The sequence below is a fragment of the Streptomyces rugosispiralis genome, from assembly GCF_024505145.1.
GTDB lineage: Bacteria > Actinomycetota > Actinomycetes > Streptomycetales > Streptomycetaceae > Streptomyces > Streptomyces rugosispiralis.
The window spans coordinates 742,225-857,567 of the sequence record NZ_JANIAA010000001.1 but is presented as its reverse complement, the minus strand read 5'-3'; the positions used below and the strand labels follow the sequence as shown (position 1 = coordinate 857,567).

97 protein-coding genes and 4 pseudogenes (2 of these 101 only partly in view) are annotated in these 115,343 nt (G+C 72.1%); 49 read left to right on the top strand and 52 right to left on the bottom strand.

All coding sequences use genetic code 11. From position 1 onward, the window contains the following. The 4 genes from NP777_RS03850 to NP777_RS03835 all read right to left on the bottom strand — a co-directional run. A protein-coding gene (locus NP777_RS03850) for a non-ribosomal peptide synthetase (protein WP_256648564.1) crosses the window boundary here: on the bottom strand, positions 1-8,606 show its beginning. It extends 10,093 nt beyond the left edge of the window; only the first 8,606 of its 18,699 coding nucleotides appear in the window; it begins with the start codon at positions 8,604-8,606; the stop codon falls past the left edge of the window. A gap of 136 nt (positions 8,607-8,742) precedes the next feature. Then, on the bottom strand, positions 8,743-10,104 hold the full coding sequence (locus NP777_RS03845) for a serine hydrolase domain-containing protein (RefSeq protein ID WP_256648563.1): 1,362 nt from the start codon (positions 10,102-10,104) through the stop codon (positions 8,743-8,745). Between the two features lie 44 nt (positions 10,105-10,148). After that, positions 10,149-11,321, bottom strand: a complete 1,173-nt coding sequence (locus NP777_RS03840) for a copper amine oxidase (protein WP_256648562.1) — start codon at positions 11,319-11,321, stop codon at positions 10,149-10,151. A 92-nt stretch (positions 11,322-11,413) separates the two neighbouring features. After that, on the bottom strand, positions 11,414-12,223 hold the full coding sequence (locus NP777_RS03835; protein ID WP_256648561.1) for a hypothetical protein: 810 nt from the start codon (positions 12,221-12,223) through the stop codon (positions 11,414-11,416). Positions 12,224-12,538: 315 nt separating this feature from the next. Between NP777_RS03835 and NP777_RS03830 the strand changes: the two genes are divergently transcribed. Both NP777_RS03830 and NP777_RS03825 read left to right on the top strand, forming a co-directional pair. After that, entirely contained in the window at positions 12,539-12,952 is a 414-nt protein-coding gene (locus tag NP777_RS03830) for a helix-hairpin-helix domain-containing protein (protein WP_256648560.1), read from the top strand. After that, on the top strand, positions 12,949-13,263 hold the full coding sequence (locus NP777_RS03825; RefSeq protein ID WP_256648559.1) for a hypothetical protein: 315 nt from the start codon (positions 12,949-12,951) through the stop codon (positions 13,261-13,263). The genes NP777_RS03830 and NP777_RS03825 overlap by 4 nt, the downstream gene beginning before the upstream one ends. An 11-nt stretch (positions 13,264-13,274) precedes the next feature. Here NP777_RS03825 and NP777_RS03820 read toward each other — a convergent pair whose 3' ends face one another. Beyond that, positions 13,275-14,015, bottom strand: a complete 741-nt coding sequence (locus NP777_RS03820; RefSeq protein WP_256648558.1) for an SDR family oxidoreductase — start codon at positions 14,013-14,015, stop codon at positions 13,275-13,277. A 160-nt stretch (positions 14,016-14,175) separates the two neighbouring features. Between NP777_RS03820 and NP777_RS03815 the strand changes: the two genes are divergently transcribed. From NP777_RS03815 to dapE, 3 genes are all read left to right on the top strand, one after another. After that, positions 14,176-14,754, top strand: a complete 579-nt coding sequence (locus tag NP777_RS03815) for a TetR/AcrR family transcriptional regulator (RefSeq protein ID WP_256648557.1) — start codon at positions 14,176-14,178, stop codon at positions 14,752-14,754. A gap of 147 nt (positions 14,755-14,901) precedes the next feature. Further along, entirely contained in the window at positions 14,902-16,368 is a 1,467-nt protein-coding gene (locus NP777_RS03810; RefSeq protein ID WP_391858448.1) for an amino acid permease, read from the top strand. Further along, positions 16,365-17,423: a succinyl-diaminopimelate desuccinylase gene (gene dapE, locus NP777_RS03805; RefSeq protein ID WP_256648555.1), complete on the top strand. Its 1,059-nt coding sequence runs from the start codon at positions 16,365-16,367 to the stop codon at positions 17,421-17,423. The genes NP777_RS03810 and dapE overlap by 4 nt, the downstream gene beginning before the upstream one ends. A gap of 25 nt (positions 17,424-17,448) precedes the next feature. Here the strand turns inward: dapE and NP777_RS03800 are convergent, their stop codons facing one another. Then, a complete protein-coding gene (locus tag NP777_RS03800) occupies positions 17,449-19,170 on the bottom strand; it encodes a PucR family transcriptional regulator (RefSeq protein ID WP_256648554.1) in 1,722 nt (573 codons plus the stop codon). A 124-nt stretch (positions 19,171-19,294) separates the two neighbouring features. Between NP777_RS03800 and NP777_RS03795 the strand changes: the two genes are divergently transcribed. Both NP777_RS03795 and menC read left to right on the top strand, forming a co-directional pair. After that, entirely contained in the window at positions 19,295-20,173 is an 879-nt protein-coding gene (locus NP777_RS03795; RefSeq protein ID WP_256648553.1) for a chorismate synthase, read from the top strand. Beyond that, positions 20,170-21,279, top strand: a complete 1,110-nt coding sequence (gene menC / locus NP777_RS03790) for an o-succinylbenzoate synthase (protein ID WP_256648552.1) — start codon at positions 20,170-20,172, stop codon at positions 21,277-21,279. Before NP777_RS03795 ends, menC begins: the two co-directional genes overlap by 4 nt. Before the next feature lie 21 nt (positions 21,280-21,300). Here menC and NP777_RS03785 read toward each other — a convergent pair whose 3' ends face one another. After that, a complete protein-coding gene (locus NP777_RS03785) occupies positions 21,301-22,503 on the bottom strand; it encodes a cytochrome P450 (protein WP_256648551.1) in 1,203 nt (400 codons plus the stop codon). 86 nt (positions 22,504-22,589) lie between these two features. Between NP777_RS03785 and NP777_RS03780 the strand changes: the two genes are divergently transcribed. Next, positions 22,590-23,465, top strand: coding sequence for a helix-turn-helix transcriptional regulator (locus tag NP777_RS03780; RefSeq protein ID WP_256648550.1), 876 nt, complete (start codon positions 22,590-22,592; stop codon positions 23,463-23,465). Between the two features lie 327 nt (positions 23,466-23,792). Here the strand turns inward: NP777_RS03780 and NP777_RS03775 are convergent, their stop codons facing one another. Beyond that, a complete protein-coding gene (locus NP777_RS03775) occupies positions 23,793-24,131 on the bottom strand; it encodes a hypothetical protein (RefSeq protein WP_256648549.1) in 339 nt (112 codons plus the stop codon). Then, positions 24,124-25,071: a sigma-70 family RNA polymerase sigma factor gene (locus NP777_RS03770; protein WP_256648548.1), complete on the bottom strand. Its 948-nt coding sequence runs from the start codon at positions 25,069-25,071 to the stop codon at positions 24,124-24,126. Before NP777_RS03770 ends, NP777_RS03775 begins: the two co-directional genes overlap by 8 nt. A gap of 87 nt (positions 25,072-25,158) precedes the next feature. Here NP777_RS03770 and NP777_RS03765 point away from each other — a divergent pair, with 87 nt between their 5' ends. Next, positions 25,159-26,286, top strand: a complete 1,128-nt coding sequence (locus NP777_RS03765) for an alkene reductase (RefSeq protein ID WP_256648547.1) — start codon at positions 25,159-25,161, stop codon at positions 26,284-26,286. Here the strand turns inward: NP777_RS03765 and NP777_RS03760 are convergent. The 4 genes from NP777_RS03760 to NP777_RS03745 form a co-directional block, all read right to left on the bottom strand. Continuing rightward, entirely contained in the window at positions 26,276-27,112 is an 837-nt protein-coding gene (locus tag NP777_RS03760; RefSeq protein ID WP_256648546.1) for an undecaprenyl-diphosphate phosphatase, read from the bottom strand. The two genes, NP777_RS03765 and NP777_RS03760, sit on opposite strands and share 11 nt — an antisense overlap. A gap of 156 nt (positions 27,113-27,268) precedes the next feature. Beyond that, positions 27,269-27,670: an SseB family protein gene (locus tag NP777_RS03755; protein ID WP_037964666.1), complete on the bottom strand. Its 402-nt coding sequence runs from the start codon at positions 27,668-27,670 to the stop codon at positions 27,269-27,271. Positions 27,671-27,863: 193 nt separating this feature from the next. Then, positions 27,864-29,369, bottom strand: a complete 1,506-nt coding sequence (gene glpK / locus NP777_RS03750) for a glycerol kinase GlpK (RefSeq protein WP_256648545.1) — start codon at positions 29,367-29,369, stop codon at positions 27,864-27,866. A 43-nt stretch (positions 29,370-29,412) separates the two neighbouring features. After that, positions 29,413-30,180 carry an IclR family transcriptional regulator gene (locus NP777_RS03745; protein ID WP_256648544.1) on the bottom strand — a complete coding sequence of 256 codons (768 nt, stop codon included), beginning with the start codon at positions 30,178-30,180 and terminating at the stop codon, positions 29,413-29,415. Between the two features lie 198 nt (positions 30,181-30,378). On the opposite strand from NP777_RS03745, the gene NP777_RS03740 reads away from it, so the two are divergent. After that, positions 30,379-31,005: an ATP-binding protein gene (locus NP777_RS03740; protein ID WP_256648543.1), complete on the top strand. Its 627-nt coding sequence runs from the start codon at positions 30,379-30,381 to the stop codon at positions 31,003-31,005. Here the strand turns inward: NP777_RS03740 and NP777_RS03735 are convergent. The 3 genes from NP777_RS03735 to NP777_RS03725 form a co-directional block, all read right to left on the bottom strand. Continuing rightward, positions 31,002-32,258, bottom strand: a complete 1,257-nt coding sequence (locus NP777_RS03735; protein ID WP_256648542.1) for a cytochrome P450 — start codon at positions 32,256-32,258, stop codon at positions 31,002-31,004. The two genes, NP777_RS03740 and NP777_RS03735, sit on opposite strands and share 4 nt — an antisense overlap. 78 nt (positions 32,259-32,336) lie before the next feature. Continuing rightward, complete coding sequence (locus NP777_RS03730) at positions 32,337-33,650, bottom strand: MFS transporter (RefSeq protein WP_256648541.1); 1,314 nt, start codon at positions 33,648-33,650, stop codon at positions 32,337-32,339. Beyond that, entirely contained in the window at positions 33,647-34,558 is a 912-nt protein-coding gene (locus tag NP777_RS03725) for a LysR substrate-binding domain-containing protein (RefSeq protein ID WP_256648540.1), read from the bottom strand. Before NP777_RS03725 ends, NP777_RS03730 begins: the two co-directional genes overlap by 4 nt. Before the next feature lie 152 nt (positions 34,559-34,710). Between NP777_RS03725 and NP777_RS03720 the strand changes: the two genes are divergently transcribed. The 3 genes from NP777_RS03720 (at position 34,711) to NP777_RS03710 (ending at position 38,802) form a co-directional block, all read left to right on the top strand. Then, positions 34,711-35,889 carry an L-talarate/galactarate dehydratase gene (locus tag NP777_RS03720; protein WP_256648539.1) on the top strand — a complete coding sequence of 393 codons (1,179 nt, stop codon included), beginning with the start codon at positions 34,711-34,713 and terminating at the stop codon, positions 35,887-35,889. Positions 35,890-36,069: 180 nt separating this feature from the next. Continuing rightward, on the top strand, positions 36,070-37,407 hold the full coding sequence (locus NP777_RS03715) for a gluconate:H+ symporter (protein ID WP_256648538.1): 1,338 nt from the start codon (positions 36,070-36,072) through the stop codon (positions 37,405-37,407). Positions 37,408-37,473: 66 nt separating this feature from the next. Then, the gene (locus tag NP777_RS03710; RefSeq protein WP_256648537.1) at positions 37,474-38,802 is read left to right on the top strand and encodes an enolase C-terminal domain-like protein; all 1,329 of its coding nucleotides are present in this window, start codon (positions 37,474-37,476) and stop codon (positions 38,800-38,802) included. A 68-nt stretch (positions 38,803-38,870) separates the two neighbouring features. Here the strand turns inward: NP777_RS03710 and NP777_RS03705 are convergent, their stop codons facing one another. From NP777_RS03705 to NP777_RS03675, 7 genes and pseudogenes are all read right to left on the bottom strand, one after another. After that, positions 38,871-39,245, bottom strand: a complete 375-nt coding sequence (locus NP777_RS03705; RefSeq protein WP_256648536.1) for a hypothetical protein — start codon at positions 39,243-39,245, stop codon at positions 38,871-38,873. 85 nt (positions 39,246-39,330) lie between these two features. Then, positions 39,331-39,765 carry a roadblock/LC7 domain-containing protein gene (locus NP777_RS03700; RefSeq protein WP_256648535.1) on the bottom strand — a complete coding sequence of 145 codons (435 nt, stop codon included), beginning with the start codon at positions 39,763-39,765 and terminating at the stop codon, positions 39,331-39,333. 37 nt (positions 39,766-39,802) lie between these two features. Then, complete coding sequence (locus NP777_RS03695; protein ID WP_256648534.1) at positions 39,803-40,639, bottom strand: transcriptional regulator; 837 nt, start codon at positions 40,637-40,639, stop codon at positions 39,803-39,805. Next, positions 40,636-41,058, bottom strand: a complete 423-nt coding sequence (locus NP777_RS03690; RefSeq protein WP_256648533.1) for a hypothetical protein — start codon at positions 41,056-41,058, stop codon at positions 40,636-40,638. The genes NP777_RS03695 and NP777_RS03690 overlap by 4 nt, the downstream gene beginning before the upstream one ends. A 500-nt stretch (positions 41,059-41,558) precedes the next feature. Next, positions 41,559-42,368, bottom strand: a complete 810-nt coding sequence (locus NP777_RS03685) for a DUF4142 domain-containing protein (protein ID WP_256648532.1) — start codon at positions 42,366-42,368, stop codon at positions 41,559-41,561. Between the two features lie 130 nt (positions 42,369-42,498). Then, complete coding sequence (locus NP777_RS03680; protein WP_256648639.1) at positions 42,499-43,221, bottom strand: LysR substrate-binding domain-containing protein; 723 nt, start codon at positions 43,219-43,221, stop codon at positions 42,499-42,501. 36 nt (positions 43,222-43,257) lie between these two features. Beyond that, positions 43,258-43,383, bottom strand: a pseudogene (locus tag NP777_RS03675) (helix-turn-helix domain-containing protein); the annotation flags it as partial. A gap of 23 nt (positions 43,384-43,406) precedes the next feature. Here NP777_RS03675 and NP777_RS03670 point away from each other — a divergent pair. The 5 genes and pseudogenes from NP777_RS03670 to NP777_RS03650 all read left to right on the top strand — a co-directional run bounded on the left by NP777_RS03670 (position 43,407) and on the right by NP777_RS03650 (position 45,510). Further along, entirely contained in the window at positions 43,407-43,538 is a 132-nt protein-coding gene (locus NP777_RS03670; RefSeq protein ID WP_256648531.1) for a hypothetical protein, read from the top strand. 12 nt (positions 43,539-43,550) lie between these two features. After that, positions 43,551-44,051, top strand: a complete 501-nt coding sequence (locus NP777_RS03665; RefSeq protein ID WP_308405003.1) for a carbohydrate ABC transporter permease — start codon at positions 43,551-43,553, stop codon at positions 44,049-44,051. Further along, positions 44,041-44,406 carry a hypothetical protein gene (locus NP777_RS03660; protein WP_256648529.1) on the top strand — a complete coding sequence of 122 codons (366 nt, stop codon included), beginning with the start codon at positions 44,041-44,043 and terminating at the stop codon, positions 44,404-44,406. The genes NP777_RS03665 and NP777_RS03660 overlap by 11 nt, the downstream gene beginning before the upstream one ends. 8 nt (positions 44,407-44,414) lie before the next feature. Beyond that, positions 44,415-45,212: pseudogene (locus NP777_RS03655) on the top strand (ABC transporter permease subunit); the annotation flags it as partial. A gap of 70 nt (positions 45,213-45,282) precedes the next feature. Further along, positions 45,283-45,510, top strand: coding sequence for a hypothetical protein (locus NP777_RS03650; RefSeq protein WP_256648528.1), 228 nt, complete (start codon positions 45,283-45,285; stop codon positions 45,508-45,510). Between the two features lie 128 nt (positions 45,511-45,638). Here NP777_RS03650 and NP777_RS03645 read toward each other — a convergent pair whose 3' ends face one another. Further along, positions 45,639-46,568: a right-handed parallel beta-helix repeat-containing protein gene (locus NP777_RS03645; RefSeq protein WP_256648527.1), complete on the bottom strand. Its 930-nt coding sequence runs from the start codon at positions 46,566-46,568 to the stop codon at positions 45,639-45,641. 294 nt (positions 46,569-46,862) lie between these two features. On the opposite strand from NP777_RS03645, the gene NP777_RS03640 reads away from it, so the two are divergent. Then, the gene (locus tag NP777_RS03640) at positions 46,863-49,319 is read left to right on the top strand and encodes a GH92 family glycosyl hydrolase (RefSeq protein ID WP_305889232.1); all 2,457 of its coding nucleotides are present in this window, start codon (positions 46,863-46,865) and stop codon (positions 49,317-49,319) included. A 4-nt stretch (positions 49,320-49,323) separates the two neighbouring features. On the opposite strand, the gene NP777_RS03635 is transcribed toward NP777_RS03640, so the two are convergent. After that, complete coding sequence (locus tag NP777_RS03635; protein WP_256648525.1) at positions 49,324-49,725, bottom strand: DUF3662 domain-containing protein; 402 nt, start codon at positions 49,723-49,725, stop codon at positions 49,324-49,326. A gap of 56 nt (positions 49,726-49,781) precedes the next feature. After that, positions 49,782-51,374: a purple acid phosphatase family protein gene (locus NP777_RS03630; protein WP_256648524.1), complete on the bottom strand. Its 1,593-nt coding sequence runs from the start codon at positions 51,372-51,374 to the stop codon at positions 49,782-49,784. Between the two features lie 241 nt (positions 51,375-51,615). On the opposite strand from NP777_RS03630, the gene NP777_RS03625 reads away from it, so the two are divergent. After that, complete coding sequence (locus tag NP777_RS03625) at positions 51,616-52,101, top strand: MarR family winged helix-turn-helix transcriptional regulator (RefSeq protein WP_256648523.1); 486 nt, start codon at positions 51,616-51,618, stop codon at positions 52,099-52,101. Positions 52,102-52,171: 70 nt separating this feature from the next. Here NP777_RS03625 and NP777_RS03620 read toward each other — a convergent pair whose 3' ends face one another. After that, positions 52,172-53,020: a hypothetical protein gene (locus NP777_RS03620; RefSeq protein WP_256648522.1), complete on the bottom strand. Its 849-nt coding sequence runs from the start codon at positions 53,018-53,020 to the stop codon at positions 52,172-52,174. A gap of 216 nt (positions 53,021-53,236) precedes the next feature. Between NP777_RS03620 and NP777_RS03615 the strand changes: the two are divergent. Together NP777_RS03615 and NP777_RS03610 are read left to right on the top strand one after the other, a co-directional pair. After that, positions 53,237-53,524, top strand: a pseudogene (locus NP777_RS03615) (TetR/AcrR family transcriptional regulator); the annotation flags it as partial. 21 nt (positions 53,525-53,545) lie between these two features. Then, positions 53,546-54,996, top strand: a pseudogene (locus NP777_RS03610) (MFS transporter). Here the strand turns inward: NP777_RS03610 and NP777_RS03605 are convergent. Beyond that, positions 54,936-55,355, bottom strand: a complete 420-nt coding sequence (locus tag NP777_RS03605; RefSeq protein ID WP_256648521.1) for a Dabb family protein — start codon at positions 55,353-55,355, stop codon at positions 54,936-54,938. The pseudogene NP777_RS03610 and the gene NP777_RS03605 sit on opposite strands and share 61 nt — an antisense overlap. 125 nt (positions 55,356-55,480) lie before the next feature. Here NP777_RS03605 and NP777_RS03600 point away from each other — a divergent pair, with 125 nt between their 5' ends. Next, a complete protein-coding gene (locus NP777_RS03600; protein ID WP_256648520.1) occupies positions 55,481-56,143 on the top strand; it encodes a TetR/AcrR family transcriptional regulator in 663 nt (220 codons plus the stop codon). A gap of 53 nt (positions 56,144-56,196) precedes the next feature. Here the strand turns inward: NP777_RS03600 and NP777_RS03595 are convergent, their stop codons facing one another. Both NP777_RS03595 and dgoD read right to left on the bottom strand, forming a co-directional pair. After that, positions 56,197-59,574, bottom strand: a complete 3,378-nt coding sequence (locus tag NP777_RS03595; protein WP_256648519.1) for a pyruvate carboxylase — start codon at positions 59,572-59,574, stop codon at positions 56,197-56,199. A 285-nt stretch (positions 59,575-59,859) separates the two neighbouring features. Next, complete coding sequence (gene dgoD / locus NP777_RS03590) at positions 59,860-61,005, bottom strand: galactonate dehydratase (protein WP_256648518.1); 1,146 nt, start codon at positions 61,003-61,005, stop codon at positions 59,860-59,862. A gap of 137 nt (positions 61,006-61,142) precedes the next feature. Here dgoD and NP777_RS03585 point away from each other — a divergent pair, with 137 nt between their 5' ends. Continuing rightward, positions 61,143-62,762 (top strand): GMC oxidoreductase, encoded by a 1,620-nt coding sequence (locus NP777_RS03585; protein WP_256648517.1) that lies wholly within the window; start codon positions 61,143-61,145, stop codon positions 62,760-62,762. A 44-nt stretch (positions 62,763-62,806) separates the two neighbouring features. Here NP777_RS03585 and NP777_RS03580 read toward each other — a convergent pair whose 3' ends face one another. The 4 genes from NP777_RS03580 to NP777_RS03565 all read right to left on the bottom strand — a co-directional run bounded on the left by NP777_RS03580 (position 62,807) and on the right by NP777_RS03565 (position 67,022). After that, positions 62,807-64,639, bottom strand: coding sequence for a glycoside hydrolase family 15 protein (locus NP777_RS03580; RefSeq protein ID WP_256648516.1), 1,833 nt, complete (start codon positions 64,637-64,639; stop codon positions 62,807-62,809). Between the two features lie 205 nt (positions 64,640-64,844). Continuing rightward, the gene (gene tgmB / locus NP777_RS03575; RefSeq protein ID WP_256648515.1) at positions 64,845-65,783 is read right to left on the bottom strand and encodes an ATP-grasp ribosomal peptide maturase; all 939 of its coding nucleotides are present in this window, start codon (positions 65,781-65,783) and stop codon (positions 64,845-64,847) included. Between the two features lie 15 nt (positions 65,784-65,798). After that, complete coding sequence (gene tgmA / locus NP777_RS03570; RefSeq protein WP_044580068.1) at positions 65,799-65,990, bottom strand: putative ATP-grasp-modified RiPP; 192 nt, start codon at positions 65,988-65,990, stop codon at positions 65,799-65,801. Positions 65,991-66,230: 240 nt separating this feature from the next. Continuing rightward, on the bottom strand, positions 66,231-67,022 hold the full coding sequence (locus NP777_RS03565; RefSeq protein WP_256648514.1) for a class I SAM-dependent methyltransferase: 792 nt from the start codon (positions 67,020-67,022) through the stop codon (positions 66,231-66,233). Positions 67,023-67,298: 276 nt separating this feature from the next. Here NP777_RS03565 and NP777_RS03560 point away from each other — a divergent pair, with 276 nt between their 5' ends. Further along, on the top strand, positions 67,299-68,630 hold the full coding sequence (locus tag NP777_RS03560; RefSeq protein WP_391858447.1) for a sensor histidine kinase: 1,332 nt from the start codon (positions 67,299-67,301) through the stop codon (positions 68,628-68,630). Next, positions 68,627-69,325 (top strand): response regulator, encoded by a 699-nt coding sequence (locus NP777_RS03555; protein WP_256648513.1) that lies wholly within the window; start codon positions 68,627-68,629, stop codon positions 69,323-69,325. The genes NP777_RS03560 and NP777_RS03555 overlap by 4 nt, the downstream gene beginning before the upstream one ends. 61 nt (positions 69,326-69,386) lie before the next feature. On the opposite strand, the gene NP777_RS03550 is transcribed toward NP777_RS03555, so the two are convergent. Beyond that, complete coding sequence (locus tag NP777_RS03550) at positions 69,387-70,448, bottom strand: mechanosensitive ion channel family protein (protein ID WP_256648512.1); 1,062 nt, start codon at positions 70,446-70,448, stop codon at positions 69,387-69,389. Positions 70,449-70,740: 292 nt separating this feature from the next. Between NP777_RS03550 and NP777_RS03545 the strand changes: the two genes are divergently transcribed. Beyond that, entirely contained in the window at positions 70,741-71,949 is a 1,209-nt protein-coding gene (locus NP777_RS03545; RefSeq protein ID WP_256648511.1) for an MFS transporter, read from the top strand. A gap of 43 nt (positions 71,950-71,992) precedes the next feature. Here the strand turns inward: NP777_RS03545 and NP777_RS03540 are convergent, their stop codons facing one another. After that, positions 71,993-72,904, bottom strand: a complete 912-nt coding sequence (locus NP777_RS03540) for an endonuclease/exonuclease/phosphatase family protein (RefSeq protein ID WP_256648510.1) — start codon at positions 72,902-72,904, stop codon at positions 71,993-71,995. Between the two features lie 242 nt (positions 72,905-73,146). Here NP777_RS03540 and NP777_RS03535 point away from each other — a divergent pair, with 242 nt between their 5' ends. Then, entirely contained in the window at positions 73,147-74,154 is a 1,008-nt protein-coding gene (locus tag NP777_RS03535) for a sulfotransferase family protein (RefSeq protein ID WP_256648509.1), read from the top strand. A 180-nt stretch (positions 74,155-74,334) separates the two neighbouring features. Here NP777_RS03535 and NP777_RS03530 read toward each other — a convergent pair whose 3' ends face one another. Continuing rightward, complete coding sequence (locus tag NP777_RS03530) at positions 74,335-75,261, bottom strand: LysR family transcriptional regulator (RefSeq protein WP_256648508.1); 927 nt, start codon at positions 75,259-75,261, stop codon at positions 74,335-74,337. 296 nt (positions 75,262-75,557) lie between these two features. On the opposite strand from NP777_RS03530, the gene NP777_RS03525 reads away from it, so the two are divergent. Genes NP777_RS03525 through NP777_RS03500 form a run of 6 tightly spaced genes read left to right on the top strand, consistent with a single transcriptional unit; the run spans position 75,558 to position 82,732 of the window. Then, entirely contained in the window at positions 75,558-76,577 is a 1,020-nt protein-coding gene (locus tag NP777_RS03525) for an aminotransferase class I/II-fold pyridoxal phosphate-dependent enzyme (protein ID WP_256648507.1), read from the top strand. Then, positions 76,574-77,671, top strand: a complete 1,098-nt coding sequence (locus NP777_RS03520) for a polyprenyl synthetase family protein (protein ID WP_256648506.1) — start codon at positions 76,574-76,576, stop codon at positions 77,669-77,671. Before NP777_RS03525 ends, NP777_RS03520 begins: the two co-directional genes overlap by 4 nt. A 4-nt stretch (positions 77,672-77,675) precedes the next feature. Then, positions 77,676-78,677 carry a UbiA family prenyltransferase gene (locus NP777_RS03515; RefSeq protein ID WP_256648505.1) on the top strand — a complete coding sequence of 334 codons (1,002 nt, stop codon included), beginning with the start codon at positions 77,676-77,678 and terminating at the stop codon, positions 78,675-78,677. A 33-nt stretch (positions 78,678-78,710) separates the two neighbouring features. Next, entirely contained in the window at positions 78,711-80,555 is a 1,845-nt protein-coding gene (locus tag NP777_RS03510; RefSeq protein WP_256648504.1) for a prenyltransferase/squalene oxidase repeat-containing protein, read from the top strand. Next, positions 80,552-81,856 (top strand): FAD-dependent oxidoreductase, encoded by a 1,305-nt coding sequence (locus tag NP777_RS03505; RefSeq protein WP_256648503.1) that lies wholly within the window; start codon positions 80,552-80,554, stop codon positions 81,854-81,856. The genes NP777_RS03510 and NP777_RS03505 overlap by 4 nt, the downstream gene beginning before the upstream one ends. Positions 81,857-81,868: 12 nt before the next feature. After that, the gene (locus tag NP777_RS03500; RefSeq protein ID WP_256648502.1) at positions 81,869-82,732 is read left to right on the top strand and encodes a TauD/TfdA dioxygenase family protein; all 864 of its coding nucleotides are present in this window, start codon (positions 81,869-81,871) and stop codon (positions 82,730-82,732) included. Positions 82,733-82,757: 25 nt separating this feature from the next. On the opposite strand, the gene NP777_RS03495 is transcribed toward NP777_RS03500, so the two are convergent. Continuing rightward, positions 82,758-83,627, bottom strand: coding sequence for a lytic polysaccharide monooxygenase auxiliary activity family 9 protein (locus NP777_RS03495; RefSeq protein WP_256648501.1), 870 nt, complete (start codon positions 83,625-83,627; stop codon positions 82,758-82,760). A gap of 196 nt (positions 83,628-83,823) precedes the next feature. On the opposite strand from NP777_RS03495, the gene NP777_RS03490 reads away from it, so the two are divergent. Beyond that, complete coding sequence (locus NP777_RS03490; RefSeq protein WP_391858446.1) at positions 83,824-84,270, top strand: spore-associated protein A; 447 nt, start codon at positions 83,824-83,826, stop codon at positions 84,268-84,270. 84 nt (positions 84,271-84,354) lie between these two features. On the opposite strand, the gene NP777_RS03485 is transcribed toward NP777_RS03490, so the two are convergent. Continuing rightward, positions 84,355-84,804, bottom strand: a complete 450-nt coding sequence (locus NP777_RS03485) for a nuclear transport factor 2 family protein (protein ID WP_256648500.1) — start codon at positions 84,802-84,804, stop codon at positions 84,355-84,357. A gap of 212 nt (positions 84,805-85,016) precedes the next feature. Here NP777_RS03485 and NP777_RS03480 point away from each other — a divergent pair, with 212 nt between their 5' ends. From NP777_RS03480 to NP777_RS03470, 3 genes are all read left to right on the top strand, one after another. After that, the gene (locus NP777_RS03480) at positions 85,017-86,366 is read left to right on the top strand and encodes a PucR family transcriptional regulator (protein ID WP_256648499.1); all 1,350 of its coding nucleotides are present in this window, start codon (positions 85,017-85,019) and stop codon (positions 86,364-86,366) included. Between the two features lie 168 nt (positions 86,367-86,534). After that, positions 86,535-86,867 (top strand): hypothetical protein, encoded by a 333-nt coding sequence (locus NP777_RS03475; RefSeq protein ID WP_256648498.1) that lies wholly within the window; start codon positions 86,535-86,537, stop codon positions 86,865-86,867. Further along, positions 86,864-88,462, top strand: coding sequence for a sodium/solute symporter (locus NP777_RS03470; RefSeq protein ID WP_256648497.1), 1,599 nt, complete (start codon positions 86,864-86,866; stop codon positions 88,460-88,462). Before NP777_RS03475 ends, NP777_RS03470 begins: the two co-directional genes overlap by 4 nt. A 22-nt stretch (positions 88,463-88,484) precedes the next feature. On the opposite strand, the gene NP777_RS03465 is transcribed toward NP777_RS03470, so the two are convergent. After that, complete coding sequence (locus NP777_RS03465) at positions 88,485-89,066, bottom strand: CGNR zinc finger domain-containing protein (protein ID WP_256648496.1); 582 nt, start codon at positions 89,064-89,066, stop codon at positions 88,485-88,487. Between the two features lie 56 nt (positions 89,067-89,122). On the opposite strand from NP777_RS03465, the gene NP777_RS03460 reads away from it, so the two are divergent. Genes NP777_RS03460 through NP777_RS03450 form a run of 3 tightly spaced genes read left to right on the top strand, consistent with a single transcriptional unit; the run spans position 89,123 to position 92,738 of the window. Beyond that, complete coding sequence (locus NP777_RS03460; RefSeq protein WP_256648495.1) at positions 89,123-90,331, top strand: MFS transporter; 1,209 nt, start codon at positions 89,123-89,125, stop codon at positions 90,329-90,331. A gap of 29 nt (positions 90,332-90,360) precedes the next feature. Continuing rightward, positions 90,361-91,158: a PTS sugar transporter subunit IIA gene (locus NP777_RS03455; RefSeq protein ID WP_256648494.1), complete on the top strand. Its 798-nt coding sequence runs from the start codon at positions 90,361-90,363 to the stop codon at positions 91,156-91,158. Positions 91,159-91,181: 23 nt separating this feature from the next. After that, complete coding sequence (locus NP777_RS03450; RefSeq protein ID WP_256648493.1) at positions 91,182-92,738, top strand: PTS ascorbate transporter subunit IIC; 1,557 nt, start codon at positions 91,182-91,184, stop codon at positions 92,736-92,738. A gap of 60 nt (positions 92,739-92,798) precedes the next feature. On the opposite strand, the gene NP777_RS03445 is transcribed toward NP777_RS03450, so the two are convergent. After that, positions 92,799-95,048, bottom strand: a complete 2,250-nt coding sequence (locus tag NP777_RS03445) for an ATP-binding cassette domain-containing protein (RefSeq protein ID WP_256648492.1) — start codon at positions 95,046-95,048, stop codon at positions 92,799-92,801. Positions 95,049-95,227: 179 nt separating this feature from the next. On the opposite strand from NP777_RS03445, the gene NP777_RS03440 reads away from it, so the two are divergent. Next, a complete protein-coding gene (locus tag NP777_RS03440) occupies positions 95,228-95,917 on the top strand; it encodes a MerR family transcriptional regulator (RefSeq protein ID WP_305889345.1) in 690 nt (229 codons plus the stop codon). 57 nt (positions 95,918-95,974) lie between these two features. Continuing rightward, positions 95,975-96,457 carry a VOC family protein gene (locus NP777_RS03435; protein WP_256648490.1) on the top strand — a complete coding sequence of 161 codons (483 nt, stop codon included), beginning with the start codon at positions 95,975-95,977 and terminating at the stop codon, positions 96,455-96,457. Between the two features lie 261 nt (positions 96,458-96,718). Here the strand turns inward: NP777_RS03435 and NP777_RS03430 are convergent, their stop codons facing one another. Then, positions 96,719-97,651 carry a serine/threonine dehydratase gene (locus tag NP777_RS03430; RefSeq protein ID WP_256648636.1) on the bottom strand — a complete coding sequence of 311 codons (933 nt, stop codon included), beginning with the start codon at positions 97,649-97,651 and terminating at the stop codon, positions 96,719-96,721. Between the two features lie 47 nt (positions 97,652-97,698). On the opposite strand from NP777_RS03430, the gene NP777_RS03425 reads away from it, so the two are divergent. After that, positions 97,699-98,349: a TetR/AcrR family transcriptional regulator gene (locus NP777_RS03425; RefSeq protein ID WP_256648489.1), complete on the top strand. Its 651-nt coding sequence runs from the start codon at positions 97,699-97,701 to the stop codon at positions 98,347-98,349. Positions 98,350-98,407: 58 nt separating this feature from the next. Here NP777_RS03425 and htpG read toward each other — a convergent pair whose 3' ends face one another. From htpG to NP777_RS03390, 7 genes are all read right to left on the bottom strand, one after another. After that, on the bottom strand, positions 98,408-100,354 hold the full coding sequence (gene htpG, locus NP777_RS03420) for a molecular chaperone HtpG (RefSeq protein WP_256648488.1): 1,947 nt from the start codon (positions 100,352-100,354) through the stop codon (positions 98,408-98,410). A gap of 158 nt (positions 100,355-100,512) precedes the next feature. Continuing rightward, entirely contained in the window at positions 100,513-100,668 is a 156-nt protein-coding gene (locus tag NP777_RS03415) for a hypothetical protein (RefSeq protein WP_256648487.1), read from the bottom strand. Between the two features lie 144 nt (positions 100,669-100,812). Then, entirely contained in the window at positions 100,813-101,259 is a 447-nt protein-coding gene (locus tag NP777_RS03410) for a nitroreductase family deazaflavin-dependent oxidoreductase (RefSeq protein ID WP_256648486.1), read from the bottom strand. Between the two features lie 552 nt (positions 101,260-101,811). After that, the gene (locus tag NP777_RS03405; RefSeq protein WP_256648485.1) at positions 101,812-102,489 is read right to left on the bottom strand and encodes a septal ring lytic transglycosylase RlpA family protein; all 678 of its coding nucleotides are present in this window, start codon (positions 102,487-102,489) and stop codon (positions 101,812-101,814) included. Positions 102,490-102,677: 188 nt separating this feature from the next. Then, positions 102,678-103,385, bottom strand: a complete 708-nt coding sequence (locus NP777_RS03400) for a dienelactone hydrolase family protein (protein ID WP_256648484.1) — start codon at positions 103,383-103,385, stop codon at positions 102,678-102,680. Between the two features lie 99 nt (positions 103,386-103,484). Further along, a complete protein-coding gene (locus NP777_RS03395; RefSeq protein WP_256648483.1) occupies positions 103,485-104,546 on the bottom strand; it encodes an aldo/keto reductase in 1,062 nt (353 codons plus the stop codon). A 117-nt stretch (positions 104,547-104,663) separates the two neighbouring features. Beyond that, the gene (locus tag NP777_RS03390) at positions 104,664-106,202 is read right to left on the bottom strand and encodes an MBL fold metallo-hydrolase (RefSeq protein WP_256648482.1); all 1,539 of its coding nucleotides are present in this window, start codon (positions 106,200-106,202) and stop codon (positions 104,664-104,666) included. 217 nt (positions 106,203-106,419) lie between these two features. On the opposite strand from NP777_RS03390, the gene NP777_RS03385 reads away from it, so the two are divergent. The 5 genes from NP777_RS03385 to NP777_RS03365 all read left to right on the top strand — a co-directional run bounded on the left by NP777_RS03385 (position 106,420) and on the right by NP777_RS03365 (position 112,193). Beyond that, positions 106,420-107,070 (top strand): histidine phosphatase family protein, encoded by a 651-nt coding sequence (locus NP777_RS03385; RefSeq protein WP_256648481.1) that lies wholly within the window; start codon positions 106,420-106,422, stop codon positions 107,068-107,070. 178 nt (positions 107,071-107,248) lie between these two features. After that, positions 107,249-108,742, top strand: coding sequence for an FG-GAP repeat domain-containing protein (locus NP777_RS03380; protein WP_256648480.1), 1,494 nt, complete (start codon positions 107,249-107,251; stop codon positions 108,740-108,742). 102 nt (positions 108,743-108,844) lie between these two features. Then, the gene (locus tag NP777_RS03375; protein ID WP_256648479.1) at positions 108,845-110,260 is read left to right on the top strand and encodes a serine/threonine-protein kinase; all 1,416 of its coding nucleotides are present in this window, start codon (positions 108,845-108,847) and stop codon (positions 110,258-110,260) included. Beyond that, positions 110,257-110,619: a hypothetical protein gene (locus tag NP777_RS03370; protein ID WP_256648478.1), complete on the top strand. Its 363-nt coding sequence runs from the start codon at positions 110,257-110,259 to the stop codon at positions 110,617-110,619. The genes NP777_RS03375 and NP777_RS03370 overlap by 4 nt, the downstream gene beginning before the upstream one ends. Positions 110,620-110,876: 257 nt before the next feature. Further along, positions 110,877-112,193 carry a S1 family peptidase gene (locus NP777_RS03365; protein ID WP_256648635.1) on the top strand — a complete coding sequence of 439 codons (1,317 nt, stop codon included), beginning with the start codon at positions 110,877-110,879 and terminating at the stop codon, positions 112,191-112,193. On the opposite strand, the gene NP777_RS03360 is transcribed toward NP777_RS03365, so the two are convergent. The 3 genes from NP777_RS03360 to NP777_RS03350 form a co-directional block, all read right to left on the bottom strand. After that, positions 112,172-113,200, bottom strand: a complete 1,029-nt coding sequence (locus NP777_RS03360; protein WP_256648477.1) for an SMP-30/gluconolactonase/LRE family protein — start codon at positions 113,198-113,200, stop codon at positions 112,172-112,174. The two genes, NP777_RS03365 and NP777_RS03360, sit on opposite strands and share 22 nt — an antisense overlap. Before the next feature lie 4 nt (positions 113,201-113,204). After that, positions 113,205-113,849, bottom strand: a complete 645-nt coding sequence (locus NP777_RS03355; protein ID WP_256648476.1) for a diguanylate cyclase — start codon at positions 113,847-113,849, stop codon at positions 113,205-113,207. A gap of 131 nt (positions 113,850-113,980) precedes the next feature. After that, positions 113,981-115,343, bottom strand: the final stretch of a protein-coding gene (locus tag NP777_RS03350) for a glycoside hydrolase family 2 TIM barrel-domain containing protein (RefSeq protein ID WP_256648475.1). 1,754 nt of this gene lie beyond the right edge of the window; 1,363 of the gene's 3,117 nt are visible here — the last part of the coding sequence; the start codon falls outside the window, past its right edge; the stop codon is at positions 113,981-113,983.

The window sequence follows — 115,343 nt, the reverse complement described above, 5'->3', positions numbered from 1 at the left end:
TCCCGGGCGCCGCGCAGACACTCCGGCGACTCCTGCGCCAGCAGCCGGAACAGCCCGGCGGTCAGCCACAGGCAGCTCACCCCGTACTCGGCGATCGCCCGGCGCACGGTATCCGCGTCCACGTCCCCGGCGGGCGCCAGCACGGCCCGGCCACCGCGCAGCAGCGGCACCCACAGCTCGTACGTCGAGGCGTCGAACGCCTGGGGCGAGTGCACCAGCACCCGGTCGTGGTCCGCGAAGGCGCGGTCCGCGACGAGGGCGGTCACATCGCGGTGGCGCACCGCGACGCCCTTGGGCCGCCCGGTGGAGCCCGAAGTGAACATCAGATACAGGGCGTTGTCGGGCGAGAGCGCCATATTCGGGGGCTGTGAGGGGCTGTCACCGTCACCGTCGCCGGACCCGGACCCGGACCCGGACCCGGACCCGGACTCGGGCTCCACGAGCAGGGTCCGCGCGCCGTCCGCGATGTCCGCCGCCGTGCGCTCCCAGGCGTGGTCGGTGAGCAGCACCTCCGCACCCGCCTCCGCCAGCACGCTCCGCAGCCGGTCCGCGGGGGCGCGGGTGTCCAGCGGTACGTACACCCCGCCCGCCTTGACGACCGCGAGCAGCGCCACCACCAGCTCCACCGACCGGTCCATCAGCACGGCCACCGGGCGCTCCGGGCCGACGCCGTGTCCGATGAGCCGGTGGGCCAGCCGGTTGGCGCGGGTGTCCAGCTCCCGGTAGCTCACCGGGCCCGCCTCGCCGTCCAGGGCCGTCGCGTCCGGCGCACACCGCACCCGTTCGGTGAACAGCCCGGCCACCGTGGACCCGGGCAGCGGGACCGCGGTGTCGTTCCACTCCCGGAGCACCTGGTGGCGCCGGGCGGCGGTGAGCATCGGAAGGTGCGCGGGCGCCCGGTCCGGGGTGTCGGCCATGGCCGTCAGCAGCACCGTCAGATACTCCGCCATCCGCCGGGCGGTGGCCGCGTCGAACAGCGCCGGGTCGTAGCCGAGCCGCAGCGCCAGCTCCTCGCCGGGGTAGACCACCAGGGACAGCGGGTAGTTGGTGGTCTCGACGCCGGTCAGCTCGCGCAGGGCGAGACCGTGCGCGGCGGCGAGGTCCCCGCCGATCGGATAGTTCTCGAAGACCACGATGGAGTCGAAGAGGTTCACCCGCTCGGGCAGACCGGTCCAGGACCGCAGCCGGGTGAGCGGTACGAAGTCGAACCGCCGGTCCTCGGTCTGCCCGGACTGCACCGCGCTCAGCCAGGACAGCAGGGTGGACCCGGCCGGCACCGTGAGGCGGGTCGGCACGGTGGTGATGAACAGCCCGTTCATCGTCTCCACGCCCGGCAGCTCCGGCGGCCGTCCGGACACCGTGGTCCCGAAGACCACGTCCTCGCGGCCGGACTGGCGGGCCAGCAGCAGCGCCCAGGCGCCCTGCACCACGGTGTTCAGGGTGAGCCCCTCGTCCCGGGCCAGGGCCTGGAGCCGCTGGGTGGTGGCGGCGGGCAGGGTCACCCGGAGGTCCTCGGTGGACTCGGCGTGATGGGTCTCGGTGGGCTCCCGGTCGTACGGCAGCGGGGTGGGCTCGGTGAGATCGCCGAGCCGGGCCCGCCAGTGCTCCTCGGCCAGGGCCCCGTCGCGCTCCCGCAGCCAGGCCACGTAGTCGCCGAACGGGCGGCGGCCGGGCAGCCCGGCGGCCATGGCCGCGCCGGACGCCCCGGCACGTGCCCGTGCGTGGCAGTGGAAGACGTCGGAGAGCACCTGGAACAGGCTCCAGCCGTCCAGGATCAGATGGTGGAACGTCCACACCACCTGGACCTCGGTCTCCGACAGCCGGGCCAGCGCCAGCCGCGTCAGCGGGGCGGCGGCCAGGTCAAGACCGCGCTCCCGGTCCTCGGCGAGGAACCTCCGCAGCTCCTCCCGGCGCTCGTCAGGCCCGGAAAGATGACGCCAGTCCAGCAGGGCCACCGGGATCCGGACCCCGCGCCGCACCACCTGGACCGGCTCGGGAACGTCCTCCCACACCGCGCGGGCGCGCAGCACCTGGGTACGGTCGGCGACCTGCTGCCAGGCCGCGGCCAGCGCCGCCGGCTCCGGAACCCCGTCGAGGACGAAGGTGAGCTGCTGGAAGTAGGCCCGCCGGTCGCCCTGTGCCAGCGCGTGGAACAGCATGCCCGCCTGGGTGGGGGTGAGCGGGTAGATGTCCTCCACCGTGCCGCCGTTCCCCGCCAGCCGGTCCACGGCGGCCTGGTCGAGGGCGGCGAGCGGGAAGTCGGACGGGGTGCGGCCGCCCGCGCCGGGCGCGCTGCCGTGCCGGGCGATCTCGCACAGCGCCGCGCGGAACTCCCCGGCGAGCCGGGCGACCGTCTCCTCCCGGTGCAGCCGCGCGGAGTAGAACCACGTGAACTCCAGGTCGTCCCCCTCGACCCGGCCCACCACCTCCAGCGGATGCGGGCGCGGCGAGCCGGGGTCGGCGTCCAGCGCCAGCTCCCCGTGCAGACCGCGGAAGAGCCCGTCGCCGCCCGGCGCCTCGAACCGGCCGAGGTAGTTGAAGCTGATCCCGGCCGTGGGGCCGTCCGGAAGGCCCTCGCCACCGAGCAGATCGCGCCGCACCCCGTAGCCCAGACCACGCCGCGGTACGGCCCTCATCTGCTCCTTGACGGACTTGAGGACCTCGCCCCAGCCGGTGTCCGGAAGGTCCAGCGCCACCGGGAAGCGGGTGGTGAACCAGCCGACCGTACGGGACAGATCCAGGTCCGCGAAGAGCTCCTCACGGCCGTGGCCCTCCACGTCCACCGGCACCCGGGCGCGCCCGGTCCAGCGGCCCAGCACCCGGGCCAGCGCGCTCAGCAGCACATCGTTGACCTGGGTGCGGTAGACCTCGGGCAGCGTCTGGAGCAGTGCGGTGGTCTCCTCCGGGCCGAGCCGGACGGTGACCGACCGGGCCGAGGCGTAGGTGTTCACCCCGGCCGCCCCGGCGCCCCCGGCCGCCCCGGCCGCCCCGTCCGGCCCGTTCAGGTCCGTCGGCAGCGAGGGGTCGCAGGCCCCGGCCAGCCCGGTCCAGTACGCCTCCTCGTCGGCGAACCCGCCCTCCCCGGCATGGGCGTTGAGCCGCAGCGCCCACCGGCGCAGCGGCGAGGACTTCGCGGGAAGTCCGGCCCCCTCGTCCCGGGCCGCCCGCCGGTAGGCGCTGTCGAGGTCCTCCAGGATGACCCGCCAGGACACCCCGTCCACCACCGCGTGGTGGATGGTGAGATGGAGGACCGGGCGGGGCCCGGCGTCCCGGTCGAGCACCGCCCGCATCAGCGGCCCCTCGGCCAGGTCGAAGCGGCCCAGGTGCTCGGCGCCGGTGGCCTGGAGCGGTACCCGGACGGCCGCCGGGTCCTCGATCCGCTGGTACCAGCCGCCGTCCCGCCGCTCGAAGCGGGAGCGCAGGGCGTCATGGTGGTCCACCAGCGCGTCCAGGGCGTGCCGCAGCGCGTCCTCGTCCACGTCCTCGGGCAGCACCAGGGAGATGGTCTGGTTGAAGTGGCCGGCCCGCTCGGGGTCGGTGGTGAACAGCCAGTGCTGAATGGGGGTCAGCGGCAGCTCGCCGGTGGCCGTCTCGTCCCCGCCGGGGCCGGTGGGCTCGGCCGGGGCCGTGGCGGTGTCCAGGTGCAGCGCCAGCGCGGCGATCGTCTGATGGCGGTAGACATCGCGCGAGGTGATGGCGAGCCCGGCCTGCCGTGCCTGGGAGACCAGCTGGATGCTGAGGATCGAATCGCCGCCGAGGGAGAAGAAGTTGTCCTCTATCCCCACGCGCTCCACCCGCAGGATCCGGGCCCAGACCGTCGCCAGGGCCCGCTCGGTGGCGGTCCGCGGCGCCACATAGCCCGGTGCCGCGGCCTCGGCCCAGTCCGGCTCGGGGAGCCGGCCGCGGTCCAGCTTGCCGTTGGGGTTGAGGGGCATCCGCTCCAGGACGACGACCGAGGCGGGCACCATGTAGTCGGGCAGCGAGCGCCGCAGGAACCGTCGCAGCCCCGCCGGGTCGGGCTCGGCGCCCGCCGCGGCCACCACATAGGCGATCAGCCGCTGGTGGCCGTCCGTCTCCCGGGCGACGGCCGCCGCCTCGGCGATGTCGGGGTGGCGCAGCAGCGCCGTCTCCACCTCGCCCAGCTCGATGCGGAAGCCGCGGATCTTCACCTGGTCATCGGCTCTGCCGACGTACTCCAGCTGGCCCTCGGAGTTCCAGCGGACCAGGTCACCGGTGCGGTACATCCGGCTGCCTGATGGCCCGAAGGGGTCCGCGAGAAAGCGGTGGGCGGTCAGTCCGGGCCGCCGCAGATAGCCCCGGGCCAGGCCCTGCCCGCCCAGATACAGTTCACCGGTCACCCCGGGCGGCACCAGCCGCAGCGTCGGGTCCAGCACGTAGGCGCGGGTGGTCGCGACCGGGCGGCCGATCGGCGGGGCCTGCGGCGGCGCCTGGCCGTCGCAGAACCAGCCGGTGGCGTACACCGTGGCCTCGGTCGGCCCGTACAGATTGGCGATCCGGCAGGACGGCATGGCCTCCCGGATGTCCCGTACGGTCTGGGCGGGCAGCGCCTCGCCCGCCAGTACGACGGTGCGGGCCCAGTCCGCCGGGCGGTCCTCGCCCAGCAGCCGGGAGAACACCGAGGGCACCCCGCTGAGCAGCCCCGTCGCCCGCGGCCGCCCGTCGGGATCGGTGAGGGCGAGCAGGTCACGCACCACCTCGACGCTGCCACCGGCCAGCAGCGGGCAGAGGATCTCGAAGACCGACACATCGAAGTTGAGCGAGGTCGAGGCGACCACGTCGGTCAGCCGCTCCCGTCCCAGCTCCGCCCCGGCCCAGGCCGCGAGCCCCGCCACACCGCGGTGGGTGACCACCACGCCCTTGGGCCGGCCGGTGGACCCGGAGGTGTAGATGACATAGGCGGGATGGGCCGGGACCAGCGGGTGGAGCCGCTCGGCGTCGGTGATGTCGCCGTCCGCGATCCCGTCCAGCCGGGCGCGTACCCCCGGGTCGTCCAGCAGCAGCGGTGCGGCGTCCGCGGGCAGGCAGCCGGCCGCCCCGGTGGTGGTGAGAACGGTCGACGGCGCGGCGTCCGCCAGCATGAACGCGATGCGCTCGGCGGGGTATTCGGGGTCCACCGGCAGATATCCGGCGCCCGCCTTGAGCACCGCCAGCAGGACGACGACGAGCTCGGCCGAGCGGGGCAGGGCGAGGGCCACCAGCCGCTCGGGACCGGCACCCCGGTCGATGAGCAGCCGCGCCAGCCGGTTGGCGCGCCGGTTCACCTCGTCGTAGGAGAGGCTGGTGTCCCCGCAGGTCACGGCGGTGGCGGTGGGCCGCAGCGCCACCTGGGCGGCGAAGAGATCGGGCAGGGTGGCCTCGACCGCGGGCCGCTCCGGCCCGTTCCAGGCGTCGAGCATCGCATGCCACTCGGCGTCGGCCAGCATCCGCAGCTCGATCAGGGTGGCGCCGGGGTCGGCCACCATGGCGGTCAGCAGCCGGTGCAGATGCCCGGCCATCCGCTCGATCGTGGCGGCGTCGAACAGATCGGAGTTGAACTCGACGGTCAGGCCCAGCGAGCCGTCGTCGCGGGGCAGGAACTCCAGCACCAGATCGAACCGCGCGGCCGGGCGCGGCAGGGGGTGCTCGGTGATCCGCACACCCCCCGCCTCCCGGCCGGGCACCATGGTGCTCTGCTGGACGACCAGCGCCTGCACCAGCGGGTTGCGGCTGGGGTCGCGGCGCGGCGCCAGCTCCTCGACGACCCGCTCGAACGGCAGCCGGTCATGGCTGAAGGCGTCCAGCACCGTCTCGCGCATCGCGTCCAGGAACCGCTCGACCGTGCTGTCCCCGTCCACATCGGCCCGCAGCACCAGGGTGTTGACGAAGAATCCGGCGACCGACTCCAGCTCCTTGCGGTGGCGCCCGGCGGTCACGGTGCCGAAGGCGATGTCACGCTGGCCCGAGTAGCGGGAGAACAGCACCGCGACGGCGGCCGCGAGCAGGGTGAACTGCGTGGTGTCCCGCTCCCTGCCGAGCCGGGCCAGCCCCGCCACCAAATCGGCGGGCAGCTCACGCCGGTGCACCGCGCCCGCCGTGGTGCGCACCGGCGGGCGCGGGCGGTCGGTGGGCAGCTCCAGCGTCTGCATCCCGGCCAGCCGGCACCGCCAGTACTCCAGATCGGCGTCCGCACCGGCGGTGGCGGGACGGGTCCGCTCCCACAGCGCGAAGTCCGGGTACTGGAGGGCGGGTTGGGGGAGCGCGGCCTCGGTGCCGGACACCTCGGCGGCGTAGAGCGCGGCCAGCTCGCGCACCAGCAGCCCGACCGACCAGCCGTCGGTGACGATGTGGTGCTGCGCCAGCAGCAGGATGTGCTCCTCGTCGGCGAGCCGGATCAGCAGCGCCCTGGTCAGCGGGGACTGTCTCAGGTCGTAGGGGCGGCTCAGCTCGGCGGTCAGCGCGGCGTCGAGCTCCTCGGCGCGCCGCCGCGCCGGATGCCCGCCGAGGTCGAGCCGCTCGAGTGGCAGGGCCCCGTGCGCGGCCACCTGCTGCACCCCGTGCCCGTCCACGGTGGCGAAGCTGGTGCGCAGGGCGTCATGGCGGGCGGCGAGCCGGTCCAGCGCCCGGCCCAGCGCGGCCGCGTCCAGCGGGCCGTCGAGCCGCAGCCCGGCCCCGGTGTTGTACTCGGTTCCGCCGGAGGTCAGATCGTCCAGGAACCACAGCCGCCGCTGGGCGGAGGACAGCGGCAGCGGACGGTCGCGCGGCGCGGGCGGGATCGGCGCCTCGGGCGTGTCGGCCGCCGCGGCGGGCAGCCTACCTGCCAGCCGCGCCACGGTCCTGGCGTCGAGCAGGTCGCGCAGCGAGAGCTCCGCGCCCAGCTCGGCCCGGATCCGGGTCAGCAGCCGCACCCCGAGGATGGAGTCGCCGCCCAGGCCCAGGAAGTCGTCCTCCACGCCCACGGTGTCCACCGGCAGCACCTCGGACCAGATGCGGGCCAGGGCCTCCTCGGCGGGAGTCCGCGGGGGGACGTGGCGCGAGTCGCCGTCCGGCGCGGAGCGCGGGGCGGGCAGCGCCTGCCGGTCGATCTTGCGGTGCGGGGTGAGGGGGAACGCGTCCAGTACGACGTAGGCGGACGGCACCATATGCGCGGGCAGCACCCGGGCCACCGCGGCGCGCACCTCGGCGGCCTTCGGCGGGGTCCCGCCGCTCGGCGGCACCACATAGCCGACCAGCCGCTTCTGACCGGGCTCGTCCTCCCGCACGGTGACCACGGCGGACCCCACCCGGGGGTGGCGGGCCAACGCGGCCTCCACCTCGCCCAGTTCGATGCGGAAGCCGCGGATCTTGACCTGGTGGTCGGCCCGGCCGAGGAATTCCAGTTCGCCGTCGGCGTTCCAGCGGACCAGGTCGCCGGTGCGGTACATCCGCGAGCCGGGCGGGCCGAACGGGCAGGCGGTGAACCGCTCCGCGGTCAGCCCCGGCCGGTCGAGATAGCCGCGGGCCAGGCCCGCGCCGCTGACGCACAGCTCTCCCGTGACCCCGACCGGCACCTGCCGCGCCGCCTCGTCCAGCACGAACACCCGGGTGTTGGGCAGCGGACGGCCGATCGGCGGGGCCCCCGTCCCCGCCGCCAGGGCGTCCGTCCAACTGGCCACGACGGTGGCCTCCGTCGGGCCGTAGGAGTTGACCATCCGCCGCCCGGGCGCCCACAGGTCCACCAGATCGGCGGGGCACGCCTCCGCGCCCACGATCAGCGTGCGGAAGCCGGGCAGCCCGTCGTGGAGTTCCTCCGGGGGCACGGTGGCGAGCGCCGCCGGAGGGATCAGCGCATGGGTCACCCGCCGCTCCCGCAGGACCGACGCCAGCTCGGCGCCCAGCAGCGGCCCCTCCGGGGGCACCACCAGCGCCGCCCCGGCCAGCAGGGAGGAGCACAGCTCCAGGACGGAGGCGTCGAAGCTGGGCGAGGAGAACTGCAGCACCCGGTCGCCGGGCCGGACCCGGTAGTGGGCCGCCGTCGCGGCCGAGAAGTTGCCCAGACCGGCGTGCGGCACCAGCACGCCCTTGGGTACCCCCGTGGAGCCGGAGGTGTAGATGACATACGCGGGATGCTCGGGGCACAGCGGGCTGAGCAGCTCCCCTCGGCCGGGCGCGTGGTCCGGGCCCGCCCCGGCCCCCAGCTCCCGGATCCGCGCCGGGTCGTCCAGCACGGCCACCGGCCGGGCGTCGGCCAGCATCATGGCCCGGCGCTCCTCGGGGTGCGCGGGGTCGATCGGGAGGTACGCGCCACCCGCCTTCGCCACCGCCAGCTCGGCCACTACCAGTTCCGCCGAGCGGGGCAGCACCAGCGCCACCACCCGCTCCGGTCCCACACCCTGCCCGATGAGATGGTGGGCCAGCCGGTTCGCCCAGCGCTCGACCTCCCCGAAGGACCACTCGCGCCCGTCCGCCACCAGGGCCGGCGCCTTGGGAGTGCGCTCCGCCCAGACGGCGAAGAGCTCGCCGAGCGGCGCCCGGGAGACGGCGCGGTCCGTGGCGTTCCACGCCTCCGGAGGGAGATCCGGGACGGGTTGGGGTGCGGACACCGATGAGTTCTCGTAGTGGTCCGTCATGGTGGGTTGTGGCCCTTCAGAGCGGTTGAACGGGCGGATATGGGGGGCGGCTCGGGCCGGCCGGCACCGAGCCGGTGCGCCCGCGCCCGGCCGGGGAGCTGTGGGGAGAACGGCCGGGTGCGGGGCGGTGGGGACCTCAGACCAGGGCGCTCTTACGGGCCATCCGGCCCGAGAGCTGGATCCGGTCCACGGCGCCGGTCCGCGGATCGCGGACGAAGCGTCCGCCGGGGAGCCGGCGTCCGGAGGAGGGGTCCACCAGATCGCAGGTGAGGTCCTCGTGGCAGACCAGCGGCGCGGGGAGGTCGCCGTCCACGGACAGGGCGAGGCCGCCACCGTCGCTGATGGTCACCTGGTACTCGATGTCGCCGTTGAGATAGAGCCCGGTGCACTGCGAGGTCGCGGCCATGGGGGTGGCCAGGCGCCGTGGGGCGGGTGTCGGGGGCACCCGGACGCCGGTGATCTCGCCCAGGACGTCGAGGAGTTCGTGCCACAGCTCGGTGCCGGTGCCCGCGTTGGCGGTGAAGCCGACCACCGCCCCGGTGGCGGGATCGGCCCGCAGGAAGCAGGAGGTGCCCTGGGCGTTGCCGTCGTGCCCGAACCACAGGGTGTCGCCGTGCCGGAAGAGCGCCCAGCCCAGGCCCCAGCCGTCGGCCAGCACACCGGGGTCGGCGCCGGGCACCGGGCGGCGCATCTCCTCCGCGAGCTCGCGGGGCAGCGATCCCGCGGTGCCGTCGCCGAGATGGGCCCGGCCCAGCGCCACCAGATCGAGGGCACTGGCGCTCAGAGCGCCGGCCGCGGCCTCGGCGGGGGCGAGGTTCTGCCGCACCGGCCGTGTTCTGCCCGTGGCCTTGTTGGCCGAGTGGCCGCGCGCCGTGGGCCGGTGCGGGGCGCCGGCCGTGCCGACGAAGGACGGCACGGTGCCCAGCGGATCGAGCAGAACGGACCGCACGGCCTCCTGCCAGCTCATCCCGGTGACCGTCTCGATCAGCCGGCCCGCGGCCACATAGCCCGCGTTGGAGTAGGAGAAGTCCGTCCCCGGGGGCATCACCAGGGTGCGGTCGGTGCAGTGGTCCAGCAGATAGCGCGCCGCGGTCAGCGAGGCCACCTGGTCGGAGTCGGGCCCGGACGGAAGGCCCGCGGTGTGGCTGAGCACCTGGCGCACCGTGCACGGCGGACCGGCCCGCCGCAGCTCCGGCACATGGTCGCCGAGCCGGTCGTCCAGCTCCACATCGCCGTCCGCCACCAGGAGCATCACCACGGTCGCGGTGTACGCCTTGGTGATGGAGCCGATGGGCACGGCCGCGTCGGCGGTGCACGGCTCGCCGGTGTCCGCGTCCAGGACTCCGGTCTCCACGGCGACGGTCGTTCCGCCGCTGTGCAGGGCGAGTTGGGCGCCGGGCACCTGATGGGCGCGGGCCAGGGCGGTCAGCCGGTCCTCGAGGACGCGGCGTATCTTCGACCGCTCCTCGCCGGACGGGGCCGGGGTCGTACGTAACACGGTGCACTCCTTGCCGGGGGACGGGACGGGCGACGGGGGCCTGGTCATGGCAACTGGCTCCAGGCCGTGACGTCCCGGGGCACGATCCTGAAGCCCTGCCAGTGGGTGGGCATGGGGTCCTGGTCCTCGTCCCTGGGCACATGGTGGAAGTCGACGCTGACCCAGGCCACCGGGTCGGTCAGCTTCTCCTCGCCGGTGTACTTGTCGACCGAGGTCGCGCAGTCCGGGGCGGTGTTGCCGTAGGCCAGCCGCTCGCACTCCCGGTACTGCGTGAAGTACATGTCGTGGTGGGTGAACTCCTCGGTCTCGTGCGGCCCCCGGTACTGATCGCTCTGGTGGTTGTCGATCTCCCAGGACTTGGCGTGGCCGTCGGCGTTCTCGGCGGCGCGGTTCACCACCCGCCAGAAGCGGGTGGGCGCGAGGTCGGCCGCGGTCTCACGGGAGAACACCGTGCGCTTGGTGGTGCGCTTGGCCGTACCGCTGCCCAGGTAGTCGTACTGCTCCACGGTGTTCTTCGACTGTCCGTCGACGTCGAAGTCCAGCCGCCAGAAGATGTTGTGCGAGTGGTTCTCGCTGAACCGGGTGGAGCCCACGCCGGTCGGCCAGCCGCTGCTGGCGTCGGAGAACTGGAACGGCGAGAGGCTTCCGGTGGCGCCCGACCGGGGGGTGATGGAGCCGTCGTCCGAGAAGCGCCACTCGGTGATGTAGTCGTACCAGCCGATCTCGGAGACCGAGAAGACGACCAGGTCGGTGCCGTGCAGCACGCCCTTCTCCACGGCGCTCTTGTAGGCGAACGGGCGGGGCTGCTCCTCGACGCAGAGCACCGGGGTGTCACGGAAGTCGCGCAGCCGCCCGTTGGGGCAGTCCTTGGCGCTGAGGGGGGTGAGCGTGCCCTGCTCCAGATCGCCGAAGCCGATCGACGAGACATCGTAGAAGCGCGGCTGGCCGCTGTCGTAGGGCACATGCACCTCGGCCAGCGAGGCGCTCTTGAGGACCCGGGTGGGGGTGGAGCGGTTCGGGGTGTAGGTCACATCGCTCAGCACCGCACCGGTGTTGCGGTCGATGTCCCAGCACATCTGCCACCGGGCACCGTTCTTGAGGGTCTTGTCGATGCGATCCGCGGCGGGGCAGGACGGGGTCGCCGCGGCCCTCGCGGGCGCGGCGGAGGCCGGGCCCGGCACCCACAGGGCCAGCAATCCCACCACGGCGATCAGCACCCGGGCACGCCGAAACACCCGGGCCCGAAACACTTGGGCACGTCGAAACACCCGGGCACGCCGAAACAGACTGGACACGGACAAGGCTCCCCTCACAGGCCGATGACGGCGGCGCGCCTGGCCGACAGATCGATGACGATCCGGCTGGTGTCGATCCACTTGCCACCCGGAATGCGCACGAACAGCTGCACACACCGGTGCTCACCGCACCGGGACACCTTCCGGGCGCCGTCCACCCCCGCGGCCCGGGAGCCGAGGAACGACATGCTCTGGAGGCGCAGTTGGGCGGGCGAGGTCAGCCGCTTCCCGGTCTGCGAGGCGTAGGACTCGCGCATCCCCGGGCCGAGCCGGCGGTCGGCGAGGATGACCTTCACCGCCTCGCGGGCCTCGGCCAGGGTGGGAGGCGGCTGGACACCGTGCTGACGGGTGGAGTCGAGGACCTTCTGGGAGCGCAGGTCGACCAGCCGGGTGATGAGGGTGTCCGAGGCGTAGTCGTAGAGCTGGACCTCGGCCCGGCCGTCGGTGGCGGAGGACGCCGACTTGGCCCGGGGCGGACGGCGGGTGTCCAGCGGCTCGGCGCCGGGGCCGCCCGCGGCGTTCCGCTCGCCGTCGCTCTTCTTCGTGGCTTTCTGACGGTCCTTCGCGGTCCCGGGCCGGGTGGCGGCGTCGACGGCGATACGGGACGCCTCGCGCGATTCCCCGGATGTCAGCCGGCCGGAGTGTGAGGCGACGGCGGCCGCGGGCTCGGAGGCATCGGACGCGGGCGAGCCGGCCGTCCGTAAGGCGGCGATCCCGCCGCCCACCAGCACCGCCGTCAGACCCAGCGCCGCGGATAAGCGCCATCTCCGGTGACGGCGCCCCCTGGTATCGGCCGCACCCTTGTCCGTCCCGTTGTCTGTCATCACCCAGCCGTTTCCGTTGTCGGTGAAGTGAGCCCGGTGGGGCTCGCGGTGACAGCACTTGGCCGGATACCGGATTGTCGCTGGTGCGTTCCCCGTTGTGCAGACGGGATTCAAGCCGCTGACAACGGCTCGCGCGGACTCCCCCCGGACTCTTCGCTGTCCACTGTTAGCTCACGCTTTCACCACTCCGGGCGGCATAACAGTCGCATTTGTCATCAAGCGGTTGTGAGAAACGCATGTCCCCATGGGCGGCCGAGCGGCCGCAAAGCGATGACGGGGAAGGCTCGTGAGGAGGCTCTCTGCCATCATGCTCACATGAGCCATTCGATCACCATTCGATGTGACATCTGTGGCGCCACCCATTCCTCCTCAGCGGCCGACAGCGTCGGCGCGCTTCGCGAAGTCATCGTCCAAATGAGCTGGTCGAGGGCGCGATGGGATGGCCGGGTGATCGATATGTGCGGTGGGTGCGGCGCCCGGGAAATCGCGCCGAGCGCGCCCGGACGACGCTGCGGTTCCTGCGAGGGAGGCGAACTCTTCGATGCCCTCGGACACGACAGAATCGGACATCGTTTGGCCAATGCATTACTCAGAGCTGGTATCGATAATCTCGAACTGCTTTCCGGTTTCTCCGCGCGTCAGCTTCGTGATCTGGACGGTATCGGTGCCGTGAGCGCACGTCACGCACTCAATCGTCTGCACTCCGCGCCGAACGAAAGGCGATCGTGAACGAATATTCCCCTGGAACATCCGCACGGCCCGCTCTGTACGGCAGTCGGCGGCACCGCGTGCTGTGGGTGGTGGGCGTGGTGTTTTCGGCCGGGCTGCTGGCGCCGCTGTTATTCCTCGGCGCCGCCCGAAAGGGGATCGTGCCGCGTACCGTACCCGCCGGTTACGCGGTGGCCATCTATCCGATCGCGCTCGGACGGCAGTGGCTGCCGGACCCGGGGGGCTGGATCTCATGGACGCTCGCGGCCGTGGTGCTCACCGCGGCCGTCCATGCCGCGCTCCTGGGCACCGGCCGCGCACCAGCCGGTTGAGGGCGCGGAGTTCAGCTCTGTGCGGTGGGCCGGACCACGATCTCGCCGACGTCGACACCGGCCGGCTGCTCGATGGCGAACGCGATGGCGCGGGCTATGGCGTCCGGGGAGATCGCGATCTTGTCCATGCGGGCCTGGATCCCGCTCCTCGCGTCCGAGTCGGTGATGGAATCCGCGAGCCCCGTCCGGATGAACCCCGGTGAGACAGTGGTCACCCGCAGCGTCTCACCGGCCTCCTGGCGCAGCCCTTCGGAGATGGCGCGCACGGCGTTCTTGGTGCCGGCGTAGACCGCCATCGTCGGGACGATGGTCAGCCCGGCGGTGGAGAGGGTGTGCACGAAATGCCCGGAGCCCTGCTCCCGGAAGACGGGCAGGGCCTCCGCGATGCCGTACAGCACCCCCTTGACGTTGACGTCGACCATCGCCTCCCAGTCCTCGACGCGCAGATCGTCGAGGGCGGAGATCGGGCTGATACCGGCGTTGCTGACCAGGACGTCCAGCCTTCCGTACCGTTCGCGTGCCGTCGTGACCAGACGGGACAGATCCGCGCGCCGCTTCACATCCGTGACGACGGCGACGGCCTCGCCGCCCGCCCCGGCGATCCGTGCCGCCAGTGCCTCGATGCGGTCCGACCGCCGCGCCGCGAGGACGACCCTGGCGCCGCGCTCGGCGAGCAGCAGCGCGGTCGCCTCGCCGATGCCGCTGCTCGCGCCCGTGATGGCGACGACCTTGCCTTCGATACCCGATGTCATGGGGGTTCCTTCCGGAGAGAACTGCGCGAGGGCAGGGAAAAGGAGCGGGCGGCGATGGCCTACAGTGAGAAGTGGAGGCGCCGCCACTTCACCCCACATTAAGTGGGTGCTCCTCCACTTAGCAACCGGGGAAGGAACCGGGGAATGAGGAGAGTCGCCGATGGCCAGGGATCCAGGGCGCCCGCTGCGGGCCGACGCACAGCGCAACCGGGAGAAGATCCTCTCCGCCGCGGTCCGGGTGTTCGCCGAGGATGGGCTGGACGCCCACCTCGAGCGCGTCGCCAAGGAGGCGGGCGTGGGCACCGGCACCCTCTACCGGAACTTCCCGACCCGCGAGCTGCTGATCGAGGCCGCCTACCGCAATGAGCTGGCCCGGCTCTGCGCCGCCGCCCCCGAACTGCTGGCGACCCTGCCCCCGCGCGAGGCCCTGCGGACGTGGCTGGCCCGCTTCATGGACTACGCCAACGCCAAACTGGGCATGGCGGACGCGCTGCGGGGCGTGGTCGCGTCGGGAGTCAATCCGTACGCCCAGAGCCACGAGATGATCCAGGACGCGCTTTCGCGGCTGATGGACGCCGCCGTCACGGCCGGTGTGATCCGGTCGGACATCGGCGCCACCGACATGTTCGCCGCTCTCACCGGCATCGCCCTCGTCTCGGGGAAGCCCGAACAGCGGGAGCAGGCCGACCGGCTCCTCGACCTCACCCTGGACGGGCTCAGCGCCGGAAGTCGTCAGTAGAGATTTCCGTTTTCCCGGGTGTTGGCCGAACGGTCAAAGCCATGGGCGGGTCTTTGGCCGATGCGTGCACCTCCCCGCCCGCTCCCTTCCGCATCATCAGGGGCCGTACAGCGCGGCGGAGCGGACAAGGGAGGCAATGTGAACGGTGTGCGAACACCATCGCACGGCCGGCGGGCCCCGGAGCGGGCCACCGGCCCGGTCGGCAGGCTGACCCGTCGCCGGGAAGTGGCGGAGCTGGTCGCCGAGGCCGGTGGCGGTCCGCTCCGCCGCACCCTGGGCCTGACCCAGCTCACCCTGCTCAGCGTCGGCGCCACGCTCGGCACCGGGATCTTCGTGGTGCTCGGCGAGGCGGTGCCCCAGGCGGGCCCGGCCGTGGTGCTCTCCTTCGTCCTCGCCGGGGTCACCGCGCTGTTCTCCGCCCTGTCCTACGCCGAGCTCGCGGGCATGATCCCGGGCGCCGGGTCCTCGTACAGCTACGCCTACGCCACCCTGGGCGAGTTGGTGGCCTGGGTGTGCGGCTGGTGTCTGATCCTCGAGTACGGCGTCTCCGTGGCCGCGGTCGCGGTCGGCTGGGGGCAGTACGTCAATGAACTGCTCCAGCTGACCGTCGGCCGGACCCTGCCCGACGCGCTCGCCGCCCCGCCCGGCGACGGCGGGGTACTGAACGTCCCCGCCGCCGCCATCGTCGTCCTCGCCATGGTGGTGCTGTTGCGCGGCGCCCGGGAGAGCGCCGTGGTCAACACCGTGATGGTGGCGGTGAAGCTGGCCGCGCTCGTCATCTTCTGCGCGGTGGCCTTCACCGCCTTCCACGCCGGGAACTTCCGGCCGCTCTTCCCTCTCGGCACGGCCGGGATGACCGCGGGCGCCTCCTCGCTCTTCTTCTCCTACATCGGCTTCGACGCCGCCTCCACGGCGGGGGAGGAGGCCAAGAACCCACAGCGCGATCTGCCGCGCGCCATCGTCCTCTCGCTCGGGCTGGTCACCGCCCTGTACTGCGCGGTGGCGCTGGCGGCGGTCGGCGCGATGCCCTGGCGGCGGTTCGAGGGCACCGAGGCCACGCTCAGCCAGGTCCTCGTCCACTCCGTCGGCGGCGGCGAGCTGTGGCCGATCCTGCTGTCCATCGGCGCGGTCGTCGCCACCACCAGCGTGGTCCTCACCGTGCAGTACGGGCAGATCCGCATCCTGTTCTCGATGTCCCGCGACGGGCTCGTCCCCGGCCTCTTCTCCAGGGTCCACCGGCGCACCGGGGTGCCGCGCGCGGGTACCGTCGTCGTCTCCGCCTTCGTCGCCCTCCTCGCCGCGCTCATCCCGCTCGGCGACCTCGCCGACGCCACCAGCATCGGCACCCTCTTCGCCTTCGCCCTGGTCAACCTGGCCGTGCTGATCCTGCGACGGCGCAAGCCGGACGCGCCACGCGGCTTCCGGGTGCCGCTCGCGCCCGTGACACCCCTGCTGGGAGTGGCCTGCTGCGGGTATGTGATGTCCGGGCTCGGGGCCGGCACCTGGATCGCCTTCGGCGCCTGGATGGCGGTCGGACTCGCGATCTACGGGCTCTACGGCATCCGGCACTCCACCCTCAACCGCCCCGCCCCCGAACCGGAGACCACCCCATGACCCCGCTCGACCCCACCGCCGATGTGCTGGCGCTCACCCGCGCCCTGGTCGACATCCCCTCGGAAAGCGGCCATGAGGCCCCGCTCGCCGACGCCGTGGAGAGCGCGCTGCGTGCCCTGCCGTGGCTGACCGTCGAGCGGATCGGCCACTCCGTCGTGGCCCGCACCCGCTCGGGCCGCGACCGGAGGGTGGTCATCGCCGGGCACCTGGACACCGTCCCGGCCGCGGACAACCTCCCGTCCCGGCTGGACGGCGGACTGCTGTACGGCCTCGGGGCCTGCGATATGAAGGGCGGAGTCGCGGTCGCCCTCCGGCTCGCGGCGGCACTCCCCGCGCCCGCGCACGACATCACCTACGTGTTCTACGAATGCGAGGAAGTGGCCGCCGACCGCAACGGCCTGGCCAGGATCGCCACGGAACGCCCCGAGCTGCTCGAGGCCGATCTGGCGATCCTCATGGAGCCCTCCGACGCCGGTGTGGAGGCGGGCTGCCAGGGCGTGCTGATGGCGGACATCGCCGTACGCGGCGAGCGGGCGCACACCGCCCGCGCCTGGAAGGGCGTCAACGCCGCCCACCGCGCCGCCGCCGTGCTGCGGCGCCTGGACGACCACACCGCCGGGCGGATCACCATCGACGGGCTGGAGTACCGGGAGGGGCTGAGCGCCGTGGCCGTGCGCGCGGGCGTGGCCGGGAACGTGGTGCCCGATCTGTGCGTGATCACGGTCAACCTGCGGTTCGCGCCCAGCCGTTCGCCGGAGGAGGCCGAGGCGTACGTGCGCGACCTCTTCCCCGAGTACGAGGTCGAGATCACCGAGAACATCCCGGGCGCCCTCCCCGGCCTGGACCAGGAGGCGGCCGCCTCGCTCGTGACGTACCTCGGCGTGGCGCCCCGCCCCAAACTCGGCTGGACCGATGTCGCCCGCTTCGCCGCGCTCGGCACACCGGCGCTCAACTACGGCCCCGGCGACCCGTCCCTGGCCCACACCGCGGGTGAGTACGTGCCGGTGGGGCAGCTGCGGGAGTGCGAGGCGCGGCTCATGGGGTGGCTCGGCTGACCCGTCCCCGTGTGCCGGCGGTCCGTCATGCGCCGGTGCCCCGCAGCCCGGCGAGGGTGCGCAGCTGGAGCCAGAGCACCAGCCGCTCATCCGGGTCGTCCAGGTCGATGCCCAGCTGCGTTCGCGCCTGCCGCAGCCGGTAGCGGCAGGTGTTGGGGTGGACCGCAAGCAGCCGCGCCGCCCGCGCCATATCGCATCCGGCGTCCAGCCAGCACACCAGCGTCCGGGCGTAGTCCGTGCCGTGCCCGGCGTCGTACGCCACGATGCCCCGCCATGCCCCGGCCGCCAACTCCCGCCGTTCGCCCAGGAGTTCGCCGAGCCGGAGCAGTACGGCGCGGGCCCGGACCTCCTCCAGGGCGGCCACCGTCTCTCCCGGGCCCAGCACCCGCAGCACCAGATCGGCGTCCTCCCGCGAGCCGCGGACCTCCGCCACCTCCGGCACCACATCGCCGAGACCGGCCCGCACCGGCACCCTCAGCGCCTGCCCGGCGCGGCGCACGATGTCCTCGGCCAGCCGCCGCTGCCGCTCCCCGGCCCGCCCGTCGGCCACCGGCAGCAGCGCGTACACCACCCCTTCGACCAGCACACAGGCATGCCGTCCGTAGCGCGCCTCGCACTGCAGCCGTACGAGGTCCAGCAGCCGCAGCGCGGCCTGCTCCCCGTCCGGCGCGGCCGCCGCGCCCTCCAGCGCGAAGGCGGCCACCCGCACCGGTGTGCCGGGGGCGAGCCCCAGGCGCTCGGCGGTGGCGGCGGGCTCGGCGGTGCCGTCGAGGAGACGGCGCAGCAGATCGCCGGTCAGATGGCGGGACAGCTCCTGTGCCGCCCGCGCCCGCAGCAGGAGCAGGGCGGCCGTGGAGGCGCCCTGGGCCAGCGCCTCCTCGGCGTCCGGTGCGAGGGTCCCGTCGTCGACGACCCACAGCGAGCCGAGGGTCTCACCGCCCGCCCGTACGGCGATGGCGAGCCGCGGCAGTTCCCCGGCGCTGAGGGCGGGCAGGCGCACCGGGCCCGGGGAGGCGAACAGCACCCGGTACTGCTCGGTGTTCTCCGGGCTGCCGGGCACCTGACGGCCCAGGATGCCCTGGCGCCGGGGCTCGTCCACGGGCTGGCCGGGGATGGTGGAGTGGGCGAGGATGCGCTGGCGTGGATCCTCGATCACGGTGGCGCCGCCCACGGCCGTGGCCACGGCGCCCGCGAGCGAGAACAGATCGCCGAGCGCGGCGCCGCCCGCGGGGGCGGGCCGGGCCCCGACCGCCCCGGCCAGCAGCAGATGGACATGGTGCCAGGCGGCGTCCTCGTCCACGGTGAGCAGGGCCAGCCCCCGGTCCCGCGCCCGGGCGACGGCGTCCGCGAGAACCTGCCCGGACGCGGGAACCTGCCCGTGCCCGGATGAGGGGCCCTGCCCGTGCCCGGACGAGGGGCCCTGCCCGTCCGCGGGCCTGTGCCCGGACGAGGGGCCCTGCCGGTGCCCGTCCGCGGGCCCCTGCCCGGATGGGGGCCCGCCCTCGCCACGTACGACGAGACCCGCCATCCGCGCGGCCGCCGCCTCGTCCACCAGCGCCCCGGCCGCGTCCGCCCGCACCCCGACCGCCAGCAGCAGGGCGCCGGGCGCCCGGTCCGGGAACGGGGCGTGGGCGTCGTACAGCAGCACCTCGGTGACGGGTGCGGTCAGCCCGGACGGGGCGGTGAGCAGCCGCAGCGCGGGCTCGCCCAGGGTGTCCAGAAGCTCCCCGAGGGTGCGGGTGTCCATGGGCGGTACCGGGCCTTCCAGGGGGCTGACATGCGGGGCGATTGGCTGATCGCAACAGGACCCTAGGCCGCGCTTGTGCGTCTGGACAAGCCGGACGCGGGCACGCCCCGGGAGACTCGGGCCCATGACATCAGTGACGATGGACGCCGAGGCGCTGGCCACCGCCACCGCCCGCGCCGCCGGGGTCGCCGTCCGCACCGTCCACGACGTGGCCGGTGTCCAGGCGGTGGCCGACTTCTTCGCCGAGGTGTGGCGGCTGCCGCGCAGCAACCCGCCCTATCCGGCCGAGGTGCTGCACAGCGTCGTCCACGCGGGCGGCGCGGTGCACGCCGCGTACACCACCGGGCACGACGGGTCCGGCGGCGAGCGGCTGTCCGGCGCCGCGGTCGCGGTCTTCGGCCCCCCGGCCGACCGGGAGGCGTACTCGCTCGTGGCCGCCGCCACCGCCTCCGACCGGGGCGTCGGCCACGCCGTCAAACAGGCCCAGCGCGGCTGGGCGCTGGAGCGCGGGGCCGACACCATGCGCTGGACCTTCGACCCGCTGGTCGCCCGTAACGCCCGCTTCAACCTGGTCAAACTGGGCGCCGTCGGCGCCGAGTACCTGGTCGACCTCTACGGCCCCATGAACGACGGGGTGAACGACGGTGACGAGAGCGACCGGCTCACCGCCCGCTGGGACCTCCGCACCCGACCCGCACCCGCAACCGCCCCCGCCGACGACACCGATGGCCGGGCAGCCGCCCCGGTCGTCCGCCACGCCCCCGACGGCGGCCCGCTCGCCGCCCGCCACGGGGACCGGCTGTGGTGCAGGGTGCCCGGGGACATCGTCGCGCTGCGCGCCGCCGACCCGGCCCTGGCGCTGCGCTGGCGGCACGCCGTGCGCGAGGTGTTCACCGAGGCGTACGCCGAGGGCTTCCGGGCCACCGCGATGTCCCGCGACGGCTGGTACCGCCTCATCCGGAACCCCACCCCGACCACCCCCGGAGAGGACCCGCGGCCATGAGGCTCGAACGCGCCGAACTGCTCCATGTCGCCCTTCCGCTGATCACCCCCTTCCGTACCTCCTTCGGGACGATGACCAGCAAGGACACCTTTCTGCTGCATATCGTCACGGACCGGGCCGAGGGCTGGTCGGAGTTCGCCGCCGACCCGGAGCCGCTGTACTGCGCGGAGTTCGTCGCCGGTGCCGAGATCGTGATCCGCGACTTCCTGCTGCCCCGGGTGGCCGCCCTCCCCATGCCCACGACCGCGGCCCTGGCCCCCGCCATGGCCGCCGTCAAGGGCCATGAGCTGGCCAAGGCGGCGCTGGAGACCGCGCTGCTCGACGCCGAACTCCGCGCCCACGGCATGCCGCTCGCCACCTTCCTCGGCTCGGTCCACGAGCGGGTGCCCGCCGGAGTGTCCGTGGGCATCAAGGACTCCCTCCCCGAGCTGATCGACGACGTCGAGCGGTATCTCGCGGAGGGCTATGTGCGCATCAAGCTGAAGATCGAGCCGGGCTGGGACGTGGCGCCGGTGCGCGCCGTACGCGAACGGTTCGGCGAGGCGCTGCCGCTGCAGGTCGACGCCAACACCGCGTACACCCTCGCCGACGCGGAACACCTCGGGAAGCTCGACGAGTTCGGGCTGCTGCTCATCGAGGAGCCGCTGGAGGAGAACAACCTCCACGCCCACGCCCGGCTCCAGCGGCGGCTGACCACCCCGGTCTGTCTGGACGAGTCCATCCACAACGCGCGCGACGCCGCGTCCGCGATCGCGATGGACGCCTGCCGGGTCATCAACATCAAACCGGCCCGGGTCGGCGGCTATCCGGAGGCCCGCCGCATCCACGACCTCGCCGCCGCCCACGGCGTCCCGGTGTGGTGTGGGGGCATGCTGGAGACCGGTATCGGCCGCGCCCCCAACCTGGCCCTCGCCGCCCTGCCCGGCTGCACCCTGCCCGGTGACACCTCGGCCTCCGGCCGATACTTCGCCGAGGACATCACCGAGCCGTTCGTCCTCCAGGACGGCCACCTCCCGGTGCCCACCGCGCCCGGCATCGGCATCGACCCGCTCCCGGACGCCCTCGCCCGCTTCACCACGGCACGGCGGGAGCTGTACCGGCGCTGATCCGCGCCCGCCACCGGCCGGTCAGGCCCGTCCCGTCAGCACGACCGTGCAGCCGCGCAGCTCATAGCTGTCGATCCCGTCCTTGAAGCCGACCCCGGGCGGGGCGGCCATATGGATGCCGGGCAGGGCGAACAGCCGGCTGAGGAAGACATCGGTCTCCAGGAGTGCGATGGTGGCCCCGGGGCATTTGTGCGCGCCGTCCCCGAACGACAGCCCCGGCGCCCCCGCGCCCGTGGCCATCGGGCGGCCAGGACACAGCCGCTCCGGCCGTTCGCCCACCGTACGGGCGTCGAGATTGGCGCGGTGCAGCAGGATGTCGACCAACTCCCCGGCCGGGACCGTCACTTCGGCGCCCGGGTCCCGGCCGTCGCCGGGCAGCCGGAGCGGAGCGGTGGTACGGCGGCGGAGCCGGCCGATGACCGGTTCGAGCCGGAGGATCTCCTGGAGGATCGCGATCCGGCCGGGCTCGTCGGCGGCCCGGTAGCGCGTCAGCAGGGTGGCGTCGCCGAACAGATGCCACGCGGCCACATTGACGAACTCCCGGGTGGTGACCATGCCCGCGGCGGCGAAGGTGAGGCATTCGCCCAGGATCTCGCCGGACGAACACCCCTCGTCCAGCAGATGGGAGATCAGGTCGTCGCGCCGCCGTCGCCGCCGGGCCCGTACGGCCGGGCGGACATCGCCCCAGTAGACCCGCAGCCAGTTGGAGTTCTGCCGCACCAGCCAGCGGATTCCGTGGAGGCTGGTGAGCCCGGGGGTGCCGAACTTCTCGGGGAAGAAGCGCTCCAGCCGCGCCCGGATCCCGGGCCGGCTCTCCGTCAGGCCGATCACGGCACTGGCCACCTCGATGGCCAGCTGGAAACTCAGGCAGGCGAGGTGGCCCCGGCCGGTCTCCCGGACCGTGTCGAGCTGTGCCTCCGCCGCCTCGACCATGACCTCGCGGTAGTGCTCGTCGACCCGGCGCGGGGTGAAGAACCGGGCGGTCTGCCGCCGGTCCTCGCGGTGTTCGGGGCCGTCCCGGTAGAGCACCGGGCGCCGGAACCGGGACGGCAGCTTCTCCACCGTCTCGATGCCGAGCCCGGCCTGCACGGTGGCCGTGGCGCGCAGTACGGCGCGGGCCTCCTCGTAGCCGGACACCTGCCAGATCCCGTCGGGCCCCCGCCGCACCGGGCAGCCTCCACCGTCCGGCCCCCGGCCGACCCTGCGCTCCCCGTAGTGATCCATGGGCGGCACCCCCCGTCCCAGACTAGGAGTAGCGCGGCCACCTTACGAGGCCCTGACCGTGCTTTCCCCGGTCTACGCTCGCATTCATGGACAGCGAGAACCCTCTGGGGCGCTTTCTGCGCGCCCGCCGTGAACGGGTACGGCCCGAGGACGTGGACATCCCGTCCGCCGACCGGCGCCGGGTGGCGGGGCTGCGCCGGGAGGAAGTGGCGCTGCTGGCCGGGGTCAGCAGCGACTACTACGTACGGCTGGAGCAGGGCCGGGAGCGGCATCCCTCGGCGCAGGTGGTCGAGGCGCTGGCCCGGGCGCTGGTGCTGGAGGAGGACGCGGTCGCCCATCTGCACCGGCTGGCCCGTCCGGCCCCCCGTCGGCGCCGCCCGGCCGCGCGGCGGGAGCGGGTGAGCCCGACCCTGCTGCGGATGATGGAGGGCTGGTCGCGGACCCCGGCCGTGGTCCTGGACCGCTGTCTGACCGTACTGGCCCACAACACCCTGGGCGGGGCCCTGTTCGACGGGCACACCCACAGCCGGGATCTGATGCGGCTGGTCTTCCTCGACCCGGACGCGCGGGAGTTCTACCCCGACTGGGAGCGGGTCGCGGTCAACACCGTCGCCGGGCTCCGCGCGGCGGCCGGAATCGACGCGGAGGACCCCGAACTGATCGCCGTCGTCGGTGAGTTGTCGCTCAAGAGCGAAACCTTCCGGCGGCTGTGGGCCCGCCATGACATCCGCCAGAAGACCCATGAGACCAAGCGCTTCCGGCACCGCCTGGTCGGTGAGCTGACACTGGAGTACGAGGCGCTGACCGTGAACAGCGCCCCGGGTCAGCAGCTCATCGTCTACCAGGCCGAGCCGGGCAGCCCGTCCGAGCAGGCGCTGGCCCTGCTGGGCAGCCTCACCGCCGACGTGGTGGAGGCGCCCCACGACCCCATGAGCAGCACGACGAAGGACGCTTCCGCATGACCGTCAATGACTCAGGGCCACCTTCGACACCTGGCGCGAGGTGACTCTGGGGGCCGACTACCCCGTGGCCACGTCCTAGGGTGTCCGGCGGTACGCGTACGCCTGCGGTGGCCTGTTCCCCTCCCGCCCCTTCCCACAACTGGGGCTGCGCCCCAGACCCCGGATCGGGGCTCAGCCCCAGGTCCCGTATGGGGGCTCCGCCCCTTCCCGCGGCATCGGTATGCGGCTCCGCCGCCCGCCCCTTAACTCCGGGGTCCAGGGCGGAGCCCTGGTATCGGGAAGGGGCGGGGAGCGGAACAGCCCGCGCTCCTTAGCCCCACCGGGCCCTCAGCGCCTCCGCGCCCGGCGGCCCCACCGGCGCAGCAGCCCCCGCCGGGCCCGGGGAGCCCGCGGGCCGGAGGACCGGCGGCCCTCCGCCAGGGTGTGGCTCGGCGTCCACTGGCCGTCGGGGGAGAGGATCGGCGCCTTGCGCTCCGCCTGCGCCACGATCTCGTGGTGGGAGTCGTACGCGGTCACCCGGAACGCCTCGTCGTGGGAGGCCAGGGCCGCCCGCAGGGCCGCGCCGGTGGCACCACGGCGCCGGCCGCGGGACGCCACCCAGCCGAGGAAGCCCATGAGCGCGGCGAGCACACCGGCCACGATCAGATACGGCAGTAAATCACCCATGGTCCGAGGCTACGGGGGGCCGTACGTCGTCGAGGAGGCCCAGTTCCAGACGGCTCAGCCGCACGGGGTCGGCGATCACCTCGTACGCGGCGATCCTCCCGTCCTGGACGGTGACGGTCAGGGCGAGGAGCAGCCGGCCGCGCGGGGCCACGACTACCCCTACGGACCCGTTCACCAGCGCGGGCTCCGCGAACCGCGCCCTCGGCGCGAACCCGGCGGTCTCCTCCGCCACCGCCCGCGCGCCGCGGGCCACCGTGGGCACCCCCTCGGGCAGGGCGGCGCGGTCGGCGCGCCGGACGACATCCGGGTCCAGCACCGCGAGCAGCGCCGCCATGTCGCCGCCGCGGGCGGCGGCGAGGAAGGCGTCCACGGTGCGCCGCTGCCGGTCCAGTTCGGCGCGGGGCACCGCCGCGCTGCCCCGCACCTTCTGGCGGGCGCGGCTGGCCAGCTTCTTCGCGGCGACCGGTGAGCGCTCCACGATGGGCGCGATCCGGTCGAACGGCACCGCGAACACATCGTGCAGCACAAAGGCGATCCGCTCGGCCGGGCCCAGCGTGTCCAGCACCACGAGCAGCGCCCGGCCGACCGAGTCGGCCAGCACCGCCTCGTCCTCCGGACCGCCGCCGTCCCCGGTCTCCCGGGCCAACTCGGGCAGCTCCTGGCCGACCGGCTCCTCCCGGCGCGCGGTGCGGGAGCGCAGCATGTCCAGACAGATCCGGGAGAGGACCGTCCGCAGCCAGCCGGTCAGGTTCCCGACCGCCTCGGCGTCCGCGCGGCTGAGCCGCAGCCATGTCTCCTGCACGGCGTCGTCCGCCTCGCTGAGCGAGCCGAGCATCCGGTAGGCGACCGCCCGCAACTGGCCGCGCTGGGTCTCGAAGCGCTCCGCCAGCCCGTCCTGCGGGTGCCGACGCCGTCCGTTCCCCGGTTTCCGCCCGTCCATCGGTCACCTTTCCTCGCCGCGCTCCGTCACTTCCTCAGACGTAACCACGACGTATCCCACGCGTCAGAGGTGACGAGGAGAGACACCATGACCACCACCTGTTCGACCGTTCTGGACCAGCCGCTGCTGCGCCCCGTGGAGCTGGGGGACCTCCAGTTGCCCAACCGGGTGGTGATGGCCCCCATGACCCGGGCCCGGGCCTCGGGCGAGGGGCTGGTCCCGAACGCCATGCACACGGACTACTACGGCCGGCGGGCCGGGGCCGGGCTGATCATCACCGAGGGGACCTGGGTGAGCGAGCGGGCCATCGGTTTCCCGAACGTCCCCGGTGTCTACAGCGAGGCGCAGATCGGCGGGTGGCGGCGGGTCACCGACGTCGTCCACGCCCTCGGCGGCCGGATCGTGCTGCAGCTGTGGCACACCGGTGCCGTCTCGCACCCCGACCACCTCGGGGGCGCCCTTCCGGCCGGCCCGTCGGCGGTCGACCCCCGGGAGCGGACCTTCACCCCCGGCGGGCCCAGGGCCACGGTCACCCCGCGGGAGATGACGATCACCGATATCCGGGACACGGTGGCGGAGTACCGCGCGGCCGCGGTGAACGCCCGCCGCGCCGGCTTCGACGGAGTCGAGATCCACGCGCTGGGCCCGTTCCTGATCCCGCAGTTCCTCAATCCACGGCTGAACCTCCGCCACGACGCCTACGGCGGCGCCCCGGCCGGACGGCGGCGCCTGCTGATGGAGATCGTCGACGCGGCCGCCGCGGCCTGGGACGGCCGCCGGGTGGGCGTGCGCCTGTCGCCGTACTGGACCGCCGAGCGGTTCACCGCCGATGAGCGGACGCTCGCCGACTACGACGCGCTCGTGGCCGAGCTGGGCGAGTGCCCCCTGGCCTATCTGCATCTGCGGGGACCGGCCCCCGCCGCGCCGGGCGCCGCCCCGGACCACGCCGCCTTCGCCCGCTACCGCCGGCTCTTCGACGGCCCACTGATCGCCAACCACGGCTTCGGCCGGGAGACCGGCAACGCGGTGATCGAGGCCGGGCTCGCGGACGCCGTCTCCTACGCCACCCACTACGTGGCCAACCCCGACCTCGTGGCCCGGTTCGCCCTGGACCGCGAGCTGGCGGCGGGCGACCCGGGCACGTACTACACCGGCGGGGCGGACGGCTATGTCGACTATCCGGCGAGCCGCTGGGGCGACGGCGTCAGGCGTTGAGGGCACCCGCGCCGAGCAGCCCGAGCAGCGCCGCGCCGATCACGATCCGGTAGATCACGAAGGCGTTGAACGAATGCTTGGCGACGAACTTCAGCAGCCAGGCGATCGAGGCGTAGGCCACGGCGAAGGACACCACCGTGCCCACCGCGAGCGGCATCGTGCCCACGCCACCGCCCATGGCGTCCTTGAGCTCATAGAGCCCCGCGCCGGTCAGCGACGGAATGCCCAGGAAGAACGAGAGCCGGGTGGCGGCCACCCGGTCCAGGTCGAGGATGAGGCCGGTGGACATGGTGGCGCCGGAGCGGGAGAAGCCGGGGAAGAGCAGCGCGAGGATCTGCGAGGAGCCGACCAGCATCGCGTCCTTGACGCTGGTGTCGTCCTCCCCGCGCTTGTGCCGGCCCATCCGGTCGGCCAGCCACATCAGCCCGCTGCCCACGATCAGCGAGGCGGCCACCACCCACAGGGAGGCGAGCGGGCCCTCGATCAGCGGCTTGGCCGCCAGGCCCACGATCACGATGGGGATCGTGGCGTAGATGACCCACCAGGCGAACTTGTAGTCGTGGTGGTACCGCTCCTCGCGGTTGACCAGCCCCCGCGCCCACGCGGTGGCGAACCGGCGGATGTCGCTGAAGAAGTACAGCAGGACGGCGGCGATGGCGCCGACCTGGATCACCGCGGTGAAGGCCACGACGGACTTGTCGTCCACCGGGATGTCCATCAGCCCCTCAGTGATCTTGAGGTGGCCGGTGGACGAGACGGGGAGGAATTCCGTGACCCCCTCCACGACGCCGAGTACGACGGCCTGTCCGATGTTGATCGCGCTCACGTGGTCCGTCCCGCCGGTGTCTTCCCGTGATGAGTTGTCTACAGGACGGTAGACGATGAGCCGGGACGGTGGCCAATCAGCGAACGGCCCGCCGCGATCAGGCGTCGCCGCGGCCCGTGCCCGTATGGAGAGGGAGCACGGGCCGCCGCGGGAGGGTCAGGCGGCCGGACCGGAGCCGCTGAGCAGGCTCCGTACGCCGGTGGCCGAGAGGGTGACGGCCTCCGGGGCGCCCGCGTCGATGGTCAGCGAGAGCTCTTCGGAGGGCCATCCCTGGGCCAGCGCGCCCAGCGGCACCAGGTGGTACCGCTCGATCTGGGGCAGGGCCTGGTGCATCCGGGCCGGAGTGGTGAAGACCGGTACCAGCTGCGCGCCGTCCTCCTGCTGGAACACGGGCAGGGTCACGGCCTGCGGGTCCGTCTCCTCTCCGGTCTCGGCGGAGGGGAGGAGGACCTCACTGTTGGCAAGGGTGTTCAGCGCCGACTCGTCCGCCCGGTCGGCCGCCAGCTCGCCGAGGGCCTGCTGGGTGGCGGAGACGTTTTCATCGGAAGGGCTGGTCATGATTCCGTCCATGGATCGGGATTTGGGTCTTCATGGGTTTCTGGGTCCCAGAGCGGCTCGAGTGAACAGCCGCGGCTGGCTCGAATACCCCGCCTCACGGAACTCACACGTCCCGTTCCGCCTCGATTCCTCCGCAGGCCGGAGAGGAGTCGGAGAGGAACCGGGGAGGAACCGGGGAGGAATATGCCCCGGGCTACGACCTGGCCCAGCCCAGCGACCTCTCGACCGCCCGCCGCCAGCTCTCGTACTCCGCCTCCCGCCGCGCGGGGTCCATCGTGGGCATCCACTGGGCCGCGCGGTGCCAGTTGCGGCGCAGCCCCTCCAGATCCGGCCAGTAGCCGGCGGCGAGCCCCGCGGCGTAGGCGGCGCCGAGGGAGACGGTCTCGGAGACCATGGGCCGCACCACGGGCATGTCCAGGACATCGGCCAGGAACTGCATCAGCAGATTGTTCGAGGTCATCCCGCCGTCCACCTTCAGCCGGCGCAGCGGCCGAGGCGAGTCGGCGTTCATCGCGTCGACCACTTCCCGGGTCTGCCACCCGGTGGCCTCCAGGACGGCACGGGCCAGATGCCCCTTGGTGATGTACGAGGTGAGCCCGACGATCACCCCGCGCGCGTCGCTGCGCCAGTGCGGGGCGAACAGCCCGGAGAAGGCGGGGACGATGTAGCAGCCGCCGTTGTCCTCGACGCCGCGGGCGAGGGTCTCGATCTCCGGGGCGCTGTGGATCAGCCCCAGGCGGTCGCGGAACCACTGCACCAGTGAGCCGGTGACGGCGATCGGGCCCTCCAGGGCGTAGACCGTCGGCTCGGCGCCGATCTTGTAGCCCACCGTGGTCAGCAGCCCGTGCCGGGACCGTACGAGCTCGGTGCCGGTGTTGACCAGGAGGAAGCTGCCGGTGCCATAGGTGCACTTCGCCTCGCCGGGGGCGAAGCACGTCTGCCCGAACAGCGCCGCCTGCTGATCGCCGAGGGCCGCGCAGATCGGGACGTCCGGCAGCAGCGCGTCGGCCATGCCGTAGCACTCGGCGGAGGAGCGGATCTCCGGCAGCATCGCCCGGGGCACATCGAAATAGGCGAGCAGTTCATCGTCCCAGGCCAGGCTGCGGATGTTCATCAGCATGGTGCGGCTGGCGTTGGTGGCGTCGGTCAGATGCAGTCCGCCGTCGGGCCCTCCGGTGAGATTCCAGATCAGCCAGCTCTCCATCGTGCCGAACAGCACCTCGCCGCGCTCCGCGCGCTCGCGCAAGCCGTCGACATGGTCGAACAGCCAGCGCAGCCGGGGCGCGGAGAAGTAGGTCGTGGGCGACAGCCCGCAGCGTTCCAGGAAGAAGTCGTCACCGGTGGTCCGCCGCAGCTCCTCGACGTAGCCGCTGGTACGGGTGTCCTGCCAGGTGATGGCGTGGCCCACGGGGACGCCGGTGCGGCGGTCCCAGACCACCGTGGTCTCGCGCTGATTGGCGATGCCGATCGCCGCGATCTGCTCGGGCCGGATCCCCGCGCCCTCCAGGGCCCGGGGGACGACGACACGGCGCAGATGGGACCAGATCTCGGTGGGGTCGTGCTCGGCCCAGCCGGGCCTGGCGAAGTACTGCTCATGTTCTCGCTGGCCGACCGAGACCAGCCGTCCCTGGTGGTCGAAGAGGATGCACCGGGTGGACATGGTGCCCTGGTCGATGGACATCACATAGCGTTCAACCATGGCCTGGCCTGCCTTCGGGCGGGTTGGAGCAGGGCGTGGGGCTTCACCATCGGGCCGCGCCGAGATCGCGGGAGATCGCGCGGGCGGCATCACGCGTCAGCCCGACGAGTGAGCCATGCGGCCGTCCCTTGCTGTCGCAGAGGCGGTCCATGGCGCCGGAGATACCGACGGCGCCCACCACCAGCCCGCCCTGTCCGCGGATCGGCGCTGCGATGTCCGCCTCGCCCATCATCATCTCCTGTGCCGCGAACGCCCACCCGGTGTCGCGGATCTCGGCCAGCGCCCGGCTCAGCCGCTGAGGGGAGTCGAGCGTATGCCGGGTGTAGCTCTCCAGTTCGGTTTCCATGAGCGGCTCCGGGGGAGTCGCCCCGTACGCCAGCAGGATCTTGCCCAGCCCGCTGGCGTGCAGGGGCAGCAGCGAGCCCACGTCCAGGGTCTGGAAGGTGTCATCGGGCCGGAAGACGTGGTGGACGATGAGGACCTTGCCCTCCAGGGGCACTCCGAGGCGGACCGCCTCACCGCTGCGCGCGGCCAGGGCGTCGGTCCAGTTGATGGAGCGGGACCGCAGCTCGTTGATGTCGAGATAGCTGGTCCCCAGGTGCAGCAGCGCCGCGCCGAGCTGGTACTTCCCCGTCGACTTGTCCTGTTCGACGAAGTCGACGCTCTGCAGGGTGCGCAGAATGCCGTGCGCGGTGCCTTTCGCGAGGCCGAGCGAGGCCGCCACCTCGCCCAGGCTGAGCCGACCGGACCCCTGGGCGAGCAGCCGCAGGATCGCCGCCGCCCGCTCGATGGACTGCACCGGGCCGGCCATGTCGCGATCGTAGCTCTTCGGCCAGTGGCACAGCCTGTCGGCGAGGACGCCAAACGTTCGGCAATGCCGACCCGGATTCGTTGACCCCGGCGCCTGGTGCCCATAGCGTCCGTATCGGGACAAGAAGACCAGTATGCCGAAAGGGGACCCGAAGGGTGCCCGGCAGAGAGACGCAACCCGGCTTGGAGAGGAGGAGACGTGGCGGAGCAACTGAGCCTGCCGACGTCCGGTATCACCGGGTCCGGTGTCACCGGGCACGGTGTGACCGGGCAGGCGGCGGGGACCGTCGATCTCACCAGCGTCCGTCTCATCGGCTCCCAGGCGCCGGACCCGGACTCCCTGATGGCGTCGGGAGCCGCCCACGACGATATCCCGGACCGGCCGCCGACGGCGATGTGCGATGAGTCCCAGGACCGGCCCTCGGCGAACGCGGCCGACGGCCATGTCCTGCCCGTCCCGCACATTTGCGAGGCCGTCGCCACCGTACGGCGGTGGGCGCACGCACTGCTGTCCGAATGGGAGCTGTCGGCCGACCGGCTCGACGAGGCGCTCATGGTGATCTCGGAGCTGGTCACCAACGCGATCCTGCACGCCCTGCCTCCGGCCGTGCTGCGGCTGAGCTGGACCGAGTGCGAGGGCCGCGCCGCCCTGCGCATCGAGGTCACCGACGGCGGCCCGATCCCCGCCGATCAGCGGACGGACGAGGACATCGAGCCCGATGAGCACGGCCGTGGGCTCGGCATCGTCACCGCGCTGTCCGCGAGCCACGGCAGCCAGACCTGCCATGAGGGCATCACCTGGTGGGCTAACCTGCCGGCCGCCTAACCGACGGCCCGGTCCCAGGTGACCGGGAGCCGGTGGACTCCGTAGATCAGCATGTCGTGGCGCAGCGGCACCTCGTCGGGCGGCACCGCCAGACGGAGCGTGGGGAAGCGCCGCAGCAGGGCGGGATAGCCCGTCCGCATCTCCATCCGCGCCAGATGCTGGCCCAGGCACTGGTGAACGCCGTGGCCGAAGGCGACCTGATCGCCCGGGGCGCGGGTGATGTCCAGAGTGTCCGGCGCGGCGAACCGCGCGGCGTCCCGGTTGGCCGACGCCAGCGCCCCGACGACCGTCTCCCCGGCCCGTACCCGCGCCCCCGCGATCTCGAGGTCCTCCCGCGCGACCCGGACGATCCCGAACTGGACGATGGTCAGATACCGCAGCAGCTCCTCGACCGCGTGGTCGATCACCTCGGGCCGCTCGCGCACCCCGCGCGACTGCTCGGGGTGGCGCAGCAGCGCGTAGGTGCCCAGGGCCAGCATGTTCGCCGTCGTCTCATGGCCCGCGACGAGCAGCAGCAGCCCCACACCGGTCAGCTCCTCGTCGGTCAGCCCGGCCGCCGTGGCGCTGCCGGGGCCGCCGGGCGTGCCGTGATCGCCGTTGACGAGACGCGAGAGCAGCGCCTCGTCCGGCCGCCGCCGCTTGGTGCCGATCAGCCCCCGCATGTACTCCCACAGCGCGTCCCGGGCGGCGTAGACCTCCTCCTCGCGCTGACCGAGCCGGAGCAGCACGGTGGCCCATCGCTGGAAGTCGGCGCGGTCCTCGTACGGCACCCCCAGCAGCTCGCAGATCACCAGCGACGGAATCGGCTGGGCGAACGACGTCACCAGGTCGGCCGGGGGACCGGCGCGCTCCATCGCGGCCAGGTGGTCCTCGACGATCTCCTCGATCCGCGGCCGCAGCCCCCGCAGCCCCCGGGCGGTGAACCACTTGCTCAGCAGCCGTCGGTAGCGGGTGTGCTCGGGCGGGTCCATGCCGATGAACGAGCCCAGCATGCGGCGGTCGTCCGGGCGGACCGGGAACGCGTGCACCGGCGAGGAGGTGCGGCGCCGGTCCGAGCTGAAGCGGTCGTCCGCCAGCAGCCGCGTCACGTCCTCGTGGCGGGTGAGCAGCCAGCCCACCTTGCCGTCAGGGAAGGCCAGCCGACTGGCCCCGCCCTCCTCCCGCAGCTCCTCATAGGCGCCGGGCGGGTCGAAGGGGCAGTCGCGATGTCTGGGCAGCGGCGCCGGGGCCGACGCGCGTGATGTGACGGACACGGAATCGTTCCCTTCGAAGGCGAACCGAGTCCTCCCTTTCGAGCGTAGCTCCGCACGGTGGGCCGGGCGACGCGAGCCTTACGGCAACGGGCCCTCACCGGTGGCGGTTTCCCGGGCCGGTGCGGCACCGTGGCGCCGGGCGCGAGGAGACGCCGGGAGGTCCCGGGAGCGCCGGATGGGGGAGAAGAGCAGGATCAGCCCGGCGAGCGGAATGCCCGCCGTGGTGATCCACATGGCGGCGCGCAGGCCCAGCGCGGTGCCGAGCGCACCGCCTAGCAGGGCTCCGAGGGGCAGCGTTCCGTAGCTGATGAACGCCGATGTCGCGGTGAGCCGGCCCAGGAGCTCCGGCGGGCAGTAGCGCTGCTGGAAGCTCGCCTTGATCACATTGCCGGCCACCACACCGGCGGTGACGCAGACACCGCCCGCCACGAACAGCACCATCCCGGGTCCCTCGGTGGTCATCGGCATGAGCAGGGCGCCGACGGCCAGTCCCACTTCGAACACGAGGGTCGCCCGTGCGTCGCCGACCCGGGCGGCGACGCGGCGGGCGCAGAACGCCCCGGCGACGCCCCCGAGGCTGACGGCCGCCACGAGGCCACCGACCAGCCCCGGTGACAGACCGACGGTCCGGACCAGGAAGACCACCGAGATCGACTGGTATCCCATCAGCGCCAGATTGGACGCGGCCGCGAAGAGCGTCAGCGTGCGCAGCCACCGGTCGCCGGCGATCAGCCGCAGCCCCTCGGCCACCTCGCGGGCCAGCGCCCGGGGCGGGCGCTCGGCCCGGGGGACGCGCGGTTCGCGGAAGCGGATGCCGGTCAGACAGAGAAGGGAGACCAGAAAGGTCGCGGCGTTGACGAACATCCCGTTCGCCGCGCCCGCCAGCTGTGCGATCAGACCGGCGGAGCCCTGTCCGGCGATCTGCGCGGCGGACGCGCTGCCGTGCAGTTTGGCGTTGCCCTCCGGCTGGTCGGCGGGGTCCAGGAGACCGGCGAGATAGGCGCTGTAGGCGGTCTGGAAGAACACCGCCGCCGTACCCGTCAGCAGGGCGACGGCCAGCAGCAGCTCGACGCTCAGCAGCCCGGACCGGGCGGCCACCGGGACGGACGCGAACAGCACCAGCGAGGCCGCGGCGGCGGCCAGCATCACCGGCCTCCGGGGCAGCCGGTCCACCCACGCCCCCACCGGGAGGCCGATGAGCAGCCAAGGGGCCCAAGCGGTGGCGGCCAGCAGACCGACCTCGAAGGTGTCCGCGTGCAGGGTGGAGACGGCGATCAGCGGCATCGCCACACCGGTGACGGCCGAACCGTACTTCCCGGCGGTCTCACCGCACCACAGCAGCCGGAAGTCGCGGTGGCGCCGCAGCAGACCACCGGAGGTTCTGGGAGTCACGCCGGTCGGGCTCCTCGGTCGGGGAGAAGGGCGGCCGCGTGACGGAGCAGCGCCTGCAAGGCCGGGTTGTCGTTGTTCTTCCGCCACACGAGGTTCAGTTCTACCGGCTCCGGAGAGGTCAGCTCCACCGATTTGAAGACGATGTTCGGGTAGCGCGGCCGGGCGGCGGTCTCCGGGACCAGGGCCACTCCCCAGCCGCCGTTCACCAGCGCCAGGATGGTGTGGACCTGGCTCAGGTACTGGGAGAAGACCGGAGTGGCGTGTGCGGCGCGGAAGATGCTGATGAGCAGCTCGTTGAAGTAGCGCGCCTCGATGGGCGAGTACATCAGCAGTTGCTGCCCGTCGAAGTCGGCCACCCGCAGCGGCCGTTCACCCGCCGCGAGGGGATGCCCGGTCGGCAGGGCGGCCAGCAGCCGCTCCCGGGCCGCGGGCCGGGAGCGCAGATCGGGGCCGGTGACCGAGGGCCGCACCAGACCCAGGTCCAGGCTCTGCTCGGTGACGGCCTCCAGCTGATCACGGGTGACCATCTCGCGCAGGGTGATCTCCGCGCCCGGCATGGCCGCACGGGCGATCTCCAGCAGTGTGCCGAGCACGGAGTGGGCGCTGGCCGCCGTGAAACCGATGGCGATGCTCCCCGCCTCGCCCGTGGCCACCTGCTGGGCGGCGAGCACGGCGTGCTCGGACTGGCGCAGGATGCGGCGGGCCTCGGTGAGAAAGGCGCGCCCCGCGGGGGTGAGCCGCACCGAGCGGTTGGTGCGCTCCAGCAACTGGACCCGCAACTCGGTCTCCAGCAGCTGGATCTGGCGGCTCAGCGGCGGCTGGGTCATCTTCAGCCGCTCGGCGGCCCGGGTGAAATGCAGCTCCTCGGCAACTGTCACAAAGCTGGTGAGTTGCATGAGCGTGAACAACGATGCTCTCCCGGTATCAACGCATGCCAATTTTAAGTTAGACGTAGATCGTCTGGCGACCTTAGCTTGCAGAGGAGCTCGTCGGCCGCCCGGGGGCGGCTTCGACGACATCCACTCGCCCCGCAAGCGGGCCCCACACACAGGGACAACACGTGGTGACCACATCGCATACGGCAACGCACGCCGCGCAGCAGTCAGGTGAGGCGACCCTCGACCGGGTCTCCTGGATCCGAGTGTCCTCGGTCGTCCTTCCCCTGGCCACTCCCATCAGCGACGCCAAGGTGCTCACCGGGCGCCAGAAGCCGATGACGGAAGTGGCCTTCCTCTTCGTCGAACTCGCCACCGAGGAGGGGCACGAGGGCATCGGCTTCAGCTACTCCAAGCGCGCCGGAGGGCCCGGCCAGTTCGCCCACGCCCAGGAGATCGCGCCCACCCTCCTCGGCGAGGACCCCAGCGACATCGCCAAGATCTGGACCAAACTGGTGTGGGCCGGTGCCTCCGTGGGCCGCAGCGGGCTGGCCACCCAGACGATCGCGGCCTTCGACATCGCCCTGTGGGACCTCAAGGCCAAGCGGGCCGGGCTGCCGCTGGCCAAGCTGCTGGGCGCACACCGCGACACCGTCCGCTGCTACAACACCTCCGGTGGCTTTCTGCACACGCCGACCGAGCAACTGCTGGAGAACGCGACGGCCTCCCTGGCCAGCGGGATCGGCGGTATCAAGATCAAGGTGGGCCAGCCGGACGGCAAGGAGGACCTGCGCCGGCTGACCGCCGTACGGGAGCACCTGGGCGATGACGTACCGCTCATGGTGGACGCCAATCAGCAGTGGGACCGGCCCACCGCACAGCGCATGGGCCGCGCCTTCGAGGAGTTCGGCCTGGTCTGGATCGAGGAGCCGCTGGACGCCTATGACGCGGCCGGTCACGCGGCCCTCGCCGCCTCGCTGGACACCTCCGTGGCCACCGGCGAGATGCTGGCCAGCGTGGCCGAGCACTGGGAGCTGATACGCCACAACGCGGCGGACATCATTCAGCCCGACGCACCGCGCATCGGTGGCATCACCCAGTTCCTCAAGCTGGCGACCCTCGCCGAGCAGCACCAGTTGCAGCTCGCCCCGCACTTCGCGATGGAGATCCACCTCCATCTGGCGGCCGCCTATCCGCAGGAGCCGTGGGTGGAGCACTTCGACTGGCTGGAGCCGCTGTTCAACGAGCGGCTGGAGATCCGCGACGGCCGGATGCGGGTGTCCGCACGGCCCGGTCTCGGCATCACCCTCAGCGAGCAGGCCCGCGCCTGGACGGGCGCCGAGGCGGAGTTCGGCGCCCGATAGGCCCGTTTCGCACCCACCCGGTCATGGATCCCTGGCCGTACCCATTGACCGGTGGTGTTCACCCCTCTAGCCTCCATCTGCATATATAGACGGAGTGCATGTACGTGGACTCCTTGGCCCGTCTGGCAGCCGTTCGAGTCTCCGGCTCAACCGGCCGCAGTTCAAAGGGGAACTGAAGACATGCCTCTAGTCGTCGTCGGAATCAGCGTGGCCATCCTGCTGTTCCTCATGACCAAGCTGAAGCTCAACGGCTTCATCGCCCTGCTCCTCGTGGCCGTCGGCGTCGCGCTGGTGCGGGGGGTCGAGATGGAGAAGATCCCCGATGTCCTCGGAGAGGGCGTCGGGGGTCAGATCGGCGACACCATGCTCGTCGTCGGTCTGGGCGCCATGGTCGGCCGGGTCATGGGCGACTGCGGCGCGGCCCAGCGCATAGCCAACACCCTCATCGACACCTTCGGACTGCGCTGGGTCCAGGTGGCGATGGTGGTCACCGCCATGCTCATCGGCGTGACCATGTTCTACGAGGTGGCCTTCGTCATCATCGTGCCGGTGGCGTTCACCATCGTCCGGGTCACCCGCAAGAACCTGCTGTGGGTCGGGCTTCCGATGTCCATCGCCCTGTCCACCATGCACAGCTTCCTGCCGCCCCACCCCGGCCCCACCGCGGTCGCCTCGACCTTCCACGCCTCCGTCGGTCTGACCCTCTTCTACGGGCTCTTCATCGCCGTCCCGGCCGGTGCGCTGATCGCCCTGGTGTGGCCGCGCCTTCCGTTCGTCCGCCGGATGGACCCCCAGATCCCCAAGGGCCTGGTCAGCGAGCGCACCTTCACCGAGGAGGAGATGCCGGGCCTCGGCTGGTCGCTTTCGGTGGCCCTGGTCCCGGTGGTGCTGATCGCGGGCGCCGCGGTGACCGACATGGCCGTCTCCGGCGACAGCCCGGCCCTGCACTTCATCACCTTCATCGGATCGGCGCCGATCGCCCTGCTGCTGACCCTGCTGCTTGCGGTGTGGGCGTTCGGTCCCCGGATCGGCCGGAGCCTGTCCGAGGTCAGCGCCTCCTGCAACTCCGCCGCCCAGGCGATGGCGATGATCCTGCTGGTCATCGGGGCCGGTGGCGCGTTCAAGCAGGTCCTGGTGGAGGGCGGGATATCCGACTACATCAAGGACCTCACCGACGGCTGGTCCATCTCGCCGATCATCCTCGCCTGGCTCATCGCCGTCGTCCTGCGGGTGGCGCTCGGATCCGCCACGGTCGCCGTGGTCACCGCCGCCGGTGTGGTGCAGCCGCTCCTGGACAACAGCGGAGTCCACCCCGAGCTGATGGTCCTCGCCGTCTCCTGCGGATCGATCGCCTTCAGCCATGTGAACGACCCCGGCTTCTGGATGTTCAAGGAGTACTTCAACCTCTCCGTCATCGACGCCATCAAGGCGCGCACCACCTACACCACCGTGCTCGCGGTCCTCGGCCTCGGCGGCGTGCTGGCCGTCGAAGCCGCCCTCGAGGCACTCAATGTCTGACAATCGAGGTCCGACACCCAAGACCCGACACCCAAGGCCCGACCGCCCCGACTCAAGGACGCCACGATGAGCCAGCCGACCGTCACCTCGTTCTCCGTCTATCCGGTCGCCGGACGGGACAGCATGGAGCTGAACCTCTCCGGCGCCCACGGCCCCTACTTCACCCGCAACGTGGTGGTCCTCGAGGACTCCGAGGGCCGTACCGGACTGGGCGAGGTGCCCGGCGGCGCGAAGATCACCCAGACGCTGCGCGACGCCGAATCCCTCGTCGTCGGGGCGCGGGTGGGCGACTACAAGCGGGTGCTGCGCGAGATCGGGCAGCGGTTCGGCGACCGCGACGCCGGGGGCCGGGGCACCCAGACCTTCGATCTGCGCACCACCGTGCACGCCGTCACCGCCGTCGAGTCGGCCCTGCTGGACCTGCTGGGGCAGCATCTGGAGGTGCCCGTCGCGGCGCTCCTGGGCGACGGGCAGCAGCGCGACTCGGTACGGGTCCTGGGCTATCTGTTCTACGTCGGCGACCCCGACCGGACCGACCTGGAGTACGTCCGGGAACCCGACGCCGACGCCGAGTGGTACCGCATCCGCCACGAGCAGGCGCTGACCCCCGAGGCGATCGTCCGCCAGGCCGAGGCCACCTACGACCTCTACGGCTTTGCGGACTTCAAGCTCAAGGGCGGGGTCCTGGAGGGAAACGAGGAGGTCAAGGCGGTACGGGCGCTCAAGGAGCGGTTCCCGGAGGCCCGTATCACCCTCGACCCGAACGGCGCCTGGCCGCTGCGCGAGGCGATCGAGCTGTGCCGGCCGCTGCTCGGCACCCTCGCCTACGCCGAGGACCCGTGCGGCGCCGAGGACGGCTACTCCGGACGGGAGATCCTGGCCGAGTTCCGGCGCGCCACCGGACTGCCCACGGCCACCAACATGATCGCCACGGACTGGCGGCAGATGACCCACGCGCTGGCGCTGCAGTCCGTCTCCATCCCGCTGGCCGACCCCCACTTCTGGACCATGCAGGGGTCGGTACGGGTGGCCCAGCTCTGCCATGAGATGGGCCTGACCTGGGGCTGCCACTCCAACAACCACTTCGACATCTCCCTGGCGATGGTGGCCCACTGCGGAGCCGCCGCCCCGGGCGCGTACAACGCCCTGGACACCCACTGGATCTGGCAGGAGGGGCTGGAGCGGCTCACCGTCGAGCCGCCGCGGATCGCGGGCGGTGAGATCGCCATCCCGGACGCCCCCGGGCTGGGCATCCGGCTCGACCGCGACCGGCTCCTCGCCGCCCACGCCCTCTACCAGGAGAAGGCGCTGGGGGCGCGGGACGACGCGGTCGGCATGCGCTATCTCATTCCGGGCTGGACCTTCGACAACAAGCGACCCTGCCTGGTGCGTTAGGGGGCCGGCGTCCGGTGGGCCGGACCGACCCACCGGATTCGCCTCGGGCCGGACCGGGGCCGTACGACTCAGACCTCCAGGTCGGTCTCGATCTTGCGCAACTGGTGGCGTGCCATCGCCAGATTGGCCCGGTTCTTGTCCAGCGCCAGATAGAGGAAGAGGCCCTGGCTGTCCCGGCCCCTCAGCAGCCGGATCAGGTGGTACTGGTTGCCGAGGGTGATGAGGATGTCCTCGATGTTGTCCTGCAGACCGAGCTGCTCCATGGTCCGCACCTTGGCGCGCACCACATCGGTGTTGCCCGCCGCGGCCACCGTCAGGTCGAGCTCCTTGCCTCCGCCCACGGTGCCGAGGGCCATCCCGCTGGAGTAGTCGACCAGCGCGGCGCCGAGGGAGCCCTCTATGGACGTCATCGCCTCTTTGAGCGCGGTCTGGGTGTTCGCCATGATCGTGGCTGTTCCTTTCGATGTCAGTGATGTCCGGTCGGTTCTCGGCGCGCGGGGTGCGCGCCGGGCGGGGGAGGTCATGGGGTCAGGGCTGCTCGGCCCTGCTGAGGGCGACGCCCACCAGATCGGCGAGCCGGGCGCCCGAGCGCCGGGCCTCCATATGGAGGCGGCCGACGTTGGTGCGGTCACCGGCCAGCACGGTCAGCACCGCCGTGGAGCCCGCGGCGTAGGTGGCCACATAGCCGTTCGCGCCGCGCACCAGCAGCTCCCGGAAGTCGCCCCGCCCGGTGGCACCCGCCAGCGACTGCGCCACTCCGAGGGCCGCGGCGGTCAGCGCCGCCACGCCCTCGGGCTCGACGGCGGCCGTGTCATGCGCCAGCACCACACCGTCGCTGGTGGCGGCGAGGGCGCCGGTCACATGCGTCACCCGGGCCCGCAGCCGGCGCAACTCCTCCAGCACTTCCGGCTCGGCGGTCAGCAGCCACTTCCGTTCCGTGCGCTGCCGCAGGGTGAGCCTCATGACGCCGCGCACGGGGCGGGCGGGTCGGTCGGGGGAATCACAGGGTTGCCTCCAAGGCATCGCGGAGCCGACGCAGCAGGTCGATATCGGGATCGGTGAAGACGACCGCGCCGGGACCGCGGTCCGGGCCGGGCGGCGCGGAAGCGGCGGTCCGGGCGGGCGAGCCGGGGCGCCCCGGATGTTCCGGACGCGTGGAGCGTGGGGTGGCGACATGGCCCGCCGCCGCCAGCCGCCGTATGTCGATCAGCGTGTGGAAGGCGGGCCGGCCCAGCTCACGCGCGATACGGGCGGGGGTGCGGACCCCGTCGGCCAGCGCCAGCACCGCGCGCTGACGGGGGGTGACGGCCGGGGCGCGGCCGTCGGGGCGGCGCAGCACCACCGGCTCCGTGTCCACCTGCGGATACGGCCACAGGGCGGCCAGCAGTTTGCCGCGGCGCCGGGTCTCGCGCTCGACGGCCACCGCGCCCACCGGGCGCACCGGCCCCAGCCAGTGGGCCGCGCCCCGCTGGAAGCCGCGAGGCCCGCTGCCGTGCCCCAGTGCGAAGTACGCCGCGTCGAACAGCGCGCCCAGATGGCAGATCTCCAGCTCCGCGTCCGACAGCCGGCCGCTGTCGACGAGGAACCGCCCGACCCCACCGGCCCGGCCCGTCCGGCCCACCGCCTCCCGCCAGCTGTCGGCGGTCAGCCGCCCACCGGTGGTGAGCAGCACCTCGATCCCGGGGGACACCGGGCTCTCGGCGTGCACCACCTGGCCGTCCCGGAGGTAGACGGTGCCCGCGTCGCACAGCAGGGCCCCGCTGGCCCGCTCGTCGGCGAGCCCGGTGAGGCTGGGGGCCTGTCCGGCTCGGGCCCCGCTCCGGTGCGGCAGGCTCATATCAGCGCCAGCCGCCCGCACATGTCGCGCAGCCGGATCCGGGCGAGCGCCAGATTGCCCTCCCGGCGGTCGAGCCAGAGGTAGAAGAAGACGCCGCTGTCGAAGGCCGTGTCGACGAAGCGCAGCAGGTGGTAGCAGGTGCGGGTGGTGACGATGACGTCCTCGACGGCGGGCTCCCCGTCCCCCTCGTCGGCGTCGGCGCCGCTCCTGTCGCTTCCGGGGCCCAGCGCGGCGAACGCCCGCTGCTCGGCGGCCATCCGGGCCAGCTCCGCCGTCTCCGCCGCGGTGGCCTCGGGGTCCTCGTCGCGCACCTCGCCGACCATGCCGAGCGCGAGTCCGCTGGTCCACTCGATCACGGCGGCTCCGCGCGCCCCGTTCACGGTCATGGCTTCCAGTAGGCACTCGTCGATTCCGGGCATGCGGCCTCCCCTCCCTGCGTCACCCATGGCGGGCGCCCACCGGTGGCGCTTCGCCAGTGACGGTGAGGTTACGCAGGGTTCAGCTCTTGGGGGTTAAATCCAGTAATGCTCGGAAATGGCGGGCGACGCGTAGTAGGGTCCGCCGCCTCATGGGCCCCGTAGGTCCCGGCGGCCCCGTCGGAGGCGGCGCCGGGCCCGGTCATCGGCCCTCTGGACGATTCCTAGCGGGTGCGGGGCCCGCTGGGCCACAGGCGGGCTGGCGCATATTCCACCGTCCTATTGCAGGCGTGGTGGATGGGTCAGTAGACGGGCGTGCGATGGTCGAGTACGCATACGCGTGGAGCCGGGGCGCGGCGCGGTGCCCGCCGGGGGTGGTCATGAGGCTCTCCCGGAGCCGTTTCGCACCCCCGCGGCGCACAGAGTGGCGTGATTTGACGGTACCGATGTGGCGGAAACCGCCCGCGTTTCACCCGGCTTGTCTGCGCTCTCCTGACGGTGTGTTACTGGGCGGCGGGGGAAGAGGTGGCGCCCGGAGTGGTCGGGGAGCCCGAGGCGCCCGGCGCGTCGTCGACCGGGGCGGGCGGGGACGCCGTGGGCGGTTCGCCCTTGCCCTCGAGCGAGGCCGGCTTCTTCAGGACGACCATGGGCTCACCGGGCTTGGGCATCACCGGCTTGGTGAAGTTCGGGCCCTGGGTCGGGGTCGAGGTGATCTGGGCGGGTAGCCGCTCGTAGTCGACCATCCCGGTGTTCTCCATCTGGGTGATGTGGTCCAGCACCGTGTTGTTGGCCTGGGTGGCGAGCTGGCGCACCAGGGTGTTCTTGCTGGTCGCCCGGATCTTGGCGATGGAGCTGAAGATCTGGCCGTGGGTGATGCGCAGGATCTGGGCCATCTGGCCGTCGAAGTTCTTGCCCGTGGCGGCCGTCAGCGTGTCCAGGAACCCCTGCTGCTGCGGCGTGGGCTTGTTGGGCAGGGTGATGCCGAGTTTGGGGGCGATGTCCCGTGAGGCCTGGTCCAGTTGCGCATGCCCCACGATCAGATGCTCACCGGCCGTCTTCACCGCCGCCGTGGTGCCCTTCTTGAGGGCCAGCTCACCGACGGGGTACTCCCACAGCCCGGCGAGCCGGACCTTGACCACGAAGTCCCGGTCGGCGCCGGTGAGCGGTCCGTACTGGGTCGAGCTCGTCTTCGCCAGGTTCGTCTGGTTCTTCTGCTGCACACCCGTCAGGACGGGCGACATGATCACGCCGAGGGTGACCACCACGGAACCTATGAGGAGGGAGGTACCTGTCACGAAGTACCGGGATCGCATAGAGCCTCCTGGCGGGGACGCCGGTCGTTGTGCGGAGCAGTGTCCGCCCGTGCTTGCACCGGCGAATACGGATCACGAAGGCCCTCTGCTCAATGGCCTGGCGGCTGTTTATATATCTTTGGACCGTTACTTACCGCCGCATATGGCCTATCTCACAGCCGCCTCCCGAGCGCTCCCGGGTGAGGACGTCCACCAGCCGCTGGAGGGCCGGATTGGGGCTGTCGGGGCTCCAGCAGGCGTGGAGGGTGACGGAGTGGGCGTCGGCCGGGGCCAGTTCGCGGTAGCGGACGCCGTGGACGCCCATGGTCATGATCGAACACGGGATCAGGGCGCAGCCCAGGCCCGCGCGGACCAGGGCGAGCATGGTGGGGACCTGAGAGGTCAACTGGCTGACGGCGTAGCGGTCCACGCCGATCATCGCGGCGCAGATGTCGTGCAGATAGCGGGAGCCATCGGGGCTGTAGCCGATGTAGTCGTCGGCCACGTCGGCCACGTCGGCCACGTCGGTCAGGGCGACGGGGGTGTCGACGTCCGCATCCGCCAGCGGATGGCCGGAGGGCACCGCGAGGACGAGGTCCTCGGAGTGGACCGGGAGCGAGGCGTACCCCTCGGGGATGGGCGGCCGCACCGGACCCAGGTCGACGCGCAGCTCCGAGAGGGCGGCGAACTGATCGGGGCTGACCAGTTCGGTCAACTCCACGGTGACATCGGGGAGGTGCCGCTTCACCAGGTCCAGCACATCGGCCAGGATGGCGTACGCGCCGATCGCGGTGAAGGCCAGCCGGAGAGTGCCGGTGCCGCCCTCGGCGGCGCGGCGGGTGGCGGTCGGCGCGGCGTCCAGCAGCGCCAGCACCCGGTGGCAGTGGTCGAGGAAGACCCGGCCCGCCGCGGTGATCCGGGCGCCTCGTCCGGTGCGCTCGAACAGGACGACGTCCAGGGCGCGTTCCAGCGCCTGGATCTGACGGGCCAGCGGGGGCTGGGTCATGTTGAGGCGGGCGGCGGCGCGGCCGATGTGCTGCTCCTCCGCCCTTCGTCAGTGTGCCGCTGACACTGCTGGTCAGCCTGGGCCTGGCGCTGCTGCTCAACCAGGGGCTGCGGCGCATGGCGGTGTTCCGGTCGCTGCTCCTGCTGCCCTACGCGACGATCACCGTGGCGGTGGCCTTCGTCTAGGTCTGGCTCTACATCCCGCACGACGGGCTGATCAACGTGGTGCTCGGCGCCTTCGGGATCGACGGCCCGGCCTGGCTGATCTCGGACGACTGGGCCATGCCGGCCCTGATCCTGATGAGCGTCTGGAAGAGCTTCGGCTTCGGCGTGGTGTTCTTCCTCGCCGGGCTGCAGGCCATTCCACAGCAGCTCTACGAGGCGGCCAGGGTGGACGGTGCCTCGCCCTGGCGCACCTTCCGCTCGGTGACGCTGCCCCTGCTGACGCCCTCGGTGTTCTTCACCGTGGTCACCTCGATCATCGACTCCTTCCAGGTCTTCGACCAGGCGCTGGTGATGACGGACGGCGGGCCGGGATCCAGCACCACCACGCTTGTGATGTACATCTACCGGACCGGATTCCAGAACTACGAGCAGGGCTACGCGGCCGCGCAATCGATGGTGCTGTTCGCCTTCATCGTCGTCATCACCGCGGCGCAGTTCCTGGTCCAGCGGAGGCTGGTGCACTATGACCTCTGACGTGCCCGCGCTCGCGGCCCTCCGCCGCTCGCCCGTGGCGGCCCGGCGGCTGCTGGTGTTCACCTGTTTCCTGGTCACCGCGGTCACCCTCACCCCCATCGTGACGATGGTCCTGGTGGCCTTCCAGTCCGACACCGAGTCGATGGCGGCACGGCCGTCGTTCTGGCCCGGCAGCCGGCATCCGGAGAACATCGGCCGCGCCTTCGACCTCGTCCCCCTGGGCCGCTATCTGCTGAACACCGTCTTCTTCGCCGGGGGTACGGCGCTGCTGGAGACGGTCACCGCGGCGCTGGCCGCGTACGCCTTCGCCCGGCTGCGCTTCCGGGGCCGGAGCCGCTGTTCGGCGTCTATCTGACCACCTTGATGATTCCGACGCAGGTCACGCTGATCCCGCAGTTCATCCTGGTGGCGAAGTTGCACGGGGTGGACACCTGGCTCGGGGTGTTCCTGCCGCACGCCTTCACCGCGCTCGGGGTGTTCCTGCTCCGCCAGTTCTTCCTGGGCGTGCCCCGCGACTACGAGGAGGCCGCCCGGCTCGACGGGGCGAACCGCTGGCAGACGTTCATCCGGGTGATCGTCCCGCTCGCCGTCCCGGCCATCGCCACCCTGGCGGTGTTCAAGTTCATCAGCCAGTGGAACAACCTGCTCTGGCCGCTGGTGATATCCAACAGCGACTCCACCAGGACCGCGGCCGTCGGCCTCCAGGTGCCCGGCGACACTCTGGGCCGGCTGGTGTCCGGCCTGGGCTTCACCGGTGCCGAGGCCCCGGTCCGGGACACCGCGTACGTCACCCCGGCCGAGGCCGGACGGCTGCTGCCGGAGTTCACCGCGCGACTGCGGGCCGAGGGCGTCGAGGTGATCAGCGTCGCGAGCGATCTCCGCGAACCCGTCTTCGCGGCCTGCCGGGAGGCGGGCGTGCCGATGATCCGGGTCATGGCCGAGCTGGGCCCCGACGGCTATGCCGCCTCCGTGCGGCGGGTACGGCACCGGCTGGAGGACGCGGCGCCGCTCGCCGGGGAATATGGCGTCCAGGTCGGGGTGCAGCCGCACCACGGGCGCTATGTGTCCTCCGCGCTGGGAGTGATGGACCTCCTCGACGGTCTGCCGGTCCAGCACTTCCGCGTCGTCTGGGACGCCGCCCATGACGCGCCGGCGGGCGACGATCCGCGGATCACCCTGCCGCTGGTCGCCGAGCGGCTCGGCATCGTCAACCTCAAGAAACGCCATCCATGTGCGTACCGAACCGGCCGGTGCGGCCGTCGGCGGGCACTGGAAACCCTGGTTCGTGCCCGGGTCCGAGTGGCTGGCCGACTGGTCGGCGGCGCTCGGCCAACTGACCGAGCTCGGCTTCACGGGCCCGGTGTGTCCGTCCGGGCAGTACTCCGGCCCCGGGGTCCCGGTCGAGAAGCGCCTGGTGGCGGATCTGGCGGCGGCACGCGACGCGGCGGGCGCGGTGTGACGGGGCGTCCTCCGTCCCGCTGTGCGACCGGGCGTCGTCTGCCCCGGGAGGAGCGGCGGAACGTATCCCGGGGGGAGCGGGAGAACCCCGCGCCCCCGCTCCCCCCCGGCTCCTCCTCCCAGAGGCTCCTACGGCGGACCGCCCGGCTCCGGGCCCCGGTAACCGGCCCGGGACGAGGCGTCGATGCCCACCTCGTAGCGGATACCGGGGTGGAGGGTGTTGCCGTCGACCCGGGCGCCGGTCGAGTGGAGGGCGAGGCCGATGGCGTGGTGGGTGGGGGTGGCGAACTCATTGCCGGTGATGGTGGCGTTCCGTACGTCCTCGAACATCAGGGCCTGGGAGGCGCGCAGCGTCTCGCAGTGGTTGCCCCGGATGGTGAAGTCGCCGGTGATGCCGTGGCCGTCGCCCTCGCCGTCGTCGGGGCCCTCGGCCATCAGGCACATGTTGTCGATGTCCTCGCAGCGGTTGTGCTCGATGCGGACCCGGTGGCTGGGCGGGGTGTCGCTGGCGAAGGTCTGCATGCAGTCGGCGTGCCGGCCATGGCTGTTGTCGGTGTCGCGGACGGTGTTGTGCGCGATGGTCAGATCGTCGCCGAAGAACCGGATGCCGTCACCGTCCCCGCCCCTCGGGCCGATCACGGTGTTGTTCCGCAGGGTGACGCGGTGGCCGGTCAGCTCGATCCCGGGCGCCTCCGGCCGGACGGACCGGAACCCGTCCACGATCACGTCGTCGGCCTCGATGGTGATGCCGTCCACGGCGTCCCCGCCCCCGGCGTAGACGATCGGGCGCTCCCGGCTCCCGCCCTTGGTGATGACCAGCCGCCGCCGGGACAGATCGCCGTCGAAGCAGACGGTGTCCCCCGGCTTCGCCCGGCGCGCCGCCTCCCGCGGGGTGGCGATGTGCAGGGTGCAGCGCTCGGTCCCCGTCCCGGTCGTGAGCGACGCCGTCGGCGCGGCGGCGCCCCGCCCCTGGGGCCACGACGGACGCGCCAGGGCGGCCAGGAGCGCGAGGACCGAGACGGCGAGAAAGCCGAGGACGAGTCTCCAGGTGATCCGCATGGCGGGAACCGTAGAGCGGGGCCCCGGGGACCGGTCCCGCCGTCAGCCGTCCGTCTCCGGCGTCCGGTTCACTCCAGCGTCACCGTATGCCTCTAGGGCCTGTCTGGGGTTGTGATCTGGATCAGGGAGCGGGGCGTGGTGCGTGCGATCGCAAGGCGCCGGAAGGCCCTCGTAGCGGAGCTACTAGGGCGTTTCGGCAACGCCGCGAGCGTACGTGCCACGCCCCGCGAGCCCAGATCACAACCCCAGACAGGCCCTAGGTTCACCCCGACACATGGAAGGGCGTGATCCCCGATGGAGACGCACAGAACGCGGCGAAAGAGACTCGGACACCGATCGGCGCTGGCCGGCGGGGGAGTGGCGGTGGCGGTCGGCGCGCTGCTCGCCCCGCTCGTCGAGGCCCCCGCGGCGAGCGCGGCACCACGGGCCGACGAGGTACGTCACCCCGTCGACCACGTGGACCCGTTGATCGGTTCCGCGGGTGGTGGCAACACCTATCCGGGCGCCAATCTGCCGTTCGGCATGATCGCCTGGTCCCCGACCAGCACCACCGGCGACCAGACCAACACCGCGGCGGCGAATGGCTACGCGTACGACACCACCCGGGTCCGGGGCTTCAGCCTCACCCATGTCAACGGCGCGGGCTGCCACCCCGGAGCCGCGGGCGATGTGCCGATCATGCCGTTCGTGGGCGAGGTCGACAGCTCTCCCACAGCCGACACCAAGGACCAGAAGTACGCCGCCACCTTCTCGCACGAGAAGGAGAAGGCCGAGCCCGGCCACTACCGGGTGGGGCTCGACTCGGGCGCGTCCGCCGATCTCGCGGTGAGCGAGCGAGCCGGTGTCGCCGACTTCTCCTTCCCCCGGGACGCCCCGGCCCGGCTGCTGTTCCGCACCTCCAACTCGCTCAACGGCAGCGAGAACGCGCACATCGAGATCGACCGCGAGCGGCACAAGGTCACCGGCTGGGTGCTCACCGGCGCGTTCTGCGGACGGCGCGCCAACGGCGGGGAGAACAACCGCAAGACCTACTACCGCCTCCACTTCAGCGCCTCGTTCGACCGCGCCTTCTCCACCGTGGGCACCTGGGAGAACGACCGGCTCTCACCCGGCGCCACCACCGCCGACGGCGGCGAGGGCTATCTCACCGGCGCCGACCGGGCCGGGCGCGGCTCCGGCGGATACGTGGGCTTCGACACCGCGCGTGACAACGATGTCCGGATGCGGCTCGGCATCTCGTACGTCTCCCTCGCGGGCGCCGAGTCCAACCTCCGCGCCGAAATAGCGCCCCGGGCGAGCGTCGCCGACGTGGCCGCCGCCGGACGGGCCGCCTGGGACCGCCGGCTGCGCGCCATCCGGATCAGCGGCGGCAGCGAGCCGCGCCGCACCGCGTTCTACACCGCCCTCTACCACTCGCTCCAGCAGCCCAACCTGATCAGCGACACCGACGGCCGCTACCCGGGCATGGACGGCACACCGCACCGCGTCGAGCGCGGGCAGACCGCGCAGTACAGCAACTTCTCCGGCTGGGACCAGTACCGCGCCCAGGTGCAGCTGCTCGCCCTGCTCCAGCCCGAGGTCGCCGGGGACTTCGCCCAGTCGCTGCTCAACTTCGCCCGGCAGAACGGCGGGGTGTGGGACCGCTGGGTGCACATCAGCGGCGCCACCCATGTGATGACCGGCGACCCCTCCGCCGCCACACTCGCCACCTTCTACGCCATGGGGGTGCGGAACTTCGACGCCAAGGGCGCCTTCGACTCCCTCTACCGCCAGGCCACCGTCCCGCACCCCGACGGGCTCTCCGACAAGGGCTGCCCGGGGCAGTGCGAGGGCCAGCGCCCCGGCCTCGCCCAGTACCTGGAGTCCCGGTACGCCGCACAGGACGCCTGCCACTGCTGGGGCGGCGCCGCGGAGACCCTGGAGGACTCCGTCGCCGATGACGCGCTCGCCCGCTGGGCCCGGCTGCTCGGCCGCACCAAGGAGGCCGACGAGCTCGGCACGCGCGGCGGCTACTGGCGCAATGTGTTCAACCCCCAGGCCACCGGCGCGGCGGGGTACATCCAGGCCAGGAACCGCGACGGCTCCTGGGTGACCCCCTTCGACCCGGCGTCCGACCGGGGCTTCGCCCAGGGCAGCGCGGCCACGTACACCTGGATGGTGCCGCAGGACGTCCAGGGGCTCGCCGAGGCCATGGGCGGCCGGGACAAGGCGGCGGCCCGGCTGGACGGCTTCTTCCACAAGCCCGACGGCTCCTGGTCGGTCCGCGGCGGCGATCCGCTCCGCTACGACCCCACCAACGAACCGGGCATCCACGCCCCCTGGCTCTACAACGCGCTGGGGCAGCCCTGGAAGACCCAGGAGACGGTGCGCCAGATCGTCACCACCGTGTACGGCACCGGGCCGAAGGGGCTGCCCGGCAACGACGACCTGGGCACGATGTCCGCGTGGTACGTGTTCGCGGCGCTCGGCCTCTATCCGCAGGCCCCGGGGCGCGCCGAGGCACTGCTCACCGGTCCGCTCTTCCCCCGCGCGGCGATCGCCCCGGCGGGGCAGCGGCGCGCCCTGACCATCGACGCCCCGGACGCGTCCGACACCCGCCCCTATGTGCGGGCGGTGCGGGTGAACGGCCGGCCGCACGACACGTCATGGCTCGACGGCTCCGTCGTGCGCCAGGGCGGCTCGCTCTCCTTCGACCTGGCCGACCGGCCCGACACCGGCTGGGCCACCGACCCGGGGCGGCTGCCCCGCTGACGCGCTAGGCCGTCGCGTCGGCGAACGTGTCCGCGCGGATATGGGTCATGGGCCGGCCCACCACCCGGTACCTGCCGTTGGGCACCCGGTCGGACCGGGACACGTGCACGGTGAGCGGGCCGGCCCACTCATAGCCCTTGTCCTCCGCGTGGCGCATGAGCTGGTCCGTCAGCTCCTGCCCCACATGACAGCCACGCCGGGTGAGCTCCTCGTGCACCGCGTCGGCGAGCTCGACGTCATAGACGTTGGGCACGACCACCCGGGTCGGTCCGCACACCACGGTGTGGCTGTCGCATTCACGTTTCAGCGCGCCGAGGAGTTCGACGGGCTCGCTGCGGACCACCTTGGCGAGCAGCGATGCCTCCCAGCGCTCTATCGCCCGTTCCCATCGGTTCAGCGTCTGCATGCCCTCCCGCGTTCCCGAAATGGATCACCCCATGCCCGTATCGGGGCGGCTCGCCGTCAGCGGCGTCGCTCACCGTCGCTACGGGTCCGCCGGAGCGTGAAGGTGTCCACGGGCTCGATACGGCCGTAGAGCCCGGTGACCGCGTAGTAGGTCACCGACATGGTGGTGGGGCCGCCCGGCTCGGTGCCGGGGTCGACGGTGAACGCGGCGAAGCCGTACGGGTTCACCCGGTCGCGCACGGCAGACCACGGGGCCGCCTCCGTCACATAGACCGGGGTCTTGTGGCCGTTCGCACCGGTGTCGCCGACACCGGTGATGACATTGCACCGCGGGGTGTCGAACAGGACGTCCATCGACGGGACCGAGGTGCCACCGCCACCGATGACCATGTGCACCGTCCCCTTGCCGGTGTCCACCAGATCGGTACGGGTGGCGGCGGGGGTCGGCGTCATCGTGTCGTTGGGCTCCCGGCCGCGGATCGGGTGGGAGCGCTCGTAGTGGTGTTCATGGCCGCAGACGACCAGGTCGACGCCGTACTTGTCGAAGAGCGGCAGCCACTCCTGACGGATGCCGAGGTCGGCGCCGTTGCCCGGGTGGTCCGCCGTGGAGACGACCACCTGGTGCATGACGACCACGATCCAGTCGATGTCCCGGTCGGTCCGGGCCCGGGTGAGCTCGGCCTCCAGCCAGCGCCGCTGGGCACCGCCGGAGTAGCCCCGCACATAGGTGTTCCCGGCGTCCTGAAGGGCCACGTCGTCGTTGGCCAGGCTCACGACGCGCACCGAACCGACGGTGAAGGCGTACCACAGCCCCTGGGTCTCGTCGTCGCCGCCGTTGCCGGGCAGGGCGAAGTACGACTGGTAGGCGGCGAATCCGATCGGCCCGTTGCCCAGCTCGTTCTCGTGGTTGCCGGCCGCGGGCATCCACGGCCGGAACCGTGCGGAACGGCTGGTCATGTCGAACCAGTCCGCCCAGGTGCGCAGCCGGTCCTCGGACAGGTTGGCGTAGCACAGATCGCCGTTGATGAGGTGGAACAGGGGCGCGACCCGCTCGACGGCGGTGGTCACGTCGTTGGCGTACGGCGAGCCGAGGTTGTCGTTGAGATAGATGAGCTTCTCGGTGATCTTCGGCGGCTTGGGCCCGTTCAGCTTGCCCACCGTGGGCGTGCCCTGGTCGCCGAAGCTGGTGAAGGTGAACGGCGCCCGGCCGCCCGGCCCGGTGCGGAACGACCCGGCCTCCGGTGTCGCCCCGTCGTGGACGGCGGCGTAGACGTAGTCCGTGCCGGGGCGCAGCCGGCTCAGCCGGGCGTGGTGGACATATATGCTCTGCCCGGACTTGGCGTCCCGGTAGAAGGTGGTCCGCGCGGAGACCTCGGTGCCCATGCCATGGGCCGGGGTGCCGAGCATGACACGCGGCCGTTTCACCGGGACCGGTGTCTGCCAGGAGGCCACGACCTCCCGGGCGGCGTCGGCCCCGAACTGCAGATGCAGCCCGCTCACCGGTGGCATCCCGGACCCCTCCGGCCGGGTCCACAGCACCGGCGAGGCCGCCACCGCCTCCTGCTGGGACAGATACGTGCCCGCACCGGCCGCCGCGGCGCCCGCCACGCCCAGCAGCCCCCGGCGGCTCACCCGGGACGTGGTGGACATGGTGGCCGCCGTCGCCGGTCTGGTGGCCGACGCTGCCGATGTGGTGGCCGTGTTCTTCGGTGTCGTCGTCATGGGGCGAAGCTCCCACGCACCCGCCGTCGCCTGACACCGCGGCGCCGTGAACAGCGCGACACGGCGGGCTACCGGCGGACGACCGGACGGCGAACCCCGACAACCATCTCGGTGGACGGTGGCGGATGTGCGTTGCCAGCGGCGGTGGCGGCGCCGCAGGCTGGTGTCCGTGAACGATCGGGATGAGGAACTGCGCGGGCTGGACGCGGTGCTGCAGGAACTGCGCCACGCCCGCCACGGGCTGTACGGACCGCTGGTGCGGGAGCGCTTCCTGGGCGGGCTGCCCGCCGGTGTCACCCCGACCGGCTACCGGGTGCTGCGCTTCGTCGAGGCCAGCTCCCCACCCCCGCCCACCGTGTCCGACATCGCCGCCCTGCTGCTGTCCGACCGGGCCCGCGCCGTGCGCGTCGTGGACCGGCTGGTGGCGGCGGGCCTGGTGACCCGGGTGCGGGACACCGTGGACCGGCGGATACGGAGGGTGGCGCTGACCGACACCGGGCGCCGCCATGTCGGCCTGGCGGCCGCCCGGCGGACCCGGCTGCTGGGCGAGGCCATCGCGGACTGGCCGGACGAGGACCTCGCCCGGCTGACGGACTACCTGGAGCGGCTCAACGCCTCCGTGGCCCGCCATCTGCCGACGTCCGGCGATCGGTGACGCGGGGCCGGGGCGCCACCGGGCCCACGCCACCGCCGCGGGCGTGCCGCGCCGCGAGAGGGACCGTCGGCTATGACTTGGACGCCCGGAAGTTCCGGAACAGCAGATAGGTGTCGAGGATGTCCGACGAGGCGCTTTCGACCGAGCGGTAGATGCCCCACTTGGGCCGCTGGTAGTCGTCCTGGTCGGGCATCTTCACATTGGACATGCTGCCCTGGACCGCCACCGGGGCGCCGGACCCGGTGCCGTTGCGGGCCACGAAGGCCGCCTTGCCGTTCGAGCCGATGGTGAACGTCCACTCGATGGTGATCCACTTGTTGCGCAGCGGCGCGAGGTCCGTCGAGGCGATGTCCGGTGAGCCGGAGTTGGCGTACGCACGGGCCCGCAGCGTCTCCGTGCTGCCGCTGCGGCCGAGGTCCAGGGTGATGTACGGACCGCCGTTGTCCACCGGGGTCTTGGTCTGGAAGATGTGGGTGAACTTGCTGGTGCCGTGCAGCGAGGTGGGCATGAACATCTCGTAGCTGAGGCTCCATGTCTCACCGTCGCGCATCTTCACGGTGGAGCCGCCCTGCACCATGCCCTTGGACTCGGTGCGCTGGCGGTCGCCGCCACCGGTGGTGTCCCGGTCGTCCTTCCAGATGTTGAAGCGGTAGTGGTCACCGCCCTCGACGAGCACGTACTTCCGGTCCGGGTGGGCGCCGCCGCGGTCGGCCTCGATGCCCTCGAACGCCTTGAGCCCGTCGCCGGACGGGTCAGGATGCCAGAGCAACTGCGCGGCCGCGGCGCGGGAGGCGGCGGAGGCCGGGGTGGCGCCCGAGGTCAGCTGCCCGAGGGCGATCGGCGTTCCGACGGCTGCCGCGGCCATCGAACCGAGGACCCGGCGGCGGCTCAACGGGTGGGGAGCGGGGTTTTCTGCCATGGTCGTTGACTTCCTTCCTGATCCGGTAAAGGAGTGGCGTGCTCATGGCGCACCACGCAGATTGGACCGGACCAAATGGACCGTCAAGGCTCACGGGCAGTTCTTTACCCGAGAATAGGTTCAGGTAGCTGAACAAATCTGCCTCCTTCTGGTGCATATGGCGGCATCTATGTCCCCCATCTTGAGCGTTTGTTCGTTCTTATGAACCCGTAGACAGTGTCTACGGCCCTTTCGCCGCGGGAGATCGCCCGTCGGGCCGGGGTGTCCCACGGCGCGCCGCGGCGGTACTTCCCGACGCATCTGTCCCTGCTGTCCGCCATCGCGCGCCGTGGCTTCGAGAGCCTGGCCGCGCAGGCCGGTGCGGCGATCGCCGCCCATGAGGGCGATCCCCGTGAGCAGTTGACGGCGCTGGCGCGGAGCTGGCTCGACTTCGCGCTGACCAACCGCGGCATGTTCGAGCTGATGTTCCGTCACGACTGCCCGCGCGGACGGCGCCTCACCCTCGTCGCGAGCGTCACCGGAGCCGTGATCGTCGCCCTGGACGGCACCGTGCTGACGGTCGCCCAGCCCCGGCTGCAACGGGACCTGAACGCCACATTCGCCCAGGTGCAGTGGACCAGCACCGGATATCTGATCGCCGTGGCGAGTCTGCTGGTCTTCGCGGGCCGCCTCGGCGACCGCTACGGCCATCGGCGCGTCTTCGCCATCGGGATGCTGGGCTTCGGTGCCGCCTCGGCGGGCATCGGGCTCGCGGGTGGCATCGGCTGGGTGATCGGACTGCGGGTCGCCCAGGGGTTTTCGGGGCGCTGCTGCAACCCGCCACCCTCGGGATGCTGCGGGCCGCGTATCCGCCCGACCGGATCGGCGGGCCGGTCGCCGTGCGGACCGGCGCCATCGGGCTGGCGGCCGTGGCCGGTCCGCTGGTTGGCGGGGCGCTGACCACCCATCTGGGGTGGCGGGCGGTGTTCTTCGTCAATGTCGCGCCCGCCCTCGCCATGGGTCTGGCGGCGCTCGCCGTCCAGGCCCCTTCGGCACCCGCCGTCCGCGCCCCGGCGACGCCCCGTGAGTCCGCCCGGCCGCGGCTCGATCTGCCGGGTGCGGGCCTGCTCGCGGTGGCGCTGGCCGGGCTGGTGCACACGCTCGTCGGCGTCCCCGAGACCGGCTGGACGGTGGCGACCGCGCTCGGGCTCGGATGCGCCGTGGCGGCCGGAGGCGCCTTCGTACGGCATGAGCGCCGGACGGGGGATCCGCTGGTGCCGCCGGGTGTGCTGCGGTCGGATACCGCGGGCCCGGCGCTCGGTGTGCTGGTGGCCGCGTCGGCCGCACTGTTCGGGGCGCTGTTCCTCGGCACGTACTACTTGCAGGACGTGCTCGCGCTGGATCCGCTCGACAGCGGGCTGCGGGCGCTGCCGCTCGCGGTGATGATGGTGCTGGGCGCGCCGGTGGCGGCGATGCTGACCCGCCGTCAGGGGCCCCGCCGGACGGCGGTGGCGGGGATGGTTCTGGTGGTGGCCGGTGTGCTGCTGATGTCCCGTCTGGGCCGGGGCTCGGGCGCCGAGGCGATCGGTGGCTGCTTTCTCCTGCTGGGCGCGGGTTTCGCCACCGTGATGGTCACCGCGACCACCGTCGTCGTGCGGGACGCGTCCGTGGACACCGCCGGGGTGGCGGGCGGACTCCAGCAGACCGCCATGAACATCGGGCCCGCGCTGGGGGTCGCGGCCGCGACCACGCTGATGAGCATGGCCGGGCGGGACGGCACGGGCGGACGGCCGCCCGGCGACGGGCCGCGCTGGGCGGCCGATGTCTTCCTCTCGGCGATGGGACCCGCGCTGACGGTCCTCGCGGCCGTGGCCGCGGCCGGTGCGCTGCTGGCCACCAGGCTGCCCGGTCGATCCGCCCCGCGGCGGCCCGAGGATCAGCCGGTGGAAGAGCTTCCGGACGGACCCCCGAGGTCCGAGATCGCGTCGAGCGCCTGACCCCACCGCGGGTACGTCGCCACCTTCTTCAGATGCATGCCCATGACCCGTTCGCCGAGGGTGGGGTCCATGTCGTCCGACAGCTGGAACGCCGAGAGCTTCGCGATATGGGGAAGGATCTCGTCGTCGCCCGCGATGTGCACCGGGTCGTGCAGATACCGGTCCAGTGCCTCCAGATCGGTCACCGCCGCGCAGTAGGCGTGGGTGAAGCCCTCGGCGGAGTCGCCGAGGAACTGGCCGGCGGCGGAGAACGAGACCGCCTCCACCGCGCCCGTGCGGCGCATCAACGCCAGCACCTCGGCCTTCTCCTGCTCCGTCGTGCCGTCCTTGAAGCTGAACCGCAACACATTGACCAGCATGGGTGGTTCCCTCCGTTGGTGAACTCGTGAGTTCAAATTAATGGCCGGACCAGTCAATGAACAAGGGGGTTGGGATTCTTGAACCGAGGAGTTCAATTCGGAGCGTCGTGGGATACGATGCGCGGATGACGGCAGTGACAGCCCCGTCCGGGCGGAAGGTTCCGCGAGGGCGTATCGACAAGCGGCAGGCGATCCTTGACGCCGCGTTCACCGTCTTCGCGCGCCGGGGGTACGGACAGTCGTGTGTCCAGGAGATCGCGAATGAGGCGGGGGTCGCCAAGCCCACGGTCTACAACCACCTCACCGACAAGGAGACCCTGTTCCGCCATGCCATCGAGGCCGCTGCAGACGCCGTGATGGCCGAGAACCTCGCCGTCGTCGAGCGGCTGCGCGAGCCCGGCGACGATCTGCGCGCCGCCCTGGAGGACATGGCGTACCGGATGCTCCAGGTGTGCTGCGGTGAGCGTTCCCGCGCCCTGCGGCGGCTCACCTACGCCCAGGCGGCCGACTTCCCCGATCTGATCGAGACCGTCCAGGGGCGTACGGCCATCCGGCTCGGTGAGGCGCTGGCGGACCGGCTGGCCAGGCTGTCGCTGTCCGGACGGCTGCGGCCAGGTGATCCGGCGCAGGCCGCGGAGCAGTTGCTCGCACTGCTCACCGGCCCCATGGAGATGCGGTCCCGGCTGGGCACCCGCAAGGTCTCCACGGCCGAGACCCGCACGGTCGCCCGAGCCGCGGTGGACACCTTTCTGCGGGCATACGAAGCCGCCGCCCCCGGCCGCCCCTGACCCGAGGGCCGGGGGGCCGGTGACGGCGGCTCGTGGCAGGAGGTGTTCCCGGCTCAGTTCAGGGCGACCAGCAGATCGCCGCCCTCCACCTGCTGAATCGTGTTGATGGCGATGCGCGACACGGTCCCGCTCTTCGGGGCCGCGATGGTGGCCTCCATCTTCATCGCCTCGATCGTGCCGATGGTGGCACCGGCCTCCACCTGGTCGCCCTCGGCCACCGCCAGCGTCACCACACCCGCGAAGGGCGCCGCCACATGGCCGGGGTTGCTCCGGTCGGCCTTCTCGGTGGCCGGCACATCGGAGGCCGCCGAGGTGTCCCGCACCTGGACCGGGCGCAACTGGCCGTTCAGCGAGGCCATCACCGTGCGCATACCGCGCTCGTCGGCGTCGCCGATGGCCTCCAGTTCGATCAGCAGCCGGACACCCGGCTCGAGGTCCACCGTGTACTCCTGCCGCGGGCGCAGCCCGTAGAAGAAGTCCTTGCTGTCCAGCACGCTGGTGTCACCATGGGCCTGCCGCTGCGCCTCGAACTCCTTGGTCGGGCCGGGGAACAGCAGCCGGTTCAGCGTGGCCCGCGGATCCTTCTCCAACTGCTCCCGGTCCTCCGCGGACAGCTCCGCGGCCACCGGCTTGGCGGCGGCGCGGCCCTCCAGCGCCTTGCCGCGGAACGGCTCGGGCCAGCCGCCCGGCGGATTGCCCAGCTCGCCGCGGAGGAAGCCGATGACCGAGTCCGGGATGTCGTACCGGCCCGGCCGCGCCTCGAAGTCCTCCGGCGACACCCCCGCCCCCACCAGGTGCAGCGCGAGATCGCCGACCACCTTCGACGACGGGGTGACCTTCACCAGATGACCCAGGATCCGGTCCGCGGCGGTGTACATCGCCTCGATGTCCTCGAAGCGGTCGCCGAGGCCGAGCGCGATGGCCTGGGTGCGCAGATTGGACAGCTGACCACCGGGGATCTCATGGTGGTACACCCGCCCGGTCGGCGCGGCGAGGCCCGCCTCGAACGGTGCGTAGATCTTGCGTACGGCCTCCCAGTACGGCTCCAGGCCGCCGATCGCCTCGAGGTCGAGACCGGTCGGCCGGTCGGAGTGGTCGGTGGCGGCCACGATCGCCGACAGCGACGGCTGGGAGGTGGTGCCCGCCATGGAGGCCACCGCGCCGTCCACCGCGTCCGCACCGGCCTGGACCGCCGCGAGATAGGTGGCGAGCTGACCGCCCGCGGTGTCATGGGTGTGGATGTGCACCGGCAGGTCGAACTCCCGGCGCAGCGCGGAGACCAGCTTCGCCGCGGCCGGTGCGCGCAGCAGCCCCGCCATGTCCTTGATGGCCAGCACATGCGCGCCCGCGTCCACGATCTGCTCGGCGAGCCGCAGATAGTAGTCGAGGGTGTAGAGCCGCTCCGAGGGATCGGACAGGTCGGAGGTGTAGCAGAGCGCCACCTCGGCGACGGCCGAGCCGGTCTCCCGCACCGCGTCGATCGCGGGCCGCATCTGCCCGATGTCGTTCAGCGCGTCGAAGATCCGGAAGATGTCGATCCCGGTGGCCGTGGCCTCCCGTACGAAGGAGGTGGTCACCTCGGTCGGGTACGGCGTGTAGCCCACGGTGTTGCGGCCGCGCAGCAGCATCTGCAGACAGATGTTGGGCACCGCCTCGCGCAGCTTGGCCAGCCGCTCCCAGGGGTCCTCGGCGAGGAAGCGCAGCGCCACGTCGTAGGTGGCCCCGCCCCAGCACTCCAGCGACAGCAGTTCCGGCACGGTCCGCGCCACCACCGGGGCCACGGCCAGCAGGTCCTTGCTGCGGACCCGGGTGGCCAGCAGCGACTGGTGCGCGTCCCGGAAGGTGGTGTCGGTGACACCGATGGTGGGCGACTCGCGCAGCCGGCGCGCGAACCCCTCCGGGCCCAGCTCGGTGAGGAGCTGCTTGGAGCCGGCGGGCGGCTCGGTGTCCGGCACCGGGGGAAGCTTGGTGGTCGCGTCGATCAGATGGGGCCGCTCGCCATGGGGCTTGTTCACCGTGATGTCGGCGAGATAGGTGAGCAACTTGGTTCCGCGGTCGGCGGAGTGACGCGCCGTCAGCAGATGCGGCCGCTGCTCGATGAACGACGTGGTGACCTGCCCGGCCCGGAAGTCCGGATCGTCCAGCACCGCCTGGAGGAAGGGGATGTTGGTGGACACCCCGCGGATGCGGAACTCGGCCACCGCGCGCCGGGCGCGGCCGACCGCGGTGGCGAAGTCCCGCCCCCGGCAGGTCAGCTTGACCAGCATCGAGTCGAAGTGGGCGCTGATCTCCGCACCGGAGTGGGTGGTGCCACCGTCAAGCCGGATGCCCGATCCGCCCGGGGAGCGGTACGCGCTGATCATCCCGGTGTCCGGGCGGAAGCCGTTGGCCGGGTCCTCGGTGGTGATCCGGCACTGCAGCGCCGCACCCCGCAGATACATGGTGTCCTGGGAGAGCCCGAGGTCGGACAGTGTCTGACCGGCGGCGATCCGCAGTTGCGACTGGACGAGGTCCACATCGGTGATCTCCTCGGTCACCGTGTGCTCGACCTGGATCCGCGGATTCATCTCGATGAACACATGGCGGCCGTCGCGGTCGAGGAGGAACTCCACCGTACCGGCGTTGCGATAGCCGATCTCCCGGGCGAACTTCACCGCGTCCTCGCAGATCCGGGCCCTTAGCTCCGGATCGAGGTTGGGCGCGGGAGCCAGCTCGATCACCTTCTGGTGGCGCCGCTGCACCGAACAGTCGCGCTCGAACAGATGGATGACATCGCCCTCGCCGTCGGCGAGGATCTGCACCTCGATATGGCGGGGCTCCACCACCGCCTTCTCCAGGAAGACCGTGGCATCGCCGAAGGCGGACTCGGCCTCCCGCGCCGCCGCCTCGATGGACTCGCGCAGCGTCTCCCGGCTCTCGACCCTGCGCATCCCGCGCCCGCCACCACCGGCGACGGCCTTGACGAACACCGGGAATCCGAGCTCGTCCGCGGCCCGGACCAGCTCGTCCACATCGGTCGACGGCTCGGAGGAGCCCAGCACCGGCACCCCGGCCGCACGGGCCGCGGCCACCGCGCGTGCCTTGTTCCCGGTGAGCTCCAGGATCTGCGCGCTGGGCCCCACGAACGTGATCCCCGCCTCCTCGCACGCGCGTGCGAGATCGGGGTTCTCGGACAGGAAGCCGTATCCGGGGTACACCGCGTCCGCGCCCGCCTTGCGCGCCGCGCGGATGATCTCCTCGACGGAGAGATAGGCCCGCACCGGATGGCCCGGCTCACCGATCTCGTACGCCTCGTCGGCCTTCAGCCGGTGCAGTGAGTTGCGGTCCTCGTGCGGGAAAACGGCGACGGTTCTCGCGCCCAGCTCATAGCCGGCGCGGAAGGCGCGAATGGCGATCTCACCACGATTGGCGACCAGCACCTTGCGGAACATGCCCGATCCCTTCTACCTGCCCGTTACCAACACACGCTTGTCGGCGAACCCTACTGCCGCCCACCACGTGGGACGCCCGGGGTGTGATCGAGTTCTCGTGGATGGCGCGCGGCACGGCAACCGGTCCTCTCGTCCATGGTCGCCGGGGATACGCAGAGTGGCCCCGCGACCGCGCCGGGTGGCGCTGTACATGGACCCGAACCGCCGCTTAGACGCTGGGATCGGTGGGGGTGGAGCCGGGAGCCAGCGGCGACGGCTCAGCCACCACCCCGCGCGGGACCGGGCTCACCACTCGGCGAGCGAGCCGTCCGCATGGCGCCACACCGGATTCCGCCACGCGTGGCCGCGGCGGTCGGCGGTGCGCACCGCGGCCTCGTCCACCTCGATCCCGAGCCCCGGGCGGTCGGTGCGCGACAGCTGCCCGGCGGTGAACCGGAAGGGCTCCGGATCGGCCACGTAGTCCAGGAGTTCGGCGCCCTGGTTGTAGTGGATGCCGATGCTCTGCTCCTGGATGAGGAAGTTCGGGGTGGTGAAGGCCAGCTGCAGACTGGCGGCGAGCGCCACCGGCCCGAGCGGGCAGTGCGGGGCGAGCTGGGCGCCGTGGGGCTCGGCGAGGGCGGCGATGCGCCGCAGCTCGGAGATGCCGCCCGCATGCGAGATATCGGGCTGCAGGATGGCCACCCCGGCTCGCAGCGGGGCGATGAACTCGCGCCGCGAGTACAGGCGCTCACCGAGCGCGATGGGGATGGGGGAGGCGTTCACCAGGTCCGGGACGATGTCCATGTGCTCGGAGAGCACCGGCTCCTCGACGAACAGCGGCGCCGCCTCGGCGAGCAGCGGCAGCAGCCGCCGGGCGTTGGCGGGGGAGACCCGGCCGTGGAAGTCGAGGCCGAAGTCGCGGTCGTCGCCGAGGACCTCACGGGCGGTCTCGGCGCGGCGCACCGCCGCGCGTATCTCCGCCCGGGTGGCGACCGGGGTCATCCGGCCGCAGCCGTTCATCTTGACGGCGGTGAACCCCGCCTCGATCTGCGCGGTGAGCGCGTCGCGGATCTCCTCGGGCTCATCGCCGCCGATCCAGGCGTACGCGCGGATCCGCTCCCGCACCGGACCGCCGAGCAGCTGGTACACCGGTACGCCGTAGTGCTTGCCCTTGATGTCCCACAGCGCCTGGTCGAGCCCGGAGACGGCGCTGGAGAGGACCGGTCCGCCACGGTAGAAGCCACCCTTGGTCATCACCTGCCAGTGGTCCTCGATCCGCATGGGGTCCTGGCCGATCAGATACTCGGTGAGCACCTCGACCGCGGCGCGGACCGGCTCGGCCCGCCCCTCGACCACCGGCTCGCCCCAGCCGACCACCCCCTCGTCGGTCTCCACCCGGACGAACATCCAGCGCGGCGGGGCCAGGAATGTCTCGATACGAGCGATCTTCACGGGCGGTGTCCTTCCCTGGGAGGGGCGCGGCTGCGAGATCAAACGATAAATAACGAGAACTTCGCCTGCCCTCGGGGTCGAAAAAGACCTTGTGTCTCGCCATGGCGAGTTCCGGCGATTCCGCCCATCATGCCGCCATGACAGCAAATCTGACGCGCCGTCACATTCTTGGTCTTGCCGCCCTGCAGAGCGCGGCGGCCCTCGGCCTCACCCGTATCGGCCTCACCCCGGCGGCGGCCGCCGGGAGCGCCGACCACTTCCCCGCCGTCGTCATCGGCTCCGGCTACGGCGGCGCCGTGGCCGCGCTCCGGCTCGGCGAGGCGGGGATAAGAACGCTCGTCCTGGAGATGGGGCGGTTATGGGACGCCCCGGGCCCCGACGGCCGGGTCCACTGTTCGATGACCGCCCCCGACCAGCGCTCCATGTGGTTCAAGTCGAGAACCGAGGCACCCCTGTCCACCTTCCTGTGGCTGGACGTCATCAACAAGGACATCACCCCCTATCCCGGCGTCCTGGACCGCGTCCGCTACCCCGGCATGTCCGTCTACGTGGGCCGCGGGGTCGGCGGCGGCTCGCTGGTCAACGGCGGTATCGCGGTCACCCCGCCGCGCTCGTACTTCGAGCAGATGCTGCCGCAGGTGGCCGCGGACCCGATGTACGACACGTACTTCCCGCTGGCCAACCGCATGCTCGGCGCCACCACCGTGCCCTCCGCGTGGTTCGAGGCCACGGAGTGGTACACCTACGCCCGGGTCGCCCGCGCCCAGGCCGCCAGGGCGGGGCTGAAGACCGTCTTCGTGCCCAACGTCTACGACTTCGACTACATGCGGCGCGAGGCCGACGGAACGGCGACCAAGTCCGCGCTCGCCCAAGAGGTCATCTACGGCAACAACTTCGGCAAGCGCAGCCTCGACAAGACCTATCTCGCCGCCGCGCTCGGCACCGGCCAGGTCACCCTGCAGACGCTGAGCCGCGCCCGAGCCCTGCGGCGGGCCCCGGACGGCACCTATGTCCTCACCGTGGACCGCGTCGACACCACCGGCGCCGTCGTCGCCACCGACGAGATCACCTGCGGTTCGCTCTTCCTCGGCGCGGGCAGCCTCGGCACCACCGAACTCCTGCTGCGCGCCCGCGAGACCGGCGCCCTCCCCGAGCTGAGCGCCGAGGTCGGCCGGGGCTGGGGCGGCAACGGAAATGTCATGCTCGGCCGCGCCAATCACGTGTGGAACCCGACCGGTGCCCATCAGTCCACCATCCCGGTGATGGCGATCGACGACTGGTCCAACCCCACCAATCCGGTCTTCGCCGAGATCGCCCCGCTGCCGGCCGGCCTCGAGACCTGGGCCAGCCTCTACCTGGCCATCACCCGGAACCCCGAGCGTGGCACCTTCACCTACGACGCGGCGAAGGACACCACCGTACTCAACTGGACCCGCGCCCAGAGCGCGCCCTCCGTGGCCGCGGCCAAGGCGCTCTTCGACCGCGTCAACTCCGCCAATGTCACGATCTACCGCTATGACCTCTTCGGCGACACCCGGGCCTTCGCCGACGACTTCTGCTACCACCCGCTGGGCGGCTGCGTCCTGGGCCGGGCCACCGACGCATACGGCCGGGTGACCGGCTACGACGGGCTCTACGTGACCGACGGCTCCCTCATCCCGGGCTCCATCGGCGTCAATCCGTTCGTCACCATCACCGCCCTGGCCGAGCGCACCATGGCCCGGGTCCTGGCCGAGGACCCCGTCGGTCGCCGGTGACCCCGCCGGGGGGCGTGACCCCGCCGGGACGCGTGCCCGCGCCGTCAGCCCAGGGCCCGGTCGAGGTTGAACGCGGCGCTGATGAGCGCGAGATGGGTGAACGCCTGCGGGAAGTTGCCGATCTGCTCACCGGTGCGGCCGATCTCCTCGGCGTACAGCCCGACATGGTTGGCGTAGGTGAGCATCTTCTCGAAGGCCAGCCGCGCCTCGTCCACCCGGCCGGCCCGGGACAGCGCCTCGACGTACCAGAAGGAGCAGATCGAGAAGGTGCCCTCCGCACCGCGCAGCCCGTCCGGACTCACCGTGGGGTCGTAGCGGTACACCAGCGAATCGGCCACCAGTTCCTCGCCCAGCGCGTCCAGGGTGGACAGCCACTTGGGGTCGGTGGGGGAGATGAACTTCGACAGCGGCATCATCAGCAGCGAGGCGTCGAGCACCTCCTCGCCCTCGCGCTGCACAAAGGCGCGCCGCCGCGGCGACCAGCCGCGGCGCATGATCCGGCGGTAGATGTCATCGCGCGCCGCCGACCAGCGGGACATGTCCGCGGGCAGCCCGCGGTGGCGGGCGATGCGCATCGACCGCTCGATCGCGACCCAGCACATCAGCTGCGAGTACAGGAAGTGCTGTGGACCGGCGCGGGTCTCCCAGACGCTCATATCGGGCCGGTCCCAGTTGTCGCACACCCAGCCGACCAGCTTGCACACGGCGTCCCAGTGGTCGCTGGACAGCGGCTGCCCCCACTTGTCGTAGAGGTAGAGGGAGTCCACCAGCGCCCCGTAGATGTCCAGCTGGAGCTGGTGGACCGCCGCGTTGCCGATCCGGACCGGGGACGAGCCCAGATGCCCCTCCAGATGGGGGAGCATCTGCTCGGGGATCTCGCTGCGGCCGTCGATGCCGTACATGATCTGCAGCGGGCCGCCGGGGCCGTCCCCCAGGGTGATGCCCTCGGACAGGAAGCGCACGAACGCCTCGGCCTCCTGGGTGAAGCCCAGTCTCAGCAGCGCGTAGATGCAGAACGCGGCATCGCGGACCCAGAGGTATCGATAGTCCCAGTTGCGCTCGCCGCCGATCTGCTCGGGCAGGCTGGTCGTCGGGGCCGCCACGATGGCGCCGGTCGGCGCGTAGGTGAGCAGCTTGAGGGTGAGCGCCGAGCGGTGCACCATCTCCCGCCACCGCCCGCGGTAGCGGGACTGCGCGAGCCAGCGGCGCCAGTAGCGCACGGTGGCGTCGAACAGCTCCTCCGCCTCCGCCCGCGGGCAGTGCCGCGGCTGCACCGCATCGCCGATCCGGTCCAGCGCGAACACCGCGGCCTCGCCCTCGACCAGCTTGAACGTGGACACCGCATCGGGTCCGTCGATCTCCACGGTGACGCCGGAGGTCAGCGCGAGCGACAGCTCAGGGGACTCGAAGATCGTGAGCCCCTTGTCGGTGTGCACCGTGTGCGACTGCCGGCCGTAGTCGAACCGGGGCGCCACCCGGGCGGTGAAGGGCAGCGATCCGCGGACGCACAGCACCCGGCGGATCAGCCGGTGCCGGTCCGCCTCGCGCGAGTCGTCCACGATCGGCATGAAGTCCTGGACCTCGGCGACCCCGTCGTCCGCGAAGAAGCGGGTGATGAGGATGTTGGTGTCCGGGAAGTAGAACTGCTTCGTCCGGGCGGGCACCTCGGGTGTGAGCCGGAAGGAACCGCCGCGGTCGGCGTCGAGGATCGACGCGAACACACTGGGGGCGTCGAACCGGACCGGGCAGTACCAGTCGATGGTGCCGCGCGTGTCCACGAGCGCGGCGGTGCGCAGGTCGCCGAGCAGACCGTGCTCGGCGATCGGCACATAGCGGGACGCGTCCGTCGGGTGGCGAATGCTCTCGGCGACGGTCATCGGAACCTCCCGCGCGGACTGGAACCCATGGGTGGCGCGGACTCTCACTTCACCATACGACCGGCGGACCGGTCCGGCGCAGTACCCGGCCCGCCAGGGCGCCCTCCGGCCCGCGCCGCCCGGCCACGGCCGGGGGCGCCCTCCTCCGTGTCACCGGCCGTGACCGTGTGTGGCCGAGGGGGCGGATACGCGGCGGGGCCCGCCCTCAGCGCGGCGCGGCGTCCGGGGCCGCCAGCCAGGACGCGACCGCCGCCGCGATGGGCTGACCGGTCTCGAGCTCGACGAAGCCGAATTGACCCCCCTGGTTGCACTCCAGGAACCACCACCCGCCCTCGGCGTCCTCGGCGAAGTCGAAGGCCCCGTAGGCGAGACCGGTGAGCGTCATGTACTCATGCACCGAGCGCGCGATTCTGGCGGGCACATCCACGGGTTCCCAGCGGTGTCCATGACAGCCATAGCGCCCATCCACCTGGCCGGAGGCGGCGGTCTTGCGAGCGGCGAATAACTGGCTGCCGACGCAGATCAGCCGGATGTCCGCCGCTTTGGGAATGTAGCGCTGAAGAAGGGTCGCCGCGGCCGCGACATCGGAGAAATCCGTGTCCGGTCCGATACGGGTGGTAGGCAGCGCGACCGGCGGATCGACGGACGGCGGACCGGAGGCGGATTTCACCACGATGTCCGAGTACCGGACGGCGAAATCACGCGCAGCGCGCGGATAGGTGGTGACGAGAGTCGAGGGCACGGCGAAACCGCTGTGCTGGGCGACCCGCAACTGGAAGGGTTTGTGCCGGGCCGGTTCGGCGGCCGCGGGATGGTTCATCCAGCGTGCCGTTGTCGCGTAGAGCATCCCGTACAGGGCCTGTCCGCACTCGGCCGTCAGCCACTCCGACGGATTCGGCGCGTGGGCCGCCGGCCGCCCCGGCCGGCGCACCCAGATGGACCGCACACCGTGGATGCTGACGAGGCGTCCCTCGGTCGACAGAAATCCCGTGAAGTCGCCACGGTCGAATTCGACCGACAGGGCGGCCCGATCCGGAAGGTCGGCCGGATCGAAACGCACCAGAGGGACGCCTTGTTCGCGCAGCTCCGCCACCACCAAGTCGGCAGTGACATCCTGGCGACAGGTCAGGATGAGTACCGTCATCGATATGTGTGCAGGTCAGTCGTCGAAGTGCGTCTTGGAGCCGGCTGTGGACGTGGTCGTGCCGGTCGCCAGCAGCACCGCCCGGTCGGCGATGGCCGGACGGCCGTCGGAGAGGACATTCAACTGCAGGGCCGCGCTATAGGCGTAGGGAACACTGGCCGACGACCGCTCGGCGGGGATTGCGTGCTTCAGTACGAAGGGCTGCATGAGTGACCTCTTGGTGCTCCATGTATTCGTCTATCCACCACGCAACAGTACGTACTAAAAGTCTACGGCACTCTCTAGCAACGATTTTGTCCCGTGTAGGGCGATATGAAGTGTGTCACAGGCCCTCAAGGCAACATATGCCGCAGGAAATGCGTCTTCGAATAGTCGGCCTGTCCCGGGGAAGCACCGGATCCGCCTCGGTGTTCCGAGGCGGATCATCCGGTTTGACCGCCCGTCGGGTCAGGACGCCCGTCCGCCCTCGCGGTGGGTGACGCGGATCTTCGACTGGCCGTGCGGCAGCTCCTCCCAGTCCGCCATGAAGCGCGCGGCCAGACCGTGTTTCTCCGCCAGGGCGATGAGCGTCTCGGTGCGGTAGTAGAAGTCCTCCCGCAACACCTGGTGTTCCACGCCCTCCGTGCGGTCGAAGGTGAAGTCGAACCAGCCGCCGGGCGCCATGACGCGTCCGACGTGCGCCAGGCACTCCTCGATGACCGGCAGCGGCGAGTGCGAGAACACGCTGTGCGCGTGCACCACGTCGAAGTGGGCGTCGGGCAGGAAGCGCAGCGTCAGATCGCGGACCGGCGTGAGGGTGGGCAGGCGGCCCTGCAACTCCTGGCGCACCACAGTGTCCTGCGCGGCCGCCAGGATGTCGGGCGAGATGTCGATGCCGTAGTAGTGGCCCGGCTCCAGATGGCTGATGAACCGCCAGCCCGCCCGCAGATTGCCACAGCCGATCTCCAGCATCCGGTGCTCCGGGCGCAGCCCGTGGCCGAGGAGATAGTCGAACTGCATCGCGCCCAGCGCCAGCCACCGCTCATGGCTGCGGCTGCCGACCGCCACCTCCGGGCTGGTGCGGGTGTCCGACCGCATCACCGCGCGGTAGTACGCGACGTGGTCCGGGTAGCGGTAGCGCAGCCAGGCGTCCCGGGTGGCGCGGACCATATGGCGCGGTACGCGCTGCGGATGGCGCAGCGCGTAGGAGACCCGGTGGCCGAGGGCGGAGCGGTTGACACTGAGGTTCTTCGTGGGCATGGGGACTCTCTCGTGCTGGTGTGGGGACACGGTGGTCTGGCGGCCCATGTGTTCCCGCGTCGTCGTGGTCGGTACCAGCCTGGGCGCGGTGGCGGCGGCGGGGATCGGCGGAGCGGCCCCGGTCAGGAGGCGGTCCGGGTGATCGCCGTATCAACCGATCGGATGATGCGGCCTCCGGTCCGGCGCGTTAGGACTGGCTGAGGGAGCGAACCGAAGCGAACCCAAGAGGAAATCGCAGAAGAACCGGGTGGACCGGAGAGCAGGGGAGGGGCCGGGGTGCGGTCGGCGGTCAGGGCGGGCGGGCGATCCGGGTGGACCCGGCGGCCGGGGGCGTGGTCGGCACCGTGGTCGGCGTGGTCCGGGCGGTCCGGGTCCGACGGGCCGGACGACCCGGACGAGCGGTGGCTGACGGCGGTCCTGCACATCGCGTTCTTCCTGCTGCTGGGGTCCTCGCTGATCCGTTATCTGATCCGCGACACCGGCAGCGCGCCCAACGGCTGGGTCATCGCCCTCTTCGTGACCTTCGGCGCGCTCTATCTGCCCGGCCGGTGGCCGGCGCCCGCGCCGAGCCCCGGCGGCCGGCCCTCCGGCCGCTATCTGGTCTGGCTGACCGCGGTACTGGCCGCATGGGTCGCGCTGCTGCTCCTCGCGCCGAGCGCCGCCTGGTGTGCCATGCCGCTGTTCTTCACCGGTCTGCACACCCTGCCCACCCGGTTCGCGGTGCCCCTGGCCGCCGTGCTCACCGCGCTGGTCGTCGCGTCCAAACTGCGGTTCATGCACGACGGCTTCGACCCCAACGCGCTGATCGCGCCGCCCGCCATCGCCGCCGTGGCCGCCGCCGTCCTCATCCATCTGCGGCGTCAGTCGGCCCGGCAGCGGGTGCTGATCGACGACCTGGTCCGTACCCGCCGCGACCTGGCCGCGACCGAGCGGCGGGCGGGGATCCTGGCCGAACGCCAGCGGCTGTCCTCGGAGATCCACGACACCCTCGCCCAGGGCCTGTCCAGCCAGCGGATGCTGCTGCAGGCCGCCGACCGCACCTGGGAGACGGACCCGGAGGCGGCCCGGGGACATATGCGGAACGCCGCGGGGATCGCGTCCCGCAGCCTCGCCGAGGCCCGCCGGTTCGTCCAGGACCTGGCCCCGGCCGACCTCGCCGAGCACTCCCTGGCCCAGGCGCTCGGCGCGCTCGCCGAACGGGAGAGCGGCGCCGGACCGGCGGTGGACTTCCGGCTCGACGGACCGCTCGGCCCGCTGCCCGAGCGGGTGGCGGCGGCGCTGCTGCGCATCGCCCAGGGCGCGCTGGCCAATGTGCGGGAGCACGCCGGGGCGAGCCGGGCCGCGCTCACCCTGACCTGCCTGGGTGACCAGATCTGTCTGGACATCGCCGATGACGGCCGCGGCTTCGACTCCGACGCCGTCCCGGCCCCCGGCGCGGACCGTTCGCGCGGCCATGGGCTCCCGGCCATGCGGGCCCGGATACGGCAGCTGGGCGGCACGCTCACCGTCGAGTCCGCACCGGGCGAGGGGACCGTCGTCTCGGCCGCGATCCCCGTCGAACCCCTTCCCGCCCTCGTCCCCGACCGTCCCGTGGAGACCACGCCATGAGCCAGACCCTGCCCTCGTCCCCCTCGTCCCCCTCGTCCCCCTCGTCCCCCTCGTCCCCGTCGTCCGCGGCCGCCATCCGGCTGCTGCTCTGCGACGACCACGCCGTGGTGCGGGCCGGACTGCGGGCGCTGCTGGCCAGCACCGACGGCATCGAGGTGGTCGGCGAGGCGGGCGGTGGCGAGGAGGCCCTCGCCATGGCCACCCGGCTCCGGCCCGATGTGGTGCTGATGGACCTGCAGCTCGGAGAGGGGATGGACGGGGTGACCGCCACCCGGCGACTGGTCTCCGGGGATCCGCCCGCGCCCCGCGTGCTGGTGCTCACCATGTTCGACACCGACGCCGACATCACCCGCGCCATCGAGGCCGGGGCCACCGGTTATCTGCTCAAGGCCGAGCGGCCGGAGGAGCTGTTCACGGCGATCCGGAACGCCGCCTCCGGCCGTACCGCGCTGTCGGCCCCGGTCGCCGACCGGGTGCTGGCCCGGATGCGCAGCCCGCGCCCCGGGCTGTCCGAACGGGAACGCGACATCCTCCGGCAGCTGGCCCGCGGTCTGGGCAACCGGGAGATCGCCCGGGAGCTGTTCATCAGCGAGGCCACGGTCAAGACCCATCTGGGACGGATCTACGGGAAATTGGGGGTCGAGACCCGGGCCGGGGCGGTGGCGGTGGCCACCGAGCGGCGGTTGCTGCCTTGACGGCTGACGGCTGACGGCTGACGGCTGACGGCTGACCGCTGACCGCTGACCGCTGGGAGCGTCAGATCGCCGGTCGGCCCGGCAGCGGGGCCCGGTCCTGATCGGGCAGCACGAGCGTCCGCGTGGGCAGCGGGATCTCGATGCCCTCGGCGCGGAACCGGCGGTGCAGCTCCTTCATGAACTCATGCTTGATGAGGTACTGGTCGCTGAACTCCAGGGCCCGCAGAAACACCGAGAAGTCGATGCCGGACTCTCCGAAGGTGTGGAAGCGCACACTCGTCTCGTGGTCGACGACGCCGCCCTCGACCCCGGACATCACCTTCCCGGCGACCTCGATGGTCACCCGCTCGACATGGTCCAGATCGCTTCCGTAGCCGACCCTCGCCTGGACCATGACCGACATCTGCTGCTCGGGCTGGTGAAAGTTGGTCATGATGGTGTTGCCCAGCTTGGCGTTCGGGATGATGACGAGGTTGTCCGACAGCTGCCGCACCGCCGTGTTGCGCCAGTTGATGTCGACCACATACCCCTCCTCCCCGCTGCTGAGCCGGATGTAGTGGCCGGGCTGCACCGTCTTGGAGGCCAGGATGTGCACCCCCGCGAAGAGATTGGCCAAGGTGTCCTGCAGTGCCAGGGCGACCGCCAGACCACCCACGCCCAGTGCGGTGAGCAGCGGAGCGATCGAGACGCCCAGCGTCTCCAGCAGGATCAGCACACCCATCGCCAGCACGGCGATCCGTGTGATGTTGACGAAGATGCTGGCCGTCCCCGCCACCCCGGAGCGGGACAGCGCCAGCGAGCGCACCAGGTCGGCCACCACCCGCGCCGCCGTGACCGTGGTGACCAGGATCAGCACCGCCACCAGCGCCTGATTGACGTCATGGCGGACCGTGCGGGTCAGCGGCAGCGCGGCGGCCGCGGCGGCGACACCGGCGGCCATCGACGCCCACGGGGCCAGGGTGCGCAGCGTGTCGACGATGATGTCGTCACCGCTCCACCGGGTGGAGCGGGCCCGCTCACCCAGCCAGCGCAGCGCCACGCGCAACAGCACACCACCGGCCGCGCCGCAGACCAGCGCCGCTCCGACAACGATGACATCGTGCAAGGTGAGAGCCCGGTTCATCGGCCACCGCCCGCTATACCGGAGAGCGCGTCAGGAGCGGCCGTGCGGCATGCCGTCGTCGGGGCGGCCTCCGGTCTGGAGTTCTGTGGAATCACCTTGTCACCTGTTCGTGCCTGGGTTCTACGGGGGGTGCCGGGCGCACATGTGTACGGCTCCGGCGTGAGGTGCCATCCTGCCGCATGCGATGACGGCCGAATAACGATCTGCGCCGCTACCGCACGTAACCCGCCAGGCGGGGGGCGGCGCGCCAGCGCATGTGACGGACAGGTGTTTTGTGGTGGAATCGGGTCGTATGGATAGCCGCCGTGATGATGCGGACGACGGAGAGAGGGGATGGCCGTACCTCGCGGCCGCCTACGCCTTCGTGGTCACGATGTGCGGTACGACGCTGCCCACTCCGCTCTACTCGCTCTACCAGCGGGAGTTCGGCTTCTCCTCGTTCATGGTCACGGTGATCTTCGCCGTGTACGCGGCTGGGGTCATCGTCGCGCTGCTGCTGCTCGGAAGTGTGTCCGACTTCATCGGGCGACGGCCCGTCATGCTGGCCGCGCTGGTGCTGTCGGGCCTGAGCGCGGTGTGCTTCCTCCTCGCCCAGGGACTGCCGGAGCTGTTCGCGGGCCGCACCTTGTCGGGGCTGTCCGCCGGTCTGGCCACCGGCACCGCCACCGTGACGGTGATCGAGCTGGCACCCGAGCGCCGGCGCCGTGGCGCCACCCTCCTCGCGACCGCGGCCAATCTGGGCGGGCTGGGCCTCGGCCCGCTGCTGGCGGGCGTGCTGGCGGAGTACGCCCCGGCCCCGCTGAAGCTGGTGTTCGTGGTGGACCTGGTGCTGGTGGCGGTGGGCGCCGCCGTGGTGCTCGCCCTCCCCGAGACCGTACGGAGGCGGAGCCGTCCGCCGCTGAGGCCGCAGCGGCTGCGGGTGCCCAAGGAGATGCGCTCGACGTTCACGGCCGCGGCCATGGCGGGGTTCGCGGGCTTCGCCACGCTGGGCCTGTTCACCTCGGTGTCGCCCACGTTCCTGAGCGAGGTGGAGGGGGAGCACAATCTGGCGGTCGCCGGTGCCGTGGCCTTCTCGGTGTTCGCCGCCTCGATCGCCGGGCAGGCGCTGGGCGGGCGGCTGGGCCCCGGACGTTCGCTGCCCGGCGGATGCGCGGTGCTGGTGGCCGGTATGGCGGCCATCGCCGTCTCGCTGGCGATCGCGTCACTGGAACTGCTGGTGCTGGGCGCCGTCATCGCCGGGACGGGACAGGGGCTGTCGTTCCACGCGGCCGTACGGGTGGTGACGGAGCGCAGCCCGGCCGACCACCGCGCCGAGGTCACCTCCGCCCTGTTCGTGCTGATGTATCTGGCGATCTCGATTCCGGTGATCGGCGTGGGCGCGCTCACGGTCGCGGTCGGGCTGCGGTCCGCCGGGCTGATCTTCACTGGCTGTGTGGCCCTGCTGGCCGTGGCCACTCTGGTGCGGCTGCGGGCGCTCTCCGCGGAGGCGCCCGGACGCTGAGGGGCATCAGCTGCCGGGATCCGGGCGCTGCGGGAGCCCCGCGTTACAGCTCCAGGACCGTCCGCACCGGCAGATGGTCGCTGGGGAACTGGCCGTCCCGCGAGTAGGTGTCGATGACGGCGTGGCGGGTGCGCACCCCGGGTGAGGTCAGGATCCAGTCGATCCGGTCGCCGTCCGGGACCAGCGGGCCGAAGCCGTGGAACGTCCCGTACAGCGGGCCGCGCCGCTCGGCGGCGTCCCAGGTGTCCACCAGCGTGCCGCCGTCCAGCATGGCGTCGTAGACCGGGTTGCCGTGGGCCGCCACATTGAAGTCGGCGGTCACGATGCGGGGGAGCGCGGGGTCGAGACCGCCGAGCCGCTCGGTGATCAGCGCGGCGGAGTGCGCACGGGCGTTCTGGCTGCGGTGATCCAGATGGGTGTTGAGGGCGTAGAACTCCTTGCCGGTGTGGTGGTCGTGGAAGCGCACCCAGGTGACCATCCGGACCACGGCGCCGCCCCAGGTGTTGGAGCCGATGACATTCGGGGTGTCGGACAGCCAGAAGTGGTCGTACTCCAGGGGTTCGAGCCGCCCGGTGTCGTAGAAGACGGCCATGAACTCGTCCCGGCTGCCCCCCATCCGTCCGGTGCCGATCCAGGAGTAGCGCTGCCCGAGGTCGTGGGCGATGTCGCGCAGCTGGCCGTACAGCCCCTCCTGAGTACCCAGCAGATGGGGCCGGGCCCGGCGCAGCAGCTCCCGCATGACGGGGCGGCGCTGCCCCCAGGAGTTGGGCTCGGCGTCACTGGCGTAGCGCAGATTGAACGTCATGACGGCCAGTCGGGAGCCGTCGGCGGAGGCGATCGGGGTGACGGGGGCGGCCGCGGCCGCGTTCTGCGGCTGGGAGGCGAGCGGAAGCGCGACGGCCGCCGCGGCCGCGGCGCGCATACCGTGACGGCGGCTGAACACAGGTGCGGGCATGGCTCCTCCAAGGTCTTGAAGGTGCGGTGACGGCCTCAAGTGTCGGACCCGGCGGTGTGGGGGGTGTGTCCTGTGGTGGCCGTCCGGTGGAACGTACGGTCACGCGGAGCCGACCTCAAGAGCGCCTGGGGAGACAACTGGTGACGAGGGGACCCCACGAGTGACGGGAGTGGCCGGGGGTGCGCGGGGGCGGCGATGGGTAGGGAGGCCGGTAGTCGTCGGAGACGGAAGGGGCACCTGGGGTGACCGTACGGCCGCTGACCTTCGTCGTGGGGACCGGACGATGCGGTTCGACCGCGCTGTCGCGCATCCTGCGGCTGCACCCGGATCTGCTGAGCGTGAGCGAGCTGATCGCCTCCCTGGAGCCGGACGCGCTGCCCGAGGCACCGCTGACCGGGGCGGAGTTCTGGCGGATCCTCGCCACTCCGCGGTCGTTCGCCAACCGGGTCATTCGCGACGGCATCCCGCTGCCCGAGTACCGGTATCCGCATGTCAAGGGCCGGTTCTCGGTGGCGGGTGGGGGCATTCCGGCGGTGAGCATGATGACGCTGCCTCATCTCACCGACGACCCCGACGCGCTGTTCGACGCGCTGGAGCCGGGGCTGTCCCGGCGGCCCGCGGCGCCGGTGGCCGATCACTACCAGGCGCTGTTCGACCTGCTGGGGGAGCGGTTCGGCCGACGGGCCGTCGTGGAGCGGTCCGGCTATTCGCTGCGGTCGGTGCCCCGGCTGAGGGAGGTCTTCCCCGAAGCCCGGTTCGTCCACCTCCACCGGGACGGCGCCGACTGCGCGCTCTCCATGAGCCGCCACCCCGGATTCCGGCTGATCCAGCTGATGACGGAGCGCGCCACGGGTACCGAGGACCTTCCGGCCGGTCTCGCGGCGCTGCTCAGCGACGACGAGGCCGATCTGCGGCCGCTGTACGAACGGGCCGTGCCCGTGGCCGAGTTCGGCGAGCTGTGGTCGAGCACGATCGTCGAGGGACTGGGACATCTGTCGCGGCTCCCCGCCGCGATCCGGATGTCCCTGTCGTACGAGGGCCTGCTCGACGCGCCCGAGCGCGAGCTCACCCGGCTGGCCCACCACCTCGGGGTGGAACCCCTCCCGGAGTGGCTGGCGGCCGGACGCGCCCTGCTCGACGGCGACCGCCGGGGCACGGCCGCCGCCACCCTGCCGCCCGCCGAACTGGCCGCCCTCCACGAGAGCTGCGCCCCCGGCGCCCGGGCCCTGAGCCTGGCCCAGAGTGGATGAACCGGCCCTGAGCCTGAACCACGTCGGGTGAGGTGGGCTCACGGCCTGGTGGGCGGCGAACGAGAGAGCCCCGGCGGCGCATGAGAGCCCCGGCGTCGGACGTGATGGACCCGGCGCCGGACGTGATGGACCTGACGCCGGACGCGATGGGGCCCGGTGCCGGATGCGCTGGACCCGGCGTCAAGCCGTCGCCGCTTCCACCGCACCCCCCGACTGCTCGACCGCCACCGCCCGCAACGCCTCCAGCAGGGCGGATACCGCGGGCACCCTGGCCGCCTCCGGCCGCAGCAGCGCGCAGACATGGCGCCGGGGCCAGTCGTCCAGCGGGCGCGGCTCGACCCGCGGATCGGGCCGGGGGAGCAGCCCGAGACCGTCCATCAGGGCGATCCCCACCCCGTCGCCCACCAGGCCCAGCGTCGTCGCCTGGTCATCGGTCGTGGTTACCACCCGGGGCTCGAACCCCGCCTCCGCGCAGCGCCGCAGCAGCCGCTCGCGGTCCCGCTCCAGGATCCACCGCTCCCGCGCCAGATCGGCGAGGCGGACACTGCGCCGCCCGGCGAGCGCATGGCCGCGCGGCAGCAGCACATGGCGGCGGTCGACCAGCAGCGGGACCCGCCGCAGCGGGGTTCCCGCGGGCTCCTGCGCCGCTCCCGGCTCGTCGTCGGCGACGATCGCCAGATCCGTCTCGCCCGCGTCCAGCAGCCGGTACGCGTCATGGGAGGCGGTCTGGCCCAGCTCGACCTCCACCTCGATACGGGAGGCGCCCAGCCGGGCCAGCGCCGCGGGCAGCACGGCGACACAGACGCTCTGCACCGAGGACATCCGCACCCGGCCACGGGTGCGCGCGGCGAGCGCCTCGAACTCGTTCTCCACCTCCCGCAGCCCGGCCAGCACTCCCCGGGCCCGCTCGGCGAGTCTGTGGCCCGCGGGCGTGAGCCGCACCCCCCGTCCCGCCTTGACCGTCAGCGGCACGCCCACGGCACGTTCCAGCGCACGCATGTGATAGCTGATGGCCGGTTGGGTGTAACCGAGGTGGTCCGCCGCGGCGCTGTACGAGCCGGAGCGACAGACCTCTGCGAGCACGGTGAGCTGGCGAAGTTCGATCACCACAGGAAGATAGAAATCGTTTATCAATTCCCGAAAGACTTTAATTGGACGCGTGATCGATAGGCCGTCAAAATCATGGTGACGGATTTCGCCCGTACTAGCCCATTGAACTGACCGATCGGACACGGCCCCACCCGCACTGGCCGACCGTTCGGTCATAGCCCGCCCACGACGGTTTCCTTCCCATCGGCCCGGCCGGACCGGCATGGGGAACCGGGCGCGGTGACATTCCTCCCTCCGCCCGAATCCCCGCTGGAATGGATGGATGGTGCCCGATGCATGATGGCTGGAATCGCATGACTCCGGTGGTCGCGGAGAACAATCCGTTCCATCAGATGTCGCTCAACGAAACCGTTCACCCGCCGCTTCCCGAAGTGGTGGACGCCGTCCTGCGCACCGCGCGGACCGCCCACCGTACCCTGGACGCCCTCGGCGGCGGGCTCTGTCAGGCCCTCGCCGCACATCTGGGAGTGGAGCCGGAGCACGTGCTCGCCGGACCGGGCTCCGGCGCGCTGCTGCAGCAGCTCTTCTCCACCCGCACCGGACCCGACACCGACACGGTGCACGCCTGGCCCTCCTGGGAGGCGTACCCGATGATGGCGGCCAACGCCGGGTCCACCACCGTCCGGGTGCCGCTCACCGGATACGACCACGATCTGAAGGCGATGGCCGACGCCGTCACCGACCGCACCCGCATGGTCCTGCTGTGCACCCCCAACAACCCCACCGGCACCGCGTTGGAGCATGACCGGATCCTTCGCTTCCTGGACCGGCTCCCCGCCCACGTCACCGTCGTCATCGACGAGGCGTACCGGGACTTCGCCGACCCGGGCGCCATCGCCGACGGCATCGCCCTGCACCGCGCCGATGAACGGGTCTGTGTGGTACGGACGTTCTCCAAGTCGTACGGGCTGCTCAGCCTGCGGGTCGGCTATCTCGTGGCGCATGAGCCGGTGCTCGCCCCGCTCCGCACGATCCTGCCCTTCTACCGGGTGAGCGCCGTGGCGCAGGAGGCCGCCCTGGCCGCGCTCGGCGCCCATGAGCGGGTGCTCCGGCAGTGCGCCGAGACCGCCCAGGAGCGCGACCGGCTCCACCGGATCCTGCTCGGCCAGGGCTGGGAGGCGCCCGCGAGCCAGGGCAATTTCCTGTGGCTGCCCATGACGTCCGGTGTGGAGCGCTTCACCCAGTTCTGCGCGGACCACGGCGTGGTGGTGTGCGGCAAACCGGGTGAGGGGATACGGGTGACCGTCGCCGAGCCCGACGCCAACCAGGCGTTCGCGGAGCTCGCCGGGAAGTACCGGGAGGCGTCCGTATGACCCTGCCCGACGTCGCGGCCACCGAGCTGGCCGACCCGCTGGCCGAGGCCGCCCCGACCATGGAGCTCCTGCTGCGCGAGCTCGACCGGCGCTGGCCGCGGGAAGCCGAACGCCTCCACCGGATATCCCGGTACGCCCTGCTCCCGGCCGGGAAGCTGCTGCGCCCGCTGCTGCTCATGGAGTCGGCCGAGGCGGTGGGCGGCGGCGGACCCGCCGTCGTCCCGGCCGCGCTGAGCGTGGAGTACCTCCATGTGGGGTCCCTCGTCCACGACGATGTCATCGACGGGGACACCATGCGGCGGGGCCGGCCGTCCGTCGTGGCGCGCTACGGCACCACCGACGCCATCGTCACCGGGGACGCCCTGATGCTGGGCATGTTCGGCGTGCTCACCGACGGCGCCGAGGACACCGGACCGCTCACCGAGGACGCGGGCGGGCCGCTCACGGACGACGCGGGCGGGCTGCTCACCGACGACGCCGGCGGGCTGCCGCCGGGCCGGGTCCTCGGCGCGGTTCGGGTCTTCGCTCGGGCGGGTGTCGACCTGTGCCGCGGCCAGGCGATGGAGGGCGAGCTCAGGGGCGACCTCGGCTGTGGACTCGACCGCTACCTCACCATGAGCGCGCTGAAGACCGGGGCGCTGTTCCGGGCCGCCTGCCGGGGCGGGGCGATCCTGGGCGGCGGATCCCCCGCCCAGCAGCACGCGCTCACCTCCTACGCCGAGCACCTGGGGCTGGCCTTCCAGATGCACGACGACCTGCTGCCGTACACCAGCGACAGCCGCACCACCGGCAAGTCCGCGCTCAGCGACATCGCGGCCGCCCGGCCCACCTTCCCCCTTCTGCTCTGCCACGCCATGGCCGGTGCCCCGGCCCGCGCCCGGCTGGAGGCGGCGCTCGGCGGCGCCCTGCCCGCCGCCGACGCGCTGCGGACGGTGCGCGAGCTGCTGGAGACGACCGGCGCGCTCACCGCCGCCCGGGACCGGGCCACGGCCCAGGCCGACCGCGCCAAGTCCTGTCTGGAGCCGCTGCCCCGCTCCCGGGCCACCGCCGTACTCGCGGCGGTGGCCGATCTGTCGGTCAGCCGGGACCGGTGACGCCGTGGCGGCCCCGCGCACCGCACTCCTGGCCCATCTGCAGACCTGGCGCCCGTACACCCTCTGGTATCCCGGGCTGGTCGGACTCGCCGGAGCCACGCTCGCCGGAGCGCACCCCACCACGGGCCAGCTCATGGTGGCCTGGGCCGCGCCGACCCTCGGCTGGGTCGCCGGCCACTACCTCGGCGACTACTACGACCGTGACCTCGACGCGCTCAGCAAGCCCCAACGGCCCATACCCTCGGGACGGTTGAGCCCGCGCACGGCCGTGGCAGCGGGCGTCGGCTGCATCGTGGCCGTCGCCGCGCTGGCCCTGTGGGCGAACTGGCGCGCCGTGGCCGTGGCCGCCGCCGCGATGGCGGGCATCGTGGCCTACAGCCGGGTCCTCAAGGGGCGCGGCCTGCCGGGCAATCTCATCCGCGGCGTGCTGACCGCGCTCACCGTGCTCTTCGGCGCGATGGCCGTCCAGCCGTGGCCACCATGGCGGGCGCTGCCGTTCGCCCTGGTGTTCCTGGCCCATGACACCGCGTCCAACCTCGTCGGCACCCTCCGCGACGTCGACGGCGACCGCCGGGGCGGCTACGCCACCGTGCCGGTGCGCCGGGGCCTCCGGCGCGCCACCCACACCGCGGCCGCGCTGTATCTGGCCGCCGTGGCCGTGGCCTGCGCCGCCACCGGGCTGGTGCCCGGGGACACGGCCGGGTATCTCGTACTGCTGTCGGCGGCGGCGCTGTGCGGCGCGGGCGCCTTCGGGCTGCTGCTGCGGTCACCGGGGCACCTCGCCCCCGCGCTGGCGCTGCGCGCCCACGCCGTCCTCGTCGCCGAACGCCTGGTGCTGGCCGCGGCGGTGGTGGCCGCGGGCGCCGGCGCGGCACCCGCCCTGGCGCTGCTGACGCCACTGCTCGCGGTCAGCGTCATCACCCAGAGCCGGATGCGGTCCCGCCACGAGTTCCCCGCGCCGCCCCTGGCCGACGGCGGGCCCACCCTCCCCGATCCCCGCCCCTGAGCCGCCGCGCCACCACCAGAAGGGTCCGATCGCATGCCCGCTTCCGCCTTGACCGAGAGCGTCGGCGCGGCCGTCACCACCGGTGCCGAGGCGCTCCTCGCCCACCGGCGCGACGACGGCGCCTTCGTCTTCGGCGCGCACCACGCCTCCCCGCTGAACACCGCCGGAGCCCTCACCGCACTGCACTTCGCCGACCCCGAGGGCTCGGCGGAGACCATCGAACGCGGTGTCACCTGGCTGTGCGAGACTCAGCGGGACGACGGCGGCTGGGCCATGCGCTCGGTGCCCACCGAACCGCTCACCACCGCGCTCGCCGCCGCGGCGCTCCACCTGCTCGCCCCTCGCCGGGCGGCGTCGGCCGTACGCGCGGCACAGGCCCGGTTCGCTGAGCTCGGCGGCTCCGCGGCCGTCCCGGAACCCGCGATGACCGCCCTCATCCGCCAGTTCCACACCTTCGCCGGACTGCCCCACGAGGGCGCCCAGCGCCGACTCCCCCTGGAACTGCTGCTCTTCCCCGGCCTCAGCCGCCGCCTGCTGAGCCTGCGGTTGCCGATCTACGCGAGCCAGGCGCTCGCCCAGTCCGCCCACCGCCGCCGCGGCCCGGCCGGTCGCGCCCTGGACCGGCTGGCCCGGCCGCGGGCCCTGGCCATCGTCCGTGAAGCGTACGAACGCGAGGGCGCCACCGGCGGGTTCAGCACCGACCCCTGGCTCACCGGACTCATCTGCCTGGGCCTCGCCCGCTCCGGCCAGGCACCCGACCTGGTGAGCGCCGCCGCCCGCTGGCTCCGCTCGGCGGCCAACCCCGACGGCTCCTGGGATCTGATGCCCCTCGACGTGACCTGGACGAACTTCGCCACCGCCGCGCTGATCGAGGCCGGTCACGCGGACGACCCCCAGCTGATCGGCACCCGCGAGACGCTCCACCGCCACCAGCAGCCAGAGCCGTTCGGCGCGCTCGGCTGCCCGGCCGGCTACTGGGGGTTCTCCAGCCCGCGCAGCTGGCCGATGGCCCTGGAGACGGCCGAGTCCAGCGCCATCCTGTTGCGGCTGCCCGGCGGCGCGGACGACCGCCATGTGCGCGCCGGGCTGGCGTGGCTGACCGCCACCCAGGACGCGGCCGGGTCCTGGAGCCTCGCCGTGCGGAACAGCAAACCCGGTGGCTTCGGACCCTGCCCCCAGATGACCGCCAAGGCCGTGGGCGCCCTGCTCGACTCCGGGGCCGGGGCCACCGACCCGCGCGTGGTCAGGGCGGTGCGCTGGCTGGTCGGCCGGCAGCGACCCGACGGCTCGTACGAGGCCATGTGGTACCGCGGTGGCACGCCCGGGACGGCCGCGGCGCTGGAGGCCCTCAGCCGGGCGGGCCGCACCGAGGAACACCACCGGGCGGCGGCCCGGGCCAGGGACTGGCTGCTGCGCACCCGGCACCCCGACGGCTCGTGGGGCACGGGCGAGCGCTCCGGGCCCGGCACCACCCGGCGGGGCACCGTCGAGGAGACCGCCTGGGCGCTGCGCGGGCTGCTCGCCGCCGGGCTGAGCCCCACCGACCCGGCCCTCGCGGCGGCGGCCCGCCGGCTCGTCGACGCCCAGCGGGCGGACGGCGGCTGGACCCCGGCCCCGGTCAACGAGTACATCCGCGGCTGTGCGCGCTACGCCGACGACGGCATCGCGGCCGGACTGGCGGTGCGGGCCCTCGCCCACTACCGCTCGGCGGAGGCCGCGGAGACCGTGGAAGCCCCCCGCGGAACGGGCACCCGGGACGCGGGGGGCACTCGCGGACCCGGCACTCGCGACGCGGGCGCTCGTGAATCCGGCACCCGCGAATCCGGCACTCGCGGCACCGCTCGCGAATCCGGCCCTGGCGAAGGAGGCGGGCGATGAGCCCCGATGTGCTGGTGTGCGGGGCGGGCGTCGGCGGCCTCGCGGCGGCCCGTGCGCTCGGCGGCCTCGGACTGGACGTCCTGGTGGTCGACAAGCAGCCGAGGATCCGCCCGATCGCCAAGGGCGAGGTGCTCCAGCCGGGCGCGCTGCGCCTGCTGCGCTCCTGGGGTGTGGAGAAGCGGCTCGACGCCCGGGGCGCGGTCCGGCTCGGACGGCTGGTCGTCCGCGATCCGCGCGGCACCGCGCTGATGTCCCTCGACTACGGCCAACTGCCCGCTCCCGACCAGTGGTTGCTGGCCCATGACCACACGGCCATCCTCGCCGCCCTGGCCGAGAGCCTCGGGCCGGGTGTGGAACTGCGCCGGGGTGTGCGCGCGGAGGCGCCGCTGCGCGACGACTCCGGACGGATCACCGGACTGCGGCTGGCGGAGGGCGGCAGGGTGCACGAGGAGCGGGCCCCGCTCGTGGTCGCCGCCGACGGCATCTCCTCACGGCTGCGGTCCTGGGCGGGCATCGAGGCCCGGCGGGTCGACTACCCGCACCGGTTGGTCTCGTTCGACATCGGCGACGCCGACGCGGCGACGCGGGCCGATGACTTCTCCGCGTATGTCACCGACCGGGGGCTGCGGCTGCTCTATCCGCTGCCCGGCGGCCGGCTGCGGCTCTACCTCCAGGCCGGGCCCGATGAGCTGCGCGGCGTCACGGCACGCCGGGGACTGGCCGGCTGGGCGGCCAGGGCGCTGTCCCAGGTGCCCGCCCTGGAACCGCTGACCGCGCCCCTGCTCGCCCATCTCGACAGCCGCCAGACGCTGCCCGTCGGACGGCTGCTGTCGCCCCGGCTGGCCGACCGCGGCCTCGCGCTGGTCGGCGAGGCCGCGTACGCCGTACACCCGATGGCCGCGCAGGGCATGAACACCGCCATCACCAGCGCCGGTGCCCTCGCCGAGCGGCTGGCGGGCCATCTGGAGCGCATCGGCGAGATGTCGGCCGTGGCCGTGGACGGCGCACTGCGCGACTACCACGACCGGCAGTTGCCGCTGCTCGCCCAGGCGGCCACGACCAGCGGCAACGCGGCGCGGATGGTCACCGATCTGTCGTGGCGCGGCCGGGTCCTGGGCCGCCGGGCCGTGCGTCACACCGGCGCCAACCCCAGGCTGCTGCACACCGTCACCCACAACATGTCGGGCCTCGGCCCACGCCCGCTGACCCTGCTGGACCGGCTGCAGCAGCTCGGTCTCCTCCCCGATCCGCGCGCCCACCGAGTGCCGGCCGCACCGGCCGGCCGACCGCAACCCATGTGAGGACGGATTCCCATGCCCACTCCCGAACTGGTCGTGACCCCCGTCTCCGGAGCGCTCGGCGCGGAGATCCGCGGTGTCGATCTGACCGAGCTCACCGACGAACTCTTCGAGCGCGTCCATGACTTGCTGCTCAAGCACCTCGTGGTCTTCTTCCCGGACCAGGAACACCTCACCCCGGAGGCGCATATCGCCCTGGGGCGGAGGCTGGGGGAGCTGGAGGTCCATCCGTTCCTGCCGAAGGTGGACGGCCATCCCGAGATCGTCGTGCTGGACGCGGACCAGGGTGCCAAGGCCGACGAGTGGCACATCGACGTGACCTTCCAGCCCAATCCGCCGGTCGCCTCGATCCTCCATCTCCAGGTGTGCCCCGCCTCCGGTGGCGACACCATGTGGAGCAACCAGTACCTGGTCTACGAGACGCTCTCCGAGCCGATGCGCGAACTCCTCGACGGGCTCACCGCAGTCCACGTCCTCAACACCCCGCAGACCGGCGAACACTCCGCCGAACACCCGGTGGTGCGGATCCACCCCGAGACCGGCAGGCGCTCGCTGTACGTCACGCGCATGTGGACCTCGCACATCCCGCAGCTCAGCCGCCCGGAGAGCGACGCCCTGCTGCAGTACCTCTTCGAGCACTCCGAGTCGCCCCGGTTCAACTGCCGCTACCGCTGGCAGCCCGGCGCCGTCGCGATGTGGGACAACCGCGCCACCCAGCACCTGGCCGTCAACGACTACACCGGGCCCCGCAGGGGGCAGCGGGTGACCGTACTCGGCGACCAGCCCACCGGCGACACCCCGCGCTGGAAGGAGTACCGGCCCGCGCCCGACGAGCGCTACTACCCGCGCCATGTCACGGCCCGGCACGGCTACCGGTGACGAACTGCCAGTACGGAAGGGCCGGTCAGCGGCTTGGGCGTCGCCGTCGTACGGTGGCGGCGACACCCGCGCCGAGCACCAGCACGGACGCGCCACCGGCGAGCAGCACCGGAGTGCTGCTCCCGTCGTCTTCGTCGGCGGCGGAGGTGGCGCGGGAGGCATCGGAGGCGGCCCGGGAGGGCGCCGCGGCCGCCCGGGACGGCGGGACGGCGACCTCGGACGACGGCGGGGACGCGTCGTCCGAGGAGCCCTTCGCCGGGGCTCCCAACACCACGTCGGAGCAGGAGTAGTAGGTGTCCGGGGTACTGGTGTTCCGCCAGATGGTGTAGATCAGCTGACGGCCGGTCCGGTCGGCGGGCAGCGTGGCCTTGATGTGGTACGCGTCGTCCACCAGCGCCGGGTCCTCGGCCGTGGCGAACGGCTTCGCCTCCAGATCGGACCACTTCAGCGGCCGCGTCGGGTCGTAGCCCTCCTTGGTGAGATACAGCTCGAAGGTCCCCGTGTGCGGGATGGTCGACCGGTAGGTGAGGGTGAGGTCCGCCCCGGCCGACAGCCGCGTCGAAGGCCAGTCGGCGCGCGGCAGGTCCAGACCCCGGTACGCCTCCAGGCCCCCGCCGCACAGCTTTCCGTCCGGGATCCGCTCCCGGTCCTTGCCCGCCACCCCCGCGATCCGCAGGTTGTCCCAGTCCGCCGCCTCCGGGCCGTTGGCGGCTCGGGCCGCCCAGCACGCCGCCGACCGCGCCGCGCCCCCGCCCTCGGGTGAGCAGGCGAACGTCCGGCTCACCGGGTCCGTCGGCGCCCCGTGCGCCTGGGCGGGCTGAGCGGCCAGCGCGGTGAACAGACAGGGAAGGGCCCCGAGAAGGGCGCCCACGGCGGCGGTGCGGTACGAGATCATCCGGTGCGGCCCTCCGGGGTCGGTGCGGCGACGGGCGGCTCGCCCGTCCCGAGGAGTACGGGAGGCCCGGTCCGTGCGTTCAACGGGCCGCCGTAAGCCGGGTCATGACGGCGTACAACCATCCGCCATCTCCGCATGTCTCCCTAGGCAGACGCAAACAGCGCCTACGCCCATGAAGAATCATTAAGGGGGACAAATGAATCTTTCTCGCCGTATGGCCGCCACCGCGGTCCTCGCCACCGCCATCGCGGGCACCGTGGCTATGACGCCGCAGGCGTCCGCCACCGCCACGGCCTCGTACAACGGGGTGTGCGGCAGCGGGTACAAGGTGGTGAACACGGCGCCCATCGGCTCCAAGGGCACCGTCTTCCTCACCTACAACTCCGCCAAGGGCAAGAACTGCGTGGTCACCGTCCGGAACGCCACGGGCAAGCCGGTTCCCATGTTCGCCTACCTGTACGTTCAGGGCGCCGACGAGTCGGCCGAGGACAGCGGCGCGTACACCTCGTACGCGGGCCCGGTGTACGGCGACGGGCGCGGCAAGTGCGTGGACTGGGCCGGAGGCATCGACAACCAGTCGACCTGGACCTACGGATCGAACTGCGGATCCCTGAAGGCCTACCGCGTGACCAAGGGCTGGTAAGCCCGGAGCCACACGGTCGGCAGAGCCGACAAGGGATCACACGGGGGAGCGGCGGTCACCTCTTCGAGGTGACCGCCGCCATCGCTACGCCTGGCGCTCGGTGAAGGCCACCGCATGGGTGTCCAGCACGGTGTGGAGCTCCGCGAGGCGGTAGGCGGCGCCGTCGGAACGGACCACGCAGCGGACCACGCCGCCGGCGATCGGGGTGATCTGACCGTCGGTGATGTTGGTGGCGTACATGTACGACACCACCGAGATGTCATCGCCGTCGACCCGCTCGATATGGATGTTCGAGGCGTTGTGGCGCAGCGGATAGCCGGCCGCCTCGCGGTGCTGCCGCTGCCAGGCGATGACCTGCTCGCGGCCCCGGTTGTCGGAGGCGATGTACTCCTCGTACGGGGACTTGCCGGTGTCCGAGCGGGAGGTGATGTGGATGTCCTCGGTCAGCAGCTCGGGCCAGACGTCGAACTGCCCCTCGTCGAAGGCGAACCACCAGCGGTGGATCAGCTCATGGACCGCCAGACGATCGAGCATGCGGAACTCTCCCCCCGAAGATTCAAGTGATCGACAGCATATCCCGCGGCTCGCCTCGCCACCCGGTGGGCGCCGGGAGAATTCGCGGAAGACACCGACCCGCCGGTATGCCGATGGTGCAATAGCCATGCAGGCTCTGGTAACAAACCTGGCCGTGGCCTCACGCTGCCGCGTTGAGCTGCGCATTGCCCGTCACAGGTGGAGGAACGTCCATGCACCCAGTCACCGGCTCCCGCGCTTCCGTCCCCGCCATGGGCCGCGCCCCCCGCCTGTCCGCCGACCGGGTCCGGACGACGCCCCGGATGCCCGCCGCCCGCCCGCCGATCCGGTCCCGGGCCGACGGCGAGACCGTGGCGCTGCTGCACCGCACCGCCCGGGTGCTCATCGAGGAGGTGCCACGGCTGACGGACCGTATCGTCGCGCTGATGAAGGAGCGGGAGCCCGCCTACCGTTCCGCCGCCGTGGACCCGCACGAGGTGTGGCGGGAGGTCCATGACTCGCTCAGCCACAATGTGCGCTCGCTGGTGCACCCGAAGGAGACGCGTGAATCCGCCAGGTCCTGTGCGTGGCGGATCGGCACCGACCGCGCCGCCCAGGGCTTTCCGCTGGACGCCCTGCTGCACGCGTACCGCATCGGCTGCACCGTGGTCTGGGAGCAACTCCTGGAGACCGCGTCCAAGGAGGACCCGCTCGGCGCCCAGTCGCTGGTCCATGTCGCCGCCGATGTGTGGAACTTCGTCGACGAGCACTGCACCCTCGTCGCCACGGCCTACCAGGAGGTCGAGCGGCAGCTCTCCTGGCACCGCGAGAACCGCTACCGGATCATCGTCGCGGCCCTGCTCGACGGCACCGCCCGGGTGAGCGACTTCCCCGAGGCGGAGCAGGTCCTCGGCCTGCCCGAACAGGGGCGTTACGCGGTCGTGGCGCTGGAGGACGCCGACGCACCGTGCCGGACGCCGCACTCCGTCAAGGTGGGCGACGGACTCCGTACGGTCTGGCACACGGCGGAGGGCACCGCCCACGCCATCGTGCTGCTCGGCGACGGCGACGGCGACGGCGAACGCGACGGCGACGGCAATGGCGGCGACGGCGGCACCGGCGTGGAGCGGCTGGTGCGCGGGCTGGAACTGCCGCCCGGCGCACGGGCCGGGGTCAGCCCCGCCGTGACCGGCCTCGCCGCGATCAACACGGCCCGCAGACTCGCCGATACGGCGCTGCGCACCCGCCCGGCCGCCGGGTCGGCGGCGCTGCTGGAGGAGCGCTATCCGGAGGCGCTGGTGGTGTGCTCCCCGGACCTCGGCACCGCACTCGCCGAGCGGATGCTCGGACCGGTCCTGGCGCTGGAGTCCACCGACCGGGAGACGCTGCTGACGACGCTGGCCGCCTGGCTGGAGGCCGGGGGATCGGCGCGCCGCGCGGGCGGGCTGCTGTTCTGCCACCGCAACACGGTGCTCAACCGGCTGCGCCGCTACGAGCAGTTGACCGGCCGTTCGCTGGACCACCCGCGCGAGGTCGTGGAGTTGTCGCTCGCGCTGTCCGCGCACCGGCTGCTGACGTCCTGAGACCCACCCGTCCGCCTGAGCCGATGTGGGCGTGCACAACGGCCCCGCGCCGATCATGTGCGCCCGTCACACGGTCCGCCGGTTGGGCTGTACGCGACCCTTCTGACCTGCTGTCGTGGCGATTCCGTCCCGGCGACCCGGGACGGAGCCCGCACAAGGAGCCGCGACATGTCCGACCACGACCGCCCCTGGGGTCCGTTTCCTTCCACCCCGTCCCGCACCGCCACGTTCCCGCCCCGCCCCGCGCCACCGCCTCCGCCGACACGGCGCTCACCGTGGCAGCGGCCGTGGCCCTGGCCGGCGCGGGCGGCCTGCACCGCGCTCACCTGTCATATGGCCGCCGTGGTGGTCAACTGCGCCGCCGAAGGCGTCGTCAACCTCGGCGCGGGCGGCGGGTTCACCGTGGGCGCCATGCTGATCGGCCTGGACACGGCGGTGCTGCTCACCGTCCTGGCCCGGTCCCACCGCCGGGCCGGCGTCACGGGGGAGGGGGAGCGGTGAGCTTCCTCGACCCCAGAACGCTCGCGTTCGTGCTCTTCGCGGGCTTCATGGCGGTCTCGTTCCTGCTGTGCATCCTCGCGGCCACCGGCAACGACGACCCCACCGAGTTCTACCTGGGCACCGGCGCGCTCAGCCCGATGCAGAACGGCCTGGCCATCGCGGGCGACTACATCTCCGCCGCCACCGTGCTCAGCACCACCGGCACCATCGCCCTGGCCGGATTCGACGGCGTGCTCATCGCCACCTCCACCGTGCTCTCCATCCTGATGTTCATGCTGGTCCTCTCCGGACCGCTGTGCGGGCGGGGGCGGTTCACCCTCGGCGACGTCCTCTCCGAGCGGCTGAGCGAGCGCCCCGCCCGCACCGGCACCGCCGTCGTGGTGCTGGTGGTCGTCATGCCGCTGCTGCTGGTCCAGCTCAACGGCGCGGGCGCCATGCTGGCGCTGCTGCTCGGCATCCCCGGAGGCGGCGCGGTCACCGGCTGCACCGTCTTCATCGGCTCGCTCATGGTCTGCTACGCCGCCCTCGGCGGGATGAAGGGCACCGGGTTCGTCCAGATCCTCAAGACGGTGCTGCTGCTCGCCGCGTTCGTCCTGCTCGCCTGTCTGGTGCTGAAGCGCTTCTCCTGGAACCCGGCCACCCTCTTCGACGCCGCTGCCGACGCCAGTGGCTACGGCGACGGCTTCTGGCAGTCCGGCCGCCAGTACGGGGACTCCCTCAGCGGCCGTCTTGACGTCATCAGCGTCCAGCTCACCCTCGCCCTCGGCGCGGCCTGCATGCCCCACCTCACCATGCGGCTCCACCCGATCCGCGGCATGCGGGCCGCCCGCGCCGCCACCACCTGGGCGGTGGGCGCGGTCACCACCATCCTCGGGCTGATCGTGATCGTGGGCGCCGGAGCCACCGCCGTCGTCGGCGCCCGCGCACTGCGCGCCGCCGACCCCACGGGCAGCGACTCGCTGCTGCTGCTCACCCTCGCCCTGGACCCGGCGGCGCAGGAGGCCGACCAGAGTCTGCTCTTCTCCGTGGTGGCCTGCGCGGTCGTCGCCACCACCCTCGCGGCGGTCGCCGGACTCACCCTGGCCGCCGCGGCCTCCCTCGCCCATGACGTCCTGGCCAAGGTCGTCTTCAAGGGCGGGCTCTCGGCGAACCGGGAGCTGGCCGCCGCCCGTACGGCCATCGTGGTCGTCGGCGTCGCGGCCGTCGTCCTCGCCATCGCCACCCAGCACTGGAACCGGCAGGTCCTGATCTCCTTCACCTTCGCGGCCGCCGCCTCGGCCCTGCTGCCCGTCGTGCTCTACGGCACCCTGTGGCGCGGCTTCACGGTGAACGGACTGCGCTGGGCGCTGTACGGGGGGCTGCTGCTCACCGGCGTGGCCATGGCCTTCTCCCCGGCGATCTCCGGCAACCCGCTCGCGGTCTTCCCCGAGCGCGACTTCCACTGGTTCCCGCTCCGCAATCCGGGCCTGATCACCATTCCGGCGGGGTTTCTGCTCGGCTGGCTCGGCTCCCGGTTCGGCGGCCGCGGACGGCGGGCCCGGCATGTCCAGGACCCGGCGTGCGGGGACACGTCCTACGCGGTGCACACCGGCTGACGCGTGGAACCCTGTGGAACCCTTACGGAGTCCGGGCTCCGGCCTTCGCCTTGGCGCGCCGGTGGGCGGCCACCCGTTCACGGGTCGCGCACCGGCGTGAGCAGTAGCGGCGCTCCGGTCCGCTGCCCACGGTGAGGAAGACATCGCCACAGCCGGGGGAGGAGCACAGACCGCCGGGCGGACGCTGCCCCTCCCAGAGCAGCACGGTCAGCGCCATGCACGACGAGGCGAGGAACCACTCGCCCCAGGGCGCCTCGTCATCGCTGTCCAGATGCGGATGCCAGGGCGAGCGGCCGTCGTGCGAGCTGAGCCGGAGCGGGCCCGTGCCCTCCCGCAGCAGCCGGTTCAGCACCCCGGCGGCCTCGTCGACATGGCCCGCGGCGAACACCTCGCGCAGCCGCAGCGCGGCGGCGCGCATCCCCGAGACATCGTCGGCGGTGAGCTCGAGCGGGCCGGACTCACCGTGGTCGAGCAGGAGCCCGGCGATCGCACCGGGGTCCGGACTCGGCTCCGCGGTCAGGGCGTTGACGAGAGCGGCGGTGCGCCGGGCGGTGGCCCGCACCGAATGCCGGGTGGACCAGTCGTCGTTGGAAGGTGATGACACCGCGTCAATGTAACGCACCTGGCGAGGTTTTGCGTTAGCCCCGTAACGTGCTCCGCATGCCGGGGCGTTACGCGATGGGGTGCTATCTGGGTGGGGCGGCCGCCGCCCGCGCGGGGGACGAGATGTCCGGTCCCGCGCTGCTGCTGGCCGGGCCGGTGCTTACCGGTTCGCCCTCCTCGGGCTCGGCGCTGCTGGCGGGCGTCATGGCCGCGGCCGCGGTCGGCGGCCCCCTCTTCGGGGTGCTGCTCGACCGCTCCGCCCGGCCTGGCCGCCTGCTGGCCGCGGCGCTCGCCCTCTACGCCGCGGGGCTGGGCGCGATCCTGCTGGGCCTGGGGCGGGCGCCGTTCGCCCTCACGGTTCTCCTCGCGGTGGGCGCGGGGCTGCTGGGACCGGCCCTGTCCGGCGGATGGACCTCCCAACTGCCCCGGGTGGCACCGCCACCGGACCTCCCTCGCGCCACCGCGCTCGACGCGATGACGTTCAGCCTCGCCGCGCTGGTGGGACCCGCACTCGCCGGGGCCGTCGCGGGGTCGGCCGGGGCACCGGCCGCGGTGGTGGTGTCCATCGCGCTGATCGGCCTCGCGCTGCCCGCCGCCTGGGCGCTCCCCATGCCCGCGCGATTCACCCCGGTCCCCCCGTCGGCCACGTCGGTCGCCACCGATCTCACCGCCGGGCTGCGGGCCATCGTCCGCAACCGGCCCCTGGCCCGTGCCACCGCCACCTCCGTCGTCTCCTGTGTCGGCCAGGGCGCGCTGCTCACCTGCTGGCCGCCGCTCGGCGCGGCCGTGCTCGGCGGTGCCGACCGTGGCGCGCTGCTGCTGTCCGGCACCGCCGCGTCGGCCCTCGTGGCCAACGCGGTCCTCTCCCGCCGCCCCCGCCCGCCGCGCCCGGACGCCGTGCTCCTCGGCGGAGCCCTGCTGCTCGTCCTCGCGCCCCTGCTCGCGGCCACCGGTCACCCGGCCGCGCTGATCGCCGCCGTGCTGCTCACCGGCGCCGCCGAAGGCCCCCAGCTCACGGCCCTGTTCGCGATCCGTCACCGGGAGGCGCCCGAGCGGCTGCGCGGCCAGGTCTTCACCACCGGCGCCAGCCTGAAGATCACCGGCTTCGCCCTGGGCGCGGCCCTCGCCGGTCCGCTCGCCACTTGGTCGCTGCCCGGCGCCCTGGTGGTCGCCGGGGGGTGCGAGGCGCTCGCGGTCCTGGTCTTCGTATGCTTGCCGGGCGCTACGGAGGATGTCGCTCCGATTCTGCCCCCCGGGGCTGTGTGACAGAGCCGATGTCATCCATGATGACCTGCATGGAAGACCTGAAAGACCTGCTCCCTGTCGAGGCCGTCCGGCTCGACGTACGGGCGGCCGACTGGCGTGCGGCGATAGGTGCCGCCGGCCGTCTGATGGTGGAAACGGGAGCCACCACCGACGAGTACACCCGCGAGATGGTCGCCAACGTCGAGGAGAACGGGCCGTACATCGTCATCGCGCCGGGCGTGGCTTTCGCCCACTCCCGGCCGTCCCCGGCGGTGCTGTCCACCGGGATGTCCTGGGTCCGGCTCACCGAGCCCGTGGAATTCGGGCATGAGTCCAACGACCCCGTCACCCTCGTCGTCGCCCTGGCCGCCCAGGACTCCGCGGCGCACACGTCCGCGATGGCGAGCCTGGCGCGGCTGCTGGGCGACCCCGACACGGCGGCCGCCCTCGCGGCCGCGCCCACCCCGGAGACGCTGCACGCCGTACTGGCCGGGGAGCGGCCGGCGGACGGCCCCGGGCCGGAGCCGTCCGAGCCGTCCGCGTCCGAACCCCGCGCGGGTTCGCTGCACAAGATCCTCACCGTCTGCGGCAACGGCGTGGGCACCAGCCTGTTCCTCAAGAACACCCTGGAGCAGGTGCTGGACCGCTGGGGCTGGTCGAGGTTCGTCACCGTGGAGGCCACCGACACCATCTCCGCGAAGGGCAAGGCATCCGAGGCCGTGGCCCTGCTCACCTCCCGTGAGATCGCCAGGATCCTGGGCGATGTGGGACGGCCGGTCAAGGTCGTCCAGGACTTCACCAGCACCGCAGAGGTGGACGCGGTGCTCCGGGACACGTACGACGTCTGAACGACGGGGACAGAGGAAGCACCATGGGCTGGTTTGTCACCCTCGCCACGTTTCTCGTCAATGAGATTCTGAGCGAGCCCGCGTATCTGATCGGCATCATCACCGCCGTCGGACTCATCGCGATGAAGAAGAGCACCGGGCAGATCATCGGCGGCGCCATCAAGGCGACCCTCGGCTTTCTGCTGATCGGTGCGGGAGCGGGGCTGGTCACCGACTCCCTCGCCCCGCTGGGCACCATGATCCAGGGCGTCACCGGCGCCCACGGCGTCATCCCCACCAACGAGGCCATCGTGGGCATCGCCCAGGACCAGTTCGGCTCACGGGTCGCCTGGCTGATGATCCTGGGCTTCGTGGTCAGCCTGCTGCTGGCCCGGTTCACCCCGCTCCGCTATGTCTTCCTGACCGGGCACCACATGCTCTTCATGGCCACGCTGCTGACCGTGGTCCTGGCCAACGGCGGCCGCTCGACCATCGCCGTGGTGGCCGTCGGCGGGGTGCTGCTGGGCATCATGCTGGTCGCGATGCCCGCGTTCGCGCACCCCTGGACCAAGCGCGTCACCGGCAGCGACACCGTCGCCATCGGCCACTTCGGCACGGCCGGATACATCGTGGCGGGCGCGGCCGGAAAGGTGGTCGGCAAGCGCAGCCGCTCCACCGAGGAGATGAAGCTCCCCGAGGGGCTGCGCTTCCTGCGCGACTCGATGGTGGCCACCGCCCTGTCGATGCTGCTCATCTACCTGGTCATGGCGGTCCTCCTGCTCGTCAAGGAGGGGCAGAAGGCCGCCTTCAAGGCGTTCGCCACGGGCACCGGCGGCGCCGTGGCCACCGGCACCGGCAACTATCTGATGCAGTCCGTGATGCAGGGGCTCCAGTTCGGCATCGCCGTCGCGGTGATCCTCTTCGGCGTCCGTACGATCCTCGGTGAGCTGGTCCCCGCCTTCCAGGGGATCGCGCGGAAGGTCGTCCCCGGCGCCCTGCCCGCGCTCGACGCGCCCATCGTCTTCCCGTACGCGCAGAACGCGGTGCTGATCGGCTTCATCTCCAGCTTCACCGGCGGGCTGATCGGCCTGGCCCTGCTCACCTGGATCTTCAATCCGGCCTTCGGCCTCGCCCTGGTGCTGCCCGGTCTGGTGCCGCACTTCTTCACCGGTGGCGCGGCCGGGGTCTACGGCAACGCGACCGGCGGCCGGCGCGGCGCGGTGGTGGGGGCCTTCCTCAACGGGCTGCTCATCACCTTCCTCCCGGCCCTGCTGCTCAAGGTGCTCGGCGCGTTCGGCGACCAGAACACCACCTTCGGCGACGCCGACTTCGGCTGGTTCGGCGCGCTCATCGGCAACGCGGGCAAGGCCGGTGGCGCCGCCGGGCTCGTGGTCATCGTGCTGCTCGGCCTCGCGGTCCTCGGGGCCGCGATCCTGGTGCAGAAGCGGGTGGTCGACACCGGCTGGGACCCGGGCGCGGCGCGCGACGCCCTGATGCCGCGCGAAAGCGTCGTGGCGCCGGCCGAGGCGGGCGCCACCACGGCCGTCTACGCCAAGATCCCGCCGCCCGCGGGCGCCCCCGCACCCCCGCCCGCGCCCTGACGCGCCCGCCACTCCGTGCCGCCCCGGTGGTCCCGCCGACGGGACCACCGGGGCGGCGGCTCACGTCCGTTTGACGTAGTCGCGCAGGTGGACGGCGGTGAGCGAGCCACCGTTGTCCACGAGGTCGGCGGGGGTCCCGGTGAACACCACCTGGCCGCCGTCGTGGCCCGCTCCCGGACCCATGTCGACGATCCAGTCCGCATGGGCCATCACGGCCTGGTGGTGCTCGATGACGACGACCGTGTTGCCCGTGTCGACGAGCCGGTCGAGCAGGGCGAGCAGCTGGTCCACATCGGCCAGGTGCAGTCCGGTGGTCGGCTCGTCCAGGACGTATGTCGTGCCGCTCCGCGCCATGTGGATGGCCAGCTTCAGCCGCTGGCGCTCACCCCCGGAGAGCGTGGTGAGCGGTTGGCCCAGCGCCAGATAGCCAAGCCCCACCGCGGCCAGCCGGTCCAGGATCACCCGGGCCTGACCGGTGGTGAAGAACTCCAGCGCCTCGGCCACCGACATGCCCAGGACATCGCCGATGTTCCGCCCGCGCAGCCGGTACGTCAGCACCTCGGGCCGGAACCGCTTCCCCTCGCAGTCCTCGCACACCGAGGCCACCTCGGCCATCATGGCGAGATCGGTGTAGATCAGCCCGATGCCCTTGCACCGCGGGCAGGCGCCCTCCGAATTGGCGCTGAACAGCCCCGGTTTGACGCGGTTGGCCTTGGCGAACGCCGTCCGGATCGGATCGAGGAGCCCCGTATAGGTGGCCGGGTTGCTGCGGCGGGAGCCACGGATCGCCGACTGGTCCGCGACGATCACCTCCTCCCGCCCGGACAGCGACCCATGGATCAGGGAGCTCTTGCCCGATCCGGCGACACCGGTGACGACGGTGAGCACACCGATCGGGATGTCCACGCTCACATCCCGCAGATTGTGCAGCCGGGCGCCCCGGACCGGCAGTTGCCCGGTGGGCTGCCGCACCTTCTCCCGCAGCCGCACCCGGTGGTCCAGATAGCGCCCGGTCAGGGTGCCGGAGGCGCGCAGGCCCGCCAGGTCGCCCTGGTAGCAGATCCGCCCGCCCGCCACTCCGGCGCCGGGCCCCAGGTCCACCACATGGTCGGCGATCCGGATGGTCTCCGGTTTGTGCTCCACGACCAGCACCGTGTTGCCCTTGTCCCGCAGCTGGAGCAGCAGCCGGTTCATCCGCTCGATGTCATGCGGATGCAGACCCACCGTGGGCTCGTCGAAGACATAGGTGACATCGGTCAGGCTGGAGCCCAGGTGCCGGACCATCCGCACCCGCTGGGCCTCGCCGCCGGACAGGGTGCCGGACTCCCGGTCCAGGCTCAGATACCCCAGGCCGATCTCGACCAGTGAGTCGAGGAGGGCGCGCAGGCTCTCCAGCACCGGCCCGACGGAGTCGTCCCGGATCCCGCGTACGAACTCCGCCAGATCGCTGATCTGCAGGGCCGAGCAGTCCGCGATGGAGCGGCCGTCGATCCGGCAGGACCGGACGGCCTCGCACAGCCGGGCGCCCTCACACTCCGGGCACTCGGTCAGGGTCATGGCCCGGTCGGCGAACGCGCGCATGCGCGGCTGCATCGTCTCCCGGTCCTTCGCCAGGTACTGCCGGCGGACCTTGGTCACCAGCCCCTCGTAGGTGAGGTTGTTCTTCCCCGCCTTGATCTTGGTGGCCGGTTTGTGGAGGAAGTCCTCCCACTGGTCCGGGGTGAAGTCCCGGAGCCTGGTATCGGGGTCGAAAAGGCCGGAGGCCGCCATAACCTGCCAGTGCCAGCTGTCCACCTCGAATCCGGGGACGGTGATCGCCCCCTCCTTCAACGACTTCTCCCGGTCCACGAGTTGGCCGACGTCGATGTCGGTGACCCGGCCGAGCCCCTCGCACCGCGGACACATGCCCTCGGCGGTGTTGAAGCTGAAGGCGAGGGGAGGGCCGACGTACGGGCCGCCGATCCGGCTGAACAGGATCCGCAGCAGGGTGTGGGCATCGGTGGCGGTGCCCACGGTGGAACGGGAGTTGGCGCCCATCGGCTCCTGGTCCACGATGATCGCCGCGCTCAGGTTCCGCAGCGAGTCGACGTCCGGACGGCCGAGCGTCGGCATGAAGTTCTGGACGAACGCCGTATAGGTCTCATTGATCAGCCGCCTCGACTCCGCGGCGATGGTGTCGAAGACGAGCGAGGACTTACCGGATCCGGAGACACCGGTGAAGACCGTGAGCCGCTGCTTGGGAATGTTCACACTCACGCCCTGGAGGTTGTTTTCCCTGGCGCCACGGACCTTGATTTCGCTGACATCCATGCCTTCAAGTGTTTCATTGAAGTGCACGTTGAGACTTTTCCCGGCCTTCCGCCCAACCCCTGCCGGTGACACCGGATGGGGTCGACGCTAACCTTCAACTCGCCCGTGAACCCGCGACTCGAAGGTGACGAACCGTGAGCCGTACGGACGCCGCGCCGCGCCCCGTCGATCTGGCCCGTATGGCGGGTGTCTCCACCCAGCAGATCCGCAACTACGTCGACGCGGGCATCCTGCCCCCGGCCACCCGCACCCCCGCCGGATACCGCAGACTCGACGACCGCCACCGCAGAGCCCTGGTGACCTACCGGGCCCTGATGCCGGGGTACGGCGCGGAGACCGCCCGCGCGGTCATGCGGGCCGTCCACGACGAGGACGTCCCCCTGGCGCTCACCCTGGTCAACGCCGGTCATGCCGCCCTCCACGACCAGCGGCTCTCCCTTGAGGCGGCGAGCAAGGCGCTCGAAGCGGTCGCCGAGCAGACTCCGGACGCGTCGGCGCCGTCACGCTCCGGACCGCTGCGCATCGGCGAGGTGGCCGCCCGACTGGGGTTGCGCACCTCGGCCCTGCGGGTGTGGGAGTCCGCCGGGCTGCTGCGCCCTCGGCGCGACCGGAGCACCGGCTACCGCGTCTACGGGCCGGCCGACGTCCGGGACGCCCGGATGGTCGACCTGCTGCGGCAGGTCCGCTATCCGCTGCCCCAGATCCGGCCCGTCCTCGACGGTCTGCGCCGCACGGGCGGCAGCGAGGCCCTGCGTACGGTCATCACCCGACGTCAGAAGGAACTCGCCCAGCGTGCCACGGCGATGCTCGAGGGCTCCTGCCGACTGCACCACTACCTCACGGAAAATGGGTCGGCCGAGGACCGATGAGTTCTCGGCGGGGGAGCGGTCTGTAGGGGTAAACGCTCCCCAGCGCAGGAGGTACCGATGGCCAGCGACGGATTCACCACGTGCCTGTGGTTCGACGGCCAAGCCGAAGCGGCGGCGCAGCACTACGTCTCGATCTTCAAGAACTCCAGGCTCGGACGGATCACCCACTACACCGGGGTCGAGCCCGGCGGCCCGGCGGGGACCGTGCTGACCGTCGAGTTCGAGGCCAACGGGCAGAAGTTCGTGGGGCTCAACGGCGGGCCGGAGTTCACCTTCAACGAGGCCATCTCCTTCCAGGTCCACTGCGCGGACCAGGACGAGGTGGACCACTACTGGAGCAAGCTCTCCGAGGGCGGCGAGGAGGGCCCCTGCGGCTGGGTGAAGGACAAGTTCGGGGTGTCCTGGCAGATCGTCCCCACCGTCCTGATCGACATGATCGCCGACGCGGACCCGCGGAAGGCCAAGCGGGCCACCGAGGCGATGATGAAGATGGGCAAGCTCGACATCGCCGCACTTCAGGCGGCGTACGACGGCGCGTAGCCGATCGCGGCGGGCGGCCGGGCGGCGCCCCGAAGGGGCGCGGGGCTGTGTCGATGTGCGGCTCCGCCGCGTGGGCGCGACCAGCCACGACGGCGCCGCAGTCGGCCGACGACGCACCGCGCCGTTTCCCGCGGAGCGCTTAGAGCCTGTGTCATATCCCCGGCCGGGCGTGCGGCGTCTGGCACGCGCCCCCAGCTACCGCTGGGAGGTGCCCCCTGACGCCGCACGCTGATCCGACCGGGGATATGACACAGGCTCTTACTAGTGGGTGAGGTCCGCGGGGTCGGTGTTGGCGCCGCAGAGGAGCACGGCGACCTTCTCCCCGGGCTCCGGCCGGTACGCGCCGGAGGCCAGGGCCGACAGCGCCGTGGCCGCCGCGTGCTCGACCGCGATCCTGCGGTCCTCCCACAGCGCCCGGCGCGCGGAGACGATCGCCTCGTCGGAGACCAGGACGGACCGCACCCCGTCCTTACGGGCCCACTCCAGCGCGGCCGAGGACACATGGCGCGCCCCGAGCGAGTCCGCCGCCACCGAGTCCACCGGGACGTCGACCACCGCCCCGGCCTCCAGCGCGGCGTTCAGGGCCCGGCAGCCGTACGGCTCCACCGCGACCACCCCCACCCCGCGCTCCAGGGCGGACACCGCGACCCCGGTGAAGAGCCCGCCGCCACCGACCGCCACCACCACGGTGTCCAGGTCGGGCCGGGCCTGGAGGATCTCCTCCATCACGGTGCCCGCCCCGGCGGCGATCAGCGGGTGGTCGTACGCGTGCGACAGCAGGGCACCGGTCTCGGCGGCGTGCTTCTGGGCGGCATCCCGCGCGTCGGCGTACTCGGTGCCGGTCTGATGGACCTCGGCGCCGAGCCGGCGCAGCCGGTCCACCTTCACCGCGGGCGCGGTCTCGGGCACGAACACGGTGGCGGGCACGGAATGCTGGGCGGCCGCCCAGGCGCATGCGAGCCCGGCGTTTCCGCCCGAGGCGATGACGGCACCCGAGTCCGGCAGGGTGCCCGCCTCCCGGTGGGCCCTGAAGAAGTTGAACGCGCCCCGCGCCTTGAAGGTGCCCGTGTACTGCAGGAACTCCAGGGCCAGCCACCCCTCGGCCGCACCCCACGCCCCCCGCTCCACCGGCGCGAGCGCCACGGGCCGGATATGTCCCGCGACCCGCTGGGTCGCGGCAGTTACGTCCTCCATGGAAACAGTCACTGAAACACTGTAACAACCACTGGTACGCTCGGAGCGTGCGAAACAACCGGGACCGAGCCGACCAGCCCACCCTGGAGGCCATCGCCGAGGCCGCCCTGACCGTCGTCGACGACGAGGGGCCCGAGGCGCTGAGCTTCCGCAGGGTGGCGCAGCTGCTGGGGGTCTCCCATGCCACGGTCTTCCGCCGCTGCGGCGACTTCGACGGCCTGGTGAACGCGTGCGCGGACCGGCTGGCCGCGCGGATGCCGCTGGTGGGACAGGACCAGGACTGGGCCACCGCCACCGAGGCCCGCTTCGCCGCGTTCTACGAGGTGCTGATCGAGCACCCCGGTCTGGTGGCGCTGCGGTCGGGCCGCGCCTGGTGGGGCCCGCATCTGCTGAGCCGCCTCGTGGAGCCGCAGCTGGCGCACAGCATCGCCGCCGGAATGACGCCCGAGGTGGCGATCCGCGTCTACCGGCGGCTGTATCTGCTCACCCTCGGCGCCGTGGCCTTCGTCGACCACCGCAATGTGAAGCAGGTGCGCACCGCCGCGCGCACCGCGCTCGCCGCGCTGGACCCCGAGGACTTCCCGGCGCTCACCGGAAACCTGGGCGTCGTCGTGCCCGCGCTGACCGACCACGAGGTCTACCACGGCGCGCTGCGGCAGCTGATCGACGCCTCCGCGGTGGCCTGTCCCGGACGGTGACCGACGCGAAGCGGGGCGGGCCCCGAGTGGGCCCGCCCCGCCTCACACCACCGCGCGGCTACAGCGTCTGCTGCACCCGCTCCGCCACCAGCTTGATGAAGCGCGACGGATCGCTCAGCTCACCGCCCTCGGCGAGCAGCGCCATGCTGTAGAGCAGCTCGGCCGTCTCCCCGAGACCGCTGTCGTCCTTGCGCTCGGCGTGGGCCTTGCGCAACCCGCTGACCAGCGGATGGGTGGGGTTCAGCTCCAGGATGCGCTTGATCTGGGGCAGGTTCTGGCCCATCGAGCGGTAGATGTTCTCCAGGGCCGGGGTGACATCGAAGGTGTCCCCGACGATGCAGGCCGGGGAGGTGGTCAGCCGCGAGGACAGCCGCACCTCCTTGACCTGCTCGCTCAGCGTCGACGTCATCCAGGAGAGCAACTCGGCGAAGTCCTTCTGCCGCTGCTCCCGCTCGGCCTCCGCCTCCTCGTCCTTCTCGTCCTGGGAGTCGAGGTCGACCTGTCCCTTGGCGATGGAACGGAGCTGCTTGCCGTCGAACTCCGGCACGGCGTCGACCCACAGCTCGTCGATGGGGTCGGTGAGGAGGAGCACCTCGAAGCCCTTGTCCCGGAACGCCTCCATATGGGGGGAGCTCTCCATGATCGACCGGGACTCGCCGGTCATGTAGTAGATGTGCTCCTGCCCGTCCTTCATGCGCTCGGCATAGCCGCGCAGCGTGGTGGGCTGCTCGGCGTCCTGGGTCGAGGCGAACGAACACACCTCGAGAATCGCCTCGCGGTTCTCCAGATCGCCGAGGAGACCTTCCTTGAGAACGCGGCCGAATTCCTTCCAGAAGGTCGCGTAGCGCTCCGCGTCGGAGGACATGATGTCCTTCACCGTGGAGAGCACCTTCTTCACCAGACGGCGCCGCATCAGCTGAATCTGGCGGTCCTGCTGAAGGGTTTCCCGCGAGACGTTCAGCGAGAGGTCGGCGGCGTCCACCACGCCCTTGACGAAGCGGAGGTATTCCGGCATCAGCGCTTCGCAGTCATCCATGATGAAGACGCGCTTCACATAGAGCTGCACACCCCGCTTGCGGTCCTGCATATACAGGTCCTGCGGTGCTCGGGCCGGAATGAACAGCAGCGACTGGTATTCGAAGGTGCCCTCCGCCTGCATGCGGATGGTCTCGAGCGGATCGGCCCAGTCATGGCTGATGTGCTTGTAGAACTCGTGGTATTCCTCGTCGGTGACCTCGTCCTTGGGACGGGCCCACAGCGCCTTCATCGAGTTGACGGTCTCGAGCTCGGGCGCCTTCTCGGCGCCCTCCTCCGCCTGCTCCGCCTCGTCCGTGGTGGCCGGGGCCTGGGCGGGGGCCATCCTGATCGGCCAGGTGATGAAGTCCGAGTGCTGCTTGACGATTTCCCGGATCTTCCAGGGCGAGGCGTAGTCGTAGAGGTGGTCCTCGGCGTCCTCCGCCTTGAGCTTCAGCGTCACGGAGGTGCCCTGGGGGGCGTCGGTGACCGGCTCGATCGTGTAGGTGCCCTCGCCGCTGGAGACCCAGCGGGTGCCCTCGCTCTCCCCGGCGTGCCGGGTCTCCATGGTCACCTCGTCGGCCACCATGAAGCTGGAGTAGAAGCCCACTCCGAACTGCCCGATGAGGTCCGCGGAGGCGGCCGCGTCCTTCGACTCCCGCAGCTCCTTGAGGAATTTCGCGGTGCCGGAGTTCGCGATCGTGCCGATGAGCTCCACGACCCCCTCATGCGACATGCCGATACCATTGTCGCGGACGGTCAGCGTGCGCGACTCCTGGTCGATCTCGATGGCGATATGGAGATCGGAGGTGTCCGCCTGAAGGCTTTCGTCGCGGAGCGATTCGAGGCGCAGTCTGTCCAGCGCGTCGGACGCGTTGGAGATGAGCTCGCGCAGAAAGACGTCCTTGTTCGAGTAGATCGAATGGATCATCAACTGCAGAAGCTGTCGTGCCTCGACCTGAAACTCGAAAGTCTCGACCCCGGTAGTCAACTGTTTCCCCTCGTGAGATAAGTGTCGACGCCATCAAGCACAGTGCGTCATCGGCAGCTTATCGAAGGTGGGGGGTGTCGAGCGGCCTTCCGGGCAGATGACGGACGGCCGCTCACCGAGCCGGATACGGTGGCCCCGGGCGACGGGGCCGGAGTGCGTCAGCCGCCGCCGCGCACCTTGCTCCAGTCCAGGGCCTCGGCGGCCTCGCGCTGGATTTCCTCGGCCGCCTCCCGGGCCGCCGCGGGGACGTCGCCGTGCTCGGCCACGAGGCTGTCGTAGATCGGCACGAAGTCTGACTTGTCTGTCGTGGTCATGTGGCGCACTTCCTCGGGTACGGATTCCGGGTCGGCTCCCGGCTACCCGATCTATCAAACAGCCATGCTTTGACGTCGATCACACGGGGGGCTCCCGGCGATCCACAGGGGCCCGGCGCGCCGGAACGCGCCGGGACCCGCGGGTCAGTGTGCGCCGGCCGCCGCCTCCAGCACGAAGACCGGGATCTGGCGGTCGGTCTTCGTCTGGTAGTCGGCGTAGTCCGGGTACGCCTCGACCGCGCGCTCCCACCACCGGGCCTTCTCCTCGCCGGTGACCTCGCGCGCGGTCATGTCCTGCCGCAGCGGGCCGTCCTGCAGCTCGACCCGCGGGTCGGCCACGACGTTGTAGTACCAGACCGGATGTTTGGGGGAGCCGCCCAGCGAGGCGACGACGGCATAGGCGCCGTCGTGCTCCACCCGCATCAGGGGGGTCTTGCGGATCTTTCCGCTCTTCGCGCCCAGTGTCGTCAGGACGACCACGGGCATGCCCCGCATGGTCGTTCCCTCGGTGCCACCGGAGCTCTCGATCAGCTCGACCTGATCGCGTACGAACTTCTCCGGGCTCGGCTCGTACTCACCCTGCAACGGCATGATGTCCGTCCCCTCGTCTCGTGTGCGAAGACTCACCTTGCGTCTCCCCGCGTCGATGGTCAACACAGGGAGTGCGCGAGATCATCCCGGCGGCTCCGGCCGTCGGGGCGGCGACGCGAGGGGATCGGCCGCGGGCTGGGGGTTCGTCCGTCACGCCGCCAAGCGGCGCCGGTCGGGGGAGGGAGAGGACGAAGGGGCGGGGGTGGAGGTGGGGGATTCCTTGTCACCGTTCCGCTCCGCCGCGCGCTTCGACTCATCGGAGTGACGTCCCTGAGAGGGAGGGAAGGTCAGGTCCGGAACGTCGACGACCGGCGGCAGATCGGGAGTGAGCATTGGCTGCTCATTTCTGTCCATGGCGAGCGGGTACCCGCGTGCGGCGGACTCACCCTGCGATACCGGTCACAGTCGGACATGGCGGTCAGATCGACGGTTCGCGCCCGTGGATCGACGGTTCGCGCCCGTGCGGGGTGGACCGCCGGACGGCCGGTGTGCACCCCCGCGGCACACCGGCCGCCGCACGGCGGCCGATGCGCCGCGGCCGGTGTGGCCGGTTCAGCCCACGCGTTCGATGCGCGCGTTGCGGATCAGGAATTTGCCCGGCTCACGGACCTGCTCGAAGGCGGCGTTGTTCAGCAGCGCGCAACTGCCCGAGGTCGAGGCGACGGAGACCGTTGTCGACTTGTCGTTGTCGAGATTGGTCACCTTGAGCTTGGTGCCGACCGGGAACTCATTGCTGGAGGCGGCCGGGGCCCCGCCCTCGCCGGACAGGGTGACGGTCGACCCCGCGCAGACGACCTCGCCCGAGGCGCCGGCATCACCGGCGCCGGAGTCCGAGGCCCCCGCCGAGGCGGAGGCCGACGCGGAGGCGCCGCCCTCGGCCGGAGCCGCCGCCTCGTCCTGGCCCGCGGCCCCCTCCGCCTGGCCCGCGGCCTCATCGGCGGCGCAGCCCGAAGCCTGCTGCTTCCGCTTGATCTCCTCGATGACGGCCTGCCGGTTGGCTATCCGCGCCTGTGACTGCGCATCCGGATTGGCCCGCTGATCGGCGATGAACTTCTCATTGTTGGCCAGCGCCTGCTCCAGCCCGGCGCAGGCCGTGGAGGACTGCGCCGTGCCCTCGGTGCTGGCGTTGCTGGTGGCGGCCAGCACCCCGGCGCCGGTGCCCGCCAGTGCCAGCGAACCGATCAGCAGGCCGAGCTTCTTCTTGCCGCTGAGTGTCCTTTTGCGTGTCATGTCGACTCCTTTTCGAGCTGTCCGCCATGCCATACGGGCGGCTGCCGGAGTCGTCTCAGGGTCGGACGGAAATTTTTCGGGGAAATGTGGTTGAGAATTGAACGGTGGCGGGTTCTCCGGGCCCGACCTTAAAAGGGCCTTAAGGCTTCATGAAGCCTTAAGGCCTTTTCCGGGGCAGTCCGATTTCGTCAGTCCAGCCGCTGGTGCAGGAAGCCCAGCGTGCTCTGCCAGGCCGATGCCGCGGATTCCGCGTGATAGGACGGGCGCTCGTCATTGAAGAAGGCGTGACCCGCCGGGTGGAGCCGGAAATCCGGCTCCACACCGGACTCCTCCCGGATGACCCGGCGCAGCCGCTCCAGACCGTCCAGCGGAATGGTGTTGTCGTTCTCCCCGAAATGGCCCAGGATGTCGGCCCGCAGTCCCGAGAAGTCCGGCAGCTCGCCCTGGATGACGCCGTAGAAGGGCACCGCCGCGCTGACCCGGGAATCGGCGGCGGCCAGATACAGCACGAAGCCGCCGCCCATGCAGAAGCCGACCGCTCCCACGGTGTCGGAGGTGACCTCGGGCCGCCCGAGGAGATGGTCCACCGCCCCGGAGAGCAACTCGACCCCGCGCCCCACCGGCAGTTCCTGCATCATCCGGTACGCCTCGTCGGCGTTGTGGGCGACGCTGCCCCCGTACAGATCGGGCGCCAGCGCGACGAAGCCCTCGCGGGCCAGCCGGTCGGTGACATCGGCGATGTGGTGGTCCAGGCCCCACCACTCCTGAATGACGATCAACCCGGGGCCCTGCCCGGACGGCGGGAGCGCGAGATAGCCGTGCGCGGGGGTTCCGGCGCTGGGGAAGGTGACGTTCTGGCGGGCGGGGGAGCCGGTCGGCTTCGGGGCCTCGGGCATGGCGGATCGCTCCTGTCGTACCGGTCGTCGCAGGCCCCACCCATCGTAGGGACGGCCCGTGCCACCAGGGCGCGGCGCGCTGCCACGCCGCGGGCGCGCCTACAGGATTCCGCTCGTGCTGCGGCGATGGGTGGAGCGGCGGTCGTCGATCTCGGCCCAGCGGTCGCCGTAGATGTTCTCGGTGACGGCCGGGTCCCGTACGAAGTCATGCGGGAAGCCCAGCGGCACCGCGCTGACCTCGTCCAGCCGTGCCACCGCGGCAGCGTCGAGCCGGACGTCGACGGATCCGAGGGCGTCGGTGAGCTGGGCCTCCCGGGTGACGCCGACGATCGGGATCACGGTGCCGGGGCGGCCGCGCAGCCAGGCCAGCGCCACCTGGGCCGGGGTCCAGCCGCCCTGTTCGGCGATCTCCAGCACCGCGGTGATGGTGGCCTCCTCGTTGTGTTCCGTCCGGTCGTCCCAGGTGGCATGGGTGGCCAGCCGTCCCGACTCGCCGCGGCGGTACTTGCCGGTGAGCTTGCCGCCCGCGAGCGGGCCCCATGCCAGCACGGCCAGGTCGAAGGCGCGGGCCTGGGGGAGGAGTTCGCGCTCGGGGGTGCGCTCCAGCAGGTTGTAGCGCAGCTGCGAGCCCGCGAAGCAGGTCCAGCCGCGCAGCTCGGCCAGCGTGCAGGCCTGGGCGATCTCCCAGGCGGGCCAGTCGGACACCCCGATGTACAGCACCTTTCCGGCCCGCACCAGATCGTCGAGCGCCCGCATCACCTCCTCGACGGGGGTGAAGTTGTCCCGGGCGTGCACCCACAGGACATCGAGGCGGTCGGTGCGCAGCCGCTCCAGGCTGTCCTCCACCGAACGCACCAGGTTCTTGCGGTGGTTGCCCGCGGCGTTCACATCGCCCTTGCGGGTCGCGCAGGTGTACTTCCCGGCCAGGACGAAGCTCTCCCGGCGGCCTTCGAGCAACTCGCCGAGGATGGTTTCCGAACTGCCGCCGGTGTAGTTGTTGGCGGTGTCGATGAAGTTGCCGCCCGCCTCCGCGTAGCGGTTCAGCAGCCGCCGGCTGGTCTCCTTGGCGGCCCCCCAGCCCCAGTCCTCGCCGAAGGTCATGGTGCCCAGGCTCAGCTCGCTCACCCGGAGCCCGGTCCTGCCGAACAGTGTGCAGCGCACGGTGGTCCCCTTGCGTCGGTCATGTGATGGCGTGCGCCGACGCTAGGAGTTGAAGAGCGCTCCAGGGCAACTCGCCGGGCCGTGGCGGCGACCGCCGCCACGGCCCGGCCGGGCGGGTCAGGACACGGCCGAGGCGCGGATGTCGTGTCCGTCCGCGGTCAGACAGCGGCCCGTGGTCAGGTCGTAGCGCCAGCCGTGCAGGGTGCAGGTGAGCACCTCGCCCTCGATCTGCCCGAACCGGCCGAGGTCGGCGCGCAGATGGGGACAGCGCCGCTGCACCTGCCAGCCGTCCAGCACGATGTCCTGGCCGTCGTCCTGGCAGGAGTCGTAGTAGTTCTCCACGTACTCGATGCGCTCCATCGACAGGCATTTGAAGAACACATAGAGGAACTCGTTGTACGGACCGACCCGGCTGGCGGTGAACCGCATCGACAGCAGCAGGCTGTTGGACCAGTCCACCTCGCGCCGCTCGATGTTGGTGGCCACCAGATCGGCCGAGGTGGACAGCGTGTAGCGGCAGCGCTCACCGTCCCAGAGACGGACCTCCCGCGCCGGGAAGTCGATCACGATCGGCACCTCGCCCACATCCAGCCGCGCCGGGCCGCCGACGCCCGCGCAGATCCGGTCGGCCCTGGTCAGCAGCGGTTCCCACCACTGCTTCAGCTCGGCCAGCAGTCGCTCGCGCGGCAGTGCGGGGGACCGTGAGGCACGCTCGGCGGCCAGCGCCGGCTGCTGGCGCCGGGCGAACTCCCGCAAGTACGCGGGCTTCTCGCCGAAGATGTGCTCGATCTCCGTCTCGGTGTAGCGGTGGGTGAGCTTGCACGCGGTGTCCTCCGGCTCCGCCACCGTTCCCGGCAGCAGCAGATGCGCCGCCACCTCCGGGCGCGCCCGGCCCAGCTGGCGCAGGAACTCCAGTTGGTCCACGAAGATGCTCTCCCCGTCCTGGCCGGTGCCGTTGTGCTCGAAGAGCTCGTCGTCGAGGAAGCACGGCGGACCCGCGTTGGGGAACACATGCTTGGCCTCCACCGCGTCGATGTAGCGCAGCGCCCGGTCGAACTGGCCCTGCCGCTTGCGCGCGGCGAACTCCTTCTTGGCGGAGAGCGGCAACTGGTAGACCATCGGGTACCAGATCGCCCCGGAGAACTGGACGAAGTACGCGTCCACCTCGCCGAAATCCCGGATCGCCGCGATGTCCAGCGGATGGGCGTCGTTCTGGTTGAGCAGCACGGTCCGGCCGTCGTCCAGTGAGAGCGCGGAGTCGCCGATGGGGCCGTCCCCGGGGCCGGTCAGCGCGGTGATCATGATGCGCAGACCGTCGCGCTCGACCGGTGTACCGGAGGGGGCGCGCAGGAAGTTGGTGAAACCGAGCGCGCTCAGCTCGCGTTCCAGCTCATCGGTGGCGAAGGCCGGAAGCAGCACGGTGGTGTCCTTGCGCACGTGCCGGCGCAGATTCTCCGCGTCGAAGTGGTCGCGGTGCAGATGGGAGACGTACAGATAGTCCGCCCCGCGCCCGTAGTGCGCCCAGTCCAGCTCGGTGTTGTCCGGGAACGGAAACCAGGAGCCGAAGAAGGCGGGGTTGACCCATGGATCGCAGAGCACCGACCCCGCCGCGGTCTCGATGAACAACCCAGCATGCCCAAGTCCGGTCACGCGCATACCACAGCACCTCAACCCGGTCGGTGATGTCCGATATCTCCACCGTGTGCGGGTTCCTGGCCGTGTGCATCCGCGGCTGCGCTTGCCGGGTGGCGCGATCCGCCACCCGGGTCATGCCGGTGTCTCCGTCAGGAGGCATGAGACGGTAGGCGCCACGGTCGTCCGCCGCTCCGGCGCGGATCCCGGAAGGCGCCCTCCACGTGGGCGGAGGGTGCGGATGAGGAGGGGCTGGGTGGTGCGGATCACGTTGATCGCGCCCGCCGTGAACGCGGCGCTGCGGCAGGTGCGGTTCGACGACGCCCCGCCGGACGCGGCCGGGTTGCGCCGGGCCGCGGCGGCGGCCACGTCGCTGCCCCACCACGACATGGCGTTCACCGCGCCCTCCGAGCGCTGCCGGGGCACCGCCGAGGCCCTGGGGCTCGGCGCCGCCGTGACGCCGGAGCTGCGCGATCTCGATGTGGGCCGCTGGCGGGGCCGTTCGCTGGACGAGGTGGGGCAGGAGGCGCCGGAGGAGGTGGCCGGGTGGCTGTCCGATCCGGCCGCGGCGCCGCACGGCGGCGAAACGCTGCTGGAACTGGTGGAGCGGATCGGGGCGTGGCTGGAGGCGCGACGGGAGGATCCGGCACCGCCCGTCCCCGCCCCTGAGAGTCCGCCCCCGGCCGCACCGCCCGCCCCCGCCCGTGCGGCGCGGCTGCTCGCCGTCGTGGAACCGGCCGTGGTCCGGGCCGCGCTCGTCCACGCCCTCGGCCTGCCCGCGCCCGCCTTCTGGCGGCTGGACGTCGCCCCGCTGACCGCGACGGAGCTCAGCGGCCGCGCGGGCCGGTGGAATCTGCGCTGCGGATACCCGCTGGTGGGGAGCGCGCCGTGACGAGGGGAGCGCGCGGTAACGGGAGGTGCGCGCCGTGACGAGGGGAGCGAGGCGTAACGAGGTCAGCGTGCCGTAGCGAGGGTGCGCGCGGTAACGGGGGAGCGCCGTGCCGGGGGAGCGCCGTAACGAAATGATCTCTCCGATGGCGTGCCCTCACCGAATGCGCTGTCGTGTCCTGATGGCATCCCCCACCACCAGGCTCCACCCCGCCACCGCCACCCTCTGCGCCGCCGCGCTGGCACTGCTCACCGCGTGCGGCGGTGGCGGTGGCGGTGGCGGTGGCGACGATGAGACCGACGGTGGCGACGGGGCCGGGAAGAGCACGGCCGCACCCGTCGTCACGCCCACCGCGACCGCTCCCGTCCCCCGGGGCGAGGGCAGCGCGCTCGCGGACGACCTCAACGGCGACGGCCGCCCCGAGCTCGGCATCCCGCTCGCCTCCGACGACGAGGGACTCGGCGGCCTGCGCCATATCGTCTATGTGTACGGCTCGGCGAAGGGCCCCGACCCCGCCGTCCGCACCGTACTCGGCCGAGAGGACCTCGGCCTTCCCGCCGCCGCCGGATGGCAGGGCACCGCGGGTGAGATGGACTCCGCGACCACCGCCGACCTCGACGGCGACGGCTACGCCGATGTGATCGCCACCGCCACCGAGGAGCGCGCCCCGGCCAGTGGCGAGCGCGTGCACATCACCACCCAGACGCTGCCCTACATCGCCTGGGGCGGCCCCGACGGGCCACGCCGGGGAACCCCCGCCACCCCCGTGCGACTGGCCGACGCCGACGACGGCCTCGAGAGCTCGCGGCCCCTGGCGACGGGCGACTTCAACGGGGACGGACACCACGACCTGGCCGCCGTGCGCCAGAGCGGCAAGGACTTCCATGTGCTGTACGGCCCGTTCGGCCGTGACGGCAGAGCCGCCCGTACCGAGACGTACGCCAACCCCCTCGGCTCCAGCGGCCAGATCGCGGAGCTGTACGCCGACGCCATCGACAGCGACCGGCCCACCGATCTGGTGGTGCATGAGCAGGGCGACGACGACCAGACGCGGTCCGCGCTGCTCACGGCGGGCCCGGACGGCCTCGCCACCACCGGCCGCACCCTCCGCAAGGGCAACGCGATCGCCTTCGGCGACTTCGACGGCGACGGGAAGCGGGATGTGGCGGTCGCCGACACCGGCAGCCGCAATGACGAGCCCGGCTATGAGACCGAACCCGCGGACGTCAGCCAGTCGGTGAGCGTGTACACCAAGCGCACGGCCGGATCGACCCCCGAGCCGATCAGGATCCCCGCCCTGGGCGGCGATGTGCTCGCCGCCGCCGACACCGATGGAGACGGCACCGACGAACTGGCCGTATCGCTGCGCACCGGCGGCACCGAACTGCTGACGATCCGCCCCGACGCCCCCGGAGAGATCGCCCACCGCCGCACCCTCGACCGCACCGTCCCGGCCCGGGTGGACGGCCGCGAGGTGCCGAAGAAGCGGCGCGCCGTCAGGCTCTACGGCACCGGGGACTTCGACCACGACGGCAAGGACGAGGTCGTGCCGGCCTGGGGACCGGATCCGCTCTTCGCGCTCTACGGGGAGAGGCCGCAGCGGTTCTGGGTGACCGACGGCACCGATGACACGGTGGTGTTCACCAGCGCGCCCTACGGCAAGGGCGGTTCGTAGGGCGCGGTGCGCCACCGCACGCGTGTCCGCGCGTACGACCTCTTCGCCAGGCCCGGCCGACGCCCTACTGTGGGCGTCAGTCGGCTGGTGAGGGGGAGGCGGATGACGACCGGGGGAACCTCCGGTGAGGATGGGCGGGGGAGCGGTCCGGAATCGCCCCGCGGGACCGTGCTCGGCGGCCGGTACGAGCTGCGCGGGCGCATGGGCAGCGGCGGCATGAGCGTGGTCTGGGACGCCTACGACATGTCGCTCGGCCGCCCCGTCGTCGTCAAGGAGCTGTGGCGGGGCGTCGATCCGGATCCGGAGGCGTACCGGCGGTGGCTCGAACGGCTGCGCCGTGAGGTCCGCGTCCTCGCCGCGACCGCGCATCAGCACCTGGCCGCCCTCTACGACCTGGGCGAGAGCGACGGCCGCCTCTGGATCGTCATGGAGCGCCTCGACCGGCGTTCGCTTGCGGACCGGCTCAGGGACCGGGGCGGGCGGCTTCCCGTGGCCGAGGCGGCCCGGATCGGCCTGGAGGTGCTGCGCGGGTTACGCGCGCTGTACGCGATGGGCCTGGCCCACGGGGACGTCACACCGCGGAATGTCCTTTTCCGCCCGGACGGCCCCGCGGTGCTGGTGGACCATCTCGGCCTGACCTTCGCGGACGAGGGCGACATGGTCGGGACACCCCGCTACCTGGCACCGGAACGCTTCACGTCCCCGTTCTCCCCGGCGGTCGGAGAAGCGATGCTCAAGGCCGACCTGTGGTCCCTGGGCGTGACCCTGTACCAGGCGGTCGAGGGCCGCGCGCCGTTCGAGGGGACGACGGTGTTCGAGGCGATGAGCGCGGTGCTCAACACCCCGCCGCCGCCCATGACATACGCGGGTCCGCTGCGGCCGGTGATCGAGGGTCTGCTGGTCAAGGACCCCGAAGGACGGCTGACGGCCGAGCAGGCCGAAGCGCTGCTGGGCAGCGTGGCCCGGCGGGAGGCCATGTCCGCCCCCGGGGCCGGGGCAGCGACCCTTCCCGTCCCCGCGGGGGCCGTCGAAGCCATGCGGTCGGCCCCCCGGGCGAGCGGCGCGGGCACCGGGATCCTCGCGCCGATCGCCGTTGTGCTGGGGGTCCTCCTCGCCGTGTCCGGGGCGGTGGCCCTGCCCTCACTGAGCCCGGGTTCCTGGGACGACGTTCCGGGATGGGTGGGGCCCGGGTGTCTCGGTGCGCTGTGGCTGGTGCTCGCGGCGCGCGGCTTCGCGTCGGCCAGACAGCGGGACCGGCGGGCGCGCTGGCTCGACGCCCTGCGCCCGGACGCCGGGGAGGGACCCGCCCGCCCCGCAGCGCCCTGGCAGGCGCTGCGCGAGGGATACCTGGCGTCCCTGGCGATCCCTCAGCCCCCCGCCCGGCGGGCGCGACGTCCGGTGGAGCGAGAGATGGAGCGGGACATGGCCGACCTCCTCACCGCGCTCGGCCCGCCTCCGCCACGGGCGGCGGGCTCGGACCCCGCACCCCGTCCGGACCGTCCGGGGGAGGCTCCGTGAGCGAGAACACGAGTGAGAACCCCGTGTCGGGCAGCCCGCCGGAGTCGGCGGTGCCCTGGGGCGACCGGCTGCCGGTGGAGCAGGCCAAGGAGTGGGAGGCGGTCAGGCCGGGCACGGTGGAGTGGATGCTCACCGAGCTCCAGCGGGAGCGTGCGCACCGCCGCCGCATGGACTGGGTCCACACGGGGCTGCAGGCGTTCGGCTCGCTGCTGGGCGCGGGCACGGTCGTGGCGTACATCTGGGTGGCCACGTACTTCCTCGCCCACGACGCCGCCACCCAGGGCGCGGCCATCCTCGGCGGCGGCACGGCCGCCCTGGTCGGGGGGTTCCTCGGCAAGCGCTACGGCGACCGGCGCTGATCCCGGGAGCCGCGGGCCGCCCCACCGGGTTCCGCGGCCCCGCCCGGCGAGTGAGAGCCTGTGTCATATCCCCGGCCGGGCGTGCGGCGTCTGGCACGCACCCCCAGCTACCGCTGGGAGGTGCCCCCTGACGCCGCACGCTGATCCGACCGGGGATATGACACAGGCTCTGAGCAGGATGTCGCTTCCTTACGTATGAGGGGGTGGGCCTTCGCCGTCCGAGGCCCCCGGCTGGATCGACGTAAGGAGACAGGGTGGTGAAGCACATGCGGCGCGGCGTGCGCCGGGTCGTGCGGTTCGCGGCCGTCGGGGCACTGGTCTGTGGCGGGGTGATGGTCTCGCAGGCCGGGCCGGGCGGATCGGCCCACGGGACGACCGGAGGCGACGGTAAGAGAACCCTGAGCGCGGACCGGACGGACGACGTGGGCGGACGGCTGGTGTCCGCGCTCGGCGCCTCCCGTACCGCGGGCAACTGGATCGGGGACGACGGCCGCCCGGTGGTCGCGGTGACGGACGACACGGCGGCGGACGAGGTCAGCCGGGCCGGGGCCACCGCCAAACGGGTGCGCTACAGCATGGCGGACCTGGACTCCGCGACCGAGAAGCTGCGCTCGACGCCCAAGGTGGCGGGCACCGCCTGGATGGTGGACCCCAAGTCCAACCAGGTGGTGCTGGTCGGCGACAGCACCGTCTCCACCGCCCGCTGGTCGAAGATGAAGGACCTCGCCGCGGAGGTGGGCGGCGAGGTGCGCGCACAGCGGACGCAGGGCTCCTTCACCACCAGAACCGCCGGTGCCTCGCCGATGTTCACCAACGGCAGCCGCTGCTCGGCCGGTTTCAACGTCACCAACGGCCAGACCGGCTTCATCCTGACGGCGGGACACTGCGGTCCCAACGGCACGCCCTGGTTCACCGACGGCACCGGCTCCACCCGCATCGGCACCACGGTCCAGAGCAGCTTCCCCGGCAATGACTTCTCGCTGATCCGCTACGACAACGCCTCGCTCGACCAGAGCAGTGTGGTCAACGTGGGCGGCGGCCAGACGGTGCGGGTCACCGGTGTGGCCGATCCGGTCGTGGGCCAGGAGGTGTTCCGCAGCGGCAGCACCACCGGGCTGCGCTCGGGCAAGGTGACCGGGCTCAACGCGACGGTCAACTACCCCGAGGGCACGGTCACCGGGCTCGTCCAGACCACCGTGTGCGCCGAGCCCGGCGACAGCGGGGGGCCGCTCTTCGCCCAGGGCGTGGCGCTCGGCGTCACCTCCGGCGGCAGCGGTGACTGCGAACGGGGCGGGGTGACCTTCTTCCAGCCCGTGACCAAGGCGCTGACCGCGCTCGGGGTGTCCATCCCGGGCGCCAAGGCCCAGCGCCCCAACCCGTCCATAGCCTCCGGCGCCGCCGGGAGTTCAGGGGTCGACGACGGCGTCTCGACACTCGACGACGTCGTGGCGTACGCCCAGAACTTCGGGCCCGGTCTGGTGGTCATCGTGGTGGGGTTCGTGGGGCTGCTGTCCACGCTGACCATCCGGCCCAAGCGGCGCCGCTACCGCGGCTACTCCACCGGCTGGGGATGAGCCGCCGAGGTGGCCTCCCGGGGCGGTGGCAGCGGGCAGACCGCGATGCCCCGCTCGAGCAGGCTGCCCATGACGAGGAGGCCGCCGAGCGCGCATACGCTCGTGGCCATCCGGTACGGGGTCCGGCGCCGCACCAGATGGCGGATCACCCGGCCGTCGGGGCCGATCGCCAGGGCGCGCACCGTGCGCCGCGGGCCGGGGTGGAGCCGGGTGGCGAGGGGCACCGCCGCCCTCCTGAACGGGGCGGGCGCGCGGTGCAGCAGATCGAGGGCGGGCTCCCGCGGCGCGGCTATGGCCACCCAGATGACACCGTCGGGGCCGCGGGTGAGATTGTCCGGGAAGCCCGGCAGATCGCGGACGAGAAGGTCCCGCGTCCCCGCCCGGCGGCCGGTCAGCCACAGCCGGCTGATCCGGTAGGCGCCGCTCTCGGCCACGGCCACATACGACTCGTCGGCGGCGAGGGCGACCCCGTTGGCGAACCGCAGCCCGTCCAGCACCACCTCCGGCCGGCCGCCCGGCCGCAGCCGGAGCAACTGCCCGGTGGCGGTGTTCTCCAGGATGTCCCCGAGCCAGTCCTCCAGGCCGTGGCGGCGACTGGACACGGTGAAGTACACCGTGCCGTCCTCCGCCGTGGCGACGTTGCTGCAGAACCGCAGCGGCCGGCCGGCCACCTCGTCCGCCACCACCCGTACGGACCCGTCGTCCGGCCCGACCCGCAGCAGCCCGCGCCGCGCGTCGCACACCAGCAGCCCGCCGTCGGGGCAGGGGACGAGCCCCAGCGGCCGGCCACCGGTGTGCGCGAGCACCTCGGAGCGGACGAGTTCACGGTCCGGGGACAGTGTCAGCCGCCGGACGGCCCCGTCCGCCGTCCCGGTGAGGATCCGGCCCTCCGCGTCGACGGCGACATGCTCCGGCCCGTGCGCCTCCGGGGCCAGGACCCGTGGCAGCGGCAGCGGTTCGGCCGCCACGCGGGACCGTGTCCGCGTACCGGCTCGCGTGCGCGGCATGGGCTCACACCGCCTTACGGGCCTTCGCGGCCCTGAGACACCGCCGCATCTCCTCGGCGTAGGGCAGCACCACACAGGCGCCGATGCCGAGCCCGAGGGCCGCCAGATAGCGCACGGGCAGCGGGTTGTCCTTGGGCAGCAGCTTCCAGTCCTCGGGCCGGTCCCCGCCGCGCAGCGCCGCGCGGACCTGGTCCCAGTGCAGACAGCAGGTGAACGCCATCGCCGACAGCGGCAGCACCTCCAGGAAGCTGTGGATGTGCTGCTCCACCGGGCGCACCTCGCGCTCCCCGGTGGCCAGGCTCACATCCCACAGCGCGGTGGCGCCATGGGCGACGGCCGCTCCGCCCATCACCGACAGCACCAGCGGATTGACCCGGGCCAGCAGCCCCATCGCCACGGGGACACCGGCCTCCGTCATCATCAGGGCGTGGATCGCCGACTCCTTGGTGCCCGACGTCTCCTCGATCCTGGTCCGGCGATGCATGAGCCAGTCCGCCACCGCCGGGACGAACCACAGCGGCATCACCCCGTACATCAGGAACCGCCGGTTGGCGTCCTCGACGTCCACGGCGTCGCGCGGCACCTCCAGATCGCGTGGCCGCCGCCACCGCCGCCACGCGCGGGTCACCGGGCTACGGGAAAGAGTCATCTCGCCTCCAGCACGACGTCGGAGAAGTCGGGTGCCCTCTTCGTAGCGCGGACAAACGGCCGCGGGAGGCTTCCACCCGTCCGGCGGGGCGCCGCTCGGCGTGTGACTCGGCGGCTCACTCACCCGGCCTCTCAGCCGTCACCGGCCTCGAGGGCGACGATGCGCTGGGCGCCGTCCGCCGCGCCCGGATGACGGCTGGTGAGATCCAGCCGCAGCCGCGCGGTGCGCACCGGGTCGAAGGTGATGACGGTCGGGGTGTCGGAGGCGGTGGCCCAGGCGATGGACGCCCCGCGCACCGGGACGTACGCGTGACCGTTCCACGCGGACACCTCGATCGAGGCGGGCAGGGTGTGCCCGGCGTCCACGGTGAAGGACACCTCGACACGCCGCAGCCGCCGCCTCCCGCTCCACGTCACCGAGACCCAGTCGGCCTTCCGGGCGCCGTCGAAGGCGGGGAGCAGCGCCGTGGCGGGCTTGCGGAAGGCGTTGGACCAGCCGGTGGCCGGATCGCCGTCCAGCATCGCCGAGGGCGGGCTCGTCGGCGCGCCCGAATAGCTCGCGTCGGCCAGTGGATGGTGAGGGGCACCGGGACCGGGGTCGGGCGCGAACGGCGTGGGGCGGGTGACCGGCTCCGAGGTCCCGCCGGTGGCGCGGACGGTGGCGGTGGCGGTGCGCAGCCCCGCCGAGCGGGCGGTGATGGTCAGCGGCCCGGCCTCGGTGCCGGCGCGGACGATGGCCAGGGCCTTGCCGTGGAAGGCGGTGCGGGTGCTCGCCTGGTAGCGCTCGGCGCTCTCCTGGCGGCCGTTGTCGACCCCGGCCAGGGAGCCTCCGGTGACCTTGAAGGCGATCAGATGGTCGGCGTCCGGCACCACCACACCGTGGGCGTCGACGATTTCGGCGGTCACGAAGCACAGCGAGCGGCCGTCGGCGTCGAGGGTCTCGCGGTCGGGGGTGAGCCGTACGGCGTGCGGGCCTCCCGCCGTGCGCAGCACATCGGTGGCCACCACCCGGCCGCCACGCCGGGCCACGGCCTTCAACTCGCCGGGCGCGAACGGCACCTTCCAGGTGAGGTGGAGCTTTCCGGCGCTGCCGCCCGGGCTGGTGTAGCTGCCGGGGTAGGGGCCGGAGGTGACCGTCTTGTCGTCGCCGGTCGGCTCGGTGGTCTCCAGGTAGGTGCGGCCATCCGTGGTCTTCTTGGTGTCGAACTCGCGGATCCCCAGCGAGCGGCCGTTGAGGAACAGCTCCACCGCGGCGACGTTGGAGTAGGCCCACACCTCCACGGTCTCGCCCGGCCGGTGAACGGTCCAGTCCATGGGGACCAGATGGACCATCGGTTCGCTCGTCCACTGGCTCCTGAAGAGGTGGTACATGTCCTTGGGGAAGCCCGCGGTGTCCACGGCGCCGAAGAACGACGCCTTCACCGGGAACACGTCGTACGGCGTGGGCTCGCCGATGTAGTCGATGCCCGACCACAGGAACTGCCCGGCGAAGAAC

Coding starts and splice junctions, on each gene's coding strand:
- NP777_RS03545 (WP_256648511.1), top strand. CDS start 70,741: ATGGATAGCCGCCGTGATGATGCGGACGACGGAGAGAGGGGATGGCCG.
- NP777_RS03585 (WP_256648517.1), top strand. CDS start 61,143: ATGACAGCAAATCTGACGCGCCGTCACATTCTTGGTCTTGCCGCCCTG.
- NP777_RS03775 (WP_256648549.1), bottom strand. CDS start 24,131: ATGGGTGATTTACTGCCGTATCTGATCGTGGCCGGTGTGCTCGCCGCG.
- NP777_RS03660 (WP_256648529.1), top strand. CDS start 44,041: ATGACCTCTGACGTGCCCGCGCTCGCGGCCCTCCGCCGCTCGCCCGTG.
- NP777_RS03620 (WP_256648522.1), bottom strand. CDS start 53,020: ATGGCAGAAAACCCCGCTCCCCACCCGTTGAGCCGCCGCCGGGTCCTC.
- NP777_RS03800 (WP_256648554.1), bottom strand. CDS start 19,170: ATGGACACCCGCACCCTCGGGGAGCTTCTGGACACCCTGGGCGAGCCC.
- NP777_RS03690 (WP_256648533.1), bottom strand. CDS start 41,058: ATGCCCGGAATCGACGAGTGCCTACTGGAAGCCATGACCGTGAACGGG.
- NP777_RS03495 (WP_256648501.1), bottom strand. CDS start 83,627: ATGATCTCGTACCGCACCGCCGCCGTGGGCGCCCTTCTCGGGGCCCTT.
- tgmB (WP_256648515.1), bottom strand. CDS start 65,783: ATGACGGTACTCATCCTGACCTGTCGCCAGGATGTCACTGCCGACTTG.
- NP777_RS03745 (WP_256648544.1), bottom strand. CDS start 30,180: ATGGCCGGCCCGGTGCAGTCCATCGAGCGGGCGGCGGCGATCCTGCGG.
- NP777_RS03400 (WP_256648484.1), bottom strand. CDS start 103,385: ATGCCCGAGGCCCCGAAGCCGACCGGCTCCCCCGCCCGCCAGAACGTC.
- NP777_RS03600 (WP_256648520.1), top strand. CDS start 55,481: ATGACGGCAGTGACAGCCCCGTCCGGGCGGAAGGTTCCGCGAGGGCGT.
- NP777_RS03605 (WP_256648521.1), bottom strand. CDS start 55,355: ATGCTGGTCAATGTGTTGCGGTTCAGCTTCAAGGACGGCACGACGGAG.
- NP777_RS03410 (WP_256648486.1), bottom strand. CDS start 101,259: ATGCCGTTGCAGGGTGAGTACGAGCCGAGCCCGGAGAAGTTCGTACGC.
- NP777_RS03830 (WP_256648560.1), top strand. CDS start 12,539: ATGAGCCATTCGATCACCATTCGATGTGACATCTGTGGCGCCACCCAT.
- NP777_RS03820 (WP_256648558.1), bottom strand. CDS start 14,015: ATGACATCGGGTATCGAAGGCAAGGTCGTCGCCATCACGGGCGCGAGC.
- NP777_RS03500 (WP_256648502.1), top strand. CDS start 81,869: ATGCCCACTCCCGAACTGGTCGTGACCCCCGTCTCCGGAGCGCTCGGC.
- NP777_RS03815 (WP_256648557.1), top strand. CDS start 14,176: ATGGCCAGGGATCCAGGGCGCCCGCTGCGGGCCGACGCACAGCGCAAC.
- menC (WP_256648552.1), top strand. CDS start 20,170: ATGAGGCTCGAACGCGCCGAACTGCTCCATGTCGCCCTTCCGCTGATC.
- NP777_RS03490 (WP_391858446.1), top strand. CDS start 83,824: ATGAATCTTTCTCGCCGTATGGCCGCCACCGCGGTCCTCGCCACCGCC.
- NP777_RS03525 (WP_256648507.1), top strand. CDS start 75,558: ATGACTCCGGTGGTCGCGGAGAACAATCCGTTCCATCAGATGTCGCTC.
- NP777_RS03375 (WP_256648479.1), top strand. CDS start 108,845: ATGACGACCGGGGGAACCTCCGGTGAGGATGGGCGGGGGAGCGGTCCG.
- tgmA (WP_044580068.1), bottom strand. CDS start 65,990: ATGCAGCCCTTCGTACTGAAGCACGCAATCCCCGCCGAGCGGTCGTCG.
- NP777_RS03685 (WP_256648532.1), bottom strand. CDS start 42,368: ATGCGATCCCGGTACTTCGTGACAGGTACCTCCCTCCTCATAGGTTCC.
- NP777_RS03715 (WP_256648538.1), top strand. CDS start 36,070: ATGCCTCTAGTCGTCGTCGGAATCAGCGTGGCCATCCTGCTGTTCCTC.
- NP777_RS03480 (WP_256648499.1), top strand. CDS start 85,017: ATGCACCCAGTCACCGGCTCCCGCGCTTCCGTCCCCGCCATGGGCCGC.
- NP777_RS03580 (WP_256648516.1), bottom strand. CDS start 64,639: ATGACCGTCGCCGAGAGCATTCGCCACCCGACGGACGCGTCCCGCTAT.
- NP777_RS03475 (WP_256648498.1), top strand. CDS start 86,535: ATGTCCGACCACGACCGCCCCTGGGGTCCGTTTCCTTCCACCCCGTCC.
- NP777_RS03405 (WP_256648485.1), bottom strand. CDS start 102,489: ATGACACGCAAAAGGACACTCAGCGGCAAGAAGAAGCTCGGCCTGCTG.
- NP777_RS03765 (WP_256648547.1), top strand. CDS start 25,159: ATGACCACCACCTGTTCGACCGTTCTGGACCAGCCGCTGCTGCGCCCC.
- NP777_RS03770 (WP_256648548.1), bottom strand. CDS start 25,071: ATGGACGGGCGGAAACCGGGGAACGGACGGCGTCGGCACCCGCAGGAC.
- NP777_RS03595 (WP_256648519.1), bottom strand. CDS start 59,574: ATGTTCCGCAAGGTGCTGGTCGCCAATCGTGGTGAGATCGCCATTCGC.
- NP777_RS03430 (WP_256648636.1), bottom strand. CDS start 97,651: ATGGAGGACGTAACTGCCGCGACCCAGCGGGTCGCGGGACATATCCGG.
- NP777_RS03510 (WP_256648504.1), top strand. CDS start 78,711: ATGCCCGCTTCCGCCTTGACCGAGAGCGTCGGCGCGGCCGTCACCACC.
- NP777_RS03485 (WP_256648500.1), bottom strand. CDS start 84,804: ATGCTCGATCGTCTGGCGGTCCATGAGCTGATCCACCGCTGGTGGTTC.
- NP777_RS03355 (WP_256648476.1), bottom strand. CDS start 113,849: ATGACTCTTTCCCGTAGCCCGGTGACCCGCGCGTGGCGGCGGTGGCGG.
- glpK (WP_256648545.1), bottom strand. CDS start 29,369: ATGGTTGAACGCTATGTGATGTCCATCGACCAGGGCACCATGTCCACC.
- NP777_RS03645 (WP_256648527.1), bottom strand. CDS start 46,568: ATGCGGATCACCTGGAGACTCGTCCTCGGCTTTCTCGCCGTCTCGGTC.
- NP777_RS03440 (WP_305889345.1), top strand. CDS start 95,228: ATGGCGGGTGTCTCCACCCAGCAGATCCGCAACTACGTCGACGCGGGC.
- NP777_RS03755 (WP_037964666.1), bottom strand. CDS start 27,670: ATGACCAGCCCTTCCGATGAAAACGTCTCCGCCACCCAGCAGGCCCTC.
- NP777_RS03460 (WP_256648495.1), top strand. CDS start 89,123: ATGCCGGGGCGTTACGCGATGGGGTGCTATCTGGGTGGGGCGGCCGCC.
- NP777_RS03415 (WP_256648487.1), bottom strand. CDS start 100,668: ATGACCACGACAGACAAGTCAGACTTCGTGCCGATCTACGACAGCCTC.
- NP777_RS03695 (WP_256648534.1), bottom strand. CDS start 40,639: ATGAGCCTGCCGCACCGGAGCGGGGCCCGAGCCGGACAGGCCCCCAGC.
- NP777_RS03555 (WP_256648513.1), top strand. CDS start 68,627: ATGAGCCAGACCCTGCCCTCGTCCCCCTCGTCCCCCTCGTCCCCCTCG.
- NP777_RS03540 (WP_256648510.1), bottom strand. CDS start 72,904: ATGCCCGCACCTGTGTTCAGCCGCCGTCACGGTATGCGCGCCGCGGCC.
- NP777_RS03380 (WP_256648480.1), top strand. CDS start 107,249: ATGGCATCCCCCACCACCAGGCTCCACCCCGCCACCGCCACCCTCTGC.
- NP777_RS03455 (WP_256648494.1), top strand. CDS start 90,361: ATGGAAGACCTGAAAGACCTGCTCCCTGTCGAGGCCGTCCGGCTCGAC.
- NP777_RS03505 (WP_256648503.1), top strand. CDS start 80,552: ATGAGCCCCGATGTGCTGGTGTGCGGGGCGGGCGTCGGCGGCCTCGCG.
- NP777_RS03385 (WP_256648481.1), top strand. CDS start 106,420: ATGAGGAGGGGCTGGGTGGTGCGGATCACGTTGATCGCGCCCGCCGTG.
- NP777_RS03450 (WP_256648493.1), top strand. CDS start 91,182: ATGGGCTGGTTTGTCACCCTCGCCACGTTTCTCGTCAATGAGATTCTG.
- NP777_RS03565 (WP_256648514.1), bottom strand. CDS start 67,022: ATGCCCACGAAGAACCTCAGTGTCAACCGCTCCGCCCTCGGCCACCGG.
- NP777_RS03705 (WP_256648536.1), bottom strand. CDS start 39,245: ATGGCGAACACCCAGACCGCGCTCAAAGAGGCGATGACGTCCATAGAG.
- NP777_RS03550 (WP_256648512.1), bottom strand. CDS start 70,448: ATGAACCGGGCTCTCACCTTGCACGATGTCATCGTTGTCGGAGCGGCG.
- NP777_RS03360 (WP_256648477.1), bottom strand. CDS start 113,200: ATGCCGCGCACGCGAGCCGGTACGCGGACACGGTCCCGCGTGGCGGCC.
- NP777_RS03520 (WP_256648506.1), top strand. CDS start 76,574: ATGACCCTGCCCGACGTCGCGGCCACCGAGCTGGCCGACCCGCTGGCC.
- NP777_RS03630 (WP_256648524.1), bottom strand. CDS start 51,374: ATGTCCACCACGTCCCGGGTGAGCCGCCGGGGGCTGCTGGGCGTGGCG.
- NP777_RS03710 (WP_256648537.1), top strand. CDS start 37,474: ATGAGCCAGCCGACCGTCACCTCGTTCTCCGTCTATCCGGTCGCCGGA.
- NP777_RS03795 (WP_256648553.1), top strand. CDS start 19,295: ATGACATCAGTGACGATGGACGCCGAGGCGCTGGCCACCGCCACCGCC.
- NP777_RS03445 (WP_256648492.1), bottom strand. CDS start 95,048: ATGGATGTCAGCGAAATCAAGGTCCGTGGCGCCAGGGAAAACAACCTC.
- NP777_RS03390 (WP_256648482.1), bottom strand. CDS start 106,202: ATGCGCGTGACCGGACTTGGGCATGCTGGGTTGTTCATCGAGACCGCG.
- NP777_RS03635 (WP_256648525.1), bottom strand. CDS start 49,725: ATGCAGACGCTGAACCGATGGGAACGGGCGATAGAGCGCTGGGAGGCA.
- NP777_RS03700 (WP_256648535.1), bottom strand. CDS start 39,765: ATGAGGCTCACCCTGCGGCAGCGCACGGAACGGAAGTGGCTGCTGACC.
- NP777_RS03640 (WP_305889232.1), top strand. CDS start 46,863: ATGGAGACGCACAGAACGCGGCGAAAGAGACTCGGACACCGATCGGCG.
- NP777_RS03780 (WP_256648550.1), top strand. CDS start 22,590: ATGGACAGCGAGAACCCTCTGGGGCGCTTTCTGCGCGCCCGCCGTGAA.
- NP777_RS03835 (WP_256648561.1), bottom strand. CDS start 12,223: ATGACAGACAACGGGACGGACAAGGGTGCGGCCGATACCAGGGGGCGC.
- NP777_RS03785 (WP_256648551.1), bottom strand. CDS start 22,503: ATGGATCACTACGGGGAGCGCAGGGTCGGCCGGGGGCCGGACGGTGGA.
- dapE (WP_256648555.1), top strand. CDS start 16,365: ATGACCCCGCTCGACCCCACCGCCGATGTGCTGGCGCTCACCCGCGCC.
- NP777_RS03435 (WP_256648490.1), top strand. CDS start 95,975: ATGGCCAGCGACGGATTCACCACGTGCCTGTGGTTCGACGGCCAAGCC.